Origin of the sequence: Streptomyces geranii, from assembly GCF_002954775.1 — a bacterium.
Classification (GTDB): domain Bacteria; phylum Actinomycetota; class Actinomycetes; order Streptomycetales; family Streptomycetaceae; genus Streptomyces; species Streptomyces geranii.
The window spans coordinates 1-101885 of sequence record NZ_PJME01000035.1; the positions used below are offsets into that span (position 1 = coordinate 1).

General features: G+C 69.3%; 97 protein-coding genes and 1 pseudogene. 46 read left to right on the top strand and 52 right to left on the bottom strand.

Going from position 1 to position 101885, the window contains the following annotated elements:
* Positions 1-124: 124 nt before the first annotated feature.
* Together CW359_RS31065 and CW359_RS31070 are read right to left on the bottom strand one after the other, a co-directional pair.
* Complete coding sequence (locus CW359_RS31065) at positions 125-1300, bottom strand: GGDEF domain-containing protein (RefSeq protein WP_105973520.1); 1176 nt, start codon at positions 1298-1300, stop codon at positions 125-127.
* A gap of 100 nt (positions 1301-1400) precedes the next feature.
* A complete protein-coding gene (locus tag CW359_RS31070; protein WP_105973521.1) occupies positions 1401-2237 on the bottom strand; it encodes an enoyl-CoA hydratase/isomerase family protein in 837 nt (278 codons plus the stop codon).
* Positions 2238-2434: 197 nt separating this feature from the next.
* Here CW359_RS31070 and CW359_RS31075 point away from each other — a divergent pair, with 197 nt between their 5' ends.
* A complete protein-coding gene (locus CW359_RS31075) occupies positions 2435-3100 on the top strand; it encodes a hypothetical protein (RefSeq protein WP_198655455.1) in 666 nt (221 codons plus the stop codon).
* A gap of 10 nt (positions 3101-3110) precedes the next feature.
* Here CW359_RS31075 and CW359_RS31080 read toward each other — a convergent pair whose 3' ends face one another.
* Both CW359_RS31080 and CW359_RS31085 read right to left on the bottom strand, forming a co-directional pair.
* Entirely contained in the window at positions 3111-4232 is a 1122-nt protein-coding gene (locus CW359_RS31080) for an adenylate/guanylate cyclase domain-containing protein (RefSeq protein ID WP_105973522.1), read from the bottom strand.
* 224 nt (positions 4233-4456) lie between these two features.
* Positions 4457-5323 carry a biotin--[acetyl-CoA-carboxylase] ligase gene (locus CW359_RS31085; protein WP_105973523.1) on the bottom strand — a complete coding sequence of 289 codons (867 nt, stop codon included), beginning with the start codon at positions 5321-5323 and terminating at the stop codon, positions 4457-4459.
* Between the two features lie 120 nt (positions 5324-5443).
* On the opposite strand from CW359_RS31085, the gene CW359_RS31090 reads away from it, so the two are divergent.
* The 4 genes from CW359_RS31090 (at position 5444) to CW359_RS31100 (ending at position 8215) form a co-directional block, all read left to right on the top strand.
* Complete coding sequence (locus CW359_RS31090) at positions 5444-7048, top strand: acyl-CoA carboxylase subunit beta (protein ID WP_105973524.1); 1605 nt, start codon at positions 5444-5446, stop codon at positions 7046-7048.
* A 46-nt stretch (positions 7049-7094) separates the two neighbouring features.
* Positions 7095-7304, top strand: coding sequence for an acyl-CoA carboxylase epsilon subunit (locus CW359_RS31095; RefSeq protein WP_105973525.1), 210 nt, complete (start codon positions 7095-7097; stop codon positions 7302-7304).
* A gap of 109 nt (positions 7305-7413) precedes the next feature.
* Positions 7414-7542, top strand: a complete 129-nt coding sequence (gene mmpB, locus CW359_RS47175; protein WP_268828153.1) for a morphogenic membrane protein MmpB — start codon at positions 7414-7416, stop codon at positions 7540-7542.
* A 49-nt stretch (positions 7543-7591) separates the two neighbouring features.
* The gene (locus CW359_RS31100) at positions 7592-8215 is read left to right on the top strand and encodes a Maf family protein (RefSeq protein WP_105973526.1); all 624 of its coding nucleotides are present in this window, start codon (positions 7592-7594) and stop codon (positions 8213-8215) included.
* A gap of 10 nt (positions 8216-8225) precedes the next feature.
* Here the strand turns inward: CW359_RS31100 and CW359_RS31105 are convergent, their stop codons facing one another.
* Positions 8226-8753: a hypothetical protein gene (locus CW359_RS31105; RefSeq protein WP_105973527.1), complete on the bottom strand. Its 528-nt coding sequence runs from the start codon at positions 8751-8753 to the stop codon at positions 8226-8228.
* Between the two features lie 401 nt (positions 8754-9154).
* Between CW359_RS31105 and CW359_RS31110 the strand changes: the two genes are divergently transcribed.
* Complete coding sequence (locus tag CW359_RS31110) at positions 9155-10927, top strand: acetyl/propionyl/methylcrotonyl-CoA carboxylase subunit alpha (protein ID WP_105973528.1); 1773 nt, start codon at positions 9155-9157, stop codon at positions 10925-10927.
* A gap of 199 nt (positions 10928-11126) precedes the next feature.
* Positions 11127-11702, top strand: a complete 576-nt coding sequence (locus CW359_RS31115) for a TetR/AcrR family transcriptional regulator (RefSeq protein ID WP_105973529.1) — start codon at positions 11127-11129, stop codon at positions 11700-11702.
* Positions 11703-11763: 61 nt separating this feature from the next.
* Here the strand turns inward: CW359_RS31115 and CW359_RS31120 are convergent, their stop codons facing one another.
* Both CW359_RS31120 and CW359_RS31125 read right to left on the bottom strand, forming a co-directional pair.
* Positions 11764-12774 carry a DeoR/GlpR family DNA-binding transcription regulator gene (locus CW359_RS31120; protein WP_105973530.1) on the bottom strand — a complete coding sequence of 337 codons (1011 nt, stop codon included), beginning with the start codon at positions 12772-12774 and terminating at the stop codon, positions 11764-11766.
* A 179-nt stretch (positions 12775-12953) separates the two neighbouring features.
* Positions 12954-14402, bottom strand: coding sequence for an NAD(P)H-quinone dehydrogenase (locus CW359_RS31125; RefSeq protein WP_105973531.1), 1449 nt, complete (start codon positions 14400-14402; stop codon positions 12954-12956).
* Between the two features lie 106 nt (positions 14403-14508).
* On the opposite strand from CW359_RS31125, the gene CW359_RS31130 reads away from it, so the two are divergent.
* The 3 genes from CW359_RS31130 to CW359_RS31140 all read left to right on the top strand — a co-directional run bounded on the left by CW359_RS31130 (position 14509) and on the right by CW359_RS31140 (position 17590).
* The gene (locus CW359_RS31130; RefSeq protein WP_105973532.1) at positions 14509-14946 is read left to right on the top strand and encodes a gamma-glutamylcyclotransferase family protein; all 438 of its coding nucleotides are present in this window, start codon (positions 14509-14511) and stop codon (positions 14944-14946) included.
* 124 nt (positions 14947-15070) lie between these two features.
* Positions 15071-15895, top strand: a complete 825-nt coding sequence (locus tag CW359_RS31135) for a purine-nucleoside phosphorylase (protein WP_105973533.1) — start codon at positions 15071-15073, stop codon at positions 15893-15895.
* 60 nt (positions 15896-15955) lie between these two features.
* Positions 15956-17590, top strand: coding sequence for a phospho-sugar mutase (locus tag CW359_RS31140; RefSeq protein WP_105973534.1), 1635 nt, complete (start codon positions 15956-15958; stop codon positions 17588-17590).
* A 30-nt stretch (positions 17591-17620) separates the two neighbouring features.
* Here the strand turns inward: CW359_RS31140 and CW359_RS45490 are convergent, their stop codons facing one another.
* The 4 genes from CW359_RS45490 to CW359_RS31160 all read right to left on the bottom strand — a co-directional run bounded on the left by CW359_RS45490 (position 17621) and on the right by CW359_RS31160 (position 21331).
* On the bottom strand, positions 17621-18013 hold the full coding sequence (locus tag CW359_RS45490) for a sortase family protein (protein ID WP_157968668.1): 393 nt from the start codon (positions 18011-18013) through the stop codon (positions 17621-17623).
* 482 nt (positions 18014-18495) lie between these two features.
* A complete protein-coding gene (locus CW359_RS31150; RefSeq protein ID WP_105973535.1) occupies positions 18496-18843 on the bottom strand; it encodes a hypothetical protein in 348 nt (115 codons plus the stop codon).
* Between the two features lie 137 nt (positions 18844-18980).
* Complete coding sequence (locus CW359_RS31155; protein ID WP_105973536.1) at positions 18981-20666, bottom strand: hypothetical protein; 1686 nt, start codon at positions 20664-20666, stop codon at positions 18981-18983.
* Positions 20667-20671: 5 nt separating this feature from the next.
* Positions 20672-21331: a PH domain-containing protein gene (locus tag CW359_RS31160; protein WP_105973537.1), complete on the bottom strand. Its 660-nt coding sequence runs from the start codon at positions 21329-21331 to the stop codon at positions 20672-20674.
* 465 nt (positions 21332-21796) lie between these two features.
* Here CW359_RS31160 and CW359_RS31165 point away from each other — a divergent pair, with 465 nt between their 5' ends.
* From CW359_RS31165 to CW359_RS31190, 5 genes are all read left to right on the top strand, one after another.
* Positions 21797-22420 carry a glycoside hydrolase family 11 protein gene (locus CW359_RS31165; RefSeq protein WP_232838682.1) on the top strand — a complete coding sequence of 208 codons (624 nt, stop codon included), beginning with the start codon at positions 21797-21799 and terminating at the stop codon, positions 22418-22420.
* A 26-nt stretch (positions 22421-22446) separates the two neighbouring features.
* The gene (locus CW359_RS31170) at positions 22447-23130 is read left to right on the top strand and encodes a polysaccharide deacetylase family protein (RefSeq protein WP_232838683.1); all 684 of its coding nucleotides are present in this window, start codon (positions 22447-22449) and stop codon (positions 23128-23130) included.
* A 374-nt stretch (positions 23131-23504) separates the two neighbouring features.
* Positions 23505-24464: a deoxyribose-phosphate aldolase gene (gene deoC, locus CW359_RS31180; RefSeq protein WP_105973540.1), complete on the top strand. Its 960-nt coding sequence runs from the start codon at positions 23505-23507 to the stop codon at positions 24462-24464.
* Positions 24465-24469: 5 nt separating this feature from the next.
* Positions 24470-25957: an aldehyde dehydrogenase family protein gene (locus tag CW359_RS31185; RefSeq protein WP_105973541.1), complete on the top strand. Its 1488-nt coding sequence runs from the start codon at positions 24470-24472 to the stop codon at positions 25955-25957.
* A complete protein-coding gene (locus tag CW359_RS31190; RefSeq protein WP_105973542.1) occupies positions 25950-26855 on the top strand; it encodes an aldehyde dehydrogenase family protein in 906 nt (301 codons plus the stop codon). The genes CW359_RS31185 and CW359_RS31190 overlap by 8 nt, the downstream gene beginning before the upstream one ends.
* 103 nt (positions 26856-26958) lie before the next feature.
* On the opposite strand, the gene CW359_RS31195 is transcribed toward CW359_RS31190, so the two are convergent.
* A complete protein-coding gene (locus tag CW359_RS31195) occupies positions 26959-27369 on the bottom strand; it encodes a hypothetical protein (protein WP_105973543.1) in 411 nt (136 codons plus the stop codon).
* A 59-nt stretch (positions 27370-27428) separates the two neighbouring features.
* Between CW359_RS31195 and CW359_RS31200 the strand changes: the two genes are divergently transcribed.
* Positions 27429-28136, top strand: coding sequence for a uridine kinase family protein (locus CW359_RS31200; protein ID WP_105973544.1), 708 nt, complete (start codon positions 27429-27431; stop codon positions 28134-28136).
* A 313-nt stretch (positions 28137-28449) separates the two neighbouring features.
* Here CW359_RS31200 and CW359_RS31205 read toward each other — a convergent pair whose 3' ends face one another.
* Positions 28450-29208 (bottom strand): SigE family RNA polymerase sigma factor, encoded by a 759-nt coding sequence (locus CW359_RS31205; RefSeq protein WP_105973545.1) that lies wholly within the window; start codon positions 29206-29208, stop codon positions 28450-28452.
* Positions 29209-29493: 285 nt separating this feature from the next.
* On the opposite strand from CW359_RS31205, the gene afsQ1 reads away from it, so the two are divergent.
* The 5 genes from afsQ1 (at position 29494) to CW359_RS31230 (ending at position 33408) form a co-directional block, all read left to right on the top strand.
* Positions 29494-30171, top strand: a complete 678-nt coding sequence (gene afsQ1, locus CW359_RS31210; protein ID WP_198655456.1) for a two-component system response regulator AfsQ1 — start codon at positions 29494-29496, stop codon at positions 30169-30171.
* On the top strand, positions 30168-31754 hold the full coding sequence (locus CW359_RS31215) for a sensor histidine kinase (protein WP_105973547.1): 1587 nt from the start codon (positions 30168-30170) through the stop codon (positions 31752-31754). The genes afsQ1 and CW359_RS31215 overlap by 4 nt, the downstream gene beginning before the upstream one ends.
* 23 nt (positions 31755-31777) lie before the next feature.
* The gene (locus CW359_RS31220; protein WP_105973605.1) at positions 31778-32392 is read left to right on the top strand and encodes a hypothetical protein; all 615 of its coding nucleotides are present in this window, start codon (positions 31778-31780) and stop codon (positions 32390-32392) included.
* Positions 32393-32547: 155 nt separating this feature from the next.
* Positions 32548-33099: a VanZ family protein gene (locus CW359_RS31225; protein ID WP_105973606.1), complete on the top strand. Its 552-nt coding sequence runs from the start codon at positions 32548-32550 to the stop codon at positions 33097-33099.
* A gap of 99 nt (positions 33100-33198) precedes the next feature.
* On the top strand, positions 33199-33408 hold the full coding sequence (locus CW359_RS31230; RefSeq protein ID WP_105973548.1) for a PspC domain-containing protein: 210 nt from the start codon (positions 33199-33201) through the stop codon (positions 33406-33408).
* A 76-nt stretch (positions 33409-33484) separates the two neighbouring features.
* Here the strand turns inward: CW359_RS31230 and CW359_RS31235 are convergent, their stop codons facing one another.
* Positions 33485-33844, bottom strand: a complete 360-nt coding sequence (locus CW359_RS31235) for an ATP-binding protein (RefSeq protein WP_105973549.1) — start codon at positions 33842-33844, stop codon at positions 33485-33487.
* Positions 33845-33974: 130 nt separating this feature from the next.
* Positions 33975-35219 (bottom strand): adenosine deaminase, encoded by a 1245-nt coding sequence (locus CW359_RS31240; RefSeq protein WP_232838684.1) that lies wholly within the window; start codon positions 35217-35219, stop codon positions 33975-33977.
* 155 nt (positions 35220-35374) lie between these two features.
* Between CW359_RS31240 and CW359_RS31245 the strand changes: the two genes are divergently transcribed.
* Positions 35375-36136, top strand: a complete 762-nt coding sequence (locus CW359_RS31245; RefSeq protein ID WP_105973551.1) for a dienelactone hydrolase family protein — start codon at positions 35375-35377, stop codon at positions 36134-36136.
* Between the two features lie 117 nt (positions 36137-36253).
* Here CW359_RS31245 and CW359_RS31250 read toward each other — a convergent pair whose 3' ends face one another.
* The gene (locus CW359_RS31250) at positions 36254-37204 is read right to left on the bottom strand and encodes a LysR family transcriptional regulator (protein WP_105973552.1); all 951 of its coding nucleotides are present in this window, start codon (positions 37202-37204) and stop codon (positions 36254-36256) included.
* Between the two features lie 63 nt (positions 37205-37267).
* On the opposite strand from CW359_RS31250, the gene CW359_RS31255 reads away from it, so the two are divergent.
* Positions 37268-38551, top strand: coding sequence for an MFS transporter (locus CW359_RS31255; protein WP_105973553.1), 1284 nt, complete (start codon positions 37268-37270; stop codon positions 38549-38551).
* Positions 38552-38691: 140 nt separating this feature from the next.
* A complete protein-coding gene (locus tag CW359_RS31260; RefSeq protein WP_105973554.1) occupies positions 38692-39723 on the top strand; it encodes a sigma-70 family RNA polymerase sigma factor in 1032 nt (343 codons plus the stop codon).
* A gap of 30 nt (positions 39724-39753) precedes the next feature.
* Here the strand turns inward: CW359_RS31260 and CW359_RS47420 are convergent.
* Positions 39754-40200: pseudogene (locus CW359_RS47420) on the bottom strand (hypothetical protein); the annotation flags it as partial.
* On the opposite strand from CW359_RS47420, the gene CW359_RS31270 reads away from it, so the two are divergent.
* Positions 40157-41077: an AEC family transporter gene (locus CW359_RS31270; RefSeq protein ID WP_105973555.1), complete on the top strand. Its 921-nt coding sequence runs from the start codon at positions 40157-40159 to the stop codon at positions 41075-41077. The pseudogene CW359_RS47420 and the gene CW359_RS31270 sit on opposite strands and share 44 nt — an antisense overlap.
* Positions 41078-41266: 189 nt before the next feature.
* Here the strand turns inward: CW359_RS31270 and CW359_RS31275 are convergent, their stop codons facing one another.
* The 6 genes from CW359_RS31275 to CW359_RS31300 form a co-directional block, all read right to left on the bottom strand.
* A complete protein-coding gene (locus tag CW359_RS31275; protein ID WP_105973556.1) occupies positions 41267-42550 on the bottom strand; it encodes a thymidine phosphorylase in 1284 nt (427 codons plus the stop codon).
* Positions 42551-42649: 99 nt separating this feature from the next.
* The gene (locus CW359_RS31280) at positions 42650-43048 is read right to left on the bottom strand and encodes a cytidine deaminase (protein WP_105973557.1); all 399 of its coding nucleotides are present in this window, start codon (positions 43046-43048) and stop codon (positions 42650-42652) included.
* On the bottom strand, positions 43045-44307 hold the full coding sequence (locus CW359_RS31285; protein WP_105973558.1) for an ABC transporter permease: 1263 nt from the start codon (positions 44305-44307) through the stop codon (positions 43045-43047). The genes CW359_RS31280 and CW359_RS31285 overlap by 4 nt, the downstream gene beginning before the upstream one ends.
* Positions 44304-45434 carry an ABC transporter permease gene (locus CW359_RS31290; protein ID WP_105973559.1) on the bottom strand — a complete coding sequence of 377 codons (1131 nt, stop codon included), beginning with the start codon at positions 45432-45434 and terminating at the stop codon, positions 44304-44306. The genes CW359_RS31285 and CW359_RS31290 overlap by 4 nt, the downstream gene beginning before the upstream one ends.
* On the bottom strand, positions 45434-47080 hold the full coding sequence (locus CW359_RS31295) for an ABC transporter ATP-binding protein (RefSeq protein ID WP_105973560.1): 1647 nt from the start codon (positions 47078-47080) through the stop codon (positions 45434-45436). Before CW359_RS31295 ends, CW359_RS31290 begins: the two co-directional genes overlap by 1 nt.
* Positions 47081-47323: 243 nt before the next feature.
* A complete protein-coding gene (locus tag CW359_RS31300) occupies positions 47324-48379 on the bottom strand; it encodes a BMP family lipoprotein (RefSeq protein ID WP_105973561.1) in 1056 nt (351 codons plus the stop codon).
* 320 nt (positions 48380-48699) lie between these two features.
* On the opposite strand from CW359_RS31300, the gene CW359_RS31305 reads away from it, so the two are divergent.
* Positions 48700-49410 (top strand): DUF6445 family protein, encoded by a 711-nt coding sequence (locus tag CW359_RS31305; RefSeq protein WP_198655457.1) that lies wholly within the window; start codon positions 48700-48702, stop codon positions 49408-49410.
* Between the two features lie 82 nt (positions 49411-49492).
* Here the strand turns inward: CW359_RS31305 and CW359_RS31310 are convergent, their stop codons facing one another.
* Positions 49493-50521: a BMP family lipoprotein gene (locus tag CW359_RS31310; RefSeq protein ID WP_105973563.1), complete on the bottom strand. Its 1029-nt coding sequence runs from the start codon at positions 50519-50521 to the stop codon at positions 49493-49495.
* A gap of 1333 nt (positions 50522-51854) precedes the next feature.
* On the bottom strand, positions 51855-53114 hold the full coding sequence (locus tag CW359_RS31315; protein ID WP_105973564.1) for an amidohydrolase: 1260 nt from the start codon (positions 53112-53114) through the stop codon (positions 51855-51857).
* 335 nt (positions 53115-53449) lie between these two features.
* On the opposite strand from CW359_RS31315, the gene CW359_RS31320 reads away from it, so the two are divergent.
* Positions 53450-54112 carry a class I SAM-dependent DNA methyltransferase gene (locus CW359_RS31320; protein WP_232838685.1) on the top strand — a complete coding sequence of 221 codons (663 nt, stop codon included), beginning with the start codon at positions 53450-53452 and terminating at the stop codon, positions 54110-54112.
* Positions 54113-54308: 196 nt separating this feature from the next.
* Here CW359_RS31320 and CW359_RS31325 read toward each other — a convergent pair whose 3' ends face one another.
* The 4 genes from CW359_RS31325 to CW359_RS31340 all read right to left on the bottom strand — a co-directional run bounded on the left by CW359_RS31325 (position 54309) and on the right by CW359_RS31340 (position 59320).
* Entirely contained in the window at positions 54309-55559 is a 1251-nt protein-coding gene (locus tag CW359_RS31325; protein WP_105973565.1) for a hypothetical protein, read from the bottom strand.
* A gap of 111 nt (positions 55560-55670) precedes the next feature.
* Positions 55671-56606: an N-acetylneuraminate synthase family protein gene (locus tag CW359_RS31330; protein WP_105973566.1), complete on the bottom strand. Its 936-nt coding sequence runs from the start codon at positions 56604-56606 to the stop codon at positions 55671-55673.
* Positions 56607-56618: 12 nt separating this feature from the next.
* A complete protein-coding gene (locus tag CW359_RS31335) occupies positions 56619-57938 on the bottom strand; it encodes an N-acylneuraminate cytidylyltransferase (protein ID WP_105973567.1) in 1320 nt (439 codons plus the stop codon).
* Between the two features lie 65 nt (positions 57939-58003).
* Positions 58004-59320, bottom strand: a complete 1317-nt coding sequence (locus tag CW359_RS31340) for a DUF6716 putative glycosyltransferase (RefSeq protein ID WP_105973568.1) — start codon at positions 59318-59320, stop codon at positions 58004-58006.
* Positions 59321-59518: 198 nt separating this feature from the next.
* Here CW359_RS31340 and CW359_RS31345 point away from each other — a divergent pair, with 198 nt between their 5' ends.
* The 3 genes from CW359_RS31345 to CW359_RS31355 all read left to right on the top strand — a co-directional run bounded on the left by CW359_RS31345 (position 59519) and on the right by CW359_RS31355 (position 63358).
* Entirely contained in the window at positions 59519-60505 is a 987-nt protein-coding gene (locus CW359_RS31345; RefSeq protein ID WP_105973569.1) for a glycosyltransferase family 2 protein, read from the top strand.
* Complete coding sequence (locus CW359_RS31350) at positions 60505-61905, top strand: polysialyltransferase family glycosyltransferase (protein WP_105973570.1); 1401 nt, start codon at positions 60505-60507, stop codon at positions 61903-61905. The genes CW359_RS31345 and CW359_RS31350 overlap by 1 nt, the downstream gene beginning before the upstream one ends.
* Positions 61906-62158: 253 nt before the next feature.
* A complete protein-coding gene (locus CW359_RS31355; protein ID WP_198655458.1) occupies positions 62159-63358 on the top strand; it encodes an acyltransferase family protein in 1200 nt (399 codons plus the stop codon).
* A 71-nt stretch (positions 63359-63429) separates the two neighbouring features.
* Here CW359_RS31355 and CW359_RS31360 read toward each other — a convergent pair whose 3' ends face one another.
* From CW359_RS31360 to CW359_RS31370, 3 genes are all read right to left on the bottom strand, one after another.
* Complete coding sequence (locus tag CW359_RS31360; RefSeq protein WP_105973571.1) at positions 63430-64779, bottom strand: polysialyltransferase family glycosyltransferase; 1350 nt, start codon at positions 64777-64779, stop codon at positions 63430-63432.
* Entirely contained in the window at positions 64776-65762 is a 987-nt protein-coding gene (locus tag CW359_RS31365; RefSeq protein WP_105973572.1) for a glycosyltransferase family 2 protein, read from the bottom strand. Before CW359_RS31365 ends, CW359_RS31360 begins: the two co-directional genes overlap by 4 nt.
* A gap of 124 nt (positions 65763-65886) precedes the next feature.
* Positions 65887-66570, bottom strand: a complete 684-nt coding sequence (locus CW359_RS31370) for a TetR/AcrR family transcriptional regulator C-terminal domain-containing protein (protein WP_105973573.1) — start codon at positions 66568-66570, stop codon at positions 65887-65889.
* Between the two features lie 71 nt (positions 66571-66641).
* Here CW359_RS31370 and CW359_RS31375 point away from each other — a divergent pair, with 71 nt between their 5' ends.
* Positions 66642-68054, top strand: coding sequence for an FAD-dependent oxidoreductase (locus CW359_RS31375; protein ID WP_105973574.1), 1413 nt, complete (start codon positions 66642-66644; stop codon positions 68052-68054).
* Between the two features lie 4 nt (positions 68055-68058).
* Here the strand turns inward: CW359_RS31375 and leuE are convergent, their stop codons facing one another.
* From leuE to CW359_RS45495, 3 genes are all read right to left on the bottom strand, one after another.
* Entirely contained in the window at positions 68059-68709 is a 651-nt protein-coding gene (gene leuE / locus CW359_RS31380; RefSeq protein WP_105973575.1) for a leucine efflux protein LeuE, read from the bottom strand.
* A gap of 77 nt (positions 68710-68786) precedes the next feature.
* Positions 68787-69038: a type II toxin-antitoxin system RelE family toxin gene (locus CW359_RS31385; protein ID WP_157968670.1), complete on the bottom strand. Its 252-nt coding sequence runs from the start codon at positions 69036-69038 to the stop codon at positions 68787-68789.
* The gene (locus tag CW359_RS45495) at positions 69035-69307 is read right to left on the bottom strand and encodes a type II toxin-antitoxin system Phd/YefM family antitoxin (RefSeq protein WP_157968671.1); all 273 of its coding nucleotides are present in this window, start codon (positions 69305-69307) and stop codon (positions 69035-69037) included. The genes CW359_RS31385 and CW359_RS45495 overlap by 4 nt, the downstream gene beginning before the upstream one ends.
* Positions 69308-69518: 211 nt before the next feature.
* Between CW359_RS45495 and CW359_RS31395 the strand changes: the two genes are divergently transcribed.
* The gene (locus CW359_RS31395) at positions 69519-70304 is read left to right on the top strand and encodes a L,D-transpeptidase family protein (protein ID WP_232838686.1); all 786 of its coding nucleotides are present in this window, start codon (positions 69519-69521) and stop codon (positions 70302-70304) included.
* 328 nt (positions 70305-70632) lie between these two features.
* Here the strand turns inward: CW359_RS31395 and CW359_RS31400 are convergent, their stop codons facing one another.
* The 9 genes from CW359_RS31400 to CW359_RS31440 all read right to left on the bottom strand — a co-directional run bounded on the left by CW359_RS31400 (position 70633) and on the right by CW359_RS31440 (position 78191).
* Positions 70633-71832, bottom strand: coding sequence for a hypothetical protein (locus tag CW359_RS31400; RefSeq protein ID WP_105973578.1), 1200 nt, complete (start codon positions 71830-71832; stop codon positions 70633-70635).
* Positions 71832-72494, bottom strand: a complete 663-nt coding sequence (locus tag CW359_RS31405) for an RNA polymerase sigma factor (protein ID WP_105973610.1) — start codon at positions 72492-72494, stop codon at positions 71832-71834. The genes CW359_RS31400 and CW359_RS31405 overlap by 1 nt, the downstream gene beginning before the upstream one ends.
* A 290-nt stretch (positions 72495-72784) precedes the next feature.
* A complete protein-coding gene (locus CW359_RS31410) occupies positions 72785-72970 on the bottom strand; it encodes a hypothetical protein (RefSeq protein WP_105973579.1) in 186 nt (61 codons plus the stop codon).
* Positions 72967-73575, bottom strand: coding sequence for an RNA polymerase sigma factor (locus CW359_RS31415; RefSeq protein ID WP_105973580.1), 609 nt, complete (start codon positions 73573-73575; stop codon positions 72967-72969). The genes CW359_RS31410 and CW359_RS31415 overlap by 4 nt, the downstream gene beginning before the upstream one ends.
* A gap of 79 nt (positions 73576-73654) precedes the next feature.
* Complete coding sequence (locus tag CW359_RS31420; protein ID WP_105973581.1) at positions 73655-74059, bottom strand: hypothetical protein; 405 nt, start codon at positions 74057-74059, stop codon at positions 73655-73657.
* Positions 74060-74192: 133 nt separating this feature from the next.
* Positions 74193-74780 carry a hypothetical protein gene (locus CW359_RS31425; protein WP_105973582.1) on the bottom strand — a complete coding sequence of 196 codons (588 nt, stop codon included), beginning with the start codon at positions 74778-74780 and terminating at the stop codon, positions 74193-74195.
* A gap of 76 nt (positions 74781-74856) precedes the next feature.
* Positions 74857-75417 carry a hypothetical protein gene (locus tag CW359_RS31430; protein ID WP_105973583.1) on the bottom strand — a complete coding sequence of 187 codons (561 nt, stop codon included), beginning with the start codon at positions 75415-75417 and terminating at the stop codon, positions 74857-74859.
* A 146-nt stretch (positions 75418-75563) separates the two neighbouring features.
* Complete coding sequence (locus CW359_RS31435; protein WP_105973584.1) at positions 75564-76301, bottom strand: DUF4328 domain-containing protein; 738 nt, start codon at positions 76299-76301, stop codon at positions 75564-75566.
* 171 nt (positions 76302-76472) lie between these two features.
* Positions 76473-78191 (bottom strand): beta-N-acetylhexosaminidase, encoded by a 1719-nt coding sequence (locus CW359_RS31440; RefSeq protein ID WP_408647540.1) that lies wholly within the window; start codon positions 78189-78191, stop codon positions 76473-76475.
* A 223-nt stretch (positions 78192-78414) separates the two neighbouring features.
* Here CW359_RS31440 and CW359_RS31445 point away from each other — a divergent pair, with 223 nt between their 5' ends.
* The 8 genes from CW359_RS31445 (at position 78415) to CW359_RS31480 (ending at position 85058) form a co-directional block, all read left to right on the top strand.
* Positions 78415-78921, top strand: coding sequence for a 2-oxo-4-hydroxy-4-carboxy-5-ureidoimidazoline decarboxylase (locus tag CW359_RS31445; RefSeq protein ID WP_105973586.1), 507 nt, complete (start codon positions 78415-78417; stop codon positions 78919-78921).
* 250 nt (positions 78922-79171) lie between these two features.
* Positions 79172-79552: a succinate dehydrogenase, cytochrome b556 subunit gene (gene sdhC / locus CW359_RS31450; RefSeq protein WP_105973587.1), complete on the top strand. Its 381-nt coding sequence runs from the start codon at positions 79172-79174 to the stop codon at positions 79550-79552.
* Positions 79553-79557: 5 nt separating this feature from the next.
* The gene (locus CW359_RS31455) at positions 79558-80049 is read left to right on the top strand and encodes a succinate dehydrogenase hydrophobic membrane anchor subunit (protein ID WP_105973588.1); all 492 of its coding nucleotides are present in this window, start codon (positions 79558-79560) and stop codon (positions 80047-80049) included.
* 66 nt (positions 80050-80115) lie between these two features.
* Positions 80116-81870, top strand: a complete 1755-nt coding sequence (gene sdhA, locus CW359_RS31460; RefSeq protein ID WP_105973589.1) for a succinate dehydrogenase flavoprotein subunit — start codon at positions 80116-80118, stop codon at positions 81868-81870.
* Positions 81870-82649 carry a succinate dehydrogenase iron-sulfur subunit gene (locus CW359_RS31465; RefSeq protein WP_105973590.1) on the top strand — a complete coding sequence of 260 codons (780 nt, stop codon included), beginning with the start codon at positions 81870-81872 and terminating at the stop codon, positions 82647-82649. Before sdhA ends, CW359_RS31465 begins: the two co-directional genes overlap by 1 nt.
* Before the next feature lie 112 nt (positions 82650-82761).
* Positions 82762-83442 (top strand): hypothetical protein, encoded by a 681-nt coding sequence (locus CW359_RS31470; protein ID WP_105973591.1) that lies wholly within the window; start codon positions 82762-82764, stop codon positions 83440-83442.
* Between the two features lie 97 nt (positions 83443-83539).
* The gene (locus CW359_RS31475) at positions 83540-84337 is read left to right on the top strand and encodes a hypothetical protein (RefSeq protein ID WP_105973592.1); all 798 of its coding nucleotides are present in this window, start codon (positions 83540-83542) and stop codon (positions 84335-84337) included.
* A gap of 211 nt (positions 84338-84548) precedes the next feature.
* Complete coding sequence (locus tag CW359_RS31480; protein WP_198655460.1) at positions 84549-85058, top strand: hypothetical protein; 510 nt, start codon at positions 84549-84551, stop codon at positions 85056-85058.
* Between the two features lie 28 nt (positions 85059-85086).
* Here the strand turns inward: CW359_RS31480 and CW359_RS31485 are convergent, their stop codons facing one another.
* The 6 genes from CW359_RS31485 to CW359_RS31505 all read right to left on the bottom strand — a co-directional run bounded on the left by CW359_RS31485 (position 85087) and on the right by CW359_RS31505 (position 93369).
* Complete coding sequence (locus CW359_RS31485) at positions 85087-86310, bottom strand: ISAs1 family transposase (RefSeq protein ID WP_232838687.1); 1224 nt, start codon at positions 86308-86310, stop codon at positions 85087-85089.
* Positions 86311-86685: 375 nt separating this feature from the next.
* The gene (locus CW359_RS47650; protein ID WP_105973593.1) at positions 86686-87402 is read right to left on the bottom strand and encodes an HAD family hydrolase; all 717 of its coding nucleotides are present in this window, start codon (positions 87400-87402) and stop codon (positions 86686-86688) included.
* Positions 87403-87416: 14 nt separating this feature from the next.
* Positions 87417-88769, bottom strand: a complete 1353-nt coding sequence (locus CW359_RS47655; protein WP_107503122.1) for a GMC oxidoreductase — start codon at positions 88767-88769, stop codon at positions 87417-87419.
* A gap of 2 nt (positions 88770-88771) precedes the next feature.
* Positions 88772-89305: a pyridoxamine 5'-phosphate oxidase family protein gene (locus tag CW359_RS31495; protein ID WP_157968674.1), complete on the bottom strand. Its 534-nt coding sequence runs from the start codon at positions 89303-89305 to the stop codon at positions 88772-88774.
* Between the two features lie 137 nt (positions 89306-89442).
* Positions 89443-90447 carry a GNAT family N-acetyltransferase gene (locus CW359_RS47660; protein ID WP_105973595.1) on the bottom strand — a complete coding sequence of 335 codons (1005 nt, stop codon included), beginning with the start codon at positions 90445-90447 and terminating at the stop codon, positions 89443-89445.
* Positions 90448-92181: 1734 nt separating this feature from the next.
* Positions 92182-93369, bottom strand: a complete 1188-nt coding sequence (locus CW359_RS31505) for a RuBisCO large subunit C-terminal-like domain-containing protein (RefSeq protein ID WP_105973596.1) — start codon at positions 93367-93369, stop codon at positions 92182-92184.
* Positions 93370-94214: 845 nt separating this feature from the next.
* Here CW359_RS31505 and CW359_RS31510 point away from each other — a divergent pair.
* Positions 94215-94622 carry a VOC family protein gene (locus CW359_RS31510; RefSeq protein ID WP_105973597.1) on the top strand — a complete coding sequence of 136 codons (408 nt, stop codon included), beginning with the start codon at positions 94215-94217 and terminating at the stop codon, positions 94620-94622.
* 3 nt (positions 94623-94625) lie between these two features.
* On the opposite strand, the gene CW359_RS31515 is transcribed toward CW359_RS31510, so the two are convergent.
* A complete protein-coding gene (locus tag CW359_RS31515; protein ID WP_232838690.1) occupies positions 94626-95189 on the bottom strand; it encodes a Uma2 family endonuclease in 564 nt (187 codons plus the stop codon).
* Between the two features lie 268 nt (positions 95190-95457).
* Here CW359_RS31515 and CW359_RS31520 point away from each other — a divergent pair, with 268 nt between their 5' ends.
* The 3 genes from CW359_RS31520 to CW359_RS31530 are packed head-to-tail and all read left to right on the top strand — an operon-like array spanning position 95458 to position 97188.
* The gene (locus CW359_RS31520) at positions 95458-95865 is read left to right on the top strand and encodes a hypothetical protein (protein ID WP_105973599.1); all 408 of its coding nucleotides are present in this window, start codon (positions 95458-95460) and stop codon (positions 95863-95865) included.
* Positions 95866-95879: 14 nt separating this feature from the next.
* Positions 95880-96413 (top strand): thiol-disulfide oxidoreductase DCC family protein, encoded by a 534-nt coding sequence (locus CW359_RS31525; protein ID WP_105973612.1) that lies wholly within the window; start codon positions 95880-95882, stop codon positions 96411-96413.
* 10 nt (positions 96414-96423) lie between these two features.
* Positions 96424-97188 carry a TetR/AcrR family transcriptional regulator gene (locus tag CW359_RS31530; RefSeq protein WP_105973600.1) on the top strand — a complete coding sequence of 255 codons (765 nt, stop codon included), beginning with the start codon at positions 96424-96426 and terminating at the stop codon, positions 97186-97188.
* Between the two features lie 13 nt (positions 97189-97201).
* Here CW359_RS31530 and CW359_RS31535 read toward each other — a convergent pair whose 3' ends face one another.
* Positions 97202-99643: an MMPL family transporter gene (locus tag CW359_RS31535; protein ID WP_105973601.1), complete on the bottom strand. Its 2442-nt coding sequence runs from the start codon at positions 99641-99643 to the stop codon at positions 97202-97204.
* 175 nt (positions 99644-99818) lie between these two features.
* On the opposite strand from CW359_RS31535, the gene CW359_RS31540 reads away from it, so the two are divergent.
* Positions 99819-100535 (top strand): response regulator transcription factor, encoded by a 717-nt coding sequence (locus CW359_RS31540; RefSeq protein WP_105973602.1) that lies wholly within the window; start codon positions 99819-99821, stop codon positions 100533-100535.
* Positions 100536-100590: 55 nt separating this feature from the next.
* The coding region (locus CW359_RS31545; RefSeq protein ID WP_105973603.1) for a sensor histidine kinase at positions 100591-101885 on the top strand (1295 nt) is incomplete at its 3' end.

A 101885-nucleotide genomic window follows, 5' to 3' on the forward strand; every position in this document is an offset into this window, starting at 1 on the left:
CCCACCCCAGGCCCGCGCATTTCAGCCCGTCCGGCGCTTGAGGACAAAGCGGGGGGTCCGGGGGCGGCAGCCCCCGGGGATGGGACGGGTAGGGGCGGCGGGGGCAAGGAAAAAAGGCCCCGCCTCACGGCCTCCGGCCACGGAAGCGGCGGCGTTCCACCGCCCCCTCCCCCGGCATCCCCTCCCCCGCCGGCCCCGCATCCGCAAGGCGGATCACCGGGTCGTCGGGGCCCTCCCGGCCCGCCACCACCGGCCGCTCCGCGCGGAGCGCCTTCGCCCGGTACTGCGCCGCGTCCGCCAGCCGGAACAACCGCCGAGCCGTCCGAACCGACCCGATCGGATCCGCCGTAGAAGCGACCCCGCACGCCACCCCCTCCCCCAACTCCAACTCCCCCGCCCGACGGCACAGTTCACCCGCCGCCCGGACCACCTCGTCCGCGGACGGCCCCACCACCAGCAGACAGAACTCGTCACCGCCCAGCCGCCCCGCAAGCGCCCCCGGCAACATCGCCCCGCACAACGACAGCACCGACCCGAACCGTTCGAGGAACCGGTCACCGACCGCGTGCCCGAGGGTGTCGTTGACCCGCTTCAGCCCGTTCAGGTCGCACACGACCAGGCTCACCACCGCCCCGTCCCGCCGATGCCGCTCGATCGCCTCGTCGAGATGCGCGTCCACGGCCCGCCGGTTCGCCAGCCCCGTCAGCGCATCGGTGAACGCCAGCCGCCGCGCCTCCTCCAGCCGCTCGGTCTGGGCGATCCCAGCGGCGACGACAGCCGCCAGGACGGTCGCGAAGTCGGCGTCGGCGCGGTCGAAGACGGGTGCGCCGGCGGGCCGGGCGACGTACAGCTCGCCCCAGGCCCGGCCGTGCAGCACGACGGGCGCGACGACACAGCAGCCCCGCCCCCGGCGCCGCAGGGCCGCGACCCGCTGGTGGCAGTAGCCCGCGCGCCCCGCCGACAGCCCGCCCGCGGGCCCCTCCGCCGTCTCGACCCACGCGTTGGGCTCCCCACCCCCCGCCCACCGCTCATGCAGAAACTCGGTGATCTCCGGAAACTGGTGCACGGGGTACGCCTCCCCCTCCGGAAACTCCTCCTCGTCGGCGGCCCGCTCGCCCACGTTCACCAGCACCCGCAGCCGCCCCAGCTCCCGCTCCCAGACGGAAAGCGCGGCGAAGTTCCCGGCCAGCGCGTGACAGGCACCGGACGCGGCGGCACGCCAGGAGTCGCGGGGGCTGTGCGCGGCGGCCATGCCCTGCGCGAGCGTCACGACGGCGCGGAGCCGACTTTCCTCACCCATTTATCCAGGTTAGGAAGTTTTATCCATATTTGAGACATCGAGAGGGCGAACAGGGGGCGGAGGAGCCGAGCCGAGTCGCTCCCCACCATTCCGCACCCCCTCACTCCCCAGGCCAGACAGGCGCCCTCTTCTCCGCGAACGCCGCCACCCCCTCCGCCCGGTCCCCCGAGAAGGCGACGGAACGCCACGCCGCGTCCTCCACCTCGAGCCCGGCCCGCAGATCCAGCCCGAACCCCACCCGCAGGGCCCGCTTGGCCGCCCGCAGCCCCACGGGCGAGTTCGCCGCGATCCGGGAGGCGAGCGCCAGCGCCTCCTCCCGGGCCCGCCCGTCCTCCACCAGCACGTCCACCAGCCCCAGCTCCCGCGCCTCCCCCGCCGCCACCCGCCGCGCGGTGAAGACCAGCTCGGCGGCCCGGGCGGCGCCCACCCGCCGGGGCAGCAGCTGCGTACCGCCGCCCCCGGGAATCACCCCGACGGACACCTCGGGCAGCCCCACCACCGCCGTACCGTCCGCCACGATCAGATCGCAGGACAGCGCCAGCTCGAACCCGCCCCCCAGCGCGAACCCGTGCACGGCGGCGACCGTCGGCATCGGCAGCTCCAGCACACCGGTGTACGCGCCCCGGGCCACCGGCCGCTGCCGGACCAGCTCGGCGTCGGTCATCGAGTTCCGCTCCTTGAGGTCGGCCCCGACGCAGAACGCCCGCTCATGGGTGGAGGTCAGCACCACCGCGCGTACGTCACGGTCGGCGGCCAGCGCGGCACACGCGCCGCCGATGGAGCGGGCCATGGCGGAGGAGACCGCGTTCATGGCCTTCGGCCGGTCGAGGACGAGTTCGGCGACGTACCCGTGCCGCCGCACGACGACGAACTCCCCGAACCGCTCCTCGGACCGCTCCCCGGACCGCTCCCCGGACCGTTCCTCTCCCGATCCCATGGCATCCTCCTGGTTAACGCGGGTTAACTACGGCCGTCCCCGATCATCGCAGCCCAGCCCCACCCGAGGGAAGGTCGGCCCCTTCACCTCGTTCGGGTGACATGGCGCCGATCTCCCGAAATCCCGCTCCCGGCAGCGCATAGCGTGCGCTCCGCGACGGCTCACCGGGGGCGCCGGCGCAACGGGGAGGGATCACCATGACGGACACGACGACCAGGCCGACCAGGCCGACCGAGCCCGCGACCCCGCCCGTCCCCCCGACCGGCCGTCCCCGAGGCAGACACCGCAAGCCGCGCCCCCGCAAGGTCCTCCTCGCGGCGGGCGGCTTCGCGCTGGCCGCCGGGGTCCTGAGCCTCGTACGCCTGACACCGGACGGCGGAGCGACCGGCGCGCAGGCGAGAACCGACCTGGAATCGGCCCTGAACGACGACACCGCTGCCGAACGCACGGATCGCACCGATCGCACCGACAACACGGCGGCCACGACCGAGGCGACCCCTACGACGAACACCGCCATGGGCGGCGCGACCCCCACCCCGACCGGCCCCACCCCGACAGGCCCCTCGGCGACTTCCCCGACGGCGCTCCCGGGCGCGGCAGGCAGGCTGCAGCCCGTACAGCTGGGCCCGTACCCCACGACGTCCCGAGCCCCGGCGCCCGACGCCACGACGATCCCGCAGCACCCCAGTTCACCGACACCGGCCCCACCCACGCCCCCGCAGGAACCACCGGCGGCGGCAGCACCGACCGCGCCCTCACCTCAGCCGCCGCAGCAGGCGGCCTCGGAGGTCACACCGACGCCCGACGGAGTGTGCGTACCGCTGATCGGCCTGTGCGTGGACCCGCTGGACCACCGCCGCTGAGCGGCAGCCGCTACGCGGGACCGGACCGCCGGGTCAGCAGCCAGGGCTCGACCACGCCAAGACCGCGCACCGGCCGCTGCCACATCGGCTGGAGCGCGAAGCGGTACACCGGCGGCTCCTCGCCCTCCTTCTCGGCGGCTGCGGCGGCCTCGGCGGCCTCCGCCTCGGAGGCGGGCGCGTCCCCGGTACGGATCAGCTCCTCCGCGAACGCCGCGTCGACGAGCACCGCGTCCCGTGGAGCTATCGACGTCAGCCGGGAGGCCAGGTTCACCGTCGACCCGAACACATCACCCATACGGGTGGTCACCGTGCCGAAGGCCATGCCGACGCGCAGCTCGGGCATCGTCTCGTCGTGCGCCATCGTCTCGATGAGTCGCAGCGCGATCTCGGCGGCGACTCCGGCGTCGTCCGCCGCGTACAGCACCTCGTCGCCGAGCGTCTTGACGAGCCGCCCGCCGTTCGCGGCGACCAGGTCGGCGGCGGTGGTCTCGAAGGCCTCGACGAGTTCGCCGAGTTCCTCCTCCTCCATGCGCCGGGTCAGCCGCGTGAACCCGACCAGGTCGGCGAAGCAGACGGCCAGCCGCCGGTCGACCATCTCCTCGTCGTCGGCGGCCTGCACGACCCGCCCGGTCGCGGCGGCGAGCTGGCGCCGCCAGACGTAGACGATGAACTCCTCCAGCTCGGGCAGGAGCAGTTCGATCAGCGGATACGTGACTTCGGTGCGGGTCATGCCGGGCTCGGGGGGTTCGGTGAGCCCCTCCAGGAAGGAGTCGATCTGCCATTCGGCCAACCGGGCGGTGGTCTGCCCCGTGGAACGCGCCACCTGCACGGCCATCGCCTCGCTGAGCAGCCCCGCCTCGACGAGACCGGCGAGGCGCCGCAGGGCGAGTACGTCCGCTTCCGTCAGCGCCTTGGCCTGCCCGATGTCGGCGAAGCCCATCGCCCGCCAGAAACGCGAGGCCAGCTCCATGGAGACACCGGCGCTGCGGGCGGCCTGGAAGGGGGTGTAGCGCCGCTCGGCCCCGAGGATGAGCTGTTCGAGGCGGAGGGCGAGCGGGTCCTCACCGGGGTCGGCGTCCTGCCCACCCACCCGGCTGCCCGCCGCGTCGGAGCCCGTGTCGTCGACGGTCACGCCTGCTGCCCTTCCGATCTGTCACGGTCAGATATCGACCGCCCTCAACGATACGGCCTCGCTCCGCTGGGTTCAGCAGGGACGACGCACCCGGTATTGGTGTGACCGCCCTGGGGGCTGCCGCCCCCAGACCCCCGCTTCGGCCTGAACGGCCTCGTCCTCGAACTCCCCCAGAGGGGGGACCCCCAGACGGGCTGATGGTGCCGACCGGGGCGAGAAAACCGTCACGCCGGCCGCAGGTGCACGACATCCCCCGCCCCCACCGGCTCCTGCACCCCCTCCCCCGTGGCCAGCACCAACCGCCCGTCCCCGTCCACGGCGACCGCCTCCCCCACCACGGACCTCTCCCCCGGCAACTCCGCCCGCACAGTCCGCCCGAGCGTCGCGCACCCCGCCGCGTACGTCTCCTGCAGCCCCGACAGCACCGGATCCCCCTCCGCCGCCCGCCACCGCACGTACCACTGCTCCAGCGACCGCAGCACGGCCCGCAGCAGCGGATCCCGGTCCGTCCCCACCGCCCCGGCCAGCGCCAGCGACCCCGCCGTCGGCACCGGCAGTTCGTCCTCGCGCAGGGTGACGTTGACGCCGATGCCGATCACCACCGCCCCCTCGCCCGCCCGCTCCGCGAGGATCCCGCCCGCCTTGCGCTCCGCGCCCCCGACGCTCACCAGCAGGTCGTTGGGCCACTTGAGGGACGTATCGACACCCGCCGCACGCGACAGCCCCGTCGCCACCGCGACCCCGGTCAGCAGGGGCAGCCAGCCCCAGCGGGCCACCGGGACCTCCGTCGGCTTCAGCAGCACGGAGAAGAACAGCCCGGAGCGGGCCGGAGCCGTCCACTGCCGGTCCAGCCGCCCCCGCCCGGCGGTCTGCTCCTCGGCGACCAGGACCAGCCCCTCCTCCGCCTTGCCCGCACCCGCGAGGGCGACGAGATCGGCGTTGGTGGACCCCGTACTGCGCACGACCTCCACCCCGGACCAGAGCCCGCCCTCCCGGACGAGCGCCCGGCGCAGCGCACCTGCGTTGAGGGGCGGCCGGTCGAGGTCGGACCACCGGCCGTCGCTGTCTGCTGAGTCATCTCGCGGCGTCATGCAAGCCACCCTAGATGTGGTAAACGCCGCACTGCCGATGGGTAGGCACCCCACTACGCTACGGATGAGTAGCCAATCCCCCTTCTGAGCACGTCACTCTTTGCAGGGAGCCGCATCCCGATGGCCGAGCCGGTACAGCCGCAGCAGACCGACATCCACACCACCGCTGGCAAGCTCGCGGACCTGCAGCGCCGCGTCGACGCGGCGACGCACGCCGGATCGGCACGCGCCGTCGAGAAGCAGCACGCGAAGGGCAAGCTGACGGCCCGTGAGCGGATCGAACTCCTCCTCGACGACGACTCGTTCGTCGAGCTGGACGAGTTCGCCACGCACCGCTCGACCAACTTCGGCCTGGAGAACAACCGCCCCTACGGCGACGGCGTCGTCACCGGGTACGGCACCGTCGACGGGCGTCCGATCGCCGTGTTCTCCCAGGACTTCACCGTGTTCGGCGGCGCGCTGGGCGAGGTGTACGGCCAGAAGATCGTCAAGGTCATGGACTTCGCGCTGAAGACCGGCTGTCCGGTCATCGGCATCAACGACTCGGGCGGGGCGCGCATCCAGGAAGGCGTCGCCTCCCTCGGCGCGTACGGCGAGATCTTCCGCCGCAACACCCATGCCTCGGGGGTCATCCCGCAGATCTCGCTCGTCGTCGGCCCGTGCGCCGGCGGCGCCGTCTACTCCCCGGCCATCACCGACTTCACGGTCATGGTCGACCAGACCTCGCACATGTTCATCACCGGCCCGGACGTCATCAAGACCGTCACCGGCGAGGACGTCGGCATGGAGGAGCTGGGCGGGGCCAGGACCCACAACTCCGCCTCGGGCGTGGCCCATCACATGGCCGGCGACGAGAAGGACGCCATCGAGTACGTCAAGCAGCTGCTGTCGTACCTGCCGTCCAACAACCTCAGCGAGCCCCCGCTGTTCCCCGAGGAGGCGGACCTCACCGTCACGGACGAGGACCGCGAGCTGGACGTCCTGATCCCGGACAGCGCGAACCAGCCGTACGACATGCACACGGTGATCGAACACGTCCTGGACGACGCCGAGTTCTTCGAGACGCAGTCCCTGTTCGCGCCCAACATCCTCACCGGTTTCGGCCGGGTGGAGGGCCGTCCGGTCGGCGTCGTCGCCAACCAGCCGATGCAGTTCGCCGGTTGCCTCGACATCAACGCGAGCGAGAAGGCCGCCCGCTTCGTGCGCACGTGCGACGCCTTCAACGTCCCGGTGATCACCTTCGTGGACGTCCCCGGCTTCCTCCCCGGCGTCGACCAGGAGCACGACGGCATCATCCGCCGCGGCGCCAAGCTCATCTACGCCTACGCGGAGGCGACGGTCCCCCTCATCACGGTCATCACCCGCAAGGCCTTCGGCGGCGCCTACGACGTCATGGGCTCCAAGCACCTGGGCGCCGACCTCAACCTCGCCTGGCCGACCGCCCAGATCGCCGTCATGGGCGCCCAGGGCGCGGTCAACATCCTGCACCGCCGCACGATCGCCGAGGCGGAGGCCAACGGGGAGGACCTGGAGGTGGTCCGCGCCCGCCTGATCCAGGAGTACGAGGACACCCTCCTCAACCCCTACATCGCGGCCGAACGCGGCTACGTCGACGCGGTGATCCTCCCGTCCGACACCCGCCGCCACGTCGTACGGGGCCTGCGCCAGCTCCGCACCAAGCGCGAGTCCCTGCCCCCGAAGAAGCACGGCAACATCCCTCTCTAGACCCTTCCAGACCGTTCTAGACCGTCCAGCCTGTTCAGGAGCCGTTGTGAACATCAAGGTCGTACGGGGCAACCCGACCCCCGAGGAACTGGCCGCCGCCCTGGCGGTGGTCCGCGCCCGCGCCGTGGCCGCGTCCTCCACGGCACCGGGCGGCCCGGGCACGAGGGACGCGTGGGCGGACCCGGCGAGGATCGCCGCCCAGCACCTGCCCCAGCCAAGCCCGACCTCATGGACCCGCACATATTGGCCCGGGTGACCGGACCCACTCAGGGGCGCGAGGAACCGCGCACAGAAGTACGGAAAAGGGTGCCAATTTAAGTACCCCTACTCAGGCGCCCCGCCCCGCCAAGCCCCACGCTAGTGGCATGTTGTGGTCCGACCCCGAGAACGAGCCGCCGAAGGAACTGCGCGAAGCGCAGCAGATGCTTCGGCGGCTCGGGTTTCTCATGGCGCTGGCCATGCTGCTCGCGATGATCGTGCTGGGCGTGCTGTAGGCCCCCCGGCACGCACGAGCCCTCCGTACCCCGCCGATACGCTGACCGTATGACCGATCAGCAGCCACGCCGCCGTCTCGTACTCGCCTCCCAGTCACCCGCCCGGCTCAACCTGCTCAGGCAGGCCGGACTCGACCCCGAGGTGATCGTCAGCGGGTTCGACGAGGACGCCGTGACCGCGCCCACCCCGGCCGAACTGGCCCTCGCGCTCGCCGAGGCCAAGGCCGCCGTGGTGGCCGCGCGCCCCGAGGTGAAGGGCGCGCTGGTGATCGGCTGCGACTCGGTCCTCGACCTGGACGGCCAGGCGTACGGCAAGCCCGCCGACGCCGAGGAGGCCACCGCCCGCTGGAAGGCGATGCGCGGCCGGGCGGGCACGCTGGAGACCGGGCACTGCGTCTACGACACGGCCGCCGACCGCTTCGTCTCGGCGACCGCGTCCACCGTGGTCCGCTTCGGCGAGCCGACGGACGACGAGATCGCCGCGTACGTCGCCTCGGGCGAGCCCCTCCATGTCGCGGGCGCGTTCACGCTCGACGGCCGCTCGGCACCGTTCATCGACGGCATCGACGGCGGACATGGCAACGTCATCGGGATCAGCCTGCCCCTCGTACGCAAGCTGCTCGCCGAACTGGGCGTCAGCATCACGGAGTTGTGGACGCCCGGGGAGCGTTAGAGACCGACCGTCACGGGGTGCTGGGGGTCGGCGGGGGTGTGAGCGGCGAGCCGCCGTTCCCCTTCGCCGGGGCGTCGTCCCCGTTCGTGTCACCCGCGTCGCCCGCGTCACCCGTGCCGTCCTGCGGGCCCTCGGGGGCGGCGATGTCCCGCTGGTCGTAGGTCATCAGCAGGAGTATCACCAGCGCCAGCACCACGACCATCATCAGGAACGCCGTCCAGCCCACCAGCCCCCAGGCGAACGCCCCCAGCAGCGCGTGCGTGACCGCCACGCTGATCAGCAGGATGCGGCCGAGGCCGGCCGGGGAGCGGTCGCGCAGGGCGACCAGGAGGGCGACCACACCGCAGAGCGCGAAGTAGGCGCCGAAGAGCAGGCCGCCGATCTTCGACGACACGGACATCATGTCCGGGTCGAGCCCCGCGAGGGACATCTGCTGTCGGTCGACGACGATCCCCAGGAACCAGTTCAGTGCGGCGACGCCGAACGCCTCCACGAAGAGGACGATCGCGACGATCCAAGCCACCGGTCTGCGGACCACTGGCCCCCACCCACTTTCGAGTGCCGCACGTGCGGCTAGAACTACGTTGGTCGGCACCGCGTTCGGTACAGCGCGAACGCTACTAACGGGTAAACGCACAGACAAGGGGCGGACACGGGTTCGGCGAAGGTTGCTCGGCGGGCAAAGAATCATTGGGCCGTTCGTAGGGACTCGACAAAGAAACGGAGTGGGCCGCAGCACGCTCTCACAGAGACCTTGACCACATGAGGGGGCTAGGGTTTCTCGAAGGAGTCCTGCGTAAGTAGGTGCGACAAGGGATTTCGCGGGTCGAGCGAGCCTCCTATCACGCTCTGTGTGGGCAAGCTCACCAGTGGGGACGGGTCGATGCGCCGTGTCGGCAGTCCCTAAAATCGGCTTGTTTCAAGGAGGGAGCCTCAATCGTGCGCAAGGTGCTCATCGCCAACCGTGGCGAAATCGCTGTCCGCGTTGCCCGGGCCTGCCGGGATGCCGGGATCGCGAGCGTGGCCGTGTACGCCGACCCGGACCGGGACGCTCTGCATGTCCGCGCCGCGGATGAGGCGTTCGCCCTGGGCGGTGACACCCCGGCGACCAGCTATCTCGACATCGCCAAGGTGCTCCATGCCGCCAAGGACTCCGGGGCGGACGCGATCCATCCCGGATACGGCTTCCTCTCGGAGAACGCCGACTTCGCCCAGGCCGTCCTCGACGCCGGTCTGACCTGGATCGGCCCGCCACCGCAGGCCATCCGCGACCTCGGCGACAAGGTCGCCGCCCGCCACATCGCCCAGCGCGCCGGTGCGCCGCTGGTCGCCGGCACGCCCGACCCGGTCTCCGGATCCGACGAGGTCGTCGCCTTCGCCCAGGAGCACGGCCTGCCGATCGCCATCAAGGCCGCCTTCGGCGGCGGCGGACGCGGCCTCAAGGTCGCCCGGACGCTGGAAGAGGTCCCCGAGCTGTACGACTCCGCCGTCCGCGAGGCGGTCGCGGCGTTCGGGCGCGGGGAGTGCTTCGTCGAGCGCTACCTGGACAAGCCGAGGCACGTGGAGACCCAGTGCCTGGCCGACTCCCACGGCAACGTGGTCGTCGTGTCGACCCGTGACTGCTCCCTCCAGCGCCGCCACCAGAAGCTGGTGGAGGAGGCCCCGGCGCCGTTCCTCTCCGAGGCCCAGGTCGCCGAGCTGTACGCCTCCTCGAAGGCGATCCTGAAGGAGGCCGGCTACGTCGGCGCCGGGACCGTCGAGTTCCTCGTCGGCCAGGACGGCACGATCTCCTTCCTGGAGGTCAACACCCGCCTCCAGGTGGAGCACCCGGTCACCGAGGAGGTCGCCGGCATCGACCTCGTACGCGAGATGTTCCGCATCGCCGACGGCGAGGAACTCGGCTACGGCGACCCGGAGTTGCGCGGCCATTCCTTCGAGTTCCGGATCAACGGCGAGGACCCGGGCCGCGGCTTCCTGCCCGCCCCCGGCACCGTCACCAGCTTCGCCCCGCCCACCGGCCCCGGTGTCCGCCTGGACGCGGGCGTCGAGTCCGGCAGCGTGATCGGCCCGGCGTGGGACTCGCTCCTCGCCAAGCTGATCGTCACCGGCGCCACCCGGCAGCAGGCCCTCCAGCGTGCCGCCCGCGCGCTGGCCGAGTTCCAGGTCGAGGGCATGGCCACCGCCATCCCCTTCCACCGCGCGGTCGTCACCGACCCGGCCTTCGCCCCCGAACTCACCGGCTCCACCGACCCGTTCACGGTCCACACCCGCTGGATCGAGACCGAGTTCGTCAACGAGACCAAGCCCTTCAGCGCCCCCACCGACACCGAGGCGGAGGACGACACCGACCGCGAGACGATCGTCGTCGAGGTCGGCGGCAAGCGCCTGGAGGTCTCCCTCCCGGTCTCCCTGGGCATGTCCCTGGCCCGCACGGGCCTCGCGGCAGGCGCCAAGCCGAAGCGCCGGGCGGCGAAGAAGTCGGGCCCGGTGGCCTCCGGCGACACCCTCGCCTCCCCCATGCAGGGCACCATCGTCAAGGTGGCCGTGGAGGAGGGCCAGGAGGTCAAGGAGGGCGACCTGATCGTCGTCCTGGAGGCCATGAAGATGGAACAGCCCCTCAACGCCCACAAGACCGGCACCATCAAGGGCCTGGCGGCAGAGGTCGGCGCGTCCCTGACCTCGGGCGCCCCCATCTGCGAGATCAAGGACTGACCAGCCGTACGAAGTCCCGAGGCGCCCGGCAGGCTGAGCGATCAGCCACCGGGCGCTTCACTTTATGACGAGGGTGCGAGCAGCTGCTTTCAGGGGCGCGGGGAACTGCGCGACCAGCCCCCACCGGGCCCGCACCCAACCCACAACCTCTGATGGCATGCTGAACCCCCGGAACAAGCGAACGAAGGGCACCTGAACCATGGCCCAGCCGCCGGCAGGCCTCCGCGCGGACGCCCGCCGCAACTACGAACGCCTGCTCACAGAAGCCCGCACCGCTTTCGCGGCACACGGAACCGACACCTCCCTCGAAGAAGTCGCCCGCCGCGCAGGCGTAGGCATCGGCACCCTCTACCGCCACTTCCCCAACCGCCACGCCCTGATGAGCGCGGTCTTCGAGGACGCGGTGAGCGACCTGCTGGCCCGCTCCCGCGAGCTGCTGACCGCCCCGGAGCCGTGCGCCGCGCTGGTCACCTGGCTGCGCGAGATCGTCACGCACGCCGGTGAGTACCGCGGCCTGGCACGGGCGCTCATGTCGGTGTCGTACGACGCCGACTCGGCGCTCGCCAGGTGCAGCAACCCGATGCGGGAGGCGGGCGCGGCCCTGCTCGCCCGCGCCCAGCAGGCAGGCACCCTTCGTACAGACGTCTCCATCGGCGACCTGCTCCAGCTCACCAACGCCATCGCGCTGGCGGCCGAGGAGACCCCGGACGACCCGGGCCTGGCCGACCGCCTCCTGACCCTGACACTGCGGGGCCTGAAGGCCGTACCCAACTGACCAGGTACGTACGACGGATCAGCGACCGACGAACCGACGGCACCGAACCAGCGGCGACGAATCAGCGGCGGCGGAGGTCCGCCACCCTGGCCCGCTCCCGTTCCCGTTCGCGCTCACCCGGTCCACCGGGCTGTTCCCCCAGCATCGTGCCGCGCAGCGGATGGCCCGCCGCGCCGCCGGGCAGCTGACCCCGGCGGGGGTTCGGCAGTGGCACGTCCCGGCGCTGTCCGCGCGCCGGGACCTGGTCACCGCCGCCCGGTCCGGTCACCTGGGAGCCGTTCGCCGAGCCGGACGATCCGGCGACGGCGATCTGCACTCCCTGGTCGGCCAGGGCCTGGAGTTCCGTACCCGCGCGGTCGTCGTGGACGGGCGGTTCGTCCGTGACGAGTCGGGTGATCAGATCCGTGGCCACGGTCTGGAACATGGTGTCCGTACCGAGCTTGGTGTGATCGGCGAGCACGACGACCTCGGCGGCGGACTGCACCAGCGCGCGGTCGACGGACGCCGACAGCATGTTGGAGGTGGACAGCCCGCGTTCGGCGGTGAGGCCGCTTCCGGAGAGGAAGGCCTTGGACACCCGCAGCCCGTGCAGGGACTGCTCGGCGCCACTGCCGACCAGGGCGTAGTTGGAACCGCGCAGGGTGCCGCCGGTCATCACGACCTCCACCCGGTTCGCGTGGGCCAGCGCCTGGGCCACCAACAGGGAGTTGGTGACGACGGTCAGCCCGGGGACCCGCGCGAGCCGGCGTGCCAGCTCCTGCGTGGTGGTCCCCGCCCCGACCACGATGGCCTCGCCCTCTTCGACGAAGCTCGCGGCGAGGTCGGCGATGGCCGTCTTCTCGGCGGTCGCGAGATGAGATTTCTGCGGAAAGCCGGACTCCCGCGTGAACCCGCCCGGCAATACCGCACCGCCGTGCCGGCGGTCGAGGAGTCCTTCTGCCTCCAGTGCGCGCACGTCCCGCCGTACGGTCACTTCGGAGGTCTGGACGACGCGGGCGAGCTCACGGAGCGACACGGCTCCATTGGCACGCACCATTTCGAGGATCAATTGACGACGTTCTGCAGCGAACACGAAACTGACAGTAACCCCAACGACCGTCTGCTTTCAGCAGTTTGCGCCGAATAGCAGAAGTTGTTCGCACGGGGGTACGGGAAGTGGTATACGTGCCTATCCACGTCGCCTATGCCGTACGAATGGGCCGCAACTCGCCTTGACCAGCGGGAAGTTCCGCTCCCGCCGAGTCAGGGCGGTCAGCCCTCGCCCGTCGCCTTGCGCGTGTGCAGCTGCCGCGCCACCTCGGCGATCGAACCGGATAGCGAGGGATAGACGGTGAACGCGTTCGCGATCTGCTCGACCGTCAGATTGTTGTCGACCGCGATCGAGATCGGGTGGATGAGTTCGGAGGCACGCGGTGACACGACACAACCGCCGACGACGATCCCCGTACCGGGCCGGCACATGAGCTTGACGAAGCCGTCGCGGATGCCCTGCATCTTCGCGCGCGGATTGCGCAGCAGCGGCAGCTTGACGACCACGGCGTCGATCTTGCCGGCGTCCACGTCGGCCTGGGTGTAGCCGACGGTGGCGATCTCGGGGTCGGTGAAGACGTTCGACGAGACGGTCTTCAGGTTGAGCGGGGCCACCGCGTCGCCGAGGAAGTGGTACATGGCGATCCGGCCCTGCATGGCGGCGACGGACGCGAGGGCGAAGACACCGGTCACGTCACCGGCCGCGTACACACCGGGAGCCGTCGTCCTGGACACCTTGTCGGTCCAGATGTGCCCGGAGTCGCGGAGCTTGACCCCGGCCTCCTCCAGGCCCATTCCGGCGCTGTTGGGGATGGCGCCGACGGCCATCAGACAGTGCGAGCCGGTGATGACCCGCCCGTCGGAGAGGGTGACCTCGACCCGGTCGCCGACGCGCTTGGCGGACTCGGCGCGGGAGCGGGCCATGACGTTCATGCCACGGCGCCGGAAGACCTCTTCGAGGACGGCGGCGGCGTCCGGGTCCTCACCCGGCAGCACGCGGTCGCGCGACGACACGAGGGTGACCTTGGACCCGAGAGCCTGATAGGCACCGGCGAACTCGGCACCGGTGACACCGGAGCCGACCACGATCAGCTCTTCGGGCAGCTCGGTGAGGTCGTAGACCTGGGTCCAGTTGAGGATGCGCTCGCCGTCGGGCTGCGCGTCGGGCACCTCGCGCGGGTGGGCGCCGGTGGCGATCAGGACGGCGTCGGCGACCAGGGTCTCCTCGGTGCCGTCGGCCGCCCGTACGACGACCTTGCGTGAGCCGTCGACGCCCTGGAGGCCGTCGAGGCGGCCACGGCCGCGCAGGACGCGGGCGCCGGCCCGGGTGACGGAGGCGGTGATGTCGTGCGACTGGGCGAGGGCGAGCCGCTTCACCCGTCGGTTGACCTTGTCGAGGTCCACACCGACGACTCGGGCGGCCTGCTGGTCGGGCGGAGTGTCGTCGGCGACGATGATGCCCAGTTCCTCGTACGACGAGTCGAAGGTGGTCATCACCTCGGCCGTCGCGATCAGGGTCTTCGACGGTACGCAGTCGGTGAGCACCGACGCCCCGCCCAGACCGTCGCAGTCGACGACGGTCACCTCCGCGCCGAGCTGCGCTGCCACCAGCGCAGCCTCGTAGCCGCCGGGTCCGCCACCAATGATCACGATCCGAGTCACATACCCCATTGTCCCGCACGCCCCGCGATGCCCGCGCCCCGGGGCACGTCTGTGCGTACGGGAGGGGCCTGTGCTGCCGGAGTGACGGCCGTGTCCGCTGCCGTACTCTCGACCCATGTCGCTCTACGCCGCCTACGCCGGCAATCTCGACGCGCGGCTCATGACGCGCCGCGCACCGCACTCGCCGCTGCGTGCCACCGGGTGGCTGACCGGCTGGCGGCTGACGTTCGGCGGGGAGCACATGGGCTGGGAGGGCGCCCTCCCGACGATCGTCGAGGCGCCGCGCTCCCAGGTCTTCGTCGCCCTGTACGACATCGCCCCGCTCGACGAGGACTCGCTGGACCGGTGGGAGGGCGTGGGCCTCGACATCTACCGCCGGATGCGGCTGCGCGTGCACACGCTGGAGGGCGAGGAGCCCGCGTGGGTGTACGTCCTGAACGGGTACGAGGGCGGGCTGCCGTCGGCCCGGCATCTGGGCGAGATCGCCGACGCGGCGGAGTCGGCCGGGGCGCCGCACGACTATGTGATGGAACTGAGAAAACGTCCCTGTTGAGCGTCGGGGGATGTGGTGGCGGCCTTTCTGGCAGCCGTTCGGTTGGAAACGACAAGACAACGATCGCCATCCCGTGCCCTCCGTCATCTACGCGCGTAGGCTCCGACCGGATACGCTCTTGCGCGTGAACGCATCTCTTCTTCCGGACGACATCCAGGGCGACCCGCACGCCGCCGCCGACGCCGCCGCCACGCGCCTGCGCGAGCTGACGGGCGCCGAGACCCACGACGTCGCCCTCGTGATGGGCTCCGGCTGGGCACCGGCCGTGGACGCCCTGGGCGCCCCCGAGGCCGAGTTCCAGGTCACCGAGCTGCCCGGGTTCCCGCCGCCTGCGGTCGAGGGCCACGGCGGCAAGATCCGCTCGTACCGGATCGGTGACAAGCGCGCGCTGGTCTTCCTGGGGCGCACGCACTACTACGAGGGCAGGGGCGTCGCGTCCGTGGCGCACGGTGTCCGTACCGCCGTGGCCGCCGGCTGCAAGACCATCGTCCTGACCAACGGCTGCGGCGGCCTGCGCGCCGACATGCGTCCCGGCCAGCCGGTCCTGATCAGCGACCACATCAACCTGACGGCTACGTCCCCGATCGTCGGCGCGAACTTCGTCGACCTGACGGACCTGTACTCGCCGCGGCTGCGCGCCCTGTGCAAGGAGATCGACCCGAGCCTGGAGGAGGGCGTGTACGCCCAGTTCACGGGCCCGCACTACGAGACGCCGGCGGAGATCCGGATGGCGCGGGCGATCGGGGCGGACCTGGTCGGTATGTCGACGGTGCTGGAAGCCATCGCGGCGCGGGAGGCGGGCGCCGAGATCCTGGGGATCTCGCTGGTGACGAACCTGGCGGCGGGGATGACGGGCGAACCGCTGAACCACGAGGAGGTCCTCCAGGCGGGCCGCGACAGCGCGACCCGAATGGGCTCCCTACTGGCACAGGTCCTGGGCCGCCTGTAGGCGTTCCTTTTTCCTCGCCCCCGCCCACGCAACCGCACCACCACACCGAGAGGCACCGACGTGCACGACGACGAGCTGATCGCACGGGCCAAGGCGTGGCTGGCCGAGGACCCGGACGCGGAGACCCGCGACGAACTCGCCAAGCTCATCGACGCCCACGACCTCCCCGAACTCACCACCCGCTTCTCCGGCACCCTCCAGTTCGGCACAGCGGGCCTACGAGGCGAACTCGGCGCGGGCCCCATGCGCATGAACCGCTCCGTCGTCATCCGCGCCGCCGCCGGCCTCGCCGCGTACCTGAGGGCCAAGGGACAGACCGACGGCCTCGTCGTCATCGGCTACGACGCCCGCCACAAGTCCGCCGACTTCGCCCAGGACACCGCCGCCGTGATGACCGGCGCGGGACTCAGGGCGGCCGTCCTCCCCCGCCCCCTCCCCACCCCCGTACTGGCGTTCGCCATAAGGCACCTCGGCGCGGTCGCGGGCGTGGAGGTCACCGCCAGCCACAACCCGCCCCGCGACAACGGCTACAAGGTGTACCTCGGGGACGGTTCGCAGATCGTCCCGCCCGCCGACGCGGAGATCGCCGCCGAGATCGACGCCGTACGCAGCCTGAACGACGTCCCCCGCCCCACCTCCGGCTGGGAAACCCTCGACGACACGGTCCTGGACGCCTATCTCGCCCGTACGGACGCCGTCCTCGCCCCCGACTCCCCCCGTACCGCCCGCACGGTCTACACCCCGATGCACGGCGTCGGCCGCGACACCCTCCTCGCCGCCTTCGCGCGGGCCGGTTTCCCCGCCCCCACGGTGGTCGCCGAACAGGCCGACCCGGACCCGGACTTCCCGACCGTCGCCTTCCCCAACCCGGAAGAGCCCGGCGCGATGGACCTTGCCTTCGCCACGGCCCGCGAGACCACCCCCGACCTCGTCATCGCGAACGACCCCGACGCGGACCGCTGCGCGGCGGCCGTACCGACCCCCGACGGCTGGCGCATGCTGCGCGGCGACGAGGTCGGCGCGCTCCTCGCCACCCACCTGGTCCGGCGCGGCGCGCAGGGCACCTTCGCCGAGTCGATCGTCTCCTCCTCCCTCCTCGGCCGGATCGCCGAGAAGGCGAACCTCCCCTACGAGGAGACCCTCACCGGCTTCAAGTGGATCGCCCGCGTCGAGGGCCTGCGCTACGGCTACGAAGAGGCCCTCGGCTACTGCGTGGACCCGGACGGCGTACGCGACAAGGACGGGATCACGGCGGCGCTCCTCCTCACGGAACTCGCCTCCGAGCTGAAGGAGGCGGGCCGTACGCTGCTCGACCTCCTCGACGACATCGCCGTCGAGCACGGGCTGCACGCCACGGATCAGTTGTCGGTCCGCGTGGAAGACCTGTCCGTCATCGCCGACGCCATGCGGCGGCTGCGCGAGCACCCCCCGACCCGGCTCGCCGACCTGGTCATCACGAACGCCGAGGACCTCACCAAGGGTACGGAGTCCCTCCCGCCCACGGACGGCCTGCGCTACACGCTCGACGGCGCCCGGGTCATCGTCCGGCCCAGCGGTACGGAGCCGAAGCTGAAGTGCTACCTGGAGGTCGTCCTCCCGGTACCCACGCACGCGGACCTCCCGGCGGCCCGGGCGAAGGCGACGGACCTGCTGGAGACGATCAAGCGGGACCTGTCCACGGCGGCGGGCATCTGAGCCGTATCTCTGGTCCGCTCTCCGAATCGCTCACTGGCGCATGAGGTAGCTGAAGCCCGTGTCCGGGCCCACGCACGACTGGAGGGTGAGGTCGCCCCAGTACAGGCCTGCGGCCGGGGCGCCTCGGCCCGGGGTGACGTAGTTCGCGTACACCTTGTACGTCCAGGTGCCGCGCGGGGAGCTGACAGTGACCCGCGTGCCCACGGGCAGGGTCGCGAAGCGGTCGAAGCCGCAGTAGTCGTGGCCGACGAGGACGGCCGTACGCATCTTGTAACCGTCCTCGGTGCCGAGCGTCGGGCCGGTCCACTGCACGGCGTCCCGGCACGCGTCGACCTCGTCCTGGCCACCGCGCACGACGTCCTCGGTCCAGGTGCCGATCCTGATCGTCGTGCCCCCGACGGGGGTGTCGTCTTTGGCGGGCACTCTCGTCGGGGTCGAAGTCGCCTTCGGGCGGGGCGACTTGGGAGCGTTGGACGGGCCGCGTACGGGGCCGATGGGCGGCGCCGGTGGCCAGCGGCAGCGCGGCCAGGGTCGCGACGAGCGCGATGAGGACGCTGCCCAGCAGCACGGCCGCGATGCCGAACTCACCGGCGTCCGGCTGCCAGGCGGCGGTCGTCAGGAAGGACCAGCCCGCGCGGTCGAGCGCCTGCCACGCCCTGAGCAGCAGAAAGCCGCCGACCAGGAGCATGACGGCGAGCACGAACCCGGCGGCGGCACCGGCGACCGCGGGATGCGGCTCCGGACCACCCGGCGGTCTCTTCGGCGAGGGTGTCGTCGACGGTCTCTTCGGCATGGGCACGCACCCGACGCTGCTGGGCGCGCGTAGACACGTACATCCCGAAGGGTTAACGAGAGGTTCCCTGGGGGAAACTTCGGTCCCACCGCCCCCGCGGGCCCCGCGCCCGTCAGACCTCTCCCCACAACTCCGGTCCCACGGTGCTCAGTTCGGGCAGCATCCCGCGAAAGCGCTCATAGGAGGAACGACAGGTGGCGTGCCGCTCGTAGGTCCGCGCGGAGGCGGCGAGATGACGGCCCTGGCCGTCCCAGAGGACCCACACCCAGCCGCCGCCCTCGGAGCTGTGCTGTATTCCGCCCGAGGTGTCCGCGTGGTACGCGCACAGCCTGACGAAGGCGGCGCGACAGCGTGCGTGCGTGTCCTGGAAGGTCACCGACACGGCGACCGCCCGCCCGTTGGGCGCGACTAACCGCCAGCCGAAGCGGCCCTCCCCGTTGATGTCGATCTGACGTCTCATACCCGACGCGACGGCGGCGGTTCTCCCCGCTCTGCCCGACCGCTCCATGTCCCCACCCCCGCCGCCCGTAGATGAGAGAAAACCGCAGGTACGGCGATGTGGGGCGGCGACAGCAATCTATCGACCTGATCCGCCGATCAGCGTGCCGCCACCAGCACCGCCACCCACATCCCGGCGAGCGCCACGGCCAGCGGCCAGAGGGGCCGGCCGCGCTCCGCCGCGCCGCTCTCCCCGGTCGGCCGCAGCTCGGCGTCCAGGCGCATGGCGGTCAGCTCGGCGGCCAGGGCGTCGTACGGATGGGTCAGGCCCCGGCGGCTCTGCAGCCAGCCCCAGCGGGGCGCGGAGACCGCCCAGTCGCCCTCCTGCCAGTCGATCTTCAGCTCCAGGCCACGCCGCCGTACGAAACGGAGTTCGTCCCAGGGCACGTGCCGGGGCCCGCGCAGCCCGCTGATCCAGACTCCGGACCGGTCGGCGGTGACACGCCAGGCGAGTTTCATGGCGACGTGGGCCGCCCCGAGCAGCCCGAGCACGACGACGAACGCCACTCTCCACCACGAGGCACGGGACTCACTGGACCAGTCCAGGCCCAGCCACAGGGCCCACAGCAGGACCAGCGCGGTACCCAGCCAGTCCAGCCATCCCGCCCGCCAGCACCGCACCTTGCCGACCAGCGTCTGCTGCTCGGCCAGCTCCCGCCCCCGCAGTTCGAGTCGCAGGTTGCCCGCGGCCAGTTCACGCTGCCGGGCGACCCGTCGGCGCCCCGCGTCCGGCGACAGGGGCCGCACCGGTCCCGCCGACCACTCGGTCAGCGGCGGCTGCTCGGGATCCTCGTCGGCGCTGACCACGACGACCTCGGCGCCGTCGAAGGGAGCGCCGTAGAGGACGGCTTCCCGGACGGGCCCGACGGTGTCCTCGTCGAGCCGGAGGAGCACCCGCCGAAGCTCGTCGCCGTCCTCGTCGTCGTCACCGACGCCGGAGTCACCCTCGCCCCCCTGCTCCTCATCCTCATCCTCGTCGTCGTCCTCGTCGAAGGAGGCGAGGTCGACGGTGAACAGGGGCCGTTCGGCGGCGGGATCGTCGGCGGCGTAGACCTCCGTACCGCCCTGGGCGTCGTCCCGTACGAGCACGCGCAGCACCGGCACCGGGACGCCGCGCAGGGCACCGGCCCGCTGCCGGGCGAGCCGGGCCGAGGTGAGCGCGGTCGCGCCGAGCCCGGCGAGGAAGACGGTGAAGACCCAGGCGCCCTCCTGGTCCTGGGCCGAGCCCCAGAACCCGGCGGTGCCCCCGGTGAGTGCGCCGAGCCCGAGCACGACGAGTCCCAGTACGAGCAGCAGTCGTCCACGGCGTACGGGGGCCCCGGCGCCCGGCGCGGCCACGGCGACGCCCTCGCTGGCGGCGACGGCGCGTTCCAGCTGCTCGGCGCGGGCTCGCAGCCGTACGGCCACGAGGGCCCAGGAGCCGAGGACGACCAGCACGCCGAAGCCGGTCAGCGCCCAGGACTTGGAGGAGGCCTCGGCGGCGAGGGCGAGCAGGAGGAGGGGGGCGCCGGCCCAGACCAGCTCGGGCCGGGCGAGCACCCAGAGCACGTACACGGCGAACCCGGCGGCGACGAACGGCCACAGTCCGCCGGCCATCGCGACGAGGGCGCCCACGCACAGCACGAGGGTGGCGAGACCGGCCGCGACCGAGCGGCGGACCCGCAGAAAGGTCCAGCGGGGCGGAAGGGCGGCCGACCAGCGGGCCGCGCGGACGGTGGTCCAGTCCCGGCAGCCGTCGGGTATGGCGGAGAGGGGCAGCCGCAGGGGCTCGTCGGGGAGGGTCACGCGGTTCAGCCGACCGCGAGCAGGATCGCCAGCAGCACGGCACCCGCGACGGCGGGCGCCATGATCTCGTACGCCCACTTCACGGTCACCTCGCCCTGGGAGGTGGCGGCCTTCTCGCGGGCCTCCCACAGCTGGCCGAGGTCGTCCATGATCTGGTCGGTCTGGGCCCGGGTGGGCCCCGGCGGCACGATGGAGAGGCCGGGCCGCCCGCCGCCCGCCTCGCGGGCCTCTCGCACCTTGGCGCGGTTGGCACGCTTGCGGGCGCGCAGCGAGACGGGTACGGCCCAGAGCTGGTACTTGTCGCCGGCCTCGACGACGACCTCGTTGGAGAAGCCGGACCGGAACCCGGCGACCTGGGCCCAGGGCACCACGACCACCCGGAAGGGGTTGCGCACCCGCAGCCGGTGGTCGTTGGCGAACACGCCGGGCCGCAGGGTGAAGGCGATCACGAGGGGCACGGCACACAGCAGCGCGGCGAGCGCGAGCCAGGGCGTCCGCCCGTGCCCGACGAACACGGCATCACCACCGAGCCAGCCGGCGAGCCCGAGCAGCAGCACGCCGGCCACGATGGAGGAGGGTGAGCGGTAGGCCCGGTCGGGGGACTCGGGCTTGGACTCGGGCTTGGCGGGCCCCTGCGAGGGCGACGGACGGTCCGGGTTGGTCATGCCCCGATTCTGCCCGACGACGCGGGGGAGGTCGGCCGGTGGTACCGGGCGGGGCCGCAGGCTTCGCGATGTCCTCCGGTACCCGGCGTTCCGCGTTCACCGCCAGGAACGCGGCGACCGTCCCCGTCGCGCACCCGGCCCTGGTAGTGCGAGGGGATCAGCTCGTCGATCAGATCGGAGGCATCTCCGAAACATTCGATGCCGTGATCCTCGTACGATCGAGAGTTCGCGTATCACTGAAAGGCGCTTCCTGCCTGCGAGAACGGCCATACACACCTCCGAATGTTTCGTAACGGCAACCGAAACTATTGACACCTCACCCGACCCGGCCAACACTGTCGCGGCATGGACATGGCATCCGCACTGTCACGCAAACCCGCATCCGTATCCCCACCGGCATCCGCACCGGTATCCCCACCGGCATCCGCGTCGCGGCTCAGGCTGCTCCTCAGTGGCGTCTGCACCATGCTGCTGGTCGCCGTCGCCGCGCTGGCCCTGCCCGGTACCGCTCAGGCGGCCACGGTCATCACCACCAACCAGACCGGTACCAACAACGGCTACTACTACTCGTTCTGGACCGACGCGCCGGGCACCGTCTCCATGACGCTGAACTCCGGCGGCAACTACAGCACCTCGTGGAGCAACACCGGGAACTTCGTCGCAGGCAAGGGCTGGAGCAACGGCTCGCGCCGGACCGTGAGCTACTCGGGGAGCTTCAACCCCTCCGGCAACGCCTATCTGACCCTGTACGGCTGGACGTCCAACCCGCTGGTCGAGTACTACGTCGTCGACAACTGGGGCACCTACCGGCCCACGGGCACGTACAAGGGGACCGTCACCAGTGACGGGGGTACGTACGACATCTACCAGACCACCCGTTACAACGCGCCGTCCGTGGAAGGCACCCGCACCTTCAACCAGTACTGGAGCGTCCGGCAGTCGAAGCGGACCGGCGGGACCATCACCACCGGCAACCACTTCGACGCGTGGGCCCGCGCCGGGATGCCCCTGGGCGGCTTCAGCTATTACATGATCCTCGCGACCGAGGGCTACCGGAGCAGCGGCAACTCCAACATCACGGTGGGCTAGCCATGACACAACACACGGCACGACACGTGACACGACAACAGAGGAAAGCAAGGCGTCTGCCTTTACTGGCCGCCGCCGCGCTGGCCGCCGCCACCGCCCTCACCGCGCCGACCGTCGCCCCGGCGCACGCCGCCGCCTGCAACGGCTACGTCGGGCTCACCTTCGACGACGGGCCGTCCGGGAACACGACGGCACTGCTGAGCGCCCTCACCCGGAACGGCCTGCGGGCCACGATGTTCGACCAGGGCCAGTACGCCGCCGCGAGCCCCGCGCTGGTCCGGGCCCAGGTGAGCGCCGGGATGTGGGTCGGCAACCACAGCTACACCCATCCGCATCTGCCCCAGCTCGGGCAGGCCCAGATCGACTCCGAGATCGCCCGGACCCAGCAGGCCGTGGCGGGGGCGGGCGGGGGTACGCCGGTGCTGTTCCGGCCGCCGTACGGGGAGACGAACGCGACGGTGAAGGCGGTTGCCGCCAAGTACGGGCTGACCCAGATCATCTGGGACGTCGACTCGCAGGACTGGAACGGGGCGAGTACGGACGCGATCGTGCAGGCCGCTGCGCGGCTTACGGCCGGGCAGGTGATCCTCATGCACGACTGGTCGGCCAACACGCTGGCGGCGGTTCCTAGGATCGCGCAGGGGTTGACTGGTCGAGGGCTGTGCGCGGGGAGGATCTCCCCGACGACGGGCCGGGCGGTGGCGCCGTAGGGGGCTGCAGGGCCGACTTTCTCTCGCCCCCGCCGCCCCTACCCGTCCCATCCCTGGGGGCTGCGCCCCCAGACCCCCGCCGATCGCGCTGAACGCGCTCGTCCTCAAACGCCGGACGGGCTGAGGGTGCCGGCCTGCGCTGAAAACTCAAGCCACGGCCGGCACCCCAAGCCACGACCGGCACCACTCAGCCCGTCCGGCGTTTGAGGACGAGGCCGTCCAGGCCGATCCACCCCCCACCCACCCCAGCCTTACCCACCCACCCAGGGGGGTCTGGGGGCACAGCCCCCAGTGATGGGAACGGGTAAGGGCGGCGGGGGCGAAAACAACCCCTATACAGCCGCTACGCGCGTAGATATGCTCGGCTGGTGACCATGCCCACCACTGCATCAACCGCACTCCCGCTCAAGGACGTGACCGCGTCCAACAGCTCACTGCGTCGATACCTCCACGGCCTCCCCGGCGTCGACGCGGTCGGACTCGAAGGCCGCGCCGCCTCGCTCGGCACGCGTTCCATCAAGACCACCGCGAAGGCCTACGCCATCGACCTCGCGATCTCGATGGTCGACCTGACGACGCTGGAAGGCGCGGACACCCCGGGCAAGGTCCGGGCGCTCGGCGCCAAGGCGGTCCGCCCCGACCCGACCGACCGCACCGCCCCCGCGACCGCCGCCGTCTGCGTGTACCCGGACATGGTGGCCGTGGCCAAGGAGGCCGTCGCCGGGTCCACCGTCAAGGTCGCCTCCGTCGCCACCGCCTTCCCCGCCGGCCGCGCCGCGCTCCCCGTCAAGCTGGCCGACGTGCGCGACGCCGTCGCCGCCGGTGCGGACGAGATCGACATGGTCATCGACCGGGGCGCGTTCCTCGCGGGCGACTACCTCAAGGTGTACGAGGAGATCGTCGCCGTGAAGGAGGCCTGCGGGGCGTCCGCCCGGCTCAAGGTCATCTTCGAGACGGGCGAGTTGTCGACGTACGACAACATCCGGCGCGCGAGCTGGCTGGGCATGATCGCCGGGGCGGACTTCATCAAGACGTCCACCGGCAAGGTCGCCGTCAACGCCACCCCCGCCAACACCCTCCTCATGCTGGAGGCCGTACGCGACTTCCGTGCCGCGACAGGCGTCCAGGTGGGCGTGAAGCCGGCCGGCGGGATCCGTACGACGAAGGACGCGGTGAAGTTCCTGGTCCTGGTCAACGAGACGGTGGGCGAGGACTGGCTGGACAACCACTGGTTCCGCTTCGGCGCCTCCTCGCTCCTCAACGACCTGCTGATGCAGCGCCAGAAGCTGACCACGGGCCGCTACTCCGGCCCCGACTACGTGACGGTGGACTGATCACCATGACCATCGAGAAGACCGCGAAGACTGAGAAGACCGCGAAGACCGAAAAGCGGTCATCCGTATTCGAGTACGCGCCCGCGCCCGAGTCCCGCGCGGTCGTCGACATCGCCCCCTCCTACGGCCTGTTCATCGACGGCGAGTTCACCGAGGCCGCCGACGGCAAGGTCTTCAAGACCGTCTCCCCGTCCACGGAGGAGGTCCTCGCCGAGGTCGCCCAGGCGGGAGAGGCGGACGTGGAGCGTGCCGTGCAGGCGGCCCGCAAGGCCTTCGAGAAGTGGTCGGCACTGCCGGGCGCCGAGCGCGCCAAGTACCTCTTCCGTATCGCCCGGATCATCCAGGAGCGCAGCCGCGAACTGGCCGTCCTGGAGACCCTGGACAACGGCAAGCCCATCAAGGAGACGCGCGACGCGGACCTCCCCCTGGTGGCGGCCCACTTCTTCTACTACGCGGGCTGGGCCGACAAACTCGACCACGCGGGCTACGGCGCGAACCCGCGCCCCCTCGGTGTCGCGGGCCAGGTCATCCCCTGGAACTTCCCCCTCCTGATGCTGGCGTGGAAGATCGCCCCGGCGCTGGCCACCGGCAACACGGTGGTGTTGAAGCCCGCCGAGACGACCCCCCTCTCGGCGTTGTTCTTCGCGGACATCTGCCGCCAGGCGGGCCTCCCCAAGGGCGTCGTCAACATCCTCCCCGGATACGGCGACACGGGCGCCGCACTGATCGCCCACCCGGACGTCAACAAGGTCGCCTTCACCGGCTCCACTGCCGTGGGCAAGGAGATCGCACGCACGGTCGCGGGCACCCGTAAGAAGGTGACCCTCGAACTGGGCGGCAAGGGCGCCAACATCGTCTTCGACGACGCCCCCATCGACCAGGCCGTCGAAGGCATCGTCACGGGCATCTTCTTCAACCAGGGCCAGGTCTGCTGCGCGGGCTCCCGACTCCTCGTCCAGGAGTCGATCCAGGAGGAGTTGCTCGACTCGCTCAAGCGGCGCCTCTCCACCCTCCGCCTCGGCGACCCGCTCGACAAGAACACGGACATCGGCGCGATCAACTCCGCAGAGCAGCTCGCCCGGATCACCTCGCTGGTCGCGGCGGGCGAGGCGGAGGGCGCCGAGCGCTGGTCCCCGGCCTGCGAACTCCCCTCCTCCGGCTACTGGTTCGCCCCGACGCTCTTCACGAACGTCACGCAGGCGCACACCATCGCCCGCGACGAGATCTTCGGCCCGGTGCTCTCGGTCCTCACCTTCCGCACCCCGGACGAGGCCGTCGCCAAGGCCAACAACACCCAGTACGGCCTGTCGGCGGGCATCTGGACCGAGAAGGGGTCCCGCATCCTCGCCGTCGCGAACAAGCTGCGCGCCGGTGTCGTCTGGTCCAACACGTTCAACAAGTTCGACCCCACCTCGCCGTTCGGCGGCTACAAGGAGTCGGGCTTCGGCCGCGAGGGCGGTCGCCACGGCCTGGAGGCGTACCTCGATGTCTGAGCGCACCAATGAGCGTCTGAGTGTCTTCAAGACCTACAAGCTGTACGTGGGCGGGAAGTTCCCGCGTTCCGAGAGCGGCCGGGTGTACGAGGTGACCGACGCAAAGGGCAAGTGGCTGGCCAACGCCCCCCTCTCCTCCCGCAAGGACGCCCGTGACGCGGTCGTCGCCGCACGCAAGGCGTTCGGCGGCTGGTCGGGGGCGACGGCGTACAACCGCGGACAGATCCTCTACCGCGTCGCCGAGATGCTGGAGGGCCGCAGGGAGCAGTTCGTCCGCGAGGTGGCAGACGCGGAGGGCCTGTCGAAGCCGAAGGCGACCGCCCAGGTCGACGCGGCGATCGACCGCTGGGTCTGGTACGCGGGCTGGACCGACAAGATCGCCCAGGTCGTCGGCGGCGCGAACCCGGTGGCCGGCCCCTACTTCAACCTCTCCTCCCCCGAACCGACCGGCGTGGTCGTCGTCCTCGCCCCCCAGGAGTCGTCGTTCCTGGGCCTGGTGTCGGTGCTGGCCCCGGTGATCGCCACCGGCAACACGGCGATCGTGATCGCCAGCGAGCGTTCCCCGCTCCCGGCGCTCTCCCTGGGCGAGGTCCTGGCCACCTCGGACGTACCCGGCGGAGTCGTCAACCTCCTCTCCGGCCGTACGACGGAGATCGCGCCGTCCCTGGCCGCGCACCAGGACGTCAACGCGATCGACCTGGCGGGCGCGGACGAAACCCTGGCGAAGGAACTGGAGATCGCGGCGGCCGACAACCTCAAGCGCGTCCTGCGTCCACAGACTGTGGACAACGCGGAGTGGTTCGCCACCCCGGGCACAGAGCGCATGACCGCCTTCCTGGAAACAAAGACGGTCTGGCACCCCACGGGCGCGCTAGGAGCATCGGGTTCCTCCTACTAGGCAGGCCGCAGGCCGCCTAGTAGGGGCGCGGGGAACTGCGCGACCAGCCACAACGAAGCCGCACCCGGCAACGATCAGCAGCTCCCCGCCCCCACCCCGCACATCAGGCCCCCGCACCACCCAAAACCTGCCCCACCACCGGAATGCTCCCGATCGACTGCGCCTGCGCCACAGGCGCAGTCAGCATCTGCGAAGCAATCGGCTGGAAGTCGGCGAGCTGCGTGCCCACGCCGTTGTCGAGCGGGTCAACCCCCGTCCCCGCCAACGGATTCGGCTTCAACCCCTGCACCGCACCCGTGACGTAACCGACCGACCCGGTCAGCGCCGCCAGGCCCGACTGCGGGTCGATCTGGCCCAGCGAGGTCGTGGGCGTGGTCCGGATGACGTCCACCGCCGGACCCCCCTCGGCCGCGGTGGCCGTCGCCGCACCCGCCCCCAGTGCCGCGCCGGTGGCGGCGAGGGCGATCAGGGCGCGCTGGGCGGTCTGGTGCTGGGGGGACGCGTGTCGTGCCATTGCTGGTGCCACCTTCTGGTGCGCCGGGTAATCAGGTCGACACGAAGGGTAGTTGAGGTGTGACGCACCTTTCAAAGCCGACCCGCGGGGTCGGCAGGGGGGCGCCCGATGCCTCACACTGGTCTCTCGTGACCTCCCACCCGCCCATACCCACCCGAGTCGTGCTGCTCTGCGGCCCTTCCGGCTCCGGCAAGTCCCTCGTCGCCGCCCGCTCCGGGCTTCCGGTCCTGCGGCTCGACGACTTCTACAAAGAGGGCACCGACCCGACGCTGCCGCAGGTCCTCGGCAGCACCGACATCGACTGGGACCACCCGCAGTCGTGGGACGCGGACACGGCGGTCGCCGCCATCACCGGGCTGTGCCGCACCGGTCGTACGAATGTTCCGGTGTACGACATCTCGCTGAGCGCCCGTACCGGCGAGGAGAGCGTCGACATCGGCCGGACCGCGTTGTTCATCGCGGAGGGCATCTTCGCCGCCGAGATCGTGGAGCGGTGCCGGGAGGAGGGCGTGCTCGCGGACGCGCTGTGTCTGAGCCGGGGGCCGGTCAAAACGTTCCGGCGGCGGTTCCTGCGGGATCTGCGTGAGGGGCGGAAGTCGGTGCCGTTCCTGCTGCGGCGCGGCTGGCGGCTGATGCGTGCCGAGCGGTCCATCGTGGCCCGTCAGACGGCCCTGGGGGCGTACGCCTGCGACCGGGACGAGGCGATGGGGCGGCTGGCCGACGCCGCCGCGGGCCGACGCGCGCGGACGAGCACGACGGCGGCCTGAACCCCGTAGGTCCGGGGCGGCCTGAGGTCCGTAGAGGTCCGTAGAACCGAAGCTGTTCGCGTCGCGTACGACCGTGGTGCTACGCGTGACGTGGCACCGTGGTCGTACGAGCAAAAAGCGGGACTGGATGGACCCCCCGGCCCTCCAGTCCCGCTCTCTTTGTGCTTCCCCCGTGCGGTGCTCCCCCGCGGCCCCCCGGCCCCGGTGGTTCCCCCTGGTGGTGCTCCCCCGTGCTTCCCCCCGTTCACCGCTCCCCCGTGCTCACCGCTCTCCCCCGTGCTCCCCCGTCGAGCGGTGATCCCCCCTCAGACCTTCAGGCGACAAGCTCCCCGAAGGACTCCTCCTCGTCACGGCCGAAGCTGAGGACCTCGTCCTCGCGCAGCCGGCGGAGCGACCGCCAGATGCTGGACTTCACCGTGCCGACACTGATGTCGAGGATCTCCGCGATCTCCGGGTCGGTGCGGCCCTCGTAGTAACGGAGGACCAGCATCGTCCGCTGGAGTTCGGGCAGCCGGGCCAGCGCCTGCCACAGGACCGCGCGCAGTTCCGTGCCGCGCATCGCGTCCGTGTCGCCGGGCGTCTCCGGCAGTTCCTCGGTCGGGTACTCGTTCAGCTTGCGGCGGCGCCACGCGCTGATGTGCAGGTTCGTCATGGTGCGGCGGAGGTAGCCCCCGACCGCCGCCTTGTCGCTGATCCGGTCCCAGGCGCGGTACGTCGAGAACAGCGCGCTCTGGAGCAGGTCCTCGGCCTCGAAACGGTCACCGGTGAGGTGGTAGGCGGTCGCGTACAGGGAGGCGCGGCGCTCCTGGACGTAGGCGGTGAACTCCGCCTCCGACAGCGAACGGCGCTCCCCCGTGGATTCCTCCCTGTACGCGGCCCCCGTTACCCCCGTGGTACCGCTCCCGCTTCCCCCCGTGTGCGCGTCAACCACCGACATGTACGTGGTGTGCTGACGCCCGGTGCCGCGAACGCACCCCCGCCCGTTCACGGCACCGGACTTCTCACTGGCCCGGGTGACGTCGTGCAGACGCGTGATCACTGCGCTCGCGCTCGTGCTGTGCAGCGTGTTCATCTCGCGCCCCCCGTCGTGGACTACCCGGTGTGTCGGCTTGGTTCGTGGTGCTTCCTTGCCTGTGCCGAGAAGCTTGCCCAAGCCACTTCATGACGGTGTCCGCCGACTGTCACAGGCGTGCAACAGGGCCCCTTCTCAGGAACGTTGAAGCGCTCCCACAGCGAGAGCACAGCAAGGGGCGGTAGATACCCGGGGCGCCCCGAAACGACGGCATATCGACCGCGCAATCGCCCGACAATCGCCTGGCAGTCGCAGCCCGGCCCGGCCATGGGCCAGAATGCATCCGTGCCTTCCCTGTTGCTGATCGAGGACGACGACGCCATCCGTACGGCACTGGAGCTGTCTCTGACGCGCCAGGGCCACCGGGTTGCCACCGCTGCCACCGGTGAGGACGGTCTGAAGCTGCTGCGTGAGCAGCGGCCGGATCTGATCGTGCTGGATGTGATGCTGCCCGGTATCGACGGATTCGAGGTGTGCCGGCGCATCCGGCGCACCGACCAGCTGCCGATCATTCTGCTCACCGCGCGCAGCGACGACATCGACGTGGTGGTCGGGCTGGAGTCCGGCGCCGACGACTACGTGGTCAAACCCGTGCAGGGGCGGGTGCTCGACGCCCGTATCCGTGCGGTGCTGCGGCGCGGGGAGCGGGAGTCCAACGACTCGGCGTCCTTCGGTTCGCTCGTCATTGACCGCTCGGCGATGACGGTGACGAAGAACGGCGAGGACCTGCAGCTGACCCCGACCGAGCTGCGGCTGCTCCTTGAGCTGAGCCGGCGGCCCGGACAGGCCCTGTCCCGGCAGCAGTTGCTGCGGCTGGTCTGGGAGCACGACTACCTGGGCGACTCACGGTTGGTGGACGCGTGCGTCCAGCGGCTGCGCGCCAAGGTCGAGGACGTGCCGTCGTCGCCGACGCTGATCCGTACCGTCCGTGGGGTCGGCTACCGGCTGGACTCGCCTCAGTGACCAAACCGCAGGACAAGCTCCGCGGCTGGGCCGCGGCGCGCAGGGCGATACTCTCCGGGCTGCGTTTCACCAGTCTGCGGCTGCGGCTGGTCGTGGTGTTCGGGCTGGTGGCGCTGACGGCGGCCGTGTCGGCGTCGGGGATCGCGTACTGGCTCAACCGCGAGGCGGTGCTGACGCGTACGCAGGACGCGGTGCTGCGCGACTTCCAGCAGGAGATGCAGAACCGCGCGGGCACCCTGCCGGCCCACCCCACACAGGACGAACTCCAGCACACGGCGGGGCAGATGGCCGCGAGCAGCCAGCGGTTCAGTGTGCTGCTGGTCGCCGAGGACGCGAGCGGGCGTACGGTCGTCGGCAACTCCGGTGCGCTGGACACCTTTTCGCTGGCGGACGTGCCCGAGTCGCTGCGTACGGCGGTCGGCAGGGAGCAGTCGATCACGTCGAGCAACAAGTACCCGTACCACCTGTACTGGCAGCGGATCATAGACGGCGACGAGCCGTATCTGGTCGCGGGCACGAAGGTGATCGGCGGGGGTCCGGCCGGGTACATGCTGAAGTCGCTGGAGCCCGAGGAGAAGGACCTCAACTCCCTTGCCTGGTCGCTGGGTATCGCCACCGGCCTCGCGCTGATCGGCTCGGCGCTGCTCGCGCAGGCCGCCGCGACGACCGTACTGAAGCCGGTGCACCGGCTCGGGATCGCGGCCCGCCGGCTCGGCGAGGGCAAACTGGACACGCGCCTACGGGTGTCGGGCACGGACGAACTGGCCGATCTGGCAAGGACGTTCAACCACACGGCGGAGGCGCTGGAGACGCGGGTCGCCGACATGAGCGCCCGGGACGAGGCCTCGCGGCGGTTCGTGGCGGACATGTCGCACGAGCTGCGTACGCCGCTGACCGCGATCACCGCCGTCACCGAGATCCTCGAAGAGGAACTGGACGCGGAGACCGGCAGCATCGACCCGATGATCGAACCGGCGGTGAAGCTGGTGGTGAGCGAGACCCGCCGGCTCAACTCCCTGGTGGAGAACCTGATGGAGGTCACCCGCTTCGACGCGGGCACCGCCCGGCTGGTCCTGGACTACGTCGACATCGCCGACCAGATCACCGCCTGCATCGACGCCCGCGCCTGGCTGGACGCGGTCGAACTGGACGCCGAACGCGGCATCATGTCCCGCCTCGACCCGCGCCGTCTGGACGTCATCCTGGCCAACCTGATCGGCAACGCCCTGAAGCACGGCGGTTCGCCGGTCCGGGTGTCGGTGCGCGTGTCCGACGCCGACGCCGCCGACGCCGACCTGCTGATCGAGGTGCAGGACCACGGCCCCGGCATCCCCGAGGACGTCCTCCCGCACGTCTTCGACCGCTTCTACAAGGCGAGCGCCTCCCGCCCCCGCTCCGAGGGCAGCGGCCTGGGTCTGTCCATCGCCCTGGAGAACGCCCACATCCACGGCGGCGAGATCACCGCCGCCAACTCCCCGAAGGGCGGCGCGGTGTTCACCCTGCGGCTCCCGAGGGACGCGTCGGCACTGACGGAGACACCGGCGGAGCCGAACGGCGCGAACGCCAACGGGGAGGGCGCGTGAGGAACGTGGAGGGCGTACGGGACATGCGGGGCGTACGCCGGTGGCTGGCCGTGCCCTTGCTCGGCGCACTGCTCACCGGGTGCGGCATCCGGGCCACCGAGGTCCCGACGGACTTCGGCCCGGCGCCCTCCCGGGTCCCCTGCTCCCTCACCGACGCCCCGGCACCCGACGTGACCGCGCAGACGTCCGCCGGTGTCCCCGTGCAGGTCTTCCTCCTGTGCGCCTCCCAGCTGGTGACCGTCGACCGCGCGGTGCGCGTCCCGGACGGTACGGCGGAGGCGCAGCGGCGCGTCCTGGTGGCCCAGGGGCTGCTGGACGAGCTGGCGAAGACCCCGTCGGCCACCGAGACCGGGGCCGGCTACACGACGGACGTACGCGGCGGAATGAGCGTGACGGGCCCGGGCCCGAGGGACCCCGACGACACCCTCCGCCTGAGCACACCCCCGAGCGACCTGGCGTCCTACGCCCTGGCCCAGATCGTCTGCACCTTCTCCGACTCGGCAGCGGCAGAGGGAGACGGCTCGGTGATCCTCGGCGGCCCGGAGACCGACCCCCTGCGCCGCTACACCTGCACACCGGAGGTCCGCTCCAGGCCAGGAGCCCAGGTCCCCCCGTCATCGGGCGTCAACGGCAGCTAACGCAAGGGGCGCGGGGAACTGCGCGACCAGCCCCCACCGCCCCGCGGCCAAGGAACCCACCCACGCCCACCCCCACCCGTGTGTGTCACATGCCTCACTCCCCCGCACGGGTGCAACCCGGAACCGATCACGCCGCCCCCCGCGTCTTGGGGGACGTGCAGCGTCATGGCTCAAGCGGCAAAAGCGCCGCGATTCGCATCCGCGCGACGGGAGGTGTCCTCCTCGTCGCCCACCTCGCGCTCGTCGCCTGGATCACGCTGCGCCCCCTGGACGTACCGTGGCAACTGCCCGCCAACCTGCGCCCTTTCGCGGGCATAAGAGCCGACCTGGCCCTCGGCTGGCAGGAGGCGGCCCGGCGCATCGCGGAGGGCCTCGCCCTGCTGGCCCCGCTGGGCGTACTGCTGCCGATGGCGGGCGGACGCCTCGACGCCTCCCCGCTCGGCTCCCTGTTCCGCACGGTCATGGCGGGCGCCATGCTCTCGCTCGGCATCGAACTGCTGCAGACCGGCGTACCCGGTCAGGTCGTGGACGTCGACTCGCTGCTCCTGAACACGATCGGCGTGGGCCTCGCCCATGTCGCCGTCGTGCCCGCCGTACGGTCCTGGCTGCGCCGCAGGAGCGACCGCAGGCTCCGGGCGGCCATCCGTACGGAGGACGCGACTCAGGGTCGTACCCCGACGATTCCCAGGGTCGGGATCGCTCCATAGAGTGATGCTTTATCCCTTGTGCGTCCGTAGCGTTGAGTACAGATGAGGCACCCGGAAAACCGGGAGGCCCGTCACTCACCGACTCGTACAGGAGACGTCATGACCCGCCTCGCCCGCCCCACCAACGGCCGCATGATCGGCGGAGTGTGTGCCGCGCTGGCACGGCGCTTCGGGATGTCCGCGACGACGATGCGCGTGATCTTCGTGCTCTCGTGTCTGCTGCCCGGCCCGCAGTTCCTGCTCTACATAGCCCTGTGGATCCTGCTGCCCTCCGAGAAGTACGAGGACAAGGCCCGCGCCGCCTGGTGACCACCTGCGTGCTGGTACGCCGATGGGGCGCACCCCTTGTCAGGGATGCGCCCCGTCGGTGCGTTCAGGGGACGGTTCAGCCGAGCGGAATGCCGTTCACCGGGAGGCCGTGCGTGGGCAGCCCCTGCAGCGGGAGGCCGCCGAGCAGACCGGCGACCGGCGCGGTCGGACCCTCGGACGCCAGCTTCGCGACGGCGGGCTGAGCGGCGGCCACACCCGCGCCGAGCGCGCTCTGCCCCTGGGCCACGGCCTCGGCGGCACCCGGCAGCGCCTTCGACGCGCTCTCCACGGGCAGCGTCTGGGTCACGGCACCCAGCGCGGCGGAGTCCGGGAGGGCGGGGAGGGCCGGGGCGGCGTTGGCGGCACCCGCACCCGCCGCGGCGAAGGCGGCACCGAGCGCGGCGACACCGAGGGTCTTGGCAGCAGACTGCTTCATAGTGAATGCGTCCTTGAATGCGATGACGGGGATGTGAGCGGTCCAAGACCGTAAACATGTCGGGCGGTCCGCCGCAAACATCGAAAAGCGGCCGAGTCGCACCGACCCGACCGCTTCCCGTACTCCTCGGTCAGCCCTCGTCGCCGACAGAACCGCTGGTGGAGGCGGTTTGCCGGAACAACCATTCGGATTTCAGCTCGGCGTATCCGGGCTTGATGACGTCATTGATCATCGCCAGTCGTTCATCGAAAGGAATGAATGCTGACTTCATAGCATTGACTGAGAACCACTGAAGGTCGTCGAGCGTATAACCGAACGCGTCGACAAGATGCTCGAATTCACGGCTCATTCCGGTACCCGACATCAGCCGATTATCGGTATTTACGGTCGCACGGAAGTGCAGCCGCCGCAGCAGCCCGATGGGGTGCTCGGCATAGGAGGCGGCGGCGCCGGTCTGGAGGTTGGAGCTGGGGCACAGTTCGAGGGGGATGCGCTTGTCGCGTACGTAGGAGGCGAGGCGGCCGAGCTTCACCGTGCCGTCGTCCTGGACCTGGATGTCGTCGATGATGCGGACACCGTGGCCGAGCCGGTCGGCGCCGCACCACTGGAGGGCCTGCCAGATGGAGGGGAGCCCGAAGGCTTCTCCGGCGTGGATGGTGAAGTGGTTGTTCTCGCGCTTGAGGTACTCGAAGGCATCGAGATGCCGGGTGGGCGGGAACCCGGCCTCCGCACCGGCGATGTCGAAGCCGACGACGCCCAGATCGCGGTAGCGGTTCGCCAGTTCGGCGATCTCCAGGGAACGGGCGGCGTGCCGCATGGCGGTGAGCAGGGCCCCGACCCGGATCCGGTGGCCGTTCTCCCGGGCCCGCCGCTCGCCCTCCCGGAAGCCGTCGTTGACGGCCTCGACGACCTCTTCGAGGGTGAGCCCGGCTTCGAGGTGCTGCTCGGGCGCGTACCGCACCTCGGCGTAGACGACGCCGTCCTCGGCGAGGTCCTCGGCGCACTCGGCGGCGACCCTGACGAGGGCGTCGCGGGTCTGCATGACGGCGCAGGTGTGGGCGAAGGTCTCCAAGTACCGCTCCAGCGAACCGGAGTCGGCGGCGTCCCGGAACCAGGCGCCGAGCTTGTCGGCGTCGGTCTCGGGGAGTTGGGAGTACCCGGTCTCGCGGGCCAGGTCGACGATGGTGCCGGGGCGCAGGCCGCCGTCGAGGTGGTCGTGGAGGAGGACCTTGGGGGCGCGGCGGATCTGGTCGGGGGTGGGACTGGGACTCGGGCTCGCGCTCGGGGTGTTCGCGGCGTTCACAGCGGATGCGGCGGATACGGCGGATGCGGCGGATGCGGTCTGACTCGTCGTCCGATCACTCTGGCTCGTCATCTCCGCACTCTAACTCCTACGCGCGTAGATCACCTGTCCTGTTTCCCTGTTTCTCTCCGCTTCCTCCCGCTGCCTCCCCTGTACGTTTCCGTCGATACGTAACGGTGACCGCGAGGACGGGTCGCGTACACCGTCGCTTCTGACACTGTTCTGCCATGGCACACCAAGTGACGCCGGTACGGCAGGCCCGGCTGGGGAGGGCACTGGGACCGGAGCCGACGTCCGTCAGCGGCGCCGTCCTGCTGCTTCCCGGCGGTGACGAGGTATCGAGCCGCAAGCCCTCACCCCTGCTGGCGGCGGCCTCCGTACGGGCGTTGGGGCGCCGGCTCGCCCGCGCGGGCCGTGCGGACGGTCTGGCGGTGCATGTCGTCCACTACCGCTACCGCGGCTGGAACGGCAGCGAGGCGCAGCTCGCGCACGACGCCCGCTGGGCGGTCGACGAGGTCGTACGGCGGTACGGCGATGTCTCCGTGTGCCTGGCCGGCGTCGACATGGGCGGCCGGGCGGCGCTGCGCGCGGCGGACCACGAGGCGGTCAACTCCGTACTGGCGCTGGCCCCTTGGCTGCCCGAGGACGACATGGCGGCACCGCCGGAGCCGGTGCGGCAGCTGAGCGGGCGGCGCGTGCTGATCGTGCACGGCACGAATGACGAACGTACCGATCCTGAGCTGTCGTTCAGGTTCGCGGCTCGGGCGAAGAAGGCGAACCGGGACATCTGCCGGTTCGAAGTGCATGCGGACGGGCACGGGTTGCATCAGTACCGGCAGGAGGTGCATGCGCTGGCGGAGGATTTCGTGATGGGGGTGTTGTTCGGGCGGAGTTTTTCGCGGCCGGTCGAGGATGCGTTGGTGGCTCCGCCGCCGTTGGGGTTGCGGATGCCGTTGGCTGCGGGGTTCGGGAAGTCTTTGCGGCGTTAGGTGCGGGGTGGTTGGGGTTGTGTTCGGGGTGCGGGTGGGTGGGGGCTGGTCGCGCAGTTCCCCGCGCCCCTAAAAGCAGGTCCGTCGCCCCTCAGTTGGACAACTCCTTGCCGCCTCTCATGGCAGTAGGTTGCCCTTTCTCGCCAAGAGGAACTTCTTGAAGGCGGCCACCGGCGGAGTGTCCGGGTGGCCGTCCAGCCAGGCCACGCCGATCTCTCTTGCCGCTCTCGGTGAGGTGACCGTCAGTTCCGCGACTCCCGGGCGGGGGACGGCCGGTGGGGGCAGGAGGGCCACGCCCAGCCCGGCCGCGACCAGGCCCCTCAAGGTCTCCGCCTCCTCCCCCTCGAAGGCGATGCGCGGGCGGAAGCCCGCCTCCTTGCAGAGGTCGTCGGTGATGCGGCGGAGGCCGTAGCCGGGTTCGAGGGTGACGAAGGTTTCGTCGGCCGCCTCGGCGAGGCGGACTCGGCGGCGGGTGGCGAGGCGGTGGTCGGCCGGGACGACCAGGCGGAGCTTCTGCTCATCCAGACGGCGGGAGACCAGGTCGGGGGCGTCGGGGACGGGCGAGGTGAGGCAGAGGTCGAGTTCGCCGGAGCGGAGGCGTTCGATCATGGCCTCGCCGTAGTTCTGGACAAGGGTGAAGCGGACGCGGGGATGGTCGGCGCGGAAGGCGTGCAGCAGGCCGGGGACGGTCTCGGCGCCCATGGTGTGCAGGAAGCCGAAGGCGACCTTGCCGGTGGCGGGGTCGGCGTCGGCGCGTACCTCGTCGGCGGCGCGCTCGATCTCGGCGAGGGCCCGCTCGACGGAGGCCAGGAAGGTGCGGCCGGCGGGGGTGAGGGAGACGGTCCGTCCTCGGCGGGCGAAGAGGTCGACGCCCAGGTCCTGCTCCAGGCGGACCATCGCCCGGGAGAGGGTCGACTGGGGGACCTGCATCTCCTGGGCGGCCCGGGTGACGTGCTCCGTGCGGGCGACCCCGGCGAAGTAGGAGAGCCGGGGGGCGAGGAGCGTGACGATGTCTTCTGTGTCACTGGACGGTGACAGGCGAGCTGCTGACCTCTGCTGATGCACCATGGGAACGATTATGGGGTTTCCGTGCATTGGACGGATGAACGGGGGCGTACGTAACTTCGAGGCATGCCTGCTGCCAGTACCGGGGCGTCCACGACAGTGGCCGCCTCCTCCCGTTCCGTCCCCGCCACCCCCGTCTCCGACTCCCGTATGACCCCGGGCGGTCCCGGCTACCGCCGGATGAGCCTCGCGCTCTTCCTCGCGGGTGTCGCGACCTTCGCCCTCCTCTACTCCACGCAGGCGCTGCTGCCGCTGATCTCCGGCGAGTTCGGGGTGGCGGCGAGCGACGCGAGCTGGACGGTGTCGGCGGCGACCGGCGGGCTGGCCCTGTTCGTCCTCCCGATGAGCGCCCTGTCGGAGCGGTTCGGGCGGCGTACGTTGATGACGGCCTCGCTGGCCGTGGCGGCGACGGTCGGGTTGCTGGTCCCCTTCGCCCCGTCGATCGGCACACTGATCGCGTTGCGCGCGGTGCAGGGCGCGGCGCTGGCCGGGCTGCCCGCGTCGGCGACCGCCTATCTGGCCGAGGAGGTCCGCCCGAAGGCGCTGATCACGGCGATCGGTCTGTTCGTGGCCGGCAACAGCGTGGGCGGCATGAGCGGCCGGGTCATCACGGGCTGGGTCGCGCAGGAGTGGGGCTGGCGGGCGGCCGTGGCCGTCATCGGCGTGGTGGCCGTGGGCTGCGCGGTGGCCTTCCGCCTGCTGCTGCCGGCGCCCAGGCACTTCCGCAAGGGCTCGCTGCGCCCGAGGGTCCTGGCCCGCACGGTCCGTACGCACCTGGCGAACCCGCTGCTGCGACGCCTGTACGCGATCGGCGCCCTGTTCATGACGGTGTTCGGCGGGGTCTACACGGTGATCGGCTACCGCCTGACGGAGGCCCCCTTCAGCCTGCCGCAGGGCATCGTCGGCTCGATCTTCCTGGTGTACCTGGTGGGCACGGTGTCGGCGTCCACGGCGGGCAGGCTGGTGGCCCGGCTGGGCCGACGGGGCGCCCTGTACCTGGCGGGCGGCACGACGACGGGCGGCCTGCTGCTGTCCCTGTCGGACAGCCTGGGACTGGTCCTGCTGGGGCTGGTGCTGATCACGGCCGGGTTCTTCGCGGGCCACGCGGTGGCGTCGTCGGCGGTCAGCCACACGGCGAAGGAGGGCCGCGCCCAGGCGTCGGCGCTGTACCAGTCGGCGTACTACCTGGGCTCCAGCATCGGCAGCGCGCTGGGCGCGCTGGCGTTCCACGCGGCGGGCTGGTCGGGGACGGTGGCGATGGGGCTGCTGGCCGTGCTCGGGGTTGTGGGGATCACGGTGCTGGGGTCACGGGCGGCGGCACGGAGCGTGCGGGTGACGGCGGCTGCGTGACCGGGCTCCCCTCCCCGCCTCCGGCGTGCTCCGGAACTCCCCCGCGCCCCATTCCCCGGGCCGTTGTCAGTGGGCTGCGCTAGCTTTCATCGTGTTGGGTCGCGAAGGGGCGACGGAAACAGCCATGGGGTGGGTTGGCGATGGGTGACAGCACTGCTACCGCTACGACGGATCTCGATCTGCAGCTCGAACGGCATCGCGTCGAGCTGACCGGGTACTGCTACCGCATGCTCGGGTCGTCCTTCGAGGCCGAGGACGCCGTGCAGGACACGATGGTCCGGGCCTGGCGGAGTTACGAGAAGTTCGAGGGGCGGTCGAGTCTGCGTTCGTGGCTCTATCGGATCGCCACCAATGTCTGCCTGGACATGCTCACCGCCGGCAACAAGCGTGCCCGCCCGATGGACCTCACCGACTCCACCCCCCTCGCCCGCGCCGCCCTCTCCCCCCGCCCGGACAACACCTGGCTGGAGCCGATGCCGGACGCCCGCGTACTGCCCACCGTCGAGGACCCGGCGGAGGCGGCCGTGGCCAAGGAGTCCGTGCGGCTCGCCTTCATGGCCGCCCTGCAGCAACTCCCCGCGAAACAACGGGCCGTGCTGATCCTCCGCGAGGTCCTGGCCTGGAAGGCGAGCGAGGTCGCCGAGCTGCTCGACACCTCCGTCGCGTCCGTCAACAGCGCCCTCCAGCGGGCCCGGGCGACCCTCGCCGAGCGGGAGCAGACGGGCGCCGACGCGGCCGTCTCCGACCCGCTCGACGAGGAGCAGCAGAAGCTCCTTGAGCGCTATGTCGCCGCCTTCGAGGGGTACGACATGACGGCCCTCACCGCGCTGCTGCACGAGGACGCCATCATGACGATGCCGCCGTTCGACCTGTGGCTGACCGGCCCGGCGGACATCACCGGCTTCATGACGACGATCGGCGCCGCCTGCGCCGGTTCGCACCTCGTGCCGGTCTCCGTCAACGGCCTGCCGGGCTTCGCGCAGTACAAGCCGGACGAGGAGACGGGCGGCTTCTCCCCCTGGGCGGTCCAGGTGCTGGAGATCTCAGAGGGCCGGATCACCGGGTTCCACTGCTTCCTCGACACAGAGCGCTGGTTCCCGCTCTTCGGCCTGCCCTCCTCGTTGCCTCTCGACGTCGAAGGTGAGGCCGACCAGGTCCAGCAGGGCGAGTAGCGCGGGGGTCGGGTCCCGGAGGCGGATGCCGCCTCCGGCCCGGCGGGCCGTCAGCTGCAGCCGGGCGAGCAGTTCCACCGCGCCCAGCCCCGGCGGGCCGAGGCCCGCGACATCGCACACCACCACCCCGGCACCGGTGGCCACCAGCAGCGCCCGCACGTCCTCGCACAGCCCCGGCACCGCTTCCCTGGTGACGGGGCCGGTAAGCATGAATACAGCGGGTGTCTTGGCGTCCACGATCGGTAGACCGCACCCGGGCCGATAACTCATCGCCCACCTCCACCCTCGCCCACCCGTTGAGATCGCTTTGACTCGCTCCCCTCCTCCCCCGGAGAGTTGCGTGTATGCCCCATGAACCAACCCCGCCCGCGATACCCCCTGCCTCCGGCTCCGCCCTCCCCCTCCCCCTCTCCCTCCCCGCGAAGGAGACTCCGTGCAGGGGGTGCTGACCGGGTTCGCGGTGATCGCGGTCGTCATCGGCGTCGGTTACGTGATCGGGCTGCGCGGCTACCTCGGGGACAACGGCCGCGAGGTCCTGACCAAGCTCGCCTTCCATGTGGCCACCCCGGCCCTGCTGTTCACCATGCTCGCCAAGGCCGACCTGTCGGTGATCTTCTCCAGCCGGCTCCTGATCACCGCCCTCAGCACGGTCGCGGCGGCGAGCGTCTTCATCGCGGTCGGTGTCGTACGCCGCTGGGGCGCCGGACGTACGACGATCGGCGCCCTCTGCTCCAGCTACGTCAACTCGGGCAACCTCGGTATCCCGATCGCGGTGTACGTGCTGGGGGACGCCTCGCTGGTCGCGCCGGTGCTGCTGTTCCAGCTGATCGTGGTCACACCGATCGCGCTGACCGTTCTCGATCTGACCGGCACCGGCGAGAAGGGCCCGCTCTGGCGGCAGTTGATCACGCCGATCCGTAACCCGATCGCCGTGGCCACGCTGGCCGGGGTACTGGTGGCGGCGACCGGACTCACCGTCCCCGCGCCGGTCATGGACCCGCTGACGCTGATCGGCAACATGTCGGTCCCGGCGGTGCTGATGGCCTTCGGCATCTCGCTGGTTGGCAGCACGTGGCCGCTGCGCGGCGCGGAGCGGACCCCCGTACTGCTGTCGGTGGCCCTGAAGTCGGTGGGCCAGCCGACGGTCGCCTGGGCGCTGGGCGCAGGAGTCTTCGGCCTGCACGGCGCGGCCCTGCTGGACGTGGTGGTGACCTCGGCCCTGCCCGCCGCCCAGAACCTCTTCACCTACGCGGGCCGCTACCGCGTGGGCGAGACCCTGGCCCGCGAGTCGATCCTGCTGTCGACGATCCTGGCCGTACCGGTGCTGGTCGTGATCGCCGCCCTGCTGGGCTGACCGGAACCCCGAACCCGGGCCTCCGGGCCTCCGGGCCTCCGGGCCTCCGGGCCTCCGGGCCTCCGGGCCTCCGGGCCTCCGGGCCTCCGGGCCTCCGGGCCTCCGGGCCTCCGGGCCTCCGGGCCTCCGGGCCTCCGGGCCTCCGGGAGGGAACGACCGCCCCTCCCCGAGGTCCCCGGAGTTACCGCCTCAGGCGATCCGCTCCAGCACCACCGGCGCCGCCGCGAAGTCGCTCCCCGCAGCCCCGATGTCGTACGAACCCTCGACCGCCTGGAGGGCGTACTCGAAACGCTCCGGAGTGTCCGTGTGGAGGGTCAGCAGGGGCTGGCCCGCCGTGACCGTGTCGCCGGGCTTGGCGTGCAGTTCGACGCCCGCGCCCGCCTGCACCGGGTCCTCCTTGCGTGCCCGCCCCGCGCCCAGGCGCCAGGCGGCGACGCCGATGCCGTACGCGTCCAGGCGGGTCAGGACGCCGGACGACGGCGCCTTGATCACGTGCTGCTCGCGCGCCACCGGCAGTTCCGCGTCCGGGTCGCCGCCCTGGGCCGCGATCATCCGGCGCCAGACGTCCATCGCCGAGCCGTCCGCCAGTGCCTTCGCCGGGTCGGCGTCCTTCACGCCCGCCGCGTCGAGCATCTCGCGGGCCAGGGCGAGGGTCAGCTCGACCACGTCGGCCGGGCCGCCGCCCGCCAGGACCTCCACCGACTCCCGTACCTCCAGCGCGTTGCCCGCCGTCAGGCCGAGCGGTGTCGACATGTCGGTCAGCAGGGCCACCGTACGCACGCCGTGGTCCGTGCCCAGGCCCACCATCGTGGACGCCAGTTCCCGGGCGTCCTCGATCGTCTTCATGAAGGCGCCCGTGCCCACCTTCACGTCCAGGACCAGGGAGCCGGTGCCCTCCGCGATCTTCTTCGACATGATCGACGAGGCGATCAGGGGGATCGCCTCGACCGTGCCTGTCACGTCCCGTAGCGCGTACAGCTTCTTGTCCGCCGGCGCGAGGCCGTCGCCCGCCGCGCAGATCACCGCGCCCGTGGTGTCCAGGACGTGCAGCATCTCCTCGTTGGAGAGGAGCGCGCGCCAGCCCGGGATGGACTCCAGCTTGTCCAGGGTGCCGCCCGTGTGGCCGAGGCCACGGCCCGAGAGCTGGGGTACTGCGGCACCGCAGGCCGCCACCAGGGGGGCCAGCGGCAGGGTGATCTTGTCTCCGACCCCGCCCGTCGAGTGCTTGTCCGCCGTCGGGCGGGACAGCGCGTCGAAGTTCATGCGCTCGCCGGACGCGATCATCGCCGCCGTCCAGCGGGCGATCTCGCGGCGGTTCATGCCGTTCAGCAGGATCGCCATGGCGAGCGCGGACATCTGCTCGTCGGCGACCTCGCCGCGCGTGTACGCGTCGATGACCCAGTCGATCTGCTCGTCACTGAGTTCGCTTCGGTCCCGCTTGGTGCGGATGACGGAGATGACGTCCATGGCCATGGCTTTGGCTTCCTTCCGGTGGTTCTACGAAACTGTGCGGCCCCCCTGAGACCGAGTGATCGCCAACTCAGGGGGGCCGTACGGGAGTTGCTCGGCGGGTTACTTGGTGAGGTGGTCCGGGCCGAAGGCCTGGGGCAGCATCTCCGAGAGCGGCAGGACCCCCGCCGGGGTCTCCAGGAGCAGGGTCGCGCCCCCGAACTCGTACAGCAGCTGCCGGCAGCGACCGCACGGGACGAGGATGTCGCCCTTGCCGTCCACGCACGTGAAGTGCGTCAGCCGGCCGCCGCCCGTCAGCTGCAGCTCGGAGACCAGGCCGCACTCGGCGCACAGGCCGAGGCCGTACGACGCGTTCTCGACGTTGCAGCCGGAGACCGTGCGGCCGTCGTCGACCAGGGCCGCCGCGCCGACCGGGTAGCCGGAGTAGGGGGCGTACGCCCGGGACATCGCGTCCCGGGCCACCGCCCGCAGCTTCTCCCAGTCGACCCCGGAGGCGGTCACTTGCCCTGCCCCCTGCGGTACGGCATGCCGTCCGCCTTGGGCATCCGCAGGCGTTGCGCCGAGAAGGAGAGGACCAGCAGCGTCACGATGTACGGCGCCGCCGTCACCAGCTGGCGCGGGACCTCGTTCGTGTCGGCGTACCAGAAGAACATGACGACCGAGATGACCGCCGTGACGACGGCGGGCACGTACCGCTTCTTCCACACCAGGTAGGCCGCGCCGACCACCAGCAGGATCGCCAGGAGCAGGATCAGCGCGTGGACGTTGGTCGTGCCGCCGCGCAGGTTGAGGCTGTCGGTGTAGCCGAACAGGCCCGCGCCCAGGGCGAGTCCGCCGGGCATCCAGTTGCCGAAGATCATCGCGGCGAGGCCGATGTAGCCTCGGCCGGCCGTCTGGCCGTCGAGGTAGACGTTCGAGGCGACGATCGACAGGAAGGCGCCGCCGAGGCCGGCGAAGCCGCCCGAGATGATCACGGCCAGGTACTTGTACTTGTAGACGTTGACGCCGAGCGATTCGGCGGCCACCGGGTTCTCGCCGCAGGAGCGCAGCCGCAGGCCGAAGGCCGTGCGCCACAGGATCCACCAGCTGCCGGGTACGAGGGCCACCGCGATGACCGTCAGCGGGGAGAGGTCGGTCATCAGACCGCCGAGGAGGCCCCCGATGTCGGAGATCAGGAACCAGTGCTTCTGGTTGAGCGTGTCCAGCCAGCCGGCCAGCCCTGGGATATCGAAGGTGCCGAGGGAGTCGATCGGCGGGGACTGCTTGGAGGAGCCGCCGGGCGCGTCCTCGAAGGTGAACTTCGAGAGGTAGCGGGCGGTGCCCAGGGCCAGGATGTTGATGGCCACACCGGAGACGATGTGGTTGACGTTGAAGGTCACCGTCGCGATGGCGTGCAGGACGGCGCCGAGGCAACCGCCGATGATGCCGAAGAGGATGCCCACCCACGGGCCCCACTGGTAGCCGGCCCAGGCGCCGAACCAGGTGCCGAGGATCATCATGCCTTCGAGGCCGATGTTGACGACGCCCGCGCGCTCGGCCCACAGCCCGCCGAGGCCCGCGAGCCCGATCGGCACGGCGAGACGCAGGGCGGTCGACATCTGGCCGGTGGAGGTGATGCCGTCGGCGCCCGTGATCAGGCGCACGACCGACGTCAGGACCAGCACACCCGCGATGATCAGCAGGAGTACCGGGAGCGAGATCCGGCGGCTGCCCTTGCCGGGCTGCTTCGCCTGCGGCTTGGCGATGGTGTCGGTGCTCATCGGGCCGCCACCTCCTTCTGGGTGGAGTTGTTGTCGGCGGCGGCTGCGGCCAGTTCGGCGCCCACCTGACGCTGCTGGCGGCGCAGACCCCACTGACGTACGGCCTCGTACGAGATGACGACCGCGAAGACGATCAGGCCCTGCATGATGGTGGCGATCTCCTTCTCGTACGCCACCGGGGTCGCGTAGTCGAGGGCGGGGGACGCCTTGTCGAGGAAGGCCCACAGCAGGGCGGCGAACGCGATGCCGCCGGGGTTGTTGCGGCCGAGGAGGGCGATGCCGATGGCGGTGAAGCCGAGGCCCGCCGGGAAGCTCAGGCTGTAGGTGTGGACCTCGCCGAGCAGCAGCGGCAGGCCGGACATGCCCGCCACACCGCCGGAGATCAGCATGGAGATCAGCACCATGCGCTTGGCGTCGACGCCGGAGGCGGCGGCGGCCGACTCGGACTCGCCGGTGGCGCGCAGGTCGAAGCCGAAGCGGGTGCGGTTGAGGACGGCCCAGTAGAGGATGCCGAGGAGGACGGCGAGGAAGACCAGGCCGTAGATCTCGCCGACGTCCGCGCCGAGGTCGATGCCCGGGAACCAGCCGGACTCCTTCATCACGCCGGTGGTGTTGTTGTTGCCGACCTGGACGCCCAGGTTGTCGGAGAGCATCAGCCAGCCGATGAGGCTGGTGGCGATCGCGTTGAGCATGATCGTCGCGACGACCTCGCTGACCCCCCGGGTGACCTTCAGGACACCCGCGATACCGGCCCAGAAGGCGCCGGTCAGCATGGCGACCAGGAGGAGCAGCGGGATCTGGAGGAAGGACGGGAGGGATACGTTCGCGCCGACCGCGGCCGTCATCATCGCGCCGAGGCGGTACTGGCCGTCGACGCCGATGTTGAACAGGTTCATCCGGAAGCCGAGGGCGACCGCGAGGGCGGCGATGTAGTACATCGACGCCTGGTTGACGATGAGGACCTGGACGTCGGAGAACGACGCCTGCTCCAGCATCAGGGCGTACGGCTCGAACGGGTTGCGGCCCGAGGCGAGCAGCACCACCGAGGTCAGGGCGATCGCCGCGACGAGCGCGATGACCGGCCCGGCCACCGCGAGGAGCAGCCGCTCCTTGTCGAACTTCTTCATCAGGCGTCGTCCTCCCCGGACTCGATGTGCTCCAGGTGGCCGGTGGCGGCACCCGTCATGGCCGAGCCCAGCTCCTCCGGCGTGATGGTGGCCGGATCGGCGTCGGCGACCAGCCTGCCGTTGTAGATGACGCGCAGGGTGTCCGACAGGCCGATCAGCTCGTCCAGGTCGGCGGAGATCAGCAGTACCGCGAGTCCTTCGCGGCGGGCCTCGCGGATCTGGTCCCAGATCTGTGCCTGGGCGCCGACGTCCACGCCCCGGGTGGGGTGGGCGGCGATCAGGAAGCGCGGCTTGTGGGTCATCTCGCGGCCGACGATCAGCTTCTGCTGGTTGCCGCCGGACAGGGAGGCGGCGGTGACGTCGATGCCGGGGGTGCGGACGTCGTAGGCCTCGACGATGCGGCGGGTGTCCTCCTGGGCGCCCTTCGGGTCGAGCCAGAAGCCGCGCTTGCCCTTGCTGTTGGGCTTCTCGGTGACATGGCCGAGGATGCGGTTCTCCCACAGCGGGGCTTCGAGGAGGAGGCCGTGGCGGTGGCGGTCCTCGGGGATGTAGCCGACGCCGTGCTCGCGGCGCTTGCGGGTGGGCCAGGGGGTGATCTCCTCGCCCTCCAGGGCGATGGTGCCGAAGTCCGCGCTCTGCAGGCCGATGAGGGCCTCGATCAGCTCGGTCTGGCCGTTGCCCTCGACACCGGCGATGCCGAGGACCTCGCCCGCGTGGATGGTGAAGGAGACGTTGTCCACGGCGAGCTTGACCGCGCCGCGCTCCACCTCGGACATCAGCATGCCCGCCGGGGTCTGGTTGCTCAGCTGGATCGTGCCCTTGTCGACGACGATGAGGTCGCGGACCTCGATCACCGGCCGGTCGGTCACCGTCGACTCGCTGGTCTCCGGGGTCGGCAGCTCGCTGCCCACCATCAGTTCGGCCAGCTGCCGCGGGGTCGTCTCGGCGGGGACGGCCGTGCCGACCGTCGTACCGCGCCGGATGACGGTGATGTCGTCGGCGACCGAGAGGACCTCGCCGAGCTTGTGGGAGATGAAGATGACGGCCAGGCCCTCGGACTTCAGCTCGCGCAGGTTCTCGAAGAGGGCGTCGACCTCCTGCGGGACGAGGACGGCGGTCGGCTCGTCGAGGATGAGGGTCTTGGCGCCCCGGTAGAGGACCTTGAGGATCTCGACGCGCTGGCGGTCGGCGACGCCGAGGTTCTCGACGAGCGCGTCCGGGCGGACGTTCAGCCCGTAGCGGTCGGAGATCTCCTTGATCTTGCGGCGGGCGCCGCCGCCGATGCCGTGGAGCTTCTCGCTGCCCAGGACGACGTTCTCCAGGACGGTGAAGTTGTCCGCGAGCATGAAGTGCTGGTGGACCATGCCGATGCCGCGCGCGATGGCGTCGGCGGGCGAGGAGAAGGTGACCTGCTCGCCGTCGACCGCGATGGTGCCCTCGTCCGGCTTCTGCATGCCGTAGAGGATCTTCATCAGGGTGGACTTGCCGGCCCCGTTCTCGCCGACCAGGGCGTGCACGGTGCCCTTGCTGACCGTGAGGTGGATGTCGTGGTTGGCGACGACACCGGGGAACCGTTTGGTGATGCCCGCCAGCTCGACCGCGGTCGTCGACCGATCTGTGGGCGGAGGGCTGCTGGACGCGTCGATGGCGCACTCTCCTTGGGAAAGGGGCCTCTCTACGCGCGTAGCGCCCCTGCTTTAAATAGTGCCCGGACTTGACCGGACTTGATCATTAGCTGATTGATCCGTACCGATCCGTACTGTGGCAGTCCGAGCATTCTGCCGCGCGAACGGGGTGCGGATCGACCATCCTCTCCGCACCCCGTTCCATGGCCGTGACGCTGTTATTACAGTGCCTCGTCGACCACGTTCAAGCCCCCTGACGTCAGGTCAGGAGGTCTTGACCTTGATCGAACCGTCCTTGATGCCGGCCTCGGCCTTCTTCAGCGCCTCCTGGAGGGTGGCGTTGTCCTTGAAGACCGGGTTGGAGTCGGCCAGGCCGACACCGCCGGAGGCGAGGTCCGCGCGGACGACACCGGTCTCGGGCTTGCCGTCCTTGACCGACTTGGCCAGGTTGAAGACGGCCCCGGCGACGTCCTTCAGGACCGAGGTCAGGATGGAGTCCTTGTACTTGGCCAGCGCGTCCTGCTTGTACTGGTCCGAGTCGACACCGATCGCCCAGATCTTGTTCGCGGCGGCGGCCTTGATGACGCCCTGGCCGGAGAGACCGGCGGCGGCGTAGATGACGTCCGCCTTGCTGTCGATCTGGCCCTCGGCGGCGCTCTCGCCCTTGTCGGGGCTGGAGAAGCCGCCCTCCTGCGCGGTCTCGGTCAGGTACTGCGACTTGACCGTGACACCCTTCTTGGTGTCCTCGACGCCCTGCTTGAAGCCCGCCTCGAACTTGTGGATCAGCGGGACGTCCACGCCACCGATGAAGCCGACGACGTTCGTCTTGGTGGTGAGGGCGGCCGTGACACCGGCGAGGTAGGAGCCCTGCTCCTCGGTGAAGACCAGGTCGGCGACGTTGTCGGCGGTGATCTGCTCGTCGTCGACGACACCGAAGGTGACCTTCGGGAACTTGGGGGCGACCTCCTTGACGGCCGGCGCGTAGGCGAAGCCGACGCCGATCACCGGGTTGTAGCCCTGCTTGGCGAGCTGCTCCAGGCGCTGGGCCTTGTCCGCGTCGGACTCGCCGTCCTGCGGCTCGACGGCGGTGCTCTTGTAGCCGAACTCCGCGTCGGCCTTGTCCATGCCGGCGGTCGCGGCGTCGTTGAAGGACTGGTCGCCCTTGCCGCCGATGTCGTAGGCGAGGGCGAGGCCCTTGCCCGCGCTGTCGCCGCTGCTGGAGGAGGACGAGGACGAGGACGAACTGCCACAGCCAGTGGCGATGACGGCGAGGGTGGCGGACGCGATACCCGCAACCGCGATTCGGGACAGCCGGCGCATGGGAAGGTACTCCTTTGTGCAAGCGCCATACCAGGCGCAGGTTCCGCCGCAGCGTAACGCGCGTAGACCAGACGGAAAACCCCAACTGTCCGGTCCGTTATCGAGCTGTGGCCGCAGTCGCGGCCCACATTACGGACAGGAACACGCCCCTCGCGGGAAGCAAGCGGGCCGTGTGCAGGAACGATGCCCGGCCGGGCGTATCCAGGGCCAGGGATACGGCCGTCCGCTGACTTCGGGCTGACCGAAGGTTGACCAAAGCCGGGGCAAGGTTGACCGAGTACAGACACACCCAAAACCAAGCCCACCCTACGTTCTGCCCCATGCCCCCACTGCCACCCCCACCCCCACGCCCCGCCCCGCACCCCAGGGCGACGGCCTCCCTGCCCGTGCTGCCCTACCGCAAGCCCACCAAGGGCCGCGACTACTGGGTCCTGGACGACGTCCTGCCGGACGTGGACGCCGTACGCGAGCGCTGCCTCGCCAAGGACGACTGGACCGAGGGGTACCCGTACACCTCGGAGAGCTGGCCCGGGCTGCGGGCCATGCCGGGGCTCGAACCGGCCGAGCTTGGCCGGATCGAGCGGCTGGTGCGGCAGTCGACGGGGGCGAAGGAACTGTGGGTGCAGCAGGCACCCGGCGGCGGCACCCTCAACCACAACTGCGTCCAGGTGGTCGGCGAAGGCGAGAGCACCCCCCGCCCGCACACGGACTCACGCTCACTGTGCCGGTACGCGGCTGTCCTGTACCTCAACCCGAGCGCCCCGAGGAACTGCGGCACCAGCTTCTTCCGCCAGTCCCTGCCCGGCGGCAGACTCGGCGGCAACACGGTGCAGGCCCCGCACAACAGCCTGGTCGAGGCACTGGGCACACGGTTCGTGGCACCGGACGCCTTCGAGGAGGACGTACAGGTACCGCACAAGTACAACCGCCTGCTCCTCTACAACGCCAACCTCGTGCACAGCGCGACGGGTTACTGCGGGACGACGCTGGCGGAGAAGCGGATGACGGCGGTGTTCTTCTGGATGGCCTGACCGTCACATGGTTCGGTACGACGAGCGGCGCCCCGGCCACATGGACCGGGGCGCCGCTCTGCTGTCGGATGTCAGACCTGACTTACTTGGTGTTGACGGTGACCTTGCCGTCGATGATGTCCTGCTTGGCCTTGTCGACCGCGGCCACGACGTCCGTCATCGCCTTGTACTTCGGGTTGCTGTCGGCGAACCCGACGCCGCCCGACTTGAGGTCGCCGCGCTGGACGCCGCTCAGCGGCTTGCCCTCGTACACGGACTTGGCGAGGTCGTAGACAGCGCCGCCGACGTTCTTCAGGGCCGAGCCGAGGATGTAGTCCTTGTACTCGGCGAGCGCCTTCTGGCCGTACTGGTCGGAGTCGACGCCGATCGCCCAGACCTTCTTGCTCGCGGCCTCGGAGATCACGCCCTGGCCGGAGAGGCCGGCCGCGTGGTAGAGCACGTCGGCGCCGGCCTCGATCTGGCCGCTGGCCGCGTCCTTGCCCTTGTCGGGGCTGGCGAAGCCGCCCTCCTGGGGGGTCTCGGTCAGGTACTGCGACTCGATCTTGATGCTGGGGTTGATGGACTTGGCACCCTGGACGAAGCCCGCCTCGAACTTGTGGATGAGGGGGATGTCCACGCCGCCGATGAAGCCGATGTGGTTGACCTTGGAGGTCTTGGCGGCGGCGACGCCGGCCAGGTAGGAGGCCTGCTCCTCGGTGAAGACCATGTCGGCGACGTTCTTCGCGCTGACCTGCTCGTCGTCGATGATGCCGAAGGTGATGTCCGGGAACTTGGCGGAGACCTCCTTGACGGCGGGCGCGTAGATGAAGCCGACGCCGATGACCGGGTTGTAGCCGGCCTGGGCGAGCTGGGTGAGGCGCTGGACCTTGTCCGCGTCGGACTCGCCGTCCTGCGGCTCGATGTCCCGGCCGCCGATGCTGAACTCCTTCTCGGCCTTCTCGAAACCGGCGTAGGCGGCGTCGTTGAAGGACTGGTCGCCCTTGCCGCCGATGTCGTAGGCGAGACCGATGCCCTTGCCGGTGTACTTGCCGGACTCCTCGTCCGAGGTGCCCGAGCTGGTGCTGGACTCACCGCAGCCGACAGCCGTGAGGGCGATGACCGCGACGGTCACCGCAGCTTGAGAGAACCGAGTCCTCCGAGAAATAAGACGCACAGCAGGCACCCCTTCATCCCCACGGCACCGTCCCCGGCCCGCTTACCCATACGCCGACTACGGCAGCGATTGCGGCGCACAGTAACGCGCGTAGAAAGGGAGGGGAACGGGGTTGTGGAAGGCCGTTATCGATTCGTGCCGAGGGGGGTTACGTTTGCCCACGCAGGGTTACGACGGAGTGAAACAAAGGGACGAAGGGTCCCGGAAGGGACCCACTCCGAACTTCGACCGCCGCCCCCTCCCCGACGGTTCCGAATCCGCCCGACGGTCCGCCGGCCCGACGCCCGGGCCGCATGGCGCCGCTCGGCATCGACTGCTCGGCAGCGGGCGCGGCGGCGCGGCGGGGGCGCCGCGAAGATGACATTGGCGATAGCCCGGACAGCACCCCGGCCCTGCCCGGCGGATCAGACGCGGGCCGACGGCGCCCAGCGCGGCAGCGCCGCATGCGGGACGGGACGACAGGGAGCCTGCCCGACGCCCGGGCCGCACGGCGGCAACGCAATCGGTCGCTCTACGGCAGGCGTACCGGCGTAAGCCTGCATGGGGCTGTACGTCACGTCCCGCCCCTGCCCGGCGGAGCCCGCCCGGGCCACGAGCCGGCGACGACAGCCACAGCAGCACCGCGACCCGAAGCCGACCCGACCCGGACGGCACGCACCAAGCCCTGCCCGACCTGTCACGCCCGGACCGCACGGCGGCGATGCCATCAGCCGCCCCACAGCAGGCGCCCTGGCGCAAACCTGCACAAGCCTGTACGTCACACCCCGCCCCTGCCCGGCGAATCACACCCGGGCCACGAGCCGACGACGACAGCCACAGCAGCACCGCGACCCGAAGCCGACGCGATCCAGACGGCACGCACCAATCCCTGCCCGACCTGTCACGCCTCGGCCGCACGGCGGCGACGCAATCAGCCGCCCCACAGCAGGCGCGCTGGCGCAAACCTGCACAAGCCTGTACGTCACACCCCGGCCCTGCCCGGCGGATCAGGCGCGGGCCGACGGCGACACCGTCGCGCGGCGGCGATGCCGTCAGCGCCTTCGCGGCGGACGCACCGGCCCCGCGACCAGAAAGCCGACCGCCCTCGGACGGCAGGCCGACGGTCCCCGCCGCAGGGCGGCGATGCCGTCAGCCTCTCCACAGCGGACACGTCGGCCGCCCGAGCTGGAGCCCGCCCCATCCAGACGGCCGGCACACCCCGAGCCCTGCCCAGCGGGTCACGCCGCGAACGCGGGGCCCGGCGCGTTCCCGAAGGGGGCCGCCGTCGTCGCGCTCACCGGCGTCAGCCCTGCTAGCTCCGTCGTGCCTCAAGCAGCGCCGCCGCCGTGAACAGTTCCACGCCGACCTTGATGGCGTGCTCGTCGGCGTCGAAGTCGCCCTGGTGGAGGTCTCGTACGCCTCGCTCGCCCGGCCTGCGGACGCCCAGGCGGGCCATCGCGCCGGGGATCTGTTCCAGGTACCAGGAGAAGTCCTCGCCGCCGAGGCTCTGTTCGGTGTCCTCGATGGTGTGGGCGCCCAGGCGGGCCGTCATCGCCTCGCGCAACAGCTCTGTCGTCACCGGGTCGTTGACGACCGGCGGTACCCCGCGCACGTAGTTGATCTCGGACTTGGCGCGGTACAGGTTGGCGATCTCGTCGATGGCCGCGTGGACCAGGTCGGGGGCCTGGTGCCAGGCCTCCAGGTCGAGGCAGCGGACGGTTCCGGAGAGTTCGGCGTGCTGCGGGATCACGTTGCAGGCGTGCCCCGACTCGATCCGGCCCCAGGTCACCGCGAGCCCGCTGCGGCCGTCCACGCGCCGGGCGACGAGCGCGGGCACGTCCGTGGCGACCCGGGCGGCGGCGGTGACCAGGTCGGTGGTGAGGTGCGGGCGTGCGGTGTGGCCGCCGGCGCCGTCGAGGGAGACCTCCAGGCGGTCGCAGGCGGAGGTGATGGGGCCGTGGCGCAGCCCGATCCGCCCGGCGTCGACCTTCGGGTCGCAGTGCACGGCGATGATCCGCCCGACCCCGTCGAGCACACCGCACTCGATGGCGTCCGTGGCGCCGCCGGGCAGGATCTCCTCGGCGGGCTGGAAGAGCAGCCGGACCGGGCGCGGGAGCCGGCCCTGCTTGTGCAGTTCGGCGAGGACCAGGCCGGCGCCGAGGACCACGGTCGTGTGGATGTCGTGGCCGCAGGCGTGGGCCCGGTCGGGCACGGTCGAGCGGTACGCGCACTCACTCTTCGTGTCCGGGATGGGCAGCGCGTCGATGTCCGCGCGCAGCGCCAGCATGGGCGGAACGGTTCCGCTGTCCCGCCCCTCGGGGTCGGTTCCGAGGTCGCCGGTGTCACCGATGTCACAGATGAGGCCGGTTCCGATGGAGAGCACGCGCGGCTTCAGGCCCGCCTTCTCCAGCCGTTCCTTGATCGCGGCGGTGGTGCGGAACTCCTGGTTGCCCAGCTCCGGGTGCATGTGCAAGTCGCGCCGGAACATGACCAGTTCGGCGCGCAGCGCCTCCGGCAACGTGCCGGGAAGCGCGGCTTCCCCGGGGAGATCGACCTCGGACTCTGGCGACATCAGACTGTTCACCCTTTGAAGGGTAGGACGCCCGGGCGGTCAACTGACCCACGATCAACAAAAGTTCAACCTGTTAGGGGAAGAAAATCTGACCACCGGAGGCATATTCGTGCACGGGGATGGGTAAACTCGCCCGCCTTTCCGGCTGATTCGGATCATGAGGGCACTTTCCGGGCACCCATGTCCGTCCAGCCCCTCCAACGATGCCACGCCGACGATCGCCCCGCCGGTTCCGTCCACCCACCGAAACGGCCACGGTCACAGCACATGAACACTCGCCGTCGCCCACGGGAACGCCCCCTCGCCCGCACCGGGCCCCGGTAACGTGCACCCCCGTGACCGCCACGACCCATGACTTCCTCCACGCCACCCGCGCGTCCTACGACGCCATGGCCGCCGACTACACAGAGCGATACGCGGACCACTTGGCGGACCTCCCCCTGGACCGCTCCCTCGTCTCCGCGTTCGCCGAACTGGTCCGGGCCCAGGGCTCCGCGCCCGTCGCGGACATCGGCTCCGGGCCCGGCTACGTGACCGCGAGACTGCACGCCCTCGGCGTCCCGGTGTTCGGCGTCGACCTGTCGCCGCGCATGGTGTCGCTGGCCCGCCGGGCCCACCCCGAACTCCGGTTCCACGTCGGCTCGATGACGTCCCTGGACCTGCCCGACGAGACCCTGGGCGGAGTCCTCGCCCTCTACTCGATCATCCACGTCCCGGACAGCGACCTCCCCACGGTGTTCACGGAGTTCCACCGCGTCCTGGCCCCCGGCGGCCACGTCCTCCTCGGCTTCCAGGCGGGCCCCGACGACAGCCACCTCCACCTCGCGGAACGCTTCGGCCACGAGATGTCCCTGGACTACTGGTTCCGTACGCCGGACAGCGTCGCCGCACTCCTGACCAAGGCGGGCCTGACCGTGCAGGCGCAAACGATCCGCGAACCCCACGAGGACGAGACCCGCCAGCGCGCGTTCCTGCTGGCGCGCAAGCCGGTGGGGTAACCCTCCGGGGGCGGGGAAGCGGGCCGCGCCGCCCGCGCCCGCCTCTGGGCGCGGGGCCCCGCGACAACACGCCCGGCCGCCCCGGAGCCCGGCCCGGCCGAGAACCGGCTGCGCCTCGCGGAGAGCTCGCGAAGAAGCCCCTCGGCACGCGACGAACAGCGGGAGACCAGGTACCGAAGCAGTGGGGCAACGGGCGTCAGCCCGTCGCCTTCGCCTCCCTCACCGACTGCTCCGGCTGGTCCGACTCCGTCGACACCCGCTCCACGTCCCGCGCCGATCCCGTCACGCCCGACAGGAAGCCCTGTGCCCTCGGGGACGCGTTCGCCGTCAGCCAGGCCGGGTCGATGTCGCAGACGGCGACCTTGACGTCCGTACCGGCCAGGGCCAGGGGGAGGGTGTGGACCACCGTCGAGGGGAAGCTCAGGATCGTACGGCCGATGGGGCCCCTGCGGGCGATCAGTTCCAGGGGGAGGTCCGGGCGGACCACCTCAAGGCCCGTGCAGGCGGCCAGGTCGTGGAGTTTCTCGGGGCTTTCGCGGCGGTGGGCGAAGTAACGCGTCACGCCGTGGGTCTTGGCGAGGGTGCGGACCGCCTCGCGGTAGCTGTCGGCGTCCACCACGCCCGTCTCCACCAGGGAGGTGCCCACCATGTCGGCGCCCTCGGAGATATGCGGGGGGCCGAAGCGGGAGCGGGTCCAGGCGAAGTCGTTGGAGGTGACCTCGACGCCCTTCGGGGTGTCCTCGATCGGCATGGACGAGAAGATCTCGACCCTGCGCCTGCCGCCCGGGGTCAGTCTGCGGCGGGCCTTCGACGACACCGGGATGAACAGCAGGTCCCGCGCGCCGGGGCGCTGCGACTTGCGGTGCCAGCGCACCAGGCGTTCGCCGCGCGCCAGTTGGGAGACGAACTCCATGGTCGCCGTGCCGTCGTCGACCACGACGAGGTCACGGGCCTTGGTGATGTTGAGAAGTACTTGTACGTAGCGGGAGAACGGGTCTCCCATCACGATGCGCCGCGTGCGGCGCAGGAGGGGGGCCAGGCCGCCGATCGTGCGGAACGGGGCCGAGGTTCCGGCCCGCGCGTCCTCCCAGCGGACCTCGTGGCCCTCCTCGCGGGCGAGTTCGGCCATGCGGCGCAGCTGGCCCCGGGTCATCGGGTCGACCGGGGAGAGGACCACCAGGGTCAGTCCGCCGACCGCCGGTTCCCGGTCCCGGAGTACCGTCGGGCGGTTCTGGCCCTTGCGCCAGCGGCGTGTCGCCTGTCCGGGGACCCGTGCCGCGAATTTTCCCTTTTTGCGGGCGGGAACGGCCGACGCCGGACCGCCGGCCCCCTCCGGGCTGAGCGCGTGCGCATGCACATGCGCCCATTCCAGCACGTTCAGGAGCTGGACCGGGCTCTCGACGAAGGCGAGAGTATGGGGGCCGGTGGTACCGGCGCGTGGGCTCATCGACGTACGACCGTCGCTTCCGTGAGTACGGACTGGGGAATCCGCTGGACGACAGTGGTCACCGGACAGTGGTCACCGGCTCGCGCCGGTGGGGCCGCTGAGTGGTGCTGATCAGGCGGTGACGGGCTCGCCCGCGGCAGCCGCGATCTCGGCGTCGGCGATGACGCCGGAGACACGACGGAGCTTCTTCATCGGGCCGATCTCGGACTCGTAGACCTTCTTGACGCCGTCGCCGAGGGACTCCGAGATGATCCGGATGTCACGGACGAGGCGGGTCAGGCCCTGCGGCTCGACGGAGGCGGCCTGGTCGGAGCCCCACATCGCGCGGTCGAGGGTGATGTGACGCTCGACGAAGGTGGCGCCGAGGGCGACCGCCGCGAGGGTGGTCTGCAGGCCGGTCTCGTGGCCGGAGTAACCGATCGGGACGTTCGGGTACTCCTTCTCCAGCGTGTTGATGACGCGGAGGTTCAGCTCCTCGGCCTTCGCCGGGTACGTCGACGTCGCGTGGCAGAGCAGGATGTTGTCGCTGCCCAGGACCTCGACCGCGTGACGGATCTGCTTCGGGGTGGACATACCCGTCGACAGGATGACCGTACGGCCGGTCTTGCGCAGGGCGACGAGCAGCTCGTCGTCCGTCAGGGACGCGGAGGCGACCTTGTGGGCCGGGACGTCGAAGTTCTCCAGGAACGCGACGGCCTCGGTGTCCCACGGGGAGGCGAACCAGTCGATGCCGCGCTTCTTGGCGTGCTCGTCGATCTTGCGGTAGTCGTTCTCGTCGAACTCCACGCGGTGGCGGTAGTCGATGTAGGTCATGCGGCCCCAGGGGGTGTCGCGCTCGATGTCCCACTGGTCGCGCGGGGTGCAGATCTCCGGGGTGCGCTTCTGGAACTTGACCGCGTCGCAGCCGGCTTCGGCGGCCACGTCGATCAGCTTGAAGGCGTTCTCAAGGTCACCGTTGTGGTTGATGCCGATCTCGCCGACGATGTAGACGGGCTGACCGGGGCCGGCGGTCTTCGAACCGAACGAGCGCAAGCGGGTGGAGGTCATTCTGGGGGTTCCTTACTTCTTGTTGAGGGGGTCGAGAGAGGGGCCGAGGATCCAGCTGGCGATCTCTCGGATCGCGCCGTCGCCGCCTGTGACGGTGGTGACCGCGCGTGCGGCGCCGCGCACAACGTCGTGGGCGCTCGCGACCGCCACGGGCCAGCCCACCAGGGCGAAGCACGGGAGGTCGTTGACGTCGTTGCCGACGTAGAGCACGCGCTCCGGCGCGATGCCCTGCTCCTCGCACCACTGCTTCAGCGCGAGGTCTTTCCGGTCGATGCCGTGCAGCACGGGCAGCTGTAGCTTCCGTGCGCGGGCGGCGACGACCGGGTTCTGTTCCGAGGACAGGATCAGCATGCGCAGGCCGCTCTTGCGCAGCGCGGCGATGCCGAGTCCGTCGCCGCGGTGCACGGAGACGAATTCCCGTCCTTCGGAGTCGATCAGCACCCGGTCATCGGTCTGGGTGCCGTCGAAGTCGAGTACGACCGCGTCGATGTCGTCGGCGGTCGGGAGGGCGCCGGGGCGTTCCGCGTCGAAGAGCGTCGCGAGGGCCCGGGCGCGGGCGAGGTCGTGCGGGTCGTCGATCTCCAGCACGCGGGCCGGGTCGGTGCGCACGGGTTCGGTGTGACCGAAGAAACGGTGCTTCGACTTACGGAAGCCGGTGGCGTCCATCGCGTAGACGGCGCCGGTCTCCAGCAGGTCCTGGGGGCGGTCCTGGCGGCGGGGCCGGAAGGACTTGTCGTGATTCACGCCATAGCCGCCGCCGACGGTCACCGTCTCCGTCGTGGTCACGGTGTCGGTGCCGCCCTCGACGGCCGCGCTCTCGCCGGGCGCGGGCTGCGGGTCGTCGGCCGCGTCGCGCCAGATGAAGCCGTGGAAGGGGGCGACGGTCAGCGCGCTGTCCGCGCCGTTGTTCACGACCGCGCCGACGACGCCGTCGACGTCCTCGCGGATGATGAACGGGCTGGTGCACTGCACGAGCAGCACCACGTCGACCTTGGCGTTGTGCAGCGTCTCGTGGGCGTCCATGGCGTGCAGGACGGCGGCCTCGGAGGTCGCGGTGTCACCGGCGATGGCGGCGGGACGCAGCACGACCTCGGCGCCGGCCTGGCGGGCCGCGGCGGCGATGGCCTGGTCGTCGGTGGAGACGACGACGTCCGTGACCAGCTTGGCGGCGAGGCACTCGCGCACCGCGCGGGCGACCAGCGGGACCCCGCCGACCGGCAGCAGGTTCTTCGCGGGTACGCCCTTGGAGCCGCCTCTCGCGGGGATGACCGCGAGCACGCGGGGCCGCGCGGTCGCTCGGCCCGCTTGCGGGTTGGACTCCGGCTTGGACATTGCCTGTACTCCTTGACGCTCTTCGCGTGCTTGACGTTCGTGTGCCTGACGGGGAACCCGGTCGGTCACAGCTCCCCCATGCGCCGGATCACGGGCGCGACGCGCTGCACGCCGTGCCGGTAGGCGCCGCGGGCCGCGCGACGCACGATCTGCCGCACCGCTCCCGGCTCCTTGTCGGCGGCCGGGGCTCCGGGCAGCGGAACGCCGTCGGGGCCGAGGTGGTGCCGAGCGAGAATACCCGGCAAATATCCGGGAGCCGTCATCGGTGTGTAGTACGGGGCCAGGGGCGGAAGCTTCGAGGATCCCAGAAGACGGTCGATCCTGTCGCGTGCGGCGTCGAAGGCCGTCTCGTACGAGCCATCGGCCGCGACACCTTGCCGAGCCACCCAGTCCGTGTCCGGAACCGGCTGGTGACCGGCGTCCAACTGCTCCCAGGAGGCGAGGCAGCCGGAGCCGACGAAGTGGTGGTTGCCGAGCGCCTCGCGCACGCCGAGGTCGCTCAGCACGACGGTCGGGATGGAGCGGTGCAGGGACTCGAGCGCGGCCGTCGAGCTGACGGTGACCAGCAGGTCCGTGCGGTCCAGGACCTCGCCCATGTGCCCGTAGACCAGCTTGAAGTTGGGCGGAAGGTCGGCGCGCTGGGCCAGTTTCTGGTAGGGCAGTTCCTCGATGTGCGTGGTGTGCTCGCCGGGCTTGGAGCGCAGCTTGAGCAGCACCTCGCGCTCGGGGTGCAGCTTCGCGTGCTGCACGAGCCGGTCGAGGAGATACGTGCGGTCCTTGCGGCTCTCCGGGACGGAGGGCTGGGCGGCGAACACCACGGTGTACGGGTGACCATGCTCACCTGTGTATGCCGAACCGCCGAGAAAGGGGAGTGCGACTTCGGTCACAGCGGACGAATCGGCGCCGACTCCGTCGTACACGGCCTTGAAACGGTCGGCGTCCTGGCGGGAGTTCGCGAGGACCAGGTCGGCGCCGTGGCGCAGCAGGAGACCGTCGGCGAGCTTCTCGTAGACGACGCCGACGTAGCCGGTGACGACGACGGGGCGCAGGGCGGTCTCGTCCCACACGTGTCCGAGGCCGTGCAGCATCGCCTGGACGCCGCCGCCGACCAGGGCGAGCACGAGGATGTCGTACGGCTCCTCCTGGTCCATGGCCCGCAGGAACTCAAGGGCGGTCACTTCGCGCAGGGAGTCCGCCTTGACCCCTACCTCCTGGAGCTGGCGGGCGGTGGGGGTGGCCCGGCCTCTGAGGAGGTAGCCGTCAAGATGAATGTCCGAATTATCAGGAGAAATACGGCTGGCAGTGAGCGCACCCCATTTCCACCGAGTGTCGGAATCGGCGAGGACGGCAACCCTCATGGGGCTCGTGGTACTGGCTGGCACGCCCAAGACCTTAAGCCGACATGGGGGGCTTCCGCCGAATCCGGGGGCAACAAAGGGTTAACAAAAGGTCGCGTCGGCTTGAATCAAGACGTCAAACGTGCAGAAACCCCCTTGATTCACCGGCCGGACACATGTAGTTCACCCGACATCAAACCCCGGGTAAAGTGAGACCACCGGAGAGGCTCTAACCTCGGACGCGTGGTCAAGCTCTCCGTCATCGTGCCGTTCTACAACGTGCAGCAATACGCGCCCGACACTCTGAAGAGTCTGCGCGCCAACGCGCGCGACGACTTCGAGTTCATCCTCGTCGACGACTGCTCTCGCGACGAGACTCCGGACATCCTCGCGCGCGCAGAGCGCGAGCTGCCGGGCGCCGTGCTGGTCAGCCACGAGAAGAACGGAGGCCTGGCCACCGCCCGCAACACCGGTATCGACAAAGCGCGTGGCGAATACCTCACGTTCCTCGACGGCGACGACTGGCTCGCCCCCGGCTATTTCCCTCAACTCCTCGCCGCTATTGAGGAGTTGGGCTGCGATTTCGTTCGTACCGACCATGTGCAGTGCACAGGCAACAGGCGCGCGATCCACCACGTCCCACACGGCCGACGCGGGGTGGTGATGTCGCCGAGGGACGCGATCCTGCCCACCGACCGCTCCACCTCCGTCGACTACGCCTATGCCTGGGCGGGCATCTACCACCGCCGGCTCGTCGACCGCGGAATCCTGCACTTCACCGACGGGCTGCGTACGGCGGAGGACCGGCCGTGGATCTGGAAGCTGCACCGGGAGGCGGAGTCGTTCGCCGCCGTCGGGCTGCTCGGCGTCTTCTACCGGCGTGGGGTCGCCTCCTCGCTCACCCAAATCGGTGATGTTCGCCAACTCGACTTCATCCGGGCCTTCGACCAGGTCATCGAGGAAACGGCCCGCGACCCCGAGGCCGATAGGCTGCTGCCCAAAGCAGTGCGCACCTACTGCGCGATCATGGCTCATCATCTCGGAGCGATCGAGAGGTTCGAACCCGCCGTGGCCCGAAAACTGCGCTCGCTGAGCGCCGCCGCGCTGAAGCGGATGCCGCAGGACGTCCTCGCGGAGGCCATCGACTCGATGGACGTCCAGCGGGCCAACCGGCTGCGGAAGGTGCGGCGCAGGCCCGTCTCCGCGTCCGCCGGGACGGTGTCCGTCTGATGGCCGGCAGCATTCCGAAGCCCAGCGGCAACCGGACCCGTACGACTCGGATCTACTGCGCGTCGACGCTGTACGGGGCCGCCACGCTGGCCGCCGCCATGGACGCCGGGCTCTTCGAGCCGGCCGACCGCCGCATCCTGCTGCTCACCAACAACGCGGCCAACCCCGAGATCACCCCCGGGGTCGACGCGATGTCCGGTTTCGACCGGGTGAGCGCGCGGTTCGACGAGGTCCTGTCCTGGAACGAGACGATCGCCCCCTTCCACCCCAGCGGCTGGGGCCCGCGCGCCGACGACGTCCCGCTGTGGGAGCGGCATCTGCGGCTGCTGTGGAACCTCGGTGCCGACAACATCGAGCTGGTCGTCGAGTCCGTGCAGGTCTACCCGGCGCTCGCGCTGTGCCAGCTGTTCACCGGCGCCCCCGTCGACGTCTACGCGGACGGCCTCATAAGTTATGGCCCCACACGCGAGAAGATCGACGCGCTGGTGGGCACCCGTATCGGGCGCCTGCTGCACCTCGACCTCGTCCCGGGCCTCACCCCGCTGCTGCTCACCGAGTTCGACGTGCCCGCCGAACTGGTGCCGTCCGAGGCGTTCCTGAAGGTGCTGGGCGAACTCGCCGAGGCCGAGCCGGAGACGGATCCTGAGACGGCGAAGCTCCCCGCCGGGCAGCCCGCGCTGCTGCTCGGCCAGTACCTCTCCGCGCTGGGCATCCTCACCCCGCACGAGGAGGAGGAACTGCATCTGCGTATGGTGCGCGGCGCCGTGAAGGCCGGGCACCGCTCGCTGGTCTTCAAGCCGCACCCGACAGCGCCGACCGCCTGGTCGGGCTCGCTGGAGGTGGAGGCGAAGAAGCTCGGCGCCGAACTCACCGTCCTGGACGGGCCCGTGCTCGCCGAGGTCCTCTTCCAGCGGCTGCGCCCCGCGCTGGTCGTCGGCTGCTTCTCCACCGGCCTGTTCACGGCGGCGGGCCTGTACGGCCTCCCGGTCGCCCGGGTCGGCACGGACACCGTCCTGGAGAAGATCGCGCCGTACCAGAACAGCAACCGCGTACCGCTGACCATCGTGGACGCGCTGCTGCCGGACCTCGCGGACGCCAAGGCCGTGCAGAAGTGGTCGCTGCCGTCCGAGAAGCAGGTCGGCAAGACGCTGTCCGGGCTGCTCAAGGCGATCGGCTTCTGCATGCAGCCCCGGATCTACCCGAGGCTGCGTCCGGAGGCGGAGACGTATCTCTCCAAGCACCTCACCGAGCAGACCTGGCGCTACTTCAAGCGCCGCCGGCTGACCTCGCTGGCGCTGCCCGGCGCGCTGCCGTCCCAGCTGTCGTTCATCCCGCGCAACGCGACCGTGCGCCGGATCGCGCGCCGGGCACGGGCGTTGAGCAAAACGGTGAAGCGGTGACAACGGGCCCCGCGGGCATCTAATCTGCCGAACGCGTCGCCACCGATTCGTATACGGACCACATACGGAGACGGGTGGCGGCGCGTTGGCGTGCGCGCAACCTTCGAGTGCGTGCATACGTCAATGAGCTGACCGGTTATTCATCCGTGAGAGTTCTGTGCTACCTCTTTGGGTTGCTCCTGACTCTCCTGGTTACCGTCGATGAGTCAGCTTCGCTTCCCCCCTTCTTGTCCCCGCTGCGAAAGGCCACCCGATGACCGCGGCCGACCAGACCATGGCACCCCCGCTCCCGGCTCCGCCGCCGGGTCCGCGGTCCGGGAGTGCCGAAGCGGCCGTCCCGCCCTCCGCCGAGGGCAAGAAGGCCCGGCCGGTCAGTCGGCTCAGGGCGCTGGACGGACTGCGGCTGGTGGCCGCGCTGATGGTCTGCATGTACCACTTCGCCGGCAAGAACGGCACGGTCGCCGAGTCCTGGAACCAGTCGCCCGGTGTGATGTTCCCGACCCTGTCCCAGTTCGCCACCTACGGCAGCCTCGGGGTGCAGTTCTTCTTCGTCATCAGCGGCTTCGTGATCTGCATGAGCAGCTGGGGCAAGACGCTGGGCGACTTCTTCCGCTCGCGCATCGCGCGCCTCTACCCGGCTTACTGGGTGGCGCTCGTCATGGTCACCGCCGCCTCGTTCCTGATGCCGGTGGTCGTGCACCATGTGCGCGCCGACGAGTTCCTGCTCAACTTCACGATGATGCAGCAGCCGCTGGGCAGCTCGCGCGTCCTGGGCGTGTGCTGGACCCTCTGGGTCGAGCTGAAGTTCTACGTACTGTTCGCGCTGTTCGTGGTCTGGAAGGGCGTCACCTACCGCCGGGTGGTGACCTTCTGCATCCTGTGGACGCTGGCCGGCGCCTTCGCCCGGGTCGCGGACAACCCGCTGATCTCCGAGCTGACCTTCCGCGACCACGCCCCCTTCTTCATCGGCGGCCTGGCCCTGTACCTGATCCACCGCTACGGCAGCGACCTGCTCCTGTGGGGCATCGTCGGCATGTCGTTCCTGCTGGGCCAGCGCTACTCGGTGACGGCCCTGTGGCACCCGGGCGCGCAGGGCGACTTCGTGCGCAACCCGTACGTCATCCAGGGCATCGTGCTGCTCGCCTTCGCGTCGGTCGCGGTGGTCGCACTGGGCTGGACCCGCTGGGCGAACTGGAACTGGCTGACGATCGCGGGCGCGCTGACGTACCCCTTCTACCTGATCCACGAGCACCTGGGCTGGTTCTTCATCCGGATCCTGCACCGCGGCTGGGGCCTCGACCCCTACCTGACGATCCTCGCGTCGGTGGCGGGCCTGCTGTCGCTGGCCTGGCTGATGCACAGGTTCATCGAGCGGCCGTTCGGGTCGCGGCTGAAGCGGACGATGACACTGCAGTCGAAGCAGCTGGGCGAGAAGCTGAAGCTGTCGATGTGAGCTGAGTACGTGAGAGGGCCCGGGGTCGGTATCCGACCCCGGGCCCTCTCACGTTCCGTATCCGTGTCCCGTCAGGACTGTGCCGCCCTGATCCGCTTCACGACCTTGCGGACCGTCGGGTTGCGCCGCAGCGTCTCCGCGCGGACCGTGCTGCCGCCGGGGAGGCGGAGGCTGGTCAGGCGGCGGCGCTTGAAGTAGTGGGCGTTCTCCGACAGATGGGTCGACAGCCAGACGGCCACCTCTTCGCGCAGCTGCGAGTGCTTGCGGGACTGCATGCAGTACCCGACCGCCTTCACCAGCGGCTCCAGGCGCGCGACCAGCCCCGGATCGTCGGACGGCACGCCGATGCTGGACGCGAGGTCGCGTTCGGCGTTGGGCAGGGCCGCGTCGATGATGGTGAGCGGGATGCGGTTGCTGTTCTCGTAGGGCGTGATGGCGTCGAGGAGCGACTCCGTGCCGACCCGGGCGACCGGGATGCCGTAGAAGGTCGCGGCGGTCATCAGGGCGGTGGAGAAGCAGCCGACGACCAGTTGCGGCTTCAGGTACGCGAACACCGTCTCGGCGAGCACCGGTTCGTTGAGGACGCTCAGGTGCACGCCGAGGTCCGTGGCGGCGGTCTGCAGGGACGTGGAGTACGCGGCCGGGGCGCTCGGGTGCGGCTTGAACAGGACGGCGGTGTGGCCGGCCTTGGCCGCGGCCCGGAGCATCCGGACGTGCAGCTCCTCCTCTTCCTCCTGGGTGATGAGGTTGATGGCGGACAGGTACTGACCGAGGAGCACGGCCGTCGGACGGTTCTCGGCCGGGATACGGGCGGCGAGCAGGTCGAAGCCCTGCTCCCCGATCTCGTTGAGGACCTCGACGATCGGCTCGTTCGGGATCGGCACCGGCTCCACGCCGTACTCGGCGAGCAGCAGGGGCCGCAGTCCCGGTATGAGGTCGAGGTGCAGAACCCGGGCGATACGGCTGCTCATGCCGTGCGGGATGCGGTTGCGGGTGGGGCCGTAGCTCATCAGGCCGTCCGCGTACACGTGGATCGGGCTGTCGGCGAAGATCTCGGCGACCGCGCGGGACGGGTTCGCCTGGATCGACTCGCAGGCGATCTCGACGGGCTCGTCACCGAGGTTCCAGGCCAGTCGTACGGCCTTCTCCCACATGATCGCGTCCTGCGCGCGGGGGGACCAGCCTGCCGGGTGGTGCGGGGAGATGAACTCGTTCCAGGAGCGCACCTCGTCGAACTCGGGGCGCAGCTTCTCGAAGCCGGCCATCCGGTCGAGCGGGGTACCGACCTCCGGGATGGCGGCCGTGTTGCTGACGACGAGGATGCGGCGGTGGTCCTCGCGCGGGCCGAAGAGGTCGGCGCGGAGGGCGGCCGTGACGGTCGCCGCGGCGTACTGCGTCGCCGAGAAGAAGATCTGGATCATGCCGCGATTCCCTTCATGCCGCCGCGCACGCGCCGCAGCAGATGGACGCGTTGCTCGCCCATCCCGATGAGGGCGGCCTGCAGCTCGTCCTCGGACATCTTGTTCAGTGCGTCGGCGCTCATCTGCCGCAGCTTGGCGGCGGTGGGCCGGTCGAAGCGGCTGCGCTGGAGGAGCTGGTGCGCGATGACGACGCAGTAGTTGCGCAGCGCCTTCTTGCGCAGCAGCCCGACCTCGGGGTCGCTGGCGAGTTCGGCGAGTACGAGGTCGAAGGACCGGAAGAAGTCCAGCTGGCGGACGTCACCGATCTGGGTGAGCGAGGTGGTGACGCCACGGCGGTAGAAGACCCCGCGCAGGCTGGCGGTGACGTAGGACTCGGCCCTGCGGTGCAGGTCCCAGATCCAGGGGCGGTCCTCGGCGGTCTTGAGGCCGTCGTGGAAGCGCAGCATGCCCTTGTCGAGGAGGCGGCGGTGGTAGACGCCGGCCCAGGCGTAGGGGTAGTCGACCATCGTGGTGTCGTCGACCGGGAGGATCGAGGTGCGCGGGTCCAGCGGGACGTTCCGACGGCCCTCGGGCGCCCGGTGGACGGCCCGCTCGATGCCGGTGACCTGTACGTGGTCGGTGCGCACGAAGTCGACGTCGTGGCGCCGGATGACGTCGACGAGGTCCTTCAGATAGCCCGGGGCCAGCCAGTCGTCGCCGTCGAGGAACGTGATGTACGTGCCCTCGGAGGCGTCGATGCCGGTGTTGCGGGCGGTGGCCAGGCCGCCGTTCTGCTCGTGCCGGATCACCCTGCCGTTCTTCAGCCGCTTCGTCAGTTCCAGCAACGCCTCGTAGGTCTTGTCCTTCGTCGAGCGGTCCTCGACGAAGATGAACTCGAAGTCGTCCTGGTCGTTGTTGACGAGACTTGTCACGGTGTCCGAGACATAGGTCTCGATGTTGTAACAAGGTACGACAATGGACAGTATCGGGGGACGGTTGGTCACGCGCACACCTGGGCTCTCTCAGCTGCAGATTCCGCGACAGTAAGAGTTATTCGGCGCCGGAAGTCAACTCGGTCCCGCCCGGACATCACTCGAAAGATGAGGGCCGGGCCGCGCTCACACCGCATCACGACGAATTCCCGTACGTCATTCCGTACGTCGCCCCGATTCCTGCGAGCACCAGCCGCAACCCTTCCTCGAACTGTCGGTCGTAGTCCTGGAAGACCTCGGCGCCGGCCGCGGCCGACAGGGGAAAGTCTGCCATCCGCCGGGCCCGCTCCTCGACGTCGTACCCCTCACGGCGCTCACCGGGCAGTGGCTGCACGCCCTGCTCCTCCGTGACGAAGCCGATCGTGTAGACGTACGCCGTCATGCTCGCGCGGACGGCCTGGGCGGTGGTGAAGCCCGCGTCGACGAGGCAGCGGAGGTTCGCCTCCATCTGGACGGCGTGCTCGACGCCGGTGAAACGGGAGCCGCTGAACACCTTGGCGCCGTCGCGGTAGCCGAGCAGGGCGTCGCGCAGTCCGTGGTTGACGGCGAGGAGCCGCTCGTCCCAGGGGACCTCGGGGCCGGGGGCCGGACCGGCGACCATGCGCCGGTACATCTCGGTCGCCATCTCGTCGAGCAGGGCCTGCTTGTCCTTGAAGTGCCAGTACAGGGCGGGTGCCTTGACGTCCAGCTCCTTGGCGATGGCCCGCAGGGTGAGGCCGTCGAGACCGACCTCGTTGAGGAGCTTCAGGGCGGTGTCGGCGACGCGTTTGCGGTCGAGGGGGGCTCGGCGTTCGGGTCGCCCCGATGGATCCGTACTCACGCTTGACAACTTAACACCGTTAAGTCCACCCTCGGAGGGCAGGGTCACTTAACAACATTAAGGAGATAGTCGTGATGACTGACGTACTGATCGTGGGCGCGGGGCCCACCGGACTGGCACTCGCCGTGGACCTCGCGCGGCGCGGGGTGGACGCGGTGGTCGTGGAGCGGGCCGAGGGGCTGTTCCCCGGGTCGCGGGGCAAGGGGCTCCAGCCGCGCACGATGGAGGTCTTCGAGGACCTCGGGGTGCTGGACGCGATCCGGGCGGCCGGGGGTCCGTACCCGGTCGGGATGATCTGGCAGGACGGGAAGCGGGCGGGTGAGCACCGGATGTTCGACCCGGCGGAGGCCGGCGAGGACTCTCCCTTCGGCGCCGAGCCGTGGATGGTGCCGCAGTGGCGGACGCAGGAGATCCTGTTCGAGCGGCTGACGGAACTGGGCGGCGGCGGGCGGGTGTTGTTCGGCCGGGAGGTCGTGGGGCTCGACCAGGACGCGGAGGGCGTGACGGTCGCCTTCGCGGCGGGTGCGCCGGTGCGGGCGCGGTACGTGGTCGCGGCCGACGGTGGCCGCTCGACGGTCCGCCGGGCGCTCGGGATCGGGATGACGGGCGAGACGGTCGACCCGAACCCGATCCTGGTGGCGGACGTCCGGATCAGGGGCCTGGACCGCGACAACTGGCACGTGTTCCCACCACAGGGTGAGGGCTCGGGCTTCATGGCGATCTGTCCGCTGGCGGGGACGGAGGACTTCCAGCTGGTGGCGCAGTTCCCGGAGGGGGAGCACCTGGACGTGTCCCTGGAGGGCATCCGCAAGGTGGCCGCCGCGCGCTCGCACCTCGCCCCCGAGGACGTGACGGAGGTCCGCTGGGCCTCCGACTTCCGGCCGAGGGCGGCCCTCGCGGACAGCTTCCGCGCCGGCCGGGTGTTCCTCGCCGGGGACGCGGCGCACGTCCACTCCCCCGCCGGGGGCCAGGGCCTGAACACCAGTGTCCAGGACTCGTACAACCTGGGGTGGAAGCTGGGCGTAGTACTCAGGGGTGATGCGCCGGAGTCACTGCTGGCGACGTACGAGGAGGAGCGCCGGGTGATCGCCGCGCGGATGCTCGGCATCTCGACGGGCGTGCACCGGGGCGAGATCAGGCGCGGCGAGGCGACCCGCCAGCTCGGCCTCGGCTACCGCGACTCGTCCCTGACGACGGAGACCCGCCCGTCCCCCGGCCCGGTACGGGCGGGCGACCGAGCCCCGGACGGCACGGTGGACGGCGTACGCCTCTTCGACGCGTTCCGGGGCCCGCACTGGACCCTGCTGACGGTGGGCACGGCGACACCCGTGCCCCTGCTGCCGGTCCCGACGGTCCGCCTGGCCTCGTACGAGGTGTACGGCACCGGGGTGTTCCTGGTCCGCCCGGACGGTTACGTCGGCTGGGCGGGGGCGACGGCGGAGGGGCTGCGGGAGTACGCGGAGGGTGTGGGCGCCCTGGGTTAGGGACTCAGACGCTGCTGGCCAGCGACAGCTTCACGGCGAAGCCGATGAAGAGCGCGCCCGCCGCCGAGGTCGCCCCTGCCGACAGGCGCCTCCGGCGCCGGAAGGCGGCGGCCAGCCTGGTCCCGCCGAATATGAGCGCGGTGAGATAGAGGAAGCTCGCGAGCTGGGCGAAGGCGCCGAGGACGACGAAGGAGACGGCCGGGTAGGCGTAGCCGGGGTCGACGAACTGCACGAAGAAGGCGACGAAGAACAGGATCGCCTTGGGGTTGAAGAGGCTGATGACGAGGGCCCGGCGATAGGGCCGCTCGTCGGCGCCGACGGGCACGTCCTGGGCCTCGGCCTCGTCCCGCCGCGTGCGCCACATCGCCCAGGCCGCGCGCAGCATGCCTATCGCGAGCCAGGTCAGATAGCCGGCTCCGGCGTATTTCACGATCCCGAACAGCAGGGCGTTCGCCTGGAGCAGCGAGGCGACCCCGGCCGCGGAGAGGGTCATCAACACGGCGTCCCCGCACCAGACGCCCGCGGCGGCCCGGTATCCGACGCGCACGCCTCGGCGGGCGGCGACGGAGAGGACGTAGAGGGAGTTGGGGCCGGGGAGCAGGACGATCAGGATCAGGCCGGTGAGATACGTGGGGAGGTCAGTTACGCCGAACATGGGGCGAGTGTCGCACGGGGGTACGACACTCCGGGTTGGGAATTCGCCGGGTGGGCGACGGCAGGGGATCCGCTGTCTCAGGCGACCCGGCCCACCTTGACGACATGGACGGTAACGGTGACGTCGTCCGGTCGGTACAGCACGCGCCAGGCTCCGACAGACATCCGGTAGTAGCCGGATCCGCCCAAGGCGCGCGCTCCCTCCGGCCTGGGCGAGTCGCCCAGCTCCCGGACCGCTGCCATGCATGCCTTCGCCCCGATGGGGTCGAACTGGCGGAGGCGGCGTAACTCGCCCATCGCGCCGTCCTCCCACACCACCGTATGGCTCACTGTTCGGCCTGCCGGTCCTCGTGCTCCAACTGGGCCGCGAACTCTTCGTGCGTCATGGACGGCCCCGTTGGAGCCGCTTCACGGGCACGCGCCAGCGCGATGTCGGCCTCGTCCCGGAGACGCTCGAGTTCCTCCAGTTCCCCTATCGGGACGAGCGCCGCCGCAGGCTTGCCGTACTCGCTGATCAAGATGTGTTCGCCGCCGTGCCGCACTCGGCCGACAAGCTGTCCGAGCTGGTTGCGGGCTTCCACGAGTGGATACGTGTCCATGCAAGAACTGTACACACCCGCCGCACCGTACGGTGTGCCAAATGTCAGGCTGCCGCCGTACGCCGGTTCGACGGGTAGTTCCGACTCCGACTCCCGGGTCGTCGTGGCCGCCTCCGCGTAACTTGGACGGGGTACAGGGGATGAGTCTGGGGGGTCCGGTTTGCGTATCACGGGCATGCGAAAGGTGATTTCCGCTGCTCTCGTCACTCTCATGGCTATTGCCGTGGGCGGCTGCACCGTGCAGACCACCGACCCGGACGGGAAGCCCCGGGCGCCCGTGCACATCGAGGTGTCGCGTCCGCCCGCCACCGCTCCCGCCACGCCCACGCCCACGCCGACAGCGGCGCCCAGGAAGGCCGCCGCCGCCGTCGTGCTCTGGTCGCGCGGTGACAGCGGGCGGGATGTGCGGGAGCTGCAGGCCCGGCTGCGGCAGGTCGCCTGGTTGTACGACGGGCCGACCGGGTCGTACGACGATCTGACCGAGACCGCCGTCAAGGGGTTCCAGGGCAAGCGCGGGCTGCCACGCACCGGGAAGACCGACACCGTCACCTGGCAGCGGCTGCTGCGGATGACACGCGAGCCGGGGCAGTGGGAGCTGTTCCTGATGGGCGGGCAGCCCGCCGCCTATCCCGACCCGCGCTGTCTCCAGGGGCGGGTGCTCTGCATCAGCAAGACGAGCCGCACACTGCGCTGGATGGTCGACGGGCGGACCGTGTCGACGGTGGCCGTGCGGTTCGGCAGCCAGTACACGCCGACCCGGGAAGGCGTCTTCAGCGTCTACTGGAAGTCACGCCACCACGTCTCGACGCTCTACGACTCCCCCATGCCCTACGCGATGTTCTTCAGCGGCGGCCAGGCGGTCCACTTCTCCGCCGACTTCGCGGCCCGTGGCTACGGCGGCGCCTCGCACGGCTGTGTGAACATCCGGGACGAGCTGGCGATCGCCTCGATCTTCGCCCAGGTGAGCACCGGCGACAAGGTCGTCATCTACTGGTGAGGCGGGGGTCGTCGCCGGAGTCGTCACGGCGGTCGTCGCGAGAGATGGGGCGCGGACGGGACCGGGGGAACGTGTCCCGCCCGCGCCAGGTGCACGAGCCGTAGGTACGGGGGGAACCCCGGCTCTGTGCGAGGAACCGATGACCAGTCGGCTCACTGTCTACTGCGTCGGCGCCGCCGAAAATGTCACACCCGGCACGCGGGAAGTTTGAGCGGGCGCGTTTTCGCAGGTCGGCGTGGTGCGGTGCGGTCAATCGCGGCGCACACCAAGGAAGGGTTCCGCCGAGATGTGGCGGAGTGCGGGCGGGGTGCGGCGGGTGTACTGACGCTCAGGTCGCCGTCGGCAGCGGGAGGATGCCGTACGACGGGTCCTCGGGGGCCGGTGCCGGGGCGTCGTCCGCCGGTGCCGCCGCCTTGAGGGCGACGAAGGCCGTCGGTGCGGGCGTCGGCTGCGCGGCGGCCCGGCCTCCGTGGCCCTGGCCGTTGCCGATGCCGTTGCCGCCTCCGGCACCCGCGCCCGTACCCGCACCTGCACCCGCCCCGGTGCCCGTGCCGGTTCCGCCGCCCTGGCCGTCGCCCTTGCCGTCGTCGCCGCCCGTACCGCCGGGGCCGCCGCTCTGGTCGCCGCCGGCCCCCGCGCCCGCACCGGCACCCGTGTCCGCGTTCGAGCGGGCGGTCGGTTCGGCCTTCAGGGTGTCCTCGCAGTACTGCGACACCTTCTGGGAGCCCTTGGCCGCCTCCTCCAGGGCCCGTCTGCGCTCCGCCTCCAGCTTCTTGCCGCTGCGCATGTCACGGCAGGACGAGGCGAGTCCGCTGCGCCAGCCTTCGGGCAGGCCCAGGTCGGAACGGTCCGTCCCCTGGTCGCCGTCGGCCGAGCCGTCCGGCGCCACCCCGGCCCCGCCGGTGCCCCTGTCGACGGAACCTCCGGTCGTGCTGTCGGGCCTGAGGGACGGGACGCCCTTGCCCCGGGAGCCGTCCGGCGAGGGCGAGGCCTGCATGGGGTCGCGCGACTCGGCGGCCGAGACGGTGGCGGCGGGGCGGCCGGGCGCGTCCCCGCGGAAGGGGTTCGGCAGGACCCCGGCGCCCGCGGCGACCGCGACCGAGCCGACCATCCCGGCTGCGAACGCGGCACTGAGCCCGAGGCGCAGCGGACGGCCCCAGCGGGCGGGGCGGGAACCGCTCTTCCGGGAGGCCGCGCCAGGACGCCCGAAGCCGCCCACCCGTACCAGGCCCATGTCCCGGTCCAGCTCTCGGTCCCGGCCGGGCTCCGTGGCCAGGCCGGTCGCGCCGACCGGGTCCGCCGTCGGGCGGGACTTGCGGAAGGCGGCCAACGCGGCGGCCTCGCCCGGGAGTTCGCTGTCGTGCGGCGGGGTGTCAAGGGAGAGGGCGCCGAGGGTCTTGGCGAGTCGCTCGGCCTGGTCGCGGACCTCGGGTTCCGCGGACGCGAGTGAAGCCTCCAGCGGCTCGCCGCTCAGCAAACGCTCCGCCGTAGCGCGGTCCAGCCACCCGTACCGGTCGTCGTCGGCCATCACATGTCCTTCTGCGTCCGCGAACGCGAATGCGTCACACCGGCCGACGTCACCGCACGTCCGTGCGGTTCCCGTGGCAGTGGCAGCGCGTCGAGCGCGACGGTCGCCTCGGGGTCCGCCCCGAGCAACTCCGCGAGCCGTTTCAGTCCGCGGTGCGCCGCCGTGCGTACCGCGCCGGGGCGCTTGCCGAGGGTCTCGGCGGCGGTCTTCGCGTCGAGACCGACGACCACGCGCAGCACGACGGCCTCGGCCTGGTCCTGCGGCAGCTGGGCGATGAGGGAGAGGGTGCTGTCGGTGGCCAGGGACTCCATGGCCTCGACCGCCGTGTCGGAGTCGGCGGCCCGCCCGGACAGTTCGGTCTCGTCGCCGACTGTCACCGGGCGGCGCCCGCGCATCCGTATGTGGTCCAGTGCGCGGTTGCGGGCTATTCGCGCGGCCCAGCCACGGAAGCGGTCGGCGTCGCCGCTGAACCGGTCCAGGTCACGGGCGATCTGCAGCCAGGCCTCGGACGTCACGTCCTCGGCGTCCGGGTCGCCGACCAGCGTCCGTACGTACCCCAGCAACCGTGGGTGCACCGCGCGGTACACAGTCCGGAACGCGGTCTCGTCCCCGGTCTGTGCCGCAAGCACCGCGGTGGTCAGCTCCGCGTCGTCCCCCTGCACCGAGCGCACCTCAAGATCTCAGTGGATGCAGTTGCCTGTCGTCCGCAGCCTTCAGCGAAAGGCACGTTACGGCGTGAAACCGCTGCTCGTCCATGTCCGTACAACGTGCAACCAACCCGTGATGCGCGGAGGCCGCAGCTGAGGGTGTGACAGAAAACGCACGCGCGGCGCTGTAGGAGATACGGGCCGCCGCGCGGCCCGTGCCGCGCGACGGCCGGGGCCTCTCCTGTGGGGGGTGGCGGCTCCGGCCGTTGCCATCGGCGGTACGGAATCTGCCGTCGGCCGCCCGTTCACCGCCAGTCGTCCTGTCGCCGGGTGCGTGCCGTCTTGTGCGCTCCCGCGTCCCTGGCCAGCAGAAACGCGGCGATCGCCGCCCGCTCCCCGGCCCCGGCGCCCTCGCGCAGAGCGGCTGCGAGCAGCCCGGCCAGTTCACGTTCCCGGGCCGGTCGGCCGCCTGTCCTGTCGTCGGCGTTCATGTCGGATCCCCCACATCGCCCACATCCCCCAGATCCCTCAGTTGCCGCGCGAGGCGCTTCAGGCCCCGGTGCGCGGCCGTACGTACCGCGCCGGGGCGCTTCCCGAGCACCCGGGCGGCGGTGGTGGCGTCGAGACCGACGACCACGCGGAGCAGGACCGCCTCGGCCTGATCACGCGGGAGCCCGGCGACGAGACCGAGGGCGTACTCCGTGGAGAGGGTCTCCAGGGCCTGGTCCGGGGTGCTGTACGGACCGGGCAGTTCCAGTACGTCGTCTTCGAGCGCCGTCCCCCGAGGCCGTACCCGTCTTCGGCGCAGCAGGTCGAGGGCGCGGTTGCGGGCGATGGTCGCCGTCCAGCCGCGGAAACCGGCGCCGTCGCCCTTGAACCGGCCCAGGTCACGGGAGATCTCCAGCCAGGCGTCGGAGGCCACGTCCTCGGCCTCGTCGCCGACGAGGCCGCGCAGATAGCCGAGGAGTCCGGGCTGCACCAGCCGGTACGCGACCGCGAAGGCGGCCTCGTCACCGTCCTGGGCCCGCGCCACGGCATCGCCCAACTCCTCGTCGTACACCTGTACTCGGCGGGGTTCCCGTCGTCCCTGGCCCAAGCGCTGTCCTCCCATGGGCAACTGCGTCCCGGGGCGCGGAAACGTCACAGCCGGCACCCAGCCGGGACTGCGGGGCAGCTCAGGGCGTCGTCGCGTCCCGGCACAGCAGCCGCAGCGAGCCGTGCCCGGCGAAACAGCGGCGAGCCTCGTCGACCGGGTCCCACAGCCGCCCGTCGGCCGTACGGACCCAGTGCCCGCCACCCGCCTCCAGCCACTCGGCGCCGCCCCCGGTCCCCCGGACGATCACCTCACCGGCGTACGCCCCGAAGCCGCGCAGCACCGACTCCACGGCGGCGTACGGCGGCTGCTCGCGGCGGAGTTCCTCAATCATCCGGTCGACGCGCCACAGGCTCTGGGTCGAGTAGTCGAGGCGCAGCCGGGCGCCCTCGCGCATCGTGGCGACGGTGTCGGCGGCCCAGCGCACGGGTTTGGCGGCGGCGTGCGGGCGTTGCGGTGTCCGGTGTGCTGCTCGGTGTGCTGTCACAGTTCAGGAAAGCGTGCAGGTGGCGGCCGGTGTCACCCCCATCGCGGCGACTGCCCCGGATCGGTGCGGGACCATCGCAGGTCCCTCCCGGAACGATCACGGGAAGCACACAGGAACCGCCCTCTCCCGGCGGTCAGGCCCGGCCGCGGGCCCGTCTCGACACCACCGCGCGCAGTACGCGCCGCCCCTCCGTCGACACCGCCATCGCCTGCCGCAGTCCGCCCGCGCCGTGCTCGGCGAGCAGTTCCAGGACCCTGGTCTGGCGCCGCAGTTCGGCCTCGACGAGGGGCGGCATGCCCTCCGTACGGCCTTCCCTGAAGGAGTCGACCGAGGACGCGCCGGTGGCCGAGGCGTCCAGGAGCCGGTGGATGCGCAGGGCGGCGACGGAGCAGGCGTCGGCCCATTCGCGCACGCTCGCGGCGGACCGGGTGGCGGGCGCGGCGGCGAGCATCCGCCGGGCGAGGAGGACGGCCTCACCCTCGGCCCCGCCCTCTCCCGTGGTCTCGGTGTCGTCGGTGGCGTCGGTCTGGAGTTTTACCCGGACCTGTTCCAGGCGGGTCGTCCACTCCTCCGGTTCGGCACCGTCGGCGAGGCCCGCCCACAGGGGGCGCAGGATCTCGTCGTCCCCGCCCAGGAGGGACACGCACCGATCCAAACAAGCCAGTCCGCCCGCTGCCAGGCCGCGCTCGTCGGCCCGAGCGATCAGTTCCACCAGGCTCATGCACGCCTCCCTCGCCAGGACGCCGACCCTTACGGAGCCCGCGCGTTTCCTTGCTGCGTGCAACGTACCCGGCTCGTCACAAGGGCAGAACACCCAGGCGGTCCAGGAACCGGAAGAACAGATTTTCGGCCAAAGGGTCCGGCTCTGAGGTCAGTACGTCGAGGAGCGGCCCGGCGTTCACCCTGTGACCGGCCTCGGCGGCCCAGTCGACCGCGCGGCCGGCCGCGTCACCGGGTTCGAGGAAGTAGTCGTCGAGGGTGAGCCCGCCGCCCCCTTCGTCCCCGTCCTCGCCCTCGCCCTCGTCCTCGGGGCCGCCGTCCCCCTGCCCGGCGCCCAGATACCCGGCCATGGCCTCGCGGGCCAGACAGGTGGTCCAGGCGCCGCTCTCGGGCGCCGCCGCCTCCAGTACGACACAGCGGCTGTCCATGACGTACCCGAAGAGCGCGGGCGCGTCCGTCTCCAGCGCGAGGGTGTTCATGCTGCCGACGTCACCGTCGCCGCTCGGGTACTCCCACACCTGCCAGCCGTCGTCGCGCCGTTCGCGCACGGTCAGCCCGTCGCGCACCGCGCGCAGCGCGTCCGTCTCGGCGAGTGGCCGCTCGCTCCTGCCCACGATCAGGTAGCCCCAGTAACCCAATGCCTTCCCCCGGCCTTTCGGTCCTGCCCACTGCTGCTCGCTACTGCTCACTCTTCTCGGCGCTGCTCGCTACTACTCGCTACTACCCGTGCCGAATACACCACAGGCCCAAGGGAGTTGGCCAGTGATCCGACGCGCCGGGCGGGTCAGGCGCTCACGGGGGCCGGACCGCGCAACGCCTTCTCGTGCTGCATCCGGGTGAGCCGGAGCACAACGAGGATCGCGAGGATCGCGGCGGCGATGTCGGCCACGTCCGAGACCAGCATCTGCCCGGCGGCGCTCTGGATCTCGTCGGCCGTCCCGGCGGAGCGGTACGCGGTGAAGGCCAACCGGCTGGTGAGGAGCGAGCCGAGCCACAGCGTCCACCAGGTGTTGACCAGGCCGTGCCGTGCGCGGCCGTCGGGGCTGCTCGCGTCCCAGATGTCCACCATGATCCGGCGCGGGAACCACAGGCTCACGAACGGCACGAACCAGCCCCAGCCCGCCCAGGCGCGCTTCATGCGGTGGCCGAACGGGTTGAACACCTCGGCGTTGACCCGCACCCGCAGGAACCAGACCAGGTAGACGATCATCGTCACGACCACGGACGCCGGCTGCAGGTATCCGGCGGTGGCGTAGAGCGAGTCCGCGTGGTCGGCGTCGCGCATGAGGGCGTCGTAGGCGGCGCCGTCGACGCCGTCGATCGCGAGGGACCCCATCACGTCGTACATGACGAGGTCGGCGTAGACGGCGAACAGGTCGACGGCGATCACCAGACCGAGCAGCGCTGCGACGGCCTTGCCGAGGCCGACCGGGGAGCGGAGCCAGGCGGGGCCGTGCGGCTGGAAGGCGGGCCCGGTCGGTGCGGCGAGCGGGCGGTGTTCATTGGTGTGTTCACTGGTCATGCGGGTCCCCCGACAAGAAGCCGGGCGCGCTCCCTCCCAGGAGTACGCCCGGCATACGAATACGCGTGACACCACCAGCACGTAAGTACTACTGGTGTTACTTACGCGGAACTTACGGGTCGTGCGGCCCGTGCGTCCACCCGATTCGGCCCATCGGCCTGTGCGGCCCGTTCAGCCCAGCCGTCCCGCCAGCGTCTTGAACTCGGTCCAGGTCAGGGGCGGCTTCGCCCGGGGGTCCCAGAGCTTCTGGACGGTCGCGCGCAGGGGCATGCGGATGCCTGCGGCCACCTGGTTCTGCGTCTGCGATCCGGCGAGGTCGCACCAGACGGCGAAGGCCCCGCCGACTATCTGCTTGTCGTACGCCGACGACACGGCCGTACTGCCGCGCAGCACGCGCGGGGTCCACTGCTTGTAGATGCGTTCGCCGGTGGGGTAGACGAAGGTGTTGGGCTGGCCGAGGACGTAGTAGAGGTACTCGTCGTTGTAGTTGACGACCTTGCGGCCCGCGCTCAGATACCCGGTCGGCTGCCGGGCGCCGATCTCCTTGCCGGTCCAGTAGGCGACCTGGATGTCCTTGCCCGGCTGCACCGAACTCGACTGGTAGAAGCCGTCGTTCCAGGCGCGCAGGGCCGTGTGGCCGTGGGCGCGGACGGTGGCCGCGCGGTCGTTGAGCCAGCCCGTCGCGAGGTCGGAGACACCGGCGCCGGACCCGTACTTGGCCTTGGCCGCGGCGGCGAGCTGGGGGTAGGAGGCGGCGGGGTTGGACACCGTCAGGGCCCGGTACTCGTCGCCGCCGAGGTTCCAGGACGCGCCGGGGAAGAGGTCGGCGTACTCGCCCAGCAGGTCGTCGACGATCTTCGCGGCGCCGGGCTTGGAGATGTCGATCGCCCCGCGCGCAGCGACGCCCTGCGCGTTCTTCAGCTGGAGGTCGGGGTGGGCGGCGAGAACCGCGCCGAGGTGTCCCGGGGAGTCGATCTCGGGCACCACGGTGATGTGCCGGCTCGCGGCGAGGTCCAGGATGCGGCGGACCTCGGCCTTGGTGAGGTGCTGCGCGGAGACGACCTCGGGGTGGCTGTCGGAGGCGATCCGGAAGCCCTGGTCGTCGGAGAAGTGCAGGCCCAGCTCGTTGAACTTGAGGTCGCCCAGCTCACGGACGCGCGCCTCGATCCAGGCCGCCGTGAAGTGCTTGCGCGCGATGTCCAGCATCAGCCCGCGCTGCGCCTTGGCGGGCCGGTCGCGTACGACGCCCTCGGGGGCGGTGCTTCCGGCGGCCACCTCCTGCTTGAGGGTGCGGGTGCCGTAGAAGACGCCCGCCTCGGCGGGTCCTGCGACGGTGACCAGGCGGTTCCTGACGGTCAGGGTGTAGGACTCGCGGCCCTTCGCCGCCTGCCCCGGGTCCAGCTTGAGCTGGACGTCCCCGGCACGCGGGGCGGCCGTCCCGCCGTACGTCATCCTCAGCTCACCGGCGAGCAGCTTCCCCTCGTCGGCGAGGCCGGCCGCGGTGACGACCACCCGGGCGGTCGCGGCGGGGCGCCAGCCGGGGCCCCGGGCGGGTACGTGCTCGCGGACGGCGGGGATGGTGCGGGGCGTCTTGGACAGGGGGTAGGCGCGGGCGGGGACGGTCGGGGTGGGGGCGGTGGAGGAAGGGGTGCGGGACACGGCCGCGGGGTCGGAGGAGCCGGCTCCGGGCACGTCGGAGGAGCGGGCCGCGCCGGTGGACGCGGTGTCACCGGCCGCGGTGCCGGTGGCGGGGCCCGTGTCACCGACCGGCCAGAAGGCGACGGACACGCCCACCGCCCCGGCGGCGACGAGAACTCCGGCTCCGAGAAGCAACCCGGACCCGCGCCCGTACGTCTTCCGCTCAGGAGCCCTGCGCCGCCGCCCGGTCACCGGTTCCCACCTGCCCGAGCCCTACGTATCTCCCGCATGCCACGCACCTCCTAAGTCCACCGTACGTTCCGAAACTCTCCCGTTCGGGTGAAATTCAGACGGCCGAAGGACAGCTCCTGACCACTCTCGATAATGTGAGCGGTACTTCTCCCACGGCAACCCAGAACTCCGAGGACTCCCGCTGCCCGCGCACCGCCTTTCCCCTCTCTCCGGCCGGCTGGCCATGCCGACCCAGACGCGCACCGAGTCCCCCTCTCCTACGCCGGCCGGCCTGGACCGGTTCAACACCGCCCCCGCCGCGGAGATCGAGCGCACCCTCCTCGCCTGCCTCCGCAGCCTCCGCTGGTCCCACCGCCTCACCGACCACCGCCCCTACCCGGACCTGGACTCCCTCCTCGCGGCAGCGGACGAGGCGGCCTACGACCTGACCCCGGGCGACCTCTGCGAGGCCTTGGCGGCGGAGTCGCTGCCGGAGCTGCCGGAGGGGGTGTACGCGGTGGCACATACGGCGCTGGGTGCGGCCCATGCGGCATACGAGGCCCGCTTCGGCCACGTCTTCGTCATCTGCCTCGACGGCACCCCTCCCACAGAGGTGCTGAACACGATCCTGGCGGCCATCCGGTCACGTTTGGCGAACGACCCGGAGGAAGAGCGGGTAGTGGCGGCAGAGGAACTCCGGCGCCTGGCAAGAGAACGGTTGACGGGCGTACTCAGGGGCGCGGGGCTGTGACATTTGCGGCTCCGCCGCGGGGCGCGACCAGCCACTGACGACCCGCACCCGGCGAAACAACAGCACCCCCTCCCCCGGTAGCCGCACGCAATAGCCCGTACGAAGCCTGTTTGATCACATCAGTAGGCCCGCTGTAAGCATTCCGACAACACGTCGCTACGATGGCCGGGGCCGGTGGACCGTACCCGGCCGGGCCCGTCCGACACACCGAGCCGGCGCGGCCCCGATCCCCGCTCCCGGAGGGTTTTCCGTGCCGGCTGGAACGCTGTACCGCGGCCGGGAAGGAATGTGGTCCTGGGTGGCTCATCGAGTCACCGGCGTCCTCATCTTCTTCTTCCTGTTCGTACACGTCCTGGACACCGCTCTCGTCCGTGTCTCCCCCGAGGCCTACGACAAGGTCGTGGCCACGTACAAGACGCCGATCGTCGCCGTGCTGGAGTACGGCCTCGTCGCCGCAATCCTCTTCCACGCGCTCAACGGCCTGCGTGTCATCGCCGTCGACTTCTGGTCGAAGGGCCCCCGCTACCAGAAGCAGATGCTGTGGACCGTCGTCGGCCTGTGGGTCGTACTGATGATCGGGGCGATCTACCCCGTCCTCGGTCACGCCGCTCGTGAACTGTTCGGGAGCTGACGCACATGGCGACGACTGAATCCACCGCCTCGGGCATCGGCCCCGTCGAGGGCGCGGGCGCCTTCTCCGGTTACGACGCCGACAACCCGGCGCCCCTGATCGAGGCCCCGCGCAAGCGCACCAAGAAGACCCCGAAGTCCACCCGGGGCAACTTCGAGATGTACGGCTGGCTGTTCATGCGGCTGTCCGGCATCGTCCTGGTCGTGCTGGTCCTGGGCCACCTGCTGATCCAGCTGGTGCTGGACGGCGGTGTCTCCAAGATCGGCTTCGCCTTCGTGGCCGGCCGCTGGGCCTCCCCGTTCTGGCAGGTCTGGGACCTGCTGATGCTGTGGCTGGCGATGCTGCACGGCGCCAACGGCCTGCGCACCGTCATCAACGACTACGCGGAGCGCGCGAACACCCGGCTGTGGCTCAAGGGCCTGCTCTACACCGCCACGGTGTTCACGATCCTGCTGGGCACGCTGGTGATCTTCACCTTCGACCCGAACATCCGCTAGAAGCCTGATGGCCACGGTGCTGAAGGCCAGAGGGACTGAGGGACAGAGGGACTGAGGAATTTCCTGATGAAGATCCACAAATACGACACCGTCATCGTCGGCGCGGGCGGCGCCGGCATGCGCGCCGCGATCGAGTCGACGAAGCGCAGCCGTACCGCCGTACTGACGAAGCTCTACCCGACCCGCTCCCACACGGGCGCCGCGCAGGGCGGTATGGCCGCCGCGCTCGCCAACGTGGAGGAGGACAACTGGGAGTGGCACACCTTCGACACGATCAAGGGCGGTGACTACCTGGTCGACCAGGACGCCGCCGAGATCCTGGCGAAGGAGGCCATCGACTCCGTCCTCGACCTGGAGAAGATGGGCCTGCCGTTCAACCGGACGCCCGACGGGACGATCGACCAGCGGCGTTTCGGCGGCCACTCCCGCAACCACGGTGAGGCGCCGGTCCGCCGGTCCTGCTACGCGGCCGACCGCACCGGTCACATGATCCTCCAGACGCTCTACCAGAACTGCGTGAAGGAGGGCGTGGAGTTCTTCAACGAGTTCTACGTCCTCGACCAGCTGATCGTCGAGATCGACGGCGTGAAGCGGTCCGCGGGCGTCGTCGCCTACGAACTGGCGACCGGCGAGATCCACGTCTTCCAGGCGAAGGCCGTGATCTACGCGTCCGGCGGCTGCGGCAAGTTCTTCAAGGTGACGTCGAACGCGCACACGCTGACGGGTGACGGCCAGGCGGCGGTCTACCGTCGCGGGCTGCCGCTGGAGGACATGGAGTTCTTCCAGTTCCACCCGACCGGCATCTGGCGCATGGGCATCCTGCTGACGGAGGGCGCCCGCGGTGAGGGCGGCATCCTCCGCAACAAGGACGGCGAGCGCTTCATGGAGAAGTACGCGCCGGTGATGAAGGACCTGGCGTCGCGTGACGTCGTCTCGCGGTCCATCTATACGGAGATCCGTGAGGGCCGGGGCTGCGGCCCCGAGGGCGACCACGTCTACCTCGACCTCACCCACCTCCCGCCGGAGCAGCTGGACGCCAAGCTGCCCGACATCACCGAGTTCGCCCGCACCTACCTGGGCATCGAGCCGTACACGGACCCGATCCCGATCCAGCCCACCGCGCACTACGCGATGGGCGGCATCCCGACGAACGTCGAGGGTGAGGTGCTGTCCGACAACACGACGGTCGTCCCGGGCCTGTACGCGGCTGGCGAGGTCGCGTGCGTATCGGTCCACGGCGCCAACCGCCTGGGCACGAACAGCCTCCTGGACATCAACGTGTTCGGGAAGCGGGCCGGGATCGCGGCGGCGGAGTACAGCCAAAAGGCCGAGTACGTCGAACTCCCCGAGAACCCGGCGGAGTTGGTGATCTCCCAGGTGGAGCACCTGCGTGAGTCCACGGGCACGGAGCGGGTCGCCGCGCTGCGCCTGGAGCTGCAGGAGACCATGGACGCCAACGTCATGGTGTTCCGTACCGAGCAGACGATCAAGACGGCCGTGGAGAAGATCGCGGAGCTGCGCGAGCGCTACCGCAACGTGTCGATCCAGGACAAGGGCAAACGGTTCAACACGGACCTGCTGGAAGCGATCGAGCTGGGCAACCTGCTCGACCTCGCCGAGGTCATGGCGGTGTCGGCCCTCGCCCGCAAGGAGTCGCGCGGCGGTCACTACCGCGAGGACTACCCGAACCGCGACGACGTCAACTTCATGCGCCACACGATGGCGTACCGCGAGGTGGGCGACAGCGGCACCGAGTCCATCCGTCTCGACTACAAGCCGGTCGTCCAGACCCGCTACCAGCCGATGGAGCGTAAGTACTGATGGCAACCCCTGTTCTGGACAAGGCGGACGCGGCCGGCGAGCCCGAGCCCGGTTTCGCCGACTCCCCGTACATCACGGTCACCTTCCGCATCCGCCGCTTCAACCCGGAGCTGGCGGCCGAGGCGGTCTGGGAAGACTTCCTGCTGGAGATCGACCCGAAGGAACGCGTCCTCGACGCCCTGCACAAGATCAAGTGGGACCAGGACGGTTCGCTGACCTTCCGTCGTTCCTGCGCGCACGGCATCTGCGGCTCGGACGCCATGCGGATCAACGGCAAGAACCGCCTTGCCTGCAAGACGCTGATCAAGGACATCAACCCCGCCAAGCCGATCACGGTCGAGCCCATCAAGGGCCTTACGGTCCTGAAGGACCTGGTCGTCGACATGGAGCCGTTCTTCCAGGCGTACCGGGACGTGATGCCCTTCCTGATCACGAAGGACACCAACGAGCCGACGCGCGAGCGCTTCCAGACGGCGGAGGACCGCGAGCGGTTCGACGACACGACGAAGTGCATCCTGTGCGCGGCGTGCACGTCGTCGTGCCCGGTGTTCTGGAACGACGGGCAGTACTTCGGCCCGGCGGCGATCGTGAACGCCCACCGCTTCATCTTCGACTCGCGTGACGAGGCGGGCGAGCAGCGGCTGGAGATCCTGAACGACCGGGACGGCGTCTGGCGCTGCCGTACGACGTTCAACTGCACGGACGCGTGCCCGCGCGGGATCGAGGTCACGAAGGCGATCCAGGAAGTGAAGCGGGCGCTGATCACGCGCCGCTTCTGACCTTCCGGTCTTCTGATCGTCCAGGTTTGTTACTCGTGTTTCCCTCTGGTGGCCATGCTTCTGCGTCGACAGGAGCATGGCCACCGGACGTTGTGTTGGGAGTGAACGGGCGATGGTGGAATCGAAGGGGTCGCGGTTCCGGGTGTGGGTCGGGATCGTCCTGCTGGCGGTGGGCTGTTTCGTCGCCGGGGACGCGGCCCGGCGGGTCGGCGAGGCGCTGGTGTTCGGCGCCCACTGGTGGCCGTGGATCCTCCTGACGGTGGCCGTCCTCAACGTCCTCCGCTCGGCGCTGCCGACGGGTTCGTACATCGGCCCGCTCGTCATCGGCGCGGTGGCCCTGGTCGGGCTGACGATGTCCGACAGCGTCGGCCCGCAGGAGGTGGAGGACATCGCGCTGCCCGGCGTACTGGTGCTGGCGGGCGCCGGCCTGGCCCTGGCGGCCTCGCACGATGTACGGACGACCAGTTGGAGCCGGATCCTGACGACGGGCCGGGTCGTCCTGCCGCAGGGCGCGCACGGCACGGTCACGGCTCGCGCGGTACTGGGCGACCTGCGCGCCGACCTGACACAGGCGTCGGCCGAGGACGAGACGACCGTGCGCGTCACGGTGGTCGGGGGTCATGTGCAGCTGACGGTGCCGAGGGAACGGGCGGTGCGGGTGCACATGTCGGGGACGGTGCTGACGCATGTGGGGGAGACGGGGGCGGACCCGGCGGAGCCGCAGGATTCCGGGAAGGGGTTCGCGATACATGTGGCGGGGGTGTGCGGCGCGGTGGGCATAGTGCGGGTGTGATCGAGCGCGATGGGGCACGACCGAGTGTTGTCGGGTGTGGTCAACAACGCCGGTGCGGGGCTGGGAAGTTGGTCAACTCCGGTTACAGACTGGGCACATGACCATCCTGAGGAAGACGATCGCGACACTGTCGGCCATAGCGGCAACGACGGCCACACTGCTCGCGACACCCCCCACCGCCTCGGCAACTCCCGCTCCGCACAAGGCCTTCCCGGTCTTCGCGCGGGAGAACTTCGACCGCCTCCCGCTCGGCCCGGTCACGGCAGGCCGTGGCTGGACGACGGACACATCCGCCGGCAGCACCCTGACCGTCGCCCCGAGTTCGACCGGCAAGGGCCGCGAACTCCGCATCCGTACGGAGGGCAACGGCCGCGCGTTCGTGGTCTTCCCCAACCTCTCGGCACCCGGGAACAGTTACTGGGCCCGGCTGCGCCTGCGCGTGGACGACTTCCCGACAGCACCCGACTGGGCCCACTGGACGATCGCCGAGGCCTCCGGCGCCGACTCCCCCACCCTCGTACGCCCGTTGGGCGGCCAGTACGCCCCCACGGACCACGGCAACTTCTGGGGCGTCGGCTCCGACCTGGGCCCGACGGGCGACTGGACGTCGTGGAAGACGTCCGCACCGGCGGTGGCGGGGAGTTGGAGCTGCGTGGAGTTCCATCTGGACGCCGCGGACAGCCGCGTGACGGTGTACTTCGACGGGGTCGAGCAGTCCGACCTGACGGTCGACGCGACGCGTCACGGGGGCGCGCAGGACTCGGACTTCACCTTCCCGACGTTCGACGAACTGAAGCTGGGCTGGCAGTTGTACCAGGGCAACCCGACACCGTCGTCGTACGACGTGCGGATGGACGACGTGGTGGTGGGTTCCCGGCGGGTGGGCGGGTGTTGAGGACGCGCTGACGCGGGGTGGGCCGGTGAGGCGGGCGGCGCCCTGCCTCACCGGGGCCGGGGGGGGTGGGAGAAGAGGTCCGCCCTCCGACGCCTCCGACGCCTCCAACGCCTCCGACGCACCGGCGGCAATGACATGATCGACCCCGACATGTCATGAGCAGGGCGACCTCTGGAGAGAGGTCGAGGGGCTGAGGGGGAGGTACGCAGAGATGCGGACCACGGGAGAGGGCGTGCTGGAATCCAGCAGCTGCCCTGAGTGCGATACGGAGATCCAGGTGGACAGCCGGTTCACCAAGTGGTGCCCGGCCTGCGACTGGAACGTGGACCCGGGCGGCCCGGAGGAGAGCAGGGGCCGCCTGGAGACCCTGCGCCGCACGCTGGCGCAACGGCACGGCGAGCGCCTCCTGACCACGATGAGCACGGCGAGCACGGACGCGGCGGATGGGCGCCGGGCCCGCCGTGACGTGTCCGGCGTGCTGGCGTACGCCGTCGCGCTGCTGATCCACGCGGTGACGGCCCTGCTGACCGTGACCGGGATCTGGTGCCTGGTGAGCGGCTGGGGCGGGTTCCTCATGCTGCCGGGAGCGTTCCTGTTGCTGCTGGCCTGGGCGCTGCGTCCCCGCCTGACCCGGCTCCCCAGCGACGAGGACGCCGGTGTGGTCCTGCGCCGCCCGGACGCGCCCGAACTGTTCGCGCTGATCGACGAGGTCGGTGTGTGAGACGTTGCACCTCGGGGCCAGGGCGGCTTCAAGTTCCCGGTAGGAGCGGGCTGTCGCTGATGCCCCAGATCCAGACAGCGTGTTCGGGTGCGTCCCGGATCGCTCGGGTGGTCTTGGCGATGTTGTCCGCTCCCAGCAACCGCAACCTGCCGATGGCCAGGTTCCGCAGAGCAGCCATCGCCCGTGGCGCGCTGCCGGTGTGGACGGTGGAGGCGTCCTCGGCGAACACCACATCTCTGACATGGTGGCTGGAATTTTCGATTCCCCAGTGGCCGCGCACGTATCCGCCCAGGTCAGCGGGGCTGGCCTGGTGGGTATCGAGGCTGGTGACTGCGTAGACCGTCTCCCGGGTCTGCCGCTTGCCGTTCTCCTGGCGGCGCCGGTGGATGCGCAGGGCCAGCCGTGCTTCCGGGAAGGCGATCCCGCCCAGGTTTGCCGCGATGGCCATGGTCTTGACCGAGCGGGACTCGCGCCGGCCGTGCCCGGTGCCGGAGACGGTGTGAGCTACGGGCACCTGTTCCCACGGCAGAGCCTTGAGCTGGGCCGACGCGGTCGGCTGGTTTCCCTTGATCACCGCGATGTAGTGGGCTTTCTTCTCCTGGACCAGCCAGCGCACCTGGTCCTTGACGCTGTGCAGTGCGTCGAAGGTGACCACGGTGCCGGTCAGGTCGAGGGGTTCCAGCAGCGGGCGGAAGGCGGCTGTCTCGTTGGTCTTGGCCCCCACCTCCCGCTGGGCCAGGGTGACCGTGGGGGCGTGGGTGACGGCGGACAGCAGGTGCCGGTGGCGCTGCTGGCGGTGCGCGGAGCCGGCCAGCGCCTTGCCGTCCACCGCGATCGCCGGCCGCGGTGCCGAGCTGGTGGTGCCGGCGTCGGTGTGGTTGTGTCCGGCCAGGTAGGCGCCGATCGCGGTGTCCAGGGCATCGCCGTCGAGGGCGGCCAGGAGCCGGGTGAGGGTGGCATGGGACGGGGCGCGTCGGCGTCCGGGCAGATGGCGGCGGATGCCGAGGTGTTCCAGCACTGTGGTGGTGGCGCGCTGTCCCCACTCGGTGATCTCGGTGATGGTCCGGGCGCCGGAGACGACTGCGCAGGCGCAGATCAGCAGCAGGCCGACCAGGGGATACCACCGTCCGCGACGCGAACGCGGGTCGGGTACGTGCTGGAGGTGGGCGCGCAGGCCGCCGGTGTCGTGCTGGTGAAGGGGACCCAGTTTCTCCAGGACGGCAGGGACCAGGGAGGATGGAGCGGCAGGCACGGGACCTCGATGTGATCAGCTGGCGTAGACACCCTGATGATCACCGGTCTCGTGCCTGTTCTGTTGCAGCGTCAACTCCCGCCGGACGCGGACGATCTACGCGATCCCGGAACTTGCAACCGCCCTGCCTCGGGGCGCTGTCAAAAGCACCTCAGGGGGCTGGTGTGTCCGAACCCAGAGGATGACAGACAACGGCTTGGTGGAACAGTCCCAGGATCTACATTCATTGGTGTGGCTGAGCGGCAGCCGGATAGGCGCGACTGTGATCCAGACATTCGGAAACCGGCCTATATCCGCTGCCACCCGCGCACCTGTTATTGCGTCGTTGCAAATCAATGCATATCCACTACTCCGCAGCCTCTCCGACCAGAGTGATCAGCAAGAGAAACGGGATTGCAAGTAGTCCAGCACCGAATAAAGGCTAGGAAACACAACGACGAGAGAAGAGGGAAGCGTCAGCGTGGACTGCCCATTACTCAGGTACCCAGCCTGCATCCCTGCACGCAGAGATCCCACGACGTCTGCTTCCGCCGAATCGCCGACGTGCAGTATAGCGTGCGATGGCAGTTGCAGTTGACGAGCCGCCTCGTCAAAGATGCGAGTCGCAGGCTTTCGGACTCCGACGAACGAAGAGATGACGCAAGGGAAACTATCCGGGAGGCCAGCTTGCCGCAGGTAGTCGCCCAGGTCGTAATCCCAGTTGGAGCATATGACGGTGGGTATCCTGCGAGCGATTGTAAAATCTATGAGCTCGACCGCTCCCGGCTTTGCCTTAACGGTCCAAGAAAGGTCATTATCCTCTAGCTTTTCGACGACTTCGTCGATTAGATGCATCGGGACACCAGAGCATGAGGCTAGCTGTGCAAGGTTAGCCCTGCGCCAACTCAGGTAATTGGGTTCAGAGAAATGACTTGGCGTCTCCTGGCCATCGAACCCATGCGTATTCCATATCGACTCCATCACATCTGTACATCTGAACCCGAGCGACTGCAGAAGAGCGGCCATCGACGGTCGATCGCAATCAACCGTGACCAACGTATCGAAAAAGTCTAGACTCAGCCCTCTCACTCGCCCGCGAATATATTCAGACATATCACACACTGCCCTTACGAGTCACACATCAGATGCCGAGCCAGCCAATTACTCAAAGCAAGAGAGGTGAGAGAAGGATTCGCGGCGCCGCTCGCAGGGAAGACGCCTGGACCTAGAACATAAACACCGTCGAAACCCTTGAGACCGAGCTCCGCATTTACAGGTCCGCCGATCGGCAGAGTACCAGCCTCATGATCAACACCACCTAGAGGAACACGGTAGTGAAGGTGGTCAGCCGCCCCGGAAATAACGCGCCTCACCGCTGCAGGCTCAGGGTGATAGTGCACTCCTGCCTGGAAACAGTTACCGGGCAACACGCCCAGAAAGGCCTCGACAAACGCGTCCAACCTCCTACTGATGATCTGCAGTCGTTGGTGATCCTCGATGGACACATGCGTACCTATGGAGACATTTCCGAAGTCCGCACGGTCGGGAGCAGGGGAAACGAAAAATGGACTCCCCGCCGCAAGATCCTGCTCTACTAACGCCCATACGTCGACGATCCGCCTTATACCATCCGAGCGTGACGTAAATTCATCCTGCACAAAAACGTTGCATCTCAGATCGGACCAGCGAAGATATCTAATTGATTTCCCTGCTCCAGTTTCCACCTCCCTCTCCTGGCGTCCAGATACTACCCCGACGCAAAGATGATCAGTAATCCTCCCTTCAATCGGCTCGCCCATAGAGTCACAAACTATGCGCGCATTTTCTACTGCGCCGGCCGCTAGAACGCATAGTTGCGTCTTTATCCTATGAAGCCCTGAATTCGTGGTGAAATCGACAAAAAGGGCGCCATTTTTACGACTGACACTGTTAACCCTCGCGCCTTTCACAACTCTGACACGGGAGGTTTCCAGGGCATGGATAGGTGAATAGACCGAGCGGATTTCTTTCTTACTGTCACTGCTGCTCTGGCCGACTGGCCGAACCGCTGACGCTTGGGGCACCGCCGCAAGAACGGGATCTGACTCCTGGCCCAAACAATATGCATTGGACGGAAGTTGTACACCCAGGTGTTCGGCGGTACGCGAGTAGAGTCCATCACGCCAAAGACGCTGCCTCCACACTTCCGGCCACTTAGCCAGGGCATAGTCCTCAATAGGGAGTACAACGCCGTGCCAACAGAGCGAGCGTCCCCCGAGTCGACGTTTCACGCCGGACCCATCACGCCACTCAGGACCTAGCGATTGCCAGGTCCTGGTTCTCTGATCGCCGGGATATCGTCGGGAATCCTCCTGCTCGTGATGTCTACGAAGGGAGCTGCCCCACTCGAGCAGAATAATCTCGTACCGTTCACTGAGCTGAAGAGCGACCGCGAATTCCAATCCACTGAGTCCACCGCCGACAACAACTACACTTACCATAATCAAGCTTCATTTTGGACTTGCGGAGACCTCAATGCGGCACGTAGCTCGTCAATGTCAACCTGTACCCGCTTGTCGATTCGCGAGGTCTCAACACTTTCGAAGTCAATTACAAAAACGTCAGTCATGGACAACTGATAAAAACGCCAAGTCCCGCCTGGAGTAAAGGCAGACGCAGGCCGATACCACCACTCACGATCGACTTCATCAGGAAAGTTGACCCGAAAATAATATTCCGAAATCGCTTCCAGTTTCCCTCCATCCAGTGGTTCACAGGTCGCCGAAAACTGCAAACCGTCCACCTCCTCCGAAGTGGCCATTGAGTTAAATACTGCTCCCGCAACAACTGCAATGTCGCCTACATGTCGTGAGTGGCGAGCCTCTGCCGCAGAATAGAAATAGAGATTCCCATCAGTTCCCACAACATAGTTGATGGGTGCCGCCCACACCTCATCTGCCTTATGGGTAGCGAGCGTGAGAAAGCGATTCTCACGGATCATCTTCGCAGCTCGCTGAGTGAAATCGTTCATGCTCATCAAACGTCTCCTTTGCATTGTCATGAATCTTGGCTAGATCGGATCGAGCGGTTTGACCCAGCCCATATACCACTGGGTGAACGAGCACGATAGATATACCGACAGCAAGCGCTAAGCAGTCATTGACTACGTTTGCCTCACGATTCGCACCTTCGCTGAAAAGAGGTCCAAAGAGGTACATATCCGGCCTTGCGCCAGAAGTTACTTGCACCCCGATTATAAGCGCTGAACCATAGATAGGAACCGCAGCATCGCTCTTCCAACACCTTTCCGTGCACGTGATCGGCTAGAGCAGCCCCGATGCCGGTGCCCCGTAGGCACTCAGCAACCGCGAAGCTATTTACGTAGAGGTATTTTCCATGACGGACCAGCGATCCTACGCTCGACCCTTCCTCGATGATGAGGCAGTCAGCTATGGCGACAACCTGTGCATCCAACTCGGCCACGAAAGATACTGGTCGAGACCCGTTCAAAGTTCGATTTTTCCACTGCGCATTCAGGCGTTCCCGATATCGATCCCCTATAGATACCGTTGGCCGCGCGAAGGGACTATGCGGGATGTGTGCCGCAACGACCTCATCGGCCAGCCTAATCAAAGAGGAGAGATCCCGGGGAAGGGCTGGACGAATTTTCAAGTTTGGCGGGTTAGTGTGAGTCAGTGGCCGACTAGATGCATCTCGTGTAGCGAAGAAAGCATCGAGTTGGATTCCGAACTTGGACAGGATGCCAGCTGCTTCGAAATCCTGACTTGGCCACATGAAGCTGACACCCTCTGGCGTAGCGCTACGCCAATAAGCGTCTAACTTTTGGAGCAGGCAGTAAAGAGCTGCGCGGCACTCTGCCTCGGACCTCCCCGAAACGTAGACGGCAGCGGTTGTACCGTTGCGCTGCGGCCAGTAGGCCAGCGCGTCACTGTCGGCCGGGTACTCGATGACAACTGGAACTGCCACTCCGTTTGGCTCAGCGCCAGCACGTTGCGCTGCCCAGACGAGATCGCCGGGCGACTCTTGCGTGAGGTATCTGGTGATTTCTTCTACTTTAGGGCAAGGCATGCGACTGTCGGCGAGGAACCTTCGCCGGTTCTGGGCTAATGCCAGCGCTGACACCGCGTCAATGTCTTTGAGCGTAACCGCATCACGCATCTTTCCTGCCCCGTCCTGCGGCGTACTTTCTCTATAAAATTGCACACTTCATTAGCTAAGTCTAGATGTCTTGAGTGGTAATATCTACAGCTCGTGTGATCACAGAGGCTGGTGTGATGAATTCCCCCTGAGGTGATTCAGCCCTCCGCCGCTGTAGAGCATTAACTCGATCTTCGAAATTTTCTGCGAAACTACCCGGTGTCAGGCTCCAGGCCATGCAGGCAGATATCCGCCCCAGTAGGCCGCAGAACTTAGCGTCGGTAATTTTCGAATCCCAGATCCAGGCCAATTCTGACATCGTGGGGCACCAGTCAGGAGTGGGAAGGCGCGAGGTTTGCATGCCTGCACTTTCCGCCCGCTCCAGTATTCTTGTCGCTTCTTGAGCGTGTAGATAGGATCCGGGATAGTAAACCGATGCGCTGTGATCACCAACATAGCGGTCCATTATGTCATCCAGATACACGGAGGGTACGAAACTTGGGCAGGGGCCAGCCGACGAGTCGATGGTGCAATGAAATCGGAGTAGGGCCTCCTCGGAGCATGCATCACATGAGCGGCATTTTCGTCGTTCTGTAATTACGTCACCTTCGACTATCGAAGTTCTTACACGCATTCTCCTAAAGCAATTCTCGCATATGGCCCAAATGAGCCGTTGGCTCAGTTCAGGGCTTGCCCTGAGAAGCTCACTCGTAAGCGAGAGACGTTCCTCGGAATGACTAGCTAGCCATTGGTATCCCTTGGTCACTTGCACGGGCCTGCAAGAGAAGGCTTCCTGGAGTACCCAGGTATTGTGTAGGGCTGTAGCATCCGATAGTCGCGGATTCGATATCAATAGAGCATCCAGTACGTCGAAGGAACGACGCACAACAGATCGACAGTGGCTGCGTGACGCTACAGGAAACCCGATCATCGCCAGCGAATGCCGTAAACTCAAGCTCGCTTCCAGGATGCACCGATAAAGTGTCGCCAGGTTACTAGCAATCTCCGATGAATCGATGCTGCAAGCAATACGCTCCTTAGCATGACGTCGAGTAATCACTCGACGATAGTTGATGCCCGGAACTGGTGCGATTCTGGCGATCGGAGCCCTAAACGTGCGCTCGTCGTCGGCCGCATCATAGTCAATTACGACGTAATCTACTTTCACTACAGCACCGGACTTCACTGTCCGTCTCGCTATATTTTCCGCCAGAGCAGCAGTCGATAGTACGTATCCACTAGCAAAGAGATTGGGCTGATGCGCAAAACGCAACACCACTTCACTGGTGGCGTATTGTCGCAGATGCATTTCGAGGGTGGATGCACCCAACAAGACAGAGGAGCTTAAGGGCTTCATTTGTTTGAGTCGCCCTTGATACTAGTCGAGATCGTTGCCCAGACTGTAACTATGGCTGCGATGGAAAGGATGAGACCAAGAATACAGATCGCCTCTTGAGAAAGCAGCAGCAACCTGCACGGCCAGTGGGCTCCCAGGATCCCAAGGATAGTTGAGGTTGCAAATAGAATGCTGGCGCAGCCAAGTATGGTGAACCCTCGAAAAAGACTTCTGATCCGAAGATGTTCGGAATATCCAGGCTGCCCGTTTTTCGTGACCAGCGGGCGGAACGTGGGCAGCACGAGAAAGATGGCTAAGGACATGGCTGCGAGACTTGCCGCCAGAGCTGTGGTGTTCGTTATGCGATCAGCGGTTGAAGAAGTGAATCGCAACAGGTCGTCTACGGTCCGAAGCATCATTCACCAGTCGTTGAGATCTGTTTCGTCGAGATCCCTCTGCAGGTCCTCGTCGGTTTGAGCTATCCGGCGATAAACTTGTAATGCTTCCCGGTCATCACTCACTACGGTGAGTCGCTCAAGAAGATCAATGAATCTTTTCGTCTTTTCGCGAACCGAGTTTCCTGCACCCAGGATCGCAGATCTCACTTCAAATATTGTATCCCTTCCGAGTTCCCTCATATTTGGCCATACATTAATCATCTGAAGATCCCCCTCTGCTACACAAAAGCTCGGAGGGATAGTCTTGCCAACTATGGCTATCGGCTGTGCCAAAGTGCGATTTGCATCACCCCATGAGACATCGAAACACTCGGCGCCTGTCGTTCCAGTGTGCACCGCATCGGCGCCTGCGAGTCGACTGAGTTTTGATATTACTTGCTCATCTATGCCGACGCGTCGATCCGATACGGCAGAGGTGGGTGTGGCTGGTCTGGAGACCATTCCTGAGCCCATATTCGTGGCAAATATGCATTTATTGAGGCCTGCTCGGCTCAAGTCTTCAAGTGTTCCAAGGCCATGGGTGAATGAGTTTACTATGAAGCCGTCGACCCCTTGATCGGCACTCCAATGCGCTTTGCCCAACATTTGGTTAGGGCTACCCGCTAGACATGTGGAGTAAATTTTCCTCTTTCCGGTGGCTTGACTAGCGCGTTCGCATAGATCCGTCAAGACGGGAACACGATTAGCCAGCGAGAGCTCGCCCGGAGGGTCGCCGAGCAGAATGTCGTCCACCAACATATCAACTCCTGCCAAGAGGGCCTCAAGATAGAGATTGGTCAAGGCAGATAGCGATTGATACCGAGGTCCCACCTGAAGCGCAAGAAGGGGGCGGGATGGAATATTCAGTAAACTTCTTAAGCCAGGAGTTCCTAGCTGCGGGCCAGGCACATTCCGGAGATAGCGTTGAGGAAGGTCTACCCTTTGGAGCCATGCCCCGTCGGCATAATTATATTCGACGACGCTCGTCAGAAACTGCAAAAGGTGCGAAAGTCCTTCGGCGGGTTCAACGCTACTAACAGGGAGTGCCAGAGTAACCTCAGACCACGGAGCAGCAGTTCCGATATGTATGACCGCGCCAAATTTGCCAGGGTCCAGCTGCTGCCCTGGTGGTAAGTCCCTTTGTGAGCGAACTGTTAAAATGCGCAGCATCTGAACAGCAGATCGCCTCGTGTCTGCGCCAACGGGTACGGAAATACTGTAAGTGGCCCGCACATAGTCGTCTAATTGCAGTGAGTCGGAGTCAATGATCTGGCTGCGCCAATCCAAATGATCCCCCGATATGTTGGTTGTTCATGTTGTTTGGCTGATTGAGTGCCCAGGACCTCGACGCCCTTGCCAACGGTTCGACACGAACAGAACAATCACAGCACATCTGGACTGGGCAGGGAAGACGTGCACCTGCCCGACACGGCAGCCTCCCCAGTGCGCCGGGCAGGCTGCCCTACAAGAACCACTTCGCCAGGTCGGCGGTCGCCGATCCCTCGCGGATGGGTGTGCCACGATCGGGTTCGTAGTGCTCCGTGAACGTCGTCTGGCTCTCCGTGTCCTTCACCTTGCTCGGGTAGTCCCCGTCGTCGCGTCAGGTGCTTTCCTGCCAAGGCCCCGGTCGTGGTCGGCTTCACCCTGCTAGGAAGCCGTTGCACGCGAACGCGCCTGATGCTGCCAGCCCGGTATGGGGCCCGGGGTCTATCCGGCGGGGCTCGCGCAGCGTGTACCCGTTCAGCACCCGCTCCGTGCCCTGCGGCTGGACCGGGCCCTGAATGCCTCCGGTTCTCACGTTGCATGCCGCGGCTTCCTGGAGCACCAGCCGCCGGATCAGTTTGCGCTGCGCAAGCCGTTCCCCGGTGGTCTCCATGCCTCGGCCCGGGTCCCGCTTGTCGTCTCGTCGACGAAATGTCACCCTTCCCATGCCGACGACAGTACGAAGCACCACTGACAATCACCGTTGCGCCGAGATGTCCGGTTTCGGCCGACCATCCCCTTACCCTGACGCCATGTCAGATGACGAGTCGTACGAACTGCTCGGTTTCGACAACGTGCTGCTGCCCGTCGGTGACCTCGCCGAGGCGGTCGCCTTCTACCAGCGGGCCGGGTTCGGTATCACCGCCCGGATCGACGAGGCCGGGATCGCCGTGCTGCGGGTCGGGCCCGAGACGCCGGGGCTGCTGCTGCGGGTCGAGGAGGCGCTCGGTCATCGGCCGCCGCCGTGGGCCTCGCCCCGGATCTGGCTGGAGGTACCGGACGCCAAGGCCGCCGCCCGCGCCATGGCCTCCGCCGGCATCACCCCGCTCGACGCCCCGCTCTCCGTCGCCACCGGCTGGACCGTCGAGATCGCCGACCCCTGGGGCAACGTCATCGGCTTCACGGACTACCGCAAGCGGCCGGAACTGGCGCGGTCGTGAGCGTCATGACCCCGGTCGGCGGTCGATCGCCGTCAGGTCGATGTCGATGTCGAAGGGCGCGGACACCTTCAGGCGGTCGTGGAAGATGCCGGTGAGGCCGTAGGCCTTGGTGGCCGGGTCGAGTTCGTAGACGTAGACAACCGGGAGTCCCTTGTCTCCGTCCTGCTCGACCCGCCAGAAGTGCACCACCCCGGCCGCCGCGTACTTGCGGGGCTTCGCCTCGCGGTCGCGTTCCAGGGTGTCGGCCGCGACGACCTCGATGGCCAGGAGAGTGTCCGCCGCCTCGTACCAGGTCTGGTGCGGGCCGGTGTTCGCCGTCTCCGGGACAACCGCGATGTCCGGTTCCAGGCGGTTCCGCGGGTCCAGTTTGACGGTCATCCGCGACACGACGTCCAGGGCGCCGGGGGCCTGATCCAGCAGGGATCGCTCAAGCAGGCGCAGTGCGCGGGCGTGGAACCGCGTCTGCGGACTCATGAAGACGAGGCTCCCGTCGAGCAGTTCCGTGTGCCGTGGGAGATCGGGGATGCGGTCGAGGTCGTCGGCGGCCCAGCCGTCCGGGGGCGGGATCGGCCAGCGGTACGGCGGTTCGGCATCGAACCACTCCTCCCTCTCCTCCCGCTCCCTCTGTTCCCCCCGCTCCTCCCACCCTTCGCGCGCCGTGCTCACAACTACCCCCTTCAGACCGAGTCCCGTCGTCGACTCAACTCGATCAGCCCGCCCCGGTTACTACTTGAACGTGTTCAAAAACAGGTCTACAGTCTCCCCCGTAAGCACTTTTGAACGCGTTCAAGTCGTTCGGATCGTGCACGGGACACGGGAACAAGGACGAAGAGACATGGACCTCACAGTCGTCGCATACGTCATCTATCTGCTGGTCAGCGTCGCGCTGACCGTCTGGGTCGCGCGGACGCTCAGCAGTAACGGGCGGGTTTTCCTCGCCGATGTGCTGCATGGGAACGAGAAGCTCGCCGATGCCGTCAACCATCTGCTCGTCGTCGGCTTCTATCTCGTCAACCTCGGGTTCGTCGCCCTCTATCTGAGCGGTGACGGGGACATCGGCAGCACCCGGGAGGTCTTCGAGGCCCTCTCCACCAAGCTCGGGGTCGTGCTGCTCGTCCTCGGGGTCATGCACCTCGCCAATATGTTCGTCCTCAGCAAGATCCGGCGCCGGGGTGTCATGGAGCGGGAGCAGGTGCCGCCCGTCGCGCCGCAGGGGTGGGTCGCCCCCACCGCCGGGGCGTGACCACGATGAGCCACATGAACGCGGTGGGGTCGGGGGACACCACCGCCCGCGCGGACCGGCACGCCACGGGGGGCGTGCCGGTCCGCCGGCTCACCGTTCTGTACGACGCCGACTGCGAGCTGTGCGTCTTCGTACGCGGGTGGCTCGTACGGCAGCCACAGCTCGTGCCGTTGGACATGGTCCCGGCGGGGTCCGAGCGGGCGCGGGGGCTCTTCCCCACCCTTGACCACTCCGCCACCCTCGACGACATCACCGTCGTCGGGGACGGCGGGCAGGTCTACCGGGGCGCCGCCGCCTGGGTCGTCGTGCTCTGGGCCCTGCGTGAGCACCGGCCGCTCGCCCATCGGCTGAGCACCCCGGCCGGCACCCGGGTCGCCAAACGGGCCGCCCTGGCCGCCGCCAAGTGGCGCGGGGCGCAGTGGGGCGACCATCGGCGCGCCCGGCGTACGTACCAGCGGGCCGACGGATGGTCGTACGATCCCCGCCTCGGCTGGACGCACACTCCGCCGCCACCCGCCTGCGACAGCGGCGCCTGTTCCACTGGCTAGGCTCCCTTCCGTGTCAGCAGCAGCCAAGGACAGTCCGAACCCCAGCCCCAGCCCCGCTCCCGTTCCCGGTGCCAAGAGCGAGCAGACCCGTGCTCTCATCCTGGAGACGGCCATGCGGCTGTTCAAGGAGCGTGGGTACGAGAAGACGACCATGCGGGCCATCGCCCAGGAGGCCGGGGTCTCCGTCGGCAACGCCTACTACTACTTCGCCGGCAAGGAGCACCTGATCCAGGGGTTCTACGACCAGCTCGCCGGTGAGTACCAGGTCGTCGCGCGTGAAGTCCTCGACCGGGAGACCGACTTGGAGGCTCGGCTCGCCGGGGTGCACCGGGCCTGGCTCGATGTCGCCGCTCCCTACCACGAGTTCGCCGTGCAGTTCTTCAAGACCGCCGCCGACCCGAACAGTCCCCTCAGCCCGTTCTCCGCCGAGTCGGAGCACGCGCGTGCCCAGGCCATCGCCGTGCACAAGGAGGTGCTCGCCGGGTCCAAGGCCAAGGTGCCCGAGGAACTCCGGGACGTGCTGCCCGAGTTGATGTGGCTGTCCCAGATGGGCATGGTCATGTACTGGATCTACGACCGCACTGAGGGCCGCGAGCGCACCTACCGGCTCGCCGGACGCGGCGCCCGGCTCACCGCCCGCGGGGTCACCCTCGCCCGGTTCCGGGTGCTGCGCCCGCTCGTGCGTGAAGTGCACGACCTGTTCAGCGACTTCCTGCCCGGGATGACCAACGCCCTTCCCGGGGAGGAGGAGAAGGGCGGGTCAGCGGGCAAGTAGGGCTCCAGGGCGGTCAGTTCACCGAGTTCATTTCGTCCGCCTCGTCCTCCGAGGGCTCCCTCAGCTCCACGTCGTACACCAACGGGCCGTCCGTCACCGTCACCTGGCGGGCCCGGGAGCCGTACGACTCCGCCGCCGTCGCCAGCAGATACGTACCCGGTGCCGGGACGGAGAGGATGTACGAGCCGTCGGCGAGGGAGGTGACGCGGTCCAGTTGGCGTCCGCCCTTGGTGCGCAGGGTGACCGCCGCGCCCTCGACCGGGGCGCCCTCCTCGTCCCGGACGAACCCGTGGACCACCGAGGCGCCGTTGCCTCGTGTCGGCGGCGAATCGGCCTCCGGGGTTTCCTCCTTCGGCTCCACCGCCAGGTGCGGGAGGCGCTTCTCCAGGCCCGCGGGGAGCCACCAGTTGGAGTTGCCGAGCATGTGCATCGCGGCCGGCACCAGGGCCGTACGCAGGATGAACGCGTCCAGCGCCACCGCCGCCGCGAGGCCGATGCCCGCCATCGCGCCCTCCATGTCGCCGCTCAGGACGAAGGCGGAGAACACGCAGATCATGATCAGGGCCGCGCAGTTGATGACCCTGCTCGTTTCGGCGAGGCCTACTCGGACCGCCCTCGCATTGTCCTTCGTGTGCACCCATTCCTCGTGCATCCGGCTCACCAGGAACACCTGGTAGTCCATCGAGAGGCCGAACAGCAACGACAGCATGATCACCGGGAGGAACGCCGTGATCGGGCCCTCCTTGCCGATGCCCAGCAGTTCCGTGCCCCAGCCCCACTGGAAGATCGCGACCAGTACGCCGAACGAGGCCGCCGCCGCTATCAGGTTCATCAGCGCCGCCGTCAACGGCACGACCAGCGAGCGGAATGCCACCATGAGCAGCAGGAAGCCCAGCGAGATGATCGCCGCCACGAAGTACGGCAGACGGTCGCCGGTCACCGCCGCGAAGTCCTTGAAGATCGCCGTCACTCCGCCTACATGAGCCTCGGTTCCGGAGGCGGGGATGACCTTGTCCCGTAGGCGGTCGATCAGTTGGTCCGTCTGGACCGACTGGGGTGAGGTCGTCGGGACGACCTGGATCACCGTGATGCCCTGGGACGGCGGCAGCGCGGCGGCCTGGGCCACGCCCTCCGTCGTACGGATCGTCTCGGCGAGCGCGTTCGCGTCGCCCTCCGCGACCACCACCTGGAGCGGGCCGTTGAAGCCGGGGCCGAAGCCCTCCGCCAGCAGGTCGTACGCCTGGCGGGTGGTCGTCGACTCCTGGTGGTTGCCCTGGTCGGTCGCGCCGAGGCGGATCGACAGGACGGGGAGGGCCAGGATCAGCATCGCGAGCAGGGCCAGTGCCGCCGTCGAGCGCGGGCGCCGTTCGACGTACGACGACCAGCGCGCCGCGAGTCCGCTCGCCTCGGCCGGTTCCGGTCCCGTCGCGGCCAGCTTGCGGCGCTGCTTGCGGCTGAGGACGCGCATGCCGAGCATGCCGAGGAGGGCCGGGAGGAGAGTTGTCGCGGCGAGGACGCTCAGGACGACCGTGAGGGAGGTCGCGACGACCACGCCGTCCAGGAAGCGCATGTTCATCACCAGCATGCCGGCGAGGGCGATGCACACCGTGCCGCCCGCGAACAGCACTGCCCGGCCTGAGGTGTTGAGGGCCGTGACCGCCGACTCCTCGGGCTTCATGCCACGCAGGATGCCCCTGCGGTGCCGGGTGACGATGAACAGGGCGTAGTCGATGCCGACGCCCAGACCGATCAACGAGCCGAGCAGCGGGGCGACTTCGGGGACGTCGGTGACATGGCTGAGGAGAGAGGTCGCCATCAGGCCGGTGCCGAGGGCGGCGATCGCGACGACCAGCGGCAGCAGCATCGCGAAGAGCGAGCCGAAGGCGAGGAACAGGACGACCGCCGCCGCCAGGATGCCGACCATCTCGGCGATGCCGGTGGGCGGTTCCTGCGTCCTGGTGATCGCCTGGCCGCCCAACTCGACCTGGAGCCCGGCGCGTTCGGCTGCCTTGGCCGTGTCCACGACGTCCTCGACGGTCGCCTTGGGCACGCCGTTCGCCTGCTCGGTGAAGGTGATCTGGGCGTAGGCGATCCGCCCGTTCTCGCTGATCTGGGCCGCGCCCGCACCGGCGGCGTCGGCGGCGTACGGGCTGGTGACCTCGCCCACGCCCGGCATCTTCGCGATCTCCGCCAGCTTCGGCTCGATCCGGGACCGTACCGACTCGTCCCGCACCGAGCCCTCGTCGACCTTCCACACCACGGTGTCGGTGTCGCCCGCGCTCTGCGGGAAGGCCTTCTCCATCAGGTCGTACGCGCGCGTGGAGTCCGTGTTGGGGAGGGAGAAGGTGTTCGCGTAGTCCGTGCCCGCGGCGGAGCCCGCGAAGCCCAGCCCGAACACGGCCCCCACCCACAGCAACAGGACCACCAACCGGTGCCGATAGCACCACCGTGCCAATGCCGCCACGCTCAACAGCCCCTCATTCATGTGTAGTTGGTTCGGTCGGTCCCCCAGGTCCTGGCAACAGAATTGGGGGCGGGGGGCGGTGTGGACATGAGGCGGCCATGACTCTCAAGGAACTCCAAAGCGCGAACCGGGGCCGGGTGTCGGTGACCCCGCCGATACTGGGGCCATGACGGCTCCAGGGGCAGGGACGGACGCGGGCACAGGCACGGGGACCGTGTTGGTGGTGGAGGACGAACCGAGCATCGCGGACGTTCTCGCCATCGCCCTGCGCTACCACCGCTTCGAGGTGATGGTCGCGGGCACCGTCCGCGAGGCGCTTACGCTCGCCGAGCGCACCCGCCCGGACGTCGCCCTGCTCGACATCATGCTGCCGGACGGCGACGGCCGTGCCCTCGGGCGTGAACTGCGCTCCCGCAGGCCCGAGTTGGCCCTCGTCTTCCTGACCGCGCGGGACGCGCCCGCCGAGATCGTCGGCGCCCTCGGCTTCGGCGACGACTACATCACCAAGCCGTTCAACATCGACGAGGTCGTCGCCCGGATCAACGCCGTGCTGCGGCGGACCCGGTCCGTCGACGTGCTGCCGCAGCGGCCTCCGCTGCGCTACGGCGACCTGGAGCTGGACGAGTCGACGTACAGCGTGCACCGCGCGGGCGGCACGGTCGAGCTGACGCCCACGGAGTACGCGCTGCTGCGGTTCCTCGTCCGCAACGGCGGCCGGATCGTGCCCAAGGAGCAACTCCTGCGGCACGTATGGCAGTACGAACACACGCCGCCCGAGTCGACGGTCGTCGAGACCTACATCAGCTATCTGCGGCGCAAGCTCGACGCGCTCGGACCGCCCGTGATCACCACGCGGCGCGGGGTCGGATACGGGCTGGCGTAGTCCGGTAGCCGGTAGCCGGTAATCCATGGGTGGGTCTCTGCGGGATCGGGGTGGGATGAGTCTTTTCGGCATCGGGGTCGGTTGGGGGCGGGCCTTCGGGCCGGGGTGGGCGCGTACGTTCCGCTGCAAGCGCGGGATCCACTCCCTGCGCGTGAAGCTCACGCTGGCCAATGTGGCGCTGCTCGCGCTCGGGATCGTGGTGGCGAGCGGGGTGAGCGTGATGGGGATGCGGCTGTATCTGCTGGACAGCGTCGACACCCAGCTGATGAGCACACGGGACTCGATCGGGGGCTCGCGGGTCACGCTCGAACAGATCGACTCGCTCAGCGCGTTCGCCGCGCTCACCGACAAGTATCGGTCCAACTCGGTTGACGGCGAGGGCGGTTCGACGGACGCCGACTCCCTCGTGTCCGACGGCATCTTCGTCGTCATCGGTGCGGGCGGGCGGGCCATGACGGTCGCCGGGCTCGCGCCCACCGCCGACCAGCGTGCCCTCGTCGCCGCCGTGTCCGACCCGGCCGCCCTCTCCCGTGACGACTCCCCGCACGACATCCGCGTACGGCATGCTCCCTACCGTGTGACGGCCGCGCCGCTCGCCGACGGTACGACCGTACTGCTGGCCACTTCCACGGACGCCCTGCACGACGTCCTCGGCAAGGCGCTCAAGCTCGATCTCGCCGTCGGGACACTGCTGTTGGGGCTGCTCGCCGTGCTCACGATGTTCAGCGTGAGCCGGCGGATGGCGCCGCTGGAGGACATGGTCGAGACGTCGACCGCCATCGCCGAGGGCGATCTGACCCGGCGGGTGCCGTCCAGTCGGGAGGCCACGCTGGAGGTCGAGCAGTTGCGGGTCGCCCTCAACACCATGCTCCACCAGGTGGAGTCGGCGTACCGCACGCGCGAGCGCAGCGCGGCCCAGCTGCGGCGGTTCGTCGCCGACGCCTCGCACGAGCTGCGTACGCCGTTGTCCGCGATCCGGGGCTATCTCCAGCTGTACGACAAGGGGATGCTGACCGATCCCGGGGAGCGGCGGCGGGCCTGGGACCGGATGAACGGCGAGGCGGACCGGATGGGGCGGCTGGTCGACGAGCTGCTGACGCTGGCGCGGCTCGATCAGCGGCCCGAACTGCGGTTGAAGAACGTCGACTTGAGCCGGTTGGTGCGGGACGCGGCGGAGGATCTGCGGGTGCAGGAGCCGGAACGGCCGATCAGTGTGTCCGCGGAGGGGGCGTTGCTGGTGCGCGCGGACGAGTCGGGGTTGCGGCAGGTGCTGGGGAATCTGGTGGGGAACGTTCGTACGCATACGGCTGGGGATGTGCCGGTGCGGTTGGGGGTCGAACGGGTGGGTGG

Coding starts and splice junctions, on each gene's coding strand:
- CW359_RS31065 (WP_105973520.1), bottom strand. CDS start 1,300: ATGGGTGAGGAAAGTCGGCTCCGCGCCGTCGTGACGCTCGCGCAGGGC.
- CW359_RS31070 (WP_105973521.1), bottom strand. CDS start 2,237: ATGGGATCGGGAGAGGAACGGTCCGGGGAGCGGTCCGGGGAGCGGTCC.
- CW359_RS31075 (WP_198655455.1), top strand. CDS start 2,435: ATGACGGACACGACGACCAGGCCGACCAGGCCGACCGAGCCCGCGACC.
- CW359_RS31085 (WP_105973523.1), bottom strand. CDS start 5,323: ATGACGCCGCGAGATGACTCAGCAGACAGCGACGGCCGGTGGTCCGAC.
- CW359_RS31090 (WP_105973524.1), top strand. CDS start 5,444: ATGGCCGAGCCGGTACAGCCGCAGCAGACCGACATCCACACCACCGCT.
- mmpB (WP_268828153.1), top strand. CDS start 7,414: ATGTTGTGGTCCGACCCCGAGAACGAGCCGCCGAAGGAACTGCGCGAA.
- CW359_RS31100 (WP_105973526.1), top strand. CDS start 7,592: ATGACCGATCAGCAGCCACGCCGCCGTCTCGTACTCGCCTCCCAGTCA.
- CW359_RS31115 (WP_105973529.1), top strand. CDS start 11,127: ATGGCCCAGCCGCCGGCAGGCCTCCGCGCGGACGCCCGCCGCAACTAC.
- CW359_RS31125 (WP_105973531.1), bottom strand. CDS start 14,402: ATGGGGTATGTGACTCGGATCGTGATCATTGGTGGCGGACCCGGCGGC.
- CW359_RS31130 (WP_105973532.1), top strand. CDS start 14,509: ATGTCGCTCTACGCCGCCTACGCCGGCAATCTCGACGCGCGGCTCATG.
- CW359_RS31150 (WP_105973535.1), bottom strand. CDS start 18,843: ATGAGACGTCAGATCGACATCAACGGGGAGGGCCGCTTCGGCTGGCGG.
- CW359_RS31160 (WP_105973537.1), bottom strand. CDS start 21,331: ATGACCAACCCGGACCGTCCGTCGCCCTCGCAGGGGCCCGCCAAGCCC.
- CW359_RS31165 (WP_232838682.1), top strand. CDS start 21,797: ATGCTGCTGGTCGCCGTCGCCGCGCTGGCCCTGCCCGGTACCGCTCAG.
- deoC (WP_105973540.1), top strand. CDS start 23,505: ATGCCCACCACTGCATCAACCGCACTCCCGCTCAAGGACGTGACCGCG.
- CW359_RS31185 (WP_105973541.1), top strand. CDS start 24,470: ATGACCATCGAGAAGACCGCGAAGACTGAGAAGACCGCGAAGACCGAA.
- CW359_RS31190 (WP_105973542.1), top strand. CDS start 25,950: ATGTCTGAGCGCACCAATGAGCGTCTGAGTGTCTTCAAGACCTACAAG.
- CW359_RS31195 (WP_105973543.1), bottom strand. CDS start 27,369: ATGGCACGACACGCGTCCCCCCAGCACCAGACCGCCCAGCGCGCCCTG.
- CW359_RS31205 (WP_105973545.1), bottom strand. CDS start 29,208: ATGAACACGCTGCACAGCACGAGCGCGAGCGCAGTGATCACGCGTCTG.
- CW359_RS31220 (WP_105973605.1), top strand. CDS start 31,778: ATGCGGGGCGTACGCCGGTGGCTGGCCGTGCCCTTGCTCGGCGCACTG.
- CW359_RS31230 (WP_105973548.1), top strand. CDS start 33,199: ATGACCCGCCTCGCCCGCCCCACCAACGGCCGCATGATCGGCGGAGTG.
- CW359_RS31235 (WP_105973549.1), bottom strand. CDS start 33,844: ATGAAGCAGTCTGCTGCCAAGACCCTCGGTGTCGCCGCGCTCGGTGCC.
- CW359_RS31240 (WP_232838684.1), bottom strand. CDS start 35,219: ATGACGAGCCAGAGTGATCGGACGACGAGTCAGACCGCATCCGCCGCA.
- CW359_RS31245 (WP_105973551.1), top strand. CDS start 35,375: ATGGCACACCAAGTGACGCCGGTACGGCAGGCCCGGCTGGGGAGGGCA.
- CW359_RS31250 (WP_105973552.1), bottom strand. CDS start 37,204: ATGGTGCATCAGCAGAGGTCAGCAGCTCGCCTGTCACCGTCCAGTGAC.
- CW359_RS31255 (WP_105973553.1), top strand. CDS start 37,268: ATGCCTGCTGCCAGTACCGGGGCGTCCACGACAGTGGCCGCCTCCTCC.
- CW359_RS31260 (WP_105973554.1), top strand. CDS start 38,692: ATGGGTGACAGCACTGCTACCGCTACGACGGATCTCGATCTGCAGCTC.
- CW359_RS31275 (WP_105973556.1), bottom strand. CDS start 42,550: ATGGCCATGGACGTCATCTCCGTCATCCGCACCAAGCGGGACCGAAGC.
- CW359_RS31285 (WP_105973558.1), bottom strand. CDS start 44,307: ATGAGCACCGACACCATCGCCAAGCCGCAGGCGAAGCAGCCCGGCAAG.
- CW359_RS31290 (WP_105973559.1), bottom strand. CDS start 45,434: ATGAAGAAGTTCGACAAGGAGCGGCTGCTCCTCGCGGTGGCCGGGCCG.
- CW359_RS31300 (WP_105973561.1), bottom strand. CDS start 48,379: ATGCGCCGGCTGTCCCGAATCGCGGTTGCGGGTATCGCGTCCGCCACC.
- CW359_RS31305 (WP_198655457.1), top strand. CDS start 48,700: ATGCCCCCACTGCCACCCCCACCCCCACGCCCCGCCCCGCACCCCAGG.
- CW359_RS31315 (WP_105973564.1), bottom strand. CDS start 53,114: ATGTCGCCAGAGTCCGAGGTCGATCTCCCCGGGGAAGCCGCGCTTCCC.
- CW359_RS31325 (WP_105973565.1), bottom strand. CDS start 55,559: ATGAGCCCACGCGCCGGTACCACCGGCCCCCATACTCTCGCCTTCGTC.
- CW359_RS31330 (WP_105973566.1), bottom strand. CDS start 56,606: ATGACCTCCACCCGCTTGCGCTCGTTCGGTTCGAAGACCGCCGGCCCC.
- CW359_RS31335 (WP_105973567.1), bottom strand. CDS start 57,938: ATGTCCAAGCCGGAGTCCAACCCGCAAGCGGGCCGAGCGACCGCGCGG.
- CW359_RS31350 (WP_105973570.1), top strand. CDS start 60,505: ATGGCCGGCAGCATTCCGAAGCCCAGCGGCAACCGGACCCGTACGACT.
- CW359_RS31355 (WP_198655458.1), top strand. CDS start 62,159: ATGACCGCGGCCGACCAGACCATGGCACCCCCGCTCCCGGCTCCGCCG.
- CW359_RS31360 (WP_105973571.1), bottom strand. CDS start 64,779: ATGATCCAGATCTTCTTCTCGGCGACGCAGTACGCCGCGGCGACCGTC.
- leuE (WP_105973575.1), bottom strand. CDS start 68,709: ATGTTCGGCGTAACTGACCTCCCCACGTATCTCACCGGCCTGATCCTG.
- CW359_RS45495 (WP_157968671.1), bottom strand. CDS start 69,307: ATGGACACGTATCCACTCGTGGAAGCCCGCAACCAGCTCGGACAGCTT.
- CW359_RS31395 (WP_232838686.1), top strand. CDS start 69,519: ATGGCTATTGCCGTGGGCGGCTGCACCGTGCAGACCACCGACCCGGAC.
- CW359_RS31400 (WP_105973578.1), bottom strand. CDS start 71,832: ATGGCCGACGACGACCGGTACGGGTGGCTGGACCGCGCTACGGCGGAG.
- CW359_RS31410 (WP_105973579.1), bottom strand. CDS start 72,970: ATGAACGCCGACGACAGGACAGGCGGCCGACCGGCCCGGGAACGTGAA.
- CW359_RS31425 (WP_105973582.1), bottom strand. CDS start 74,780: ATGAGCCTGGTGGAACTGATCGCTCGGGCCGACGAGCGCGGCCTGGCA.
- CW359_RS31435 (WP_105973584.1), bottom strand. CDS start 76,301: ATGACCAGTGAACACACCAATGAACACCGCCCGCTCGCCGCACCGACC.
- CW359_RS31445 (WP_105973586.1), top strand. CDS start 78,415: ATGCCGACCCAGACGCGCACCGAGTCCCCCTCTCCTACGCCGGCCGGC.
- CW359_RS31455 (WP_105973588.1), top strand. CDS start 79,558: ATGGCGACGACTGAATCCACCGCCTCGGGCATCGGCCCCGTCGAGGGC.
- sdhA (WP_105973589.1), top strand. CDS start 80,116: ATGAAGATCCACAAATACGACACCGTCATCGTCGGCGCGGGCGGCGCC.
- CW359_RS31465 (WP_105973590.1), top strand. CDS start 81,870: ATGGCAACCCCTGTTCTGGACAAGGCGGACGCGGCCGGCGAGCCCGAG.
- CW359_RS31470 (WP_105973591.1), top strand. CDS start 82,762: ATGGTGGAATCGAAGGGGTCGCGGTTCCGGGTGTGGGTCGGGATCGTC.
- CW359_RS31475 (WP_105973592.1), top strand. CDS start 83,540: ATGACCATCCTGAGGAAGACGATCGCGACACTGTCGGCCATAGCGGCA.
- CW359_RS31480 (WP_198655460.1), top strand. CDS start 84,549: ATGCGGACCACGGGAGAGGGCGTGCTGGAATCCAGCAGCTGCCCTGAG.
- CW359_RS47650 (WP_105973593.1), bottom strand. CDS start 87,402: ATGTCTGAATATATTCGCGGGCGAGTGAGAGGGCTGAGTCTAGACTTT.
- CW359_RS47655 (WP_107503122.1), bottom strand. CDS start 88,769: ATGGTAAGTGTAGTTGTTGTCGGCGGTGGACTCAGTGGATTGGAATTC.
- CW359_RS31495 (WP_157968674.1), bottom strand. CDS start 89,305: ATGAGCATGAACGATTTCACTCAGCGAGCTGCGAAGATGATCCGTGAG.
- CW359_RS47660 (WP_105973595.1), bottom strand. CDS start 90,447: ATGCGTGATGCGGTTACGCTCAAAGACATTGACGCGGTGTCAGCGCTG.
- CW359_RS31505 (WP_105973596.1), bottom strand. CDS start 93,369: ATGCTGCGCATTTTAACAGTTCGCTCACAAAGGGACTTACCACCAGGG.
- CW359_RS31510 (WP_105973597.1), top strand. CDS start 94,215: ATGTCAGATGACGAGTCGTACGAACTGCTCGGTTTCGACAACGTGCTG.
- CW359_RS31520 (WP_105973599.1), top strand. CDS start 95,458: ATGGACCTCACAGTCGTCGCATACGTCATCTATCTGCTGGTCAGCGTC.
- CW359_RS31525 (WP_105973612.1), top strand. CDS start 95,880: ATGAACGCGGTGGGGTCGGGGGACACCACCGCCCGCGCGGACCGGCAC.
- CW359_RS31540 (WP_105973602.1), top strand. CDS start 99,819: ATGACGGCTCCAGGGGCAGGGACGGACGCGGGCACAGGCACGGGGACC.